The 115,343-nt window shown below is 72.6% G+C and carries 98 protein-coding genes and 2 riboswitches (1 of these 100 only partly in view); of the genes, 28 read left to right on the top strand and 70 right to left on the bottom strand.

Annotated features, from left to right (window positions below):
- From C4U44_RS02840 to C4U44_RS02830, 3 genes are all read right to left on the bottom strand, one after another.
- A protein-coding gene (locus C4U44_RS02840; protein WP_103883936.1) for an ABC transporter permease crosses the window boundary here: on the bottom strand, nt 1-430 show its 5' portion. It extends 389 nt beyond the left edge of the window; only the first 430 of its 819 coding nucleotides appear in the window; the start codon lies at nt 428-430; its stop codon lies beyond the left edge, outside the window.
- Nucleotides 427-1,449 (bottom strand): ABC transporter ATP-binding protein, encoded by a 1,023-nt coding sequence (locus C4U44_RS02835; RefSeq protein ID WP_103884179.1) that lies wholly within the window; start codon nt 1,447-1,449, stop codon nt 427-429. Before C4U44_RS02835 ends, C4U44_RS02840 begins: the two co-directional genes overlap by 4 nt.
- Before the next feature lie 497 nt (nt 1,450-1,946).
- On the bottom strand, nt 1,947-3,173 hold the full coding sequence (locus C4U44_RS02830) for an NYN domain-containing protein (protein WP_103883935.1): 1,227 nt from the start codon (nt 3,171-3,173) through the stop codon (nt 1,947-1,949).
- 225 nt (nt 3,174-3,398) lie between these two features.
- Here C4U44_RS02830 and C4U44_RS02825 point away from each other — a divergent pair, with 225 nt between their 5' ends.
- Entirely contained in the window at nt 3,399-3,581 is a 183-nt protein-coding gene (locus C4U44_RS02825) for a hypothetical protein (protein WP_103883934.1), read from the top strand.
- A gap of 87 nt (nt 3,582-3,668) precedes the next feature.
- Here the strand turns inward: C4U44_RS02825 and dnaE are convergent, their stop codons facing one another.
- On the bottom strand, nt 3,669-7,232 hold the full coding sequence (gene dnaE, locus C4U44_RS02820; RefSeq protein ID WP_103883933.1) for a DNA polymerase III subunit alpha: 3,564 nt from the start codon (nt 7,230-7,232) through the stop codon (nt 3,669-3,671).
- 140 nt (nt 7,233-7,372) lie between these two features.
- On the opposite strand from dnaE, the gene C4U44_RS02815 reads away from it, so the two are divergent.
- Nucleotides 7,373-8,056 (top strand): hypothetical protein, encoded by a 684-nt coding sequence (locus tag C4U44_RS02815; RefSeq protein WP_200823110.1) that lies wholly within the window; start codon nt 7,373-7,375, stop codon nt 8,054-8,056.
- 65 nt (nt 8,057-8,121) lie between these two features.
- A complete protein-coding gene (locus tag C4U44_RS02810) occupies nt 8,122-8,937 on the top strand; it encodes a thioredoxin domain-containing protein (protein WP_103883931.1) in 816 nt (271 codons plus the stop codon).
- Between the two features lie 63 nt (nt 8,938-9,000).
- Here C4U44_RS02810 and C4U44_RS02805 read toward each other — a convergent pair whose 3' ends face one another.
- Complete coding sequence (locus C4U44_RS02805; RefSeq protein WP_103883930.1) at nt 9,001-9,576, bottom strand: dienelactone hydrolase family protein; 576 nt, start codon at nt 9,574-9,576, stop codon at nt 9,001-9,003.
- Nucleotides 9,577-9,699: 123 nt separating this feature from the next.
- On the opposite strand from C4U44_RS02805, the gene C4U44_RS02800 reads away from it, so the two are divergent.
- Entirely contained in the window at nt 9,700-10,752 is a 1,053-nt protein-coding gene (locus C4U44_RS02800) for a mechanosensitive ion channel family protein (protein WP_103883929.1), read from the top strand.
- A 329-nt stretch (nt 10,753-11,081) separates the two neighbouring features.
- On the opposite strand, the gene C4U44_RS02795 is transcribed toward C4U44_RS02800, so the two are convergent.
- The 4 genes from C4U44_RS02795 to C4U44_RS02780 all read right to left on the bottom strand — a co-directional run bounded on the left by C4U44_RS02795 (nt 11,082) and on the right by C4U44_RS02780 (nt 15,481).
- A complete protein-coding gene (locus C4U44_RS02795; RefSeq protein ID WP_103883928.1) occupies nt 11,082-12,674 on the bottom strand; it encodes a Na+/H+ antiporter in 1,593 nt (530 codons plus the stop codon).
- Between the two features lie 20 nt (nt 12,675-12,694).
- Nucleotides 12,695-13,636, bottom strand: a complete 942-nt coding sequence (locus tag C4U44_RS02790; protein ID WP_103883927.1) for an RluA family pseudouridine synthase — start codon at nt 13,634-13,636, stop codon at nt 12,695-12,697.
- 100 nt (nt 13,637-13,736) lie between these two features.
- A complete protein-coding gene (gene lspA / locus C4U44_RS02785) occupies nt 13,737-14,330 on the bottom strand; it encodes a signal peptidase II (protein ID WP_103883926.1) in 594 nt (197 codons plus the stop codon).
- Between the two features lie 269 nt (nt 14,331-14,599).
- Complete coding sequence (locus C4U44_RS02780) at nt 14,600-15,481, bottom strand: TraR/DksA family transcriptional regulator (protein WP_103883925.1); 882 nt, start codon at nt 15,479-15,481, stop codon at nt 14,600-14,602.
- A 599-nt stretch (nt 15,482-16,080) separates the two neighbouring features.
- On the opposite strand from C4U44_RS02780, the gene ileS reads away from it, so the two are divergent.
- Entirely contained in the window at nt 16,081-19,227 is a 3,147-nt protein-coding gene (ileS, locus tag C4U44_RS02775; RefSeq protein ID WP_103883924.1) for an isoleucine--tRNA ligase, read from the top strand.
- A 746-nt stretch (nt 19,228-19,973) separates the two neighbouring features.
- Here ileS and C4U44_RS02770 read toward each other — a convergent pair.
- The 17 genes from C4U44_RS02770 to mraZ all read right to left on the bottom strand — a co-directional run bounded on the left by C4U44_RS02770 (nt 19,974) and on the right by mraZ (nt 39,266).
- A complete protein-coding gene (locus C4U44_RS02770) occupies nt 19,974-21,224 on the bottom strand; it encodes a DivIVA domain-containing protein (protein ID WP_103883923.1) in 1,251 nt (416 codons plus the stop codon).
- Between the two features lie 46 nt (nt 21,225-21,270).
- The gene (locus tag C4U44_RS02765; RefSeq protein ID WP_103883922.1) at nt 21,271-21,558 is read right to left on the bottom strand and encodes a YggT family protein; all 288 of its coding nucleotides are present in this window, start codon (nt 21,556-21,558) and stop codon (nt 21,271-21,273) included.
- Between the two features lie 91 nt (nt 21,559-21,649).
- Nucleotides 21,650-22,267, bottom strand: coding sequence for a cell division protein SepF (locus C4U44_RS02760; RefSeq protein ID WP_103883921.1), 618 nt, complete (start codon nt 22,265-22,267; stop codon nt 21,650-21,652).
- A gap of 94 nt (nt 22,268-22,361) precedes the next feature.
- On the bottom strand, nt 22,362-23,081 hold the full coding sequence (locus C4U44_RS02755) for a YggS family pyridoxal phosphate-dependent enzyme (protein WP_103883920.1): 720 nt from the start codon (nt 23,079-23,081) through the stop codon (nt 22,362-22,364).
- Between the two features lie 6 nt (nt 23,082-23,087).
- Nucleotides 23,088-23,852, bottom strand: a complete 765-nt coding sequence (gene pgeF / locus C4U44_RS02750; RefSeq protein ID WP_103883919.1) for a peptidoglycan editing factor PgeF — start codon at nt 23,850-23,852, stop codon at nt 23,088-23,090.
- Between the two features lie 10 nt (nt 23,853-23,862).
- Nucleotides 23,863-25,128, bottom strand: a complete 1,266-nt coding sequence (ftsZ, locus tag C4U44_RS02745) for a cell division protein FtsZ (protein WP_103883918.1) — start codon at nt 25,126-25,128, stop codon at nt 23,863-23,865.
- Between the two features lie 261 nt (nt 25,129-25,389).
- Nucleotides 25,390-26,178 carry a cell division protein FtsQ/DivIB gene (locus C4U44_RS02740; protein ID WP_103883917.1) on the bottom strand — a complete coding sequence of 263 codons (789 nt, stop codon included), beginning with the start codon at nt 26,176-26,178 and terminating at the stop codon, nt 25,390-25,392.
- Between the two features lie 236 nt (nt 26,179-26,414).
- Entirely contained in the window at nt 26,415-27,506 is a 1,092-nt protein-coding gene (murG, locus tag C4U44_RS02735) for an undecaprenyldiphospho-muramoylpentapeptide beta-N-acetylglucosaminyltransferase (protein WP_103883916.1), read from the bottom strand.
- Nucleotides 27,507-27,512: 6 nt separating this feature from the next.
- Nucleotides 27,513-28,844 (bottom strand): putative lipid II flippase FtsW, encoded by a 1,332-nt coding sequence (gene ftsW / locus C4U44_RS02730; RefSeq protein ID WP_103884178.1) that lies wholly within the window; start codon nt 28,842-28,844, stop codon nt 27,513-27,515.
- Between the two features lie 290 nt (nt 28,845-29,134).
- Nucleotides 29,135-30,616 carry a UDP-N-acetylmuramoyl-L-alanine--D-glutamate ligase gene (gene murD, locus C4U44_RS02725; protein WP_103883915.1) on the bottom strand — a complete coding sequence of 494 codons (1,482 nt, stop codon included), beginning with the start codon at nt 30,614-30,616 and terminating at the stop codon, nt 29,135-29,137.
- Nucleotides 30,613-31,677, bottom strand: a complete 1,065-nt coding sequence (gene mraY / locus C4U44_RS02720) for a phospho-N-acetylmuramoyl-pentapeptide-transferase (protein WP_103883914.1) — start codon at nt 31,675-31,677, stop codon at nt 30,613-30,615. Before mraY ends, murD begins: the two co-directional genes overlap by 4 nt.
- Nucleotides 31,674-33,116 carry a UDP-N-acetylmuramoyl-tripeptide--D-alanyl-D-alanine ligase gene (locus C4U44_RS02715; RefSeq protein WP_103883913.1) on the bottom strand — a complete coding sequence of 481 codons (1,443 nt, stop codon included), beginning with the start codon at nt 33,114-33,116 and terminating at the stop codon, nt 31,674-31,676. Before C4U44_RS02715 ends, mraY begins: the two co-directional genes overlap by 4 nt.
- Nucleotides 33,113-34,708, bottom strand: a complete 1,596-nt coding sequence (locus tag C4U44_RS02710) for a UDP-N-acetylmuramoyl-L-alanyl-D-glutamate--2,6-diaminopimelate ligase (RefSeq protein WP_235031790.1) — start codon at nt 34,706-34,708, stop codon at nt 33,113-33,115. The genes C4U44_RS02715 and C4U44_RS02710 overlap by 4 nt, the downstream gene beginning before the upstream one ends.
- A 113-nt stretch (nt 34,709-34,821) precedes the next feature.
- Nucleotides 34,822-36,813, bottom strand: coding sequence for a peptidoglycan D,D-transpeptidase FtsI family protein (locus C4U44_RS02705; protein WP_103883912.1), 1,992 nt, complete (start codon nt 36,811-36,813; stop codon nt 34,822-34,824).
- A 151-nt stretch (nt 36,814-36,964) separates the two neighbouring features.
- Nucleotides 36,965-37,528 carry a cell division protein FtsL gene (locus C4U44_RS02700; RefSeq protein WP_200823109.1) on the bottom strand — a complete coding sequence of 188 codons (564 nt, stop codon included), beginning with the start codon at nt 37,526-37,528 and terminating at the stop codon, nt 36,965-36,967.
- A complete protein-coding gene (gene rsmH / locus C4U44_RS02695) occupies nt 37,525-38,493 on the bottom strand; it encodes a 16S rRNA (cytosine(1402)-N(4))-methyltransferase RsmH (protein WP_103883911.1) in 969 nt (322 codons plus the stop codon). Before rsmH ends, C4U44_RS02700 begins: the two co-directional genes overlap by 4 nt.
- Before the next feature lie 332 nt (nt 38,494-38,825).
- Entirely contained in the window at nt 38,826-39,266 is a 441-nt protein-coding gene (gene mraZ, locus C4U44_RS02690) for a division/cell wall cluster transcriptional repressor MraZ (protein WP_322973538.1), read from the bottom strand.
- A gap of 200 nt (nt 39,267-39,466) precedes the next feature.
- Between mraZ and C4U44_RS02685 the strand changes: the two genes are divergently transcribed.
- The 4 genes from C4U44_RS02685 (at nt 39,467) to C4U44_RS02670 (ending at nt 45,078) form a co-directional block, all read left to right on the top strand.
- Nucleotides 39,467-40,021, top strand: a complete 555-nt coding sequence (locus C4U44_RS02685) for a beta-class carbonic anhydrase (protein WP_103883909.1) — start codon at nt 39,467-39,469, stop codon at nt 40,019-40,021.
- Nucleotides 40,022-40,172: 151 nt separating this feature from the next.
- The gene (locus C4U44_RS02680; protein ID WP_103884176.1) at nt 40,173-41,219 is read left to right on the top strand and encodes an AAA family ATPase; all 1,047 of its coding nucleotides are present in this window, start codon (nt 40,173-40,175) and stop codon (nt 41,217-41,219) included.
- Nucleotides 41,219-42,682 (top strand): DUF58 domain-containing protein, encoded by a 1,464-nt coding sequence (locus C4U44_RS02675; protein WP_103883908.1) that lies wholly within the window; start codon nt 41,219-41,221, stop codon nt 42,680-42,682. The genes C4U44_RS02680 and C4U44_RS02675 overlap by 1 nt, the downstream gene beginning before the upstream one ends.
- The gene (locus C4U44_RS02670; protein ID WP_103883907.1) at nt 42,679-45,078 is read left to right on the top strand and encodes a transglutaminase family protein; all 2,400 of its coding nucleotides are present in this window, start codon (nt 42,679-42,681) and stop codon (nt 45,076-45,078) included. The genes C4U44_RS02675 and C4U44_RS02670 overlap by 4 nt, the downstream gene beginning before the upstream one ends.
- A 392-nt stretch (nt 45,079-45,470) precedes the next feature.
- Here C4U44_RS02670 and C4U44_RS02665 read toward each other — a convergent pair whose 3' ends face one another.
- The 3 genes from C4U44_RS02665 to C4U44_RS02655 form a co-directional block, all read right to left on the bottom strand.
- Entirely contained in the window at nt 45,471-45,893 is a 423-nt protein-coding gene (locus C4U44_RS02665; RefSeq protein WP_103883906.1) for a DUF3040 domain-containing protein, read from the bottom strand.
- A 248-nt stretch (nt 45,894-46,141) separates the two neighbouring features.
- Entirely contained in the window at nt 46,142-46,924 is a 783-nt protein-coding gene (locus C4U44_RS02660) for a class I SAM-dependent methyltransferase (protein WP_103883905.1), read from the bottom strand.
- Nucleotides 46,925-46,992: 68 nt separating this feature from the next.
- Complete coding sequence (locus C4U44_RS02655) at nt 46,993-47,475, bottom strand: SAV_6107 family HEPN domain-containing protein (protein ID WP_103884175.1); 483 nt, start codon at nt 47,473-47,475, stop codon at nt 46,993-46,995.
- A 210-nt stretch (nt 47,476-47,685) separates the two neighbouring features.
- On the opposite strand from C4U44_RS02655, the gene C4U44_RS02650 reads away from it, so the two are divergent.
- The 3 genes from C4U44_RS02650 to C4U44_RS02640 all read left to right on the top strand — a co-directional run bounded on the left by C4U44_RS02650 (nt 47,686) and on the right by C4U44_RS02640 (nt 52,676).
- Nucleotides 47,686-48,300: a TetR/AcrR family transcriptional regulator gene (locus C4U44_RS02650; protein WP_103883904.1), complete on the top strand. Its 615-nt coding sequence runs from the start codon at nt 47,686-47,688 to the stop codon at nt 48,298-48,300.
- A 429-nt stretch (nt 48,301-48,729) separates the two neighbouring features.
- Entirely contained in the window at nt 48,730-50,259 is a 1,530-nt protein-coding gene (locus C4U44_RS02645) for a phytoene desaturase family protein (RefSeq protein WP_103883903.1), read from the top strand.
- Between the two features lie 164 nt (nt 50,260-50,423).
- Nucleotides 50,424-52,676 (top strand): terpene synthase family protein, encoded by a 2,253-nt coding sequence (locus C4U44_RS02640; protein WP_103883902.1) that lies wholly within the window; start codon nt 50,424-50,426, stop codon nt 52,674-52,676.
- Between the two features lie 4 nt (nt 52,677-52,680).
- Here the strand turns inward: C4U44_RS02640 and C4U44_RS02635 are convergent, their stop codons facing one another.
- The 5 genes from C4U44_RS02635 to C4U44_RS02615 all read right to left on the bottom strand — a co-directional run bounded on the left by C4U44_RS02635 (nt 52,681) and on the right by C4U44_RS02615 (nt 57,220).
- A complete protein-coding gene (locus C4U44_RS02635; protein WP_103883901.1) occupies nt 52,681-53,649 on the bottom strand; it encodes a hypothetical protein in 969 nt (322 codons plus the stop codon).
- 24 nt (nt 53,650-53,673) lie between these two features.
- On the bottom strand, nt 53,674-54,594 hold the full coding sequence (metF, locus tag C4U44_RS02630; protein WP_103883900.1) for a methylenetetrahydrofolate reductase [NAD(P)H]: 921 nt from the start codon (nt 54,592-54,594) through the stop codon (nt 53,674-53,676).
- Between the two features lie 125 nt (nt 54,595-54,719).
- On the bottom strand, nt 54,720-55,400 hold the full coding sequence (gene thiE, locus C4U44_RS02625; protein WP_103883899.1) for a thiamine phosphate synthase: 681 nt from the start codon (nt 55,398-55,400) through the stop codon (nt 54,720-54,722).
- A 94-nt stretch (nt 55,401-55,494) separates the two neighbouring features.
- Nucleotides 55,495-55,869 carry an Rv2175c family DNA-binding protein gene (locus C4U44_RS02620; RefSeq protein ID WP_103883898.1) on the bottom strand — a complete coding sequence of 125 codons (375 nt, stop codon included), beginning with the start codon at nt 55,867-55,869 and terminating at the stop codon, nt 55,495-55,497.
- 139 nt (nt 55,870-56,008) lie between these two features.
- Complete coding sequence (locus C4U44_RS02615) at nt 56,009-57,220, bottom strand: NAD(P)/FAD-dependent oxidoreductase (RefSeq protein ID WP_265737304.1); 1,212 nt, start codon at nt 57,218-57,220, stop codon at nt 56,009-56,011.
- A gap of 125 nt (nt 57,221-57,345) precedes the next feature.
- Nucleotides 57,346-57,458, top strand: a riboswitch (TPP riboswitch).
- Between C4U44_RS02615 and thiO the strand changes: the two genes are divergently transcribed.
- The 3 genes from thiO to C4U44_RS02600 all read left to right on the top strand — a co-directional run bounded on the left by thiO (nt 57,455) and on the right by C4U44_RS02600 (nt 59,705).
- On the top strand, nt 57,455-58,618 hold the full coding sequence (gene thiO, locus C4U44_RS02610) for a glycine oxidase ThiO (protein WP_103883896.1): 1,164 nt from the start codon (nt 57,455-57,457) through the stop codon (nt 58,616-58,618). (Overlaps the previous riboswitch by 4 nt.)
- Entirely contained in the window at nt 58,615-58,821 is a 207-nt protein-coding gene (gene thiS / locus C4U44_RS02605) for a sulfur carrier protein ThiS (protein WP_103883895.1), read from the top strand. Before thiO ends, thiS begins: the two co-directional genes overlap by 4 nt.
- Before the next feature lie 89 nt (nt 58,822-58,910).
- Entirely contained in the window at nt 58,911-59,705 is a 795-nt protein-coding gene (locus C4U44_RS02600; protein WP_103883894.1) for a thiazole synthase, read from the top strand.
- Between the two features lie 28 nt (nt 59,706-59,733).
- Here C4U44_RS02600 and C4U44_RS02595 read toward each other — a convergent pair whose 3' ends face one another.
- Together C4U44_RS02595 and C4U44_RS02590 are read right to left on the bottom strand one after the other, a co-directional pair.
- The gene (locus tag C4U44_RS02595; protein ID WP_103883893.1) at nt 59,734-62,193 is read right to left on the bottom strand and encodes an ABC transporter permease; all 2,460 of its coding nucleotides are present in this window, start codon (nt 62,191-62,193) and stop codon (nt 59,734-59,736) included.
- On the bottom strand, nt 62,190-62,906 hold the full coding sequence (locus C4U44_RS02590) for an ABC transporter ATP-binding protein (protein WP_103884174.1): 717 nt from the start codon (nt 62,904-62,906) through the stop codon (nt 62,190-62,192). The genes C4U44_RS02595 and C4U44_RS02590 overlap by 4 nt, the downstream gene beginning before the upstream one ends.
- A gap of 245 nt (nt 62,907-63,151) precedes the next feature.
- Between C4U44_RS02590 and C4U44_RS02585 the strand changes: the two genes are divergently transcribed.
- The 4 genes from C4U44_RS02585 to C4U44_RS02570 all read left to right on the top strand — a co-directional run bounded on the left by C4U44_RS02585 (nt 63,152) and on the right by C4U44_RS02570 (nt 68,243).
- Complete coding sequence (locus C4U44_RS02585; RefSeq protein WP_235031750.1) at nt 63,152-64,573, top strand: sensor histidine kinase; 1,422 nt, start codon at nt 63,152-63,154, stop codon at nt 64,571-64,573.
- Nucleotides 64,570-65,256: a response regulator gene (locus C4U44_RS02580; protein WP_103883891.1), complete on the top strand. Its 687-nt coding sequence runs from the start codon at nt 64,570-64,572 to the stop codon at nt 65,254-65,256. Before C4U44_RS02585 ends, C4U44_RS02580 begins: the two co-directional genes overlap by 4 nt.
- 103 nt (nt 65,257-65,359) lie before the next feature.
- A complete protein-coding gene (pknB, locus tag C4U44_RS02575) occupies nt 65,360-67,348 on the top strand; it encodes a Stk1 family PASTA domain-containing Ser/Thr kinase (protein ID WP_103884172.1) in 1,989 nt (662 codons plus the stop codon).
- A gap of 4 nt (nt 67,349-67,352) precedes the next feature.
- Nucleotides 67,353-68,243: a deoxyribonuclease IV gene (locus C4U44_RS02570; protein WP_235031749.1), complete on the top strand. Its 891-nt coding sequence runs from the start codon at nt 67,353-67,355 to the stop codon at nt 68,241-68,243.
- Between the two features lie 72 nt (nt 68,244-68,315).
- Here C4U44_RS02570 and C4U44_RS02565 read toward each other — a convergent pair whose 3' ends face one another.
- From C4U44_RS02565 to C4U44_RS02555, 3 genes are all read right to left on the bottom strand, one after another.
- Nucleotides 68,316-68,855: a GNAT family N-acetyltransferase gene (locus C4U44_RS02565; protein WP_103883890.1), complete on the bottom strand. Its 540-nt coding sequence runs from the start codon at nt 68,853-68,855 to the stop codon at nt 68,316-68,318.
- A 139-nt stretch (nt 68,856-68,994) separates the two neighbouring features.
- A complete protein-coding gene (locus C4U44_RS02560) occupies nt 68,995-69,771 on the bottom strand; it encodes a thioesterase II family protein (RefSeq protein ID WP_103883889.1) in 777 nt (258 codons plus the stop codon).
- Nucleotides 69,772-69,899: 128 nt separating this feature from the next.
- Nucleotides 69,900-70,514: a sulfite oxidase-like oxidoreductase gene (locus C4U44_RS02555; protein WP_103883888.1), complete on the bottom strand. Its 615-nt coding sequence runs from the start codon at nt 70,512-70,514 to the stop codon at nt 69,900-69,902.
- A 178-nt stretch (nt 70,515-70,692) separates the two neighbouring features.
- On the opposite strand from C4U44_RS02555, the gene bfr reads away from it, so the two are divergent.
- A complete protein-coding gene (bfr, locus tag C4U44_RS02550) occupies nt 70,693-71,172 on the top strand; it encodes a bacterioferritin (protein WP_103883887.1) in 480 nt (159 codons plus the stop codon).
- Nucleotides 71,173-71,198: 26 nt separating this feature from the next.
- Here bfr and C4U44_RS42245 read toward each other — a convergent pair whose 3' ends face one another.
- Together C4U44_RS42245 and C4U44_RS02540 are read right to left on the bottom strand one after the other, a co-directional pair.
- Nucleotides 71,199-71,459, bottom strand: a complete 261-nt coding sequence (locus C4U44_RS42245) for a (2Fe-2S)-binding protein (protein ID WP_235031748.1) — start codon at nt 71,457-71,459, stop codon at nt 71,199-71,201.
- A gap of 214 nt (nt 71,460-71,673) precedes the next feature.
- The gene (locus C4U44_RS02540) at nt 71,674-73,023 is read right to left on the bottom strand and encodes a class II 3-deoxy-7-phosphoheptulonate synthase (RefSeq protein ID WP_103883886.1); all 1,350 of its coding nucleotides are present in this window, start codon (nt 73,021-73,023) and stop codon (nt 71,674-71,676) included.
- A 263-nt stretch (nt 73,024-73,286) separates the two neighbouring features.
- On the opposite strand from C4U44_RS02540, the gene C4U44_RS02535 reads away from it, so the two are divergent.
- Complete coding sequence (locus C4U44_RS02535) at nt 73,287-75,305, top strand: anthranilate synthase family protein (protein WP_103883885.1); 2,019 nt, start codon at nt 73,287-73,289, stop codon at nt 75,303-75,305.
- Nucleotides 75,306-75,626: 321 nt separating this feature from the next.
- Here the strand turns inward: C4U44_RS02535 and C4U44_RS02530 are convergent, their stop codons facing one another.
- The 5 genes from C4U44_RS02530 to C4U44_RS02510 all read right to left on the bottom strand — a co-directional run bounded on the left by C4U44_RS02530 (nt 75,627) and on the right by C4U44_RS02510 (nt 80,416).
- Complete coding sequence (locus C4U44_RS02530; protein ID WP_103883884.1) at nt 75,627-76,229, bottom strand: uridine kinase family protein; 603 nt, start codon at nt 76,227-76,229, stop codon at nt 75,627-75,629.
- 186 nt (nt 76,230-76,415) lie between these two features.
- Nucleotides 76,416-77,444 carry a 6-phosphofructokinase gene (locus C4U44_RS02525; protein WP_103883883.1) on the bottom strand — a complete coding sequence of 343 codons (1,029 nt, stop codon included), beginning with the start codon at nt 77,442-77,444 and terminating at the stop codon, nt 76,416-76,418.
- 69 nt (nt 77,445-77,513) lie between these two features.
- Entirely contained in the window at nt 77,514-78,236 is a 723-nt protein-coding gene (locus C4U44_RS02520; protein WP_103883882.1) for a response regulator, read from the bottom strand.
- Entirely contained in the window at nt 78,233-79,492 is a 1,260-nt protein-coding gene (gene macS, locus C4U44_RS02515; RefSeq protein WP_103883881.1) for a MacS family sensor histidine kinase, read from the bottom strand. Before macS ends, C4U44_RS02520 begins: the two co-directional genes overlap by 4 nt.
- Before the next feature lie 186 nt (nt 79,493-79,678).
- Nucleotides 79,679-80,416, bottom strand: a complete 738-nt coding sequence (locus tag C4U44_RS02510; protein WP_200823108.1) for a lysophospholipid acyltransferase family protein — start codon at nt 80,414-80,416, stop codon at nt 79,679-79,681.
- A 138-nt stretch (nt 80,417-80,554) separates the two neighbouring features.
- Between C4U44_RS02510 and C4U44_RS02505 the strand changes: the two genes are divergently transcribed.
- Nucleotides 80,555-81,334: an alpha/beta hydrolase gene (locus C4U44_RS02505; RefSeq protein ID WP_103883880.1), complete on the top strand. Its 780-nt coding sequence runs from the start codon at nt 80,555-80,557 to the stop codon at nt 81,332-81,334.
- On the top strand, nt 81,327-81,836 hold the full coding sequence (locus tag C4U44_RS02500; protein WP_103883879.1) for a hypothetical protein: 510 nt from the start codon (nt 81,327-81,329) through the stop codon (nt 81,834-81,836). The genes C4U44_RS02505 and C4U44_RS02500 overlap by 8 nt, the downstream gene beginning before the upstream one ends.
- Here C4U44_RS02500 and C4U44_RS02495 read toward each other — a convergent pair.
- The 6 genes from C4U44_RS02495 to C4U44_RS02470 all read right to left on the bottom strand — a co-directional run bounded on the left by C4U44_RS02495 (nt 81,833) and on the right by C4U44_RS02470 (nt 87,341).
- Nucleotides 81,833-82,624, bottom strand: coding sequence for an endonuclease/exonuclease/phosphatase family protein (locus tag C4U44_RS02495; protein WP_103883878.1), 792 nt, complete (start codon nt 82,622-82,624; stop codon nt 81,833-81,835). The genes C4U44_RS02500 and C4U44_RS02495 overlap by 4 nt on opposite strands.
- Before the next feature lie 61 nt (nt 82,625-82,685).
- On the bottom strand, nt 82,686-83,627 hold the full coding sequence (locus tag C4U44_RS02490; RefSeq protein WP_103883877.1) for an ROK family glucokinase: 942 nt from the start codon (nt 83,625-83,627) through the stop codon (nt 82,686-82,688).
- A gap of 54 nt (nt 83,628-83,681) precedes the next feature.
- Nucleotides 83,682-84,086 (bottom strand): DUF5304 family protein, encoded by a 405-nt coding sequence (locus C4U44_RS02485; RefSeq protein WP_103883876.1) that lies wholly within the window; start codon nt 84,084-84,086, stop codon nt 83,682-83,684.
- 705 nt (nt 84,087-84,791) lie between these two features.
- Nucleotides 84,792-85,976, bottom strand: coding sequence for an ArsA family ATPase (locus tag C4U44_RS02480; protein ID WP_103883875.1), 1,185 nt, complete (start codon nt 85,974-85,976; stop codon nt 84,792-84,794).
- A gap of 2 nt (nt 85,977-85,978) precedes the next feature.
- Complete coding sequence (locus C4U44_RS02475; RefSeq protein WP_103883874.1) at nt 85,979-86,470, bottom strand: SRPBCC family protein; 492 nt, start codon at nt 86,468-86,470, stop codon at nt 85,979-85,981.
- A 109-nt stretch (nt 86,471-86,579) separates the two neighbouring features.
- Nucleotides 86,580-87,341: a metallophosphoesterase family protein gene (locus tag C4U44_RS02470; protein ID WP_103883873.1), complete on the bottom strand. Its 762-nt coding sequence runs from the start codon at nt 87,339-87,341 to the stop codon at nt 86,580-86,582.
- 141 nt (nt 87,342-87,482) lie between these two features.
- Between C4U44_RS02470 and C4U44_RS02465 the strand changes: the two genes are divergently transcribed.
- Nucleotides 87,483-89,279 (top strand): AMP-dependent synthetase/ligase, encoded by a 1,797-nt coding sequence (locus C4U44_RS02465; RefSeq protein ID WP_103883872.1) that lies wholly within the window; start codon nt 87,483-87,485, stop codon nt 89,277-89,279.
- 222 nt (nt 89,280-89,501) lie between these two features.
- On the opposite strand, the gene C4U44_RS02460 is transcribed toward C4U44_RS02465, so the two are convergent.
- From C4U44_RS02460 to C4U44_RS02430, 7 genes are all read right to left on the bottom strand, one after another.
- Nucleotides 89,502-90,632: a glycosyltransferase family 4 protein gene (locus tag C4U44_RS02460; protein ID WP_103883871.1), complete on the bottom strand. Its 1,131-nt coding sequence runs from the start codon at nt 90,630-90,632 to the stop codon at nt 89,502-89,504.
- Nucleotides 90,633-90,669: 37 nt separating this feature from the next.
- Complete coding sequence (locus C4U44_RS02455) at nt 90,670-91,878, bottom strand: M48 family metalloprotease (RefSeq protein ID WP_103883870.1); 1,209 nt, start codon at nt 91,876-91,878, stop codon at nt 90,670-90,672.
- Complete coding sequence (locus tag C4U44_RS02450) at nt 91,875-93,125, bottom strand: basic secretory family protein (RefSeq protein WP_235031746.1); 1,251 nt, start codon at nt 93,123-93,125, stop codon at nt 91,875-91,877. Before C4U44_RS02450 ends, C4U44_RS02455 begins: the two co-directional genes overlap by 4 nt.
- Before the next feature lie 81 nt (nt 93,126-93,206).
- Nucleotides 93,207-94,256, bottom strand: a complete 1,050-nt coding sequence (locus C4U44_RS02445) for a C40 family peptidase (protein ID WP_103883868.1) — start codon at nt 94,254-94,256, stop codon at nt 93,207-93,209.
- A 249-nt stretch (nt 94,257-94,505) separates the two neighbouring features.
- Nucleotides 94,506-95,537 (bottom strand): C40 family peptidase, encoded by a 1,032-nt coding sequence (locus C4U44_RS02440; RefSeq protein WP_103883867.1) that lies wholly within the window; start codon nt 95,535-95,537, stop codon nt 94,506-94,508.
- A gap of 514 nt (nt 95,538-96,051) precedes the next feature.
- On the bottom strand, nt 96,052-97,374 hold the full coding sequence (locus C4U44_RS02435) for an NYN domain-containing protein (protein WP_235031788.1): 1,323 nt from the start codon (nt 97,372-97,374) through the stop codon (nt 96,052-96,054).
- A gap of 363 nt (nt 97,375-97,737) precedes the next feature.
- Nucleotides 97,738-97,998, bottom strand: a complete 261-nt coding sequence (locus C4U44_RS02430) for a hypothetical protein (RefSeq protein ID WP_103883866.1) — start codon at nt 97,996-97,998, stop codon at nt 97,738-97,740.
- Nucleotides 97,999-98,164: 166 nt separating this feature from the next.
- Here C4U44_RS02430 and C4U44_RS02425 point away from each other — a divergent pair, with 166 nt between their 5' ends.
- Complete coding sequence (locus C4U44_RS02425) at nt 98,165-98,944, top strand: rhomboid family intramembrane serine protease (RefSeq protein WP_103883865.1); 780 nt, start codon at nt 98,165-98,167, stop codon at nt 98,942-98,944.
- Entirely contained in the window at nt 98,941-99,222 is a 282-nt protein-coding gene (locus C4U44_RS02420; protein WP_103883864.1) for an Lrp/AsnC family transcriptional regulator, read from the top strand. The genes C4U44_RS02425 and C4U44_RS02420 overlap by 4 nt, the downstream gene beginning before the upstream one ends.
- Before the next feature lie 240 nt (nt 99,223-99,462).
- Here C4U44_RS02420 and C4U44_RS02415 read toward each other — a convergent pair whose 3' ends face one another.
- The 6 genes from C4U44_RS02415 to ctaE all read right to left on the bottom strand — a co-directional run bounded on the left by C4U44_RS02415 (nt 99,463) and on the right by ctaE (nt 107,127).
- Nucleotides 99,463-100,881 carry an aminotransferase class V-fold PLP-dependent enzyme gene (locus C4U44_RS02415; RefSeq protein ID WP_103884169.1) on the bottom strand — a complete coding sequence of 473 codons (1,419 nt, stop codon included), beginning with the start codon at nt 100,879-100,881 and terminating at the stop codon, nt 99,463-99,465.
- Between the two features lie 199 nt (nt 100,882-101,080).
- Nucleotides 101,081-101,198: riboswitch (SAM riboswitch) on the bottom strand.
- 129 nt (nt 101,199-101,327) lie between these two features.
- Nucleotides 101,328-102,395, bottom strand: coding sequence for an anthranilate phosphoribosyltransferase (trpD, locus tag C4U44_RS02410; protein ID WP_103883863.1), 1,068 nt, complete (start codon nt 102,393-102,395; stop codon nt 101,328-101,330).
- A gap of 502 nt (nt 102,396-102,897) precedes the next feature.
- Nucleotides 102,898-104,535 carry a cytochrome bc1 complex cytochrome b subunit gene (gene qcrB, locus C4U44_RS02405; protein WP_103883862.1) on the bottom strand — a complete coding sequence of 546 codons (1,638 nt, stop codon included), beginning with the start codon at nt 104,533-104,535 and terminating at the stop codon, nt 102,898-102,900.
- A complete protein-coding gene (gene qcrA / locus C4U44_RS02400; RefSeq protein WP_103883861.1) occupies nt 104,532-105,593 on the bottom strand; it encodes a cytochrome bc1 complex Rieske iron-sulfur subunit in 1,062 nt (353 codons plus the stop codon). The genes qcrB and qcrA overlap by 4 nt, the downstream gene beginning before the upstream one ends.
- Nucleotides 105,590-106,399, bottom strand: coding sequence for a cytochrome bc1 complex diheme cytochrome c subunit (gene qcrC / locus C4U44_RS02395; RefSeq protein WP_103883860.1), 810 nt, complete (start codon nt 106,397-106,399; stop codon nt 105,590-105,592). Before qcrC ends, qcrA begins: the two co-directional genes overlap by 4 nt.
- A 107-nt stretch (nt 106,400-106,506) precedes the next feature.
- Nucleotides 106,507-107,127 carry an aa3-type cytochrome oxidase subunit III gene (gene ctaE, locus C4U44_RS02390; protein ID WP_103883859.1) on the bottom strand — a complete coding sequence of 207 codons (621 nt, stop codon included), beginning with the start codon at nt 107,125-107,127 and terminating at the stop codon, nt 106,507-106,509.
- A 177-nt stretch (nt 107,128-107,304) separates the two neighbouring features.
- Between ctaE and C4U44_RS02385 the strand changes: the two genes are divergently transcribed.
- The gene (locus C4U44_RS02385; RefSeq protein ID WP_103883858.1) at nt 107,305-107,724 is read left to right on the top strand and encodes a hypothetical protein; all 420 of its coding nucleotides are present in this window, start codon (nt 107,305-107,307) and stop codon (nt 107,722-107,724) included.
- 202 nt (nt 107,725-107,926) lie between these two features.
- Here the strand turns inward: C4U44_RS02385 and C4U44_RS02380 are convergent, their stop codons facing one another.
- The 4 genes from C4U44_RS02380 to ctaC form a co-directional block, all read right to left on the bottom strand.
- Nucleotides 107,927-109,264 carry a L,D-transpeptidase gene (locus tag C4U44_RS02380; RefSeq protein WP_103883857.1) on the bottom strand — a complete coding sequence of 446 codons (1,338 nt, stop codon included), beginning with the start codon at nt 109,262-109,264 and terminating at the stop codon, nt 107,927-107,929.
- A gap of 118 nt (nt 109,265-109,382) precedes the next feature.
- Nucleotides 109,383-109,781, bottom strand: coding sequence for a cytochrome c oxidase subunit 4 (locus C4U44_RS02375; protein WP_103883856.1), 399 nt, complete (start codon nt 109,779-109,781; stop codon nt 109,383-109,385).
- On the bottom strand, nt 109,778-111,520 hold the full coding sequence (gene ctaD, locus C4U44_RS02370; protein WP_103883855.1) for an aa3-type cytochrome oxidase subunit I: 1,743 nt from the start codon (nt 111,518-111,520) through the stop codon (nt 109,778-109,780). The genes C4U44_RS02375 and ctaD overlap by 4 nt, the downstream gene beginning before the upstream one ends.
- Nucleotides 111,517-112,509: an aa3-type cytochrome oxidase subunit II gene (gene ctaC / locus C4U44_RS02365; RefSeq protein ID WP_103883854.1), complete on the bottom strand. Its 993-nt coding sequence runs from the start codon at nt 112,507-112,509 to the stop codon at nt 111,517-111,519. The genes ctaD and ctaC overlap by 4 nt, the downstream gene beginning before the upstream one ends.
- Before the next feature lie 269 nt (nt 112,510-112,778).
- Here ctaC and C4U44_RS02360 point away from each other — a divergent pair, with 269 nt between their 5' ends.
- The gene (locus C4U44_RS02360) at nt 112,779-114,221 is read left to right on the top strand and encodes a cysteine desulfurase/sulfurtransferase TusA family protein (RefSeq protein WP_103883853.1); all 1,443 of its coding nucleotides are present in this window, start codon (nt 112,779-112,781) and stop codon (nt 114,219-114,221) included.
- Between the two features lie 57 nt (nt 114,222-114,278).
- On the opposite strand, the gene C4U44_RS02355 is transcribed toward C4U44_RS02360, so the two are convergent.
- On the bottom strand, nt 114,279-115,256 hold the full coding sequence (locus C4U44_RS02355) for a carbohydrate kinase family protein (protein ID WP_200823107.1): 978 nt from the start codon (nt 115,254-115,256) through the stop codon (nt 114,279-114,281).
- Nucleotides 115,257-115,343 lie beyond the last annotated feature (87 nt).

Raw genomic sequence — 115,343 nt, 5'->3', positions numbered from 1 at the left:
CGGCGGTCACCACCGTGCCCGGCACGGTGAAGGAGGCGTACGCCCCGGCCGCACCGAGGACGACCGCGGCCGGCGGTACCGGCAGCGTCGCGTAGTGGTCGAGGCCGCCGGAGGCGCGCAACTGGCCGAAGTACTGGGCGAGCAGGTTCAGGGCGACGAACGCGACCACCAGGACGCTGGATCCCGCCACCACCGAGCGGGCCGCCTCGCCGTCGCCGGCGTGCACCACACCCCGCAGCATGACCATGATCCCGATGGACTGGAAGGTGGCGACGAACAGCAGCGGGATGCGGGCCACCCGGGCGCGGGAGAGCTGGGCCCGGTAGACCGCGCCGAGCGCGGGCCACAGCCGGGCCCTGGGAGCGAGCGGGGCGACGCCGCCGCCGACCCGCTCGCCGGGCGCGGGCCCCGCCTGCGCGATGACCGTCATGCCTTCACCAGCCCCTCGCCGCTGCCGCCCAGCGCCAGGTAGACGTCCTCCAGGCTCGGCATCGCCAGTGTGAAGTCGTCCAGCGCGGCGAACGCCGGGCCGCCGGTGATCTCGGCGACCGCGGCCCTGGCGCGCTCCTGCGGCAACCGCAGCGTCCAGCGGCGGCCGGAGACCTCCGCGAGGGGGCGCAGCGCGGCCACCGCGGGCAGTTCGGCGGGCGGTTCGTGCCGCCACACCAGGTCCAGCCGCACCTCGCCCTCCACGAGCGAGCGCAGCCCGGCGGGCGAGTCGCAGGCGATGACCCGGCCGCGGTCGAGCACCGCGACCCGGTCCAGCACCGTCTCGGCCTCGATGACGTTGTGGGTGACCAGCAGCACGGTGGCGCCCTGCTCGGTACGGCGGCGGTCGACCGCCGACCACACCGCGCGGCGGGCGACCGGGTCCATGCCGGTGGTGGGCTCGTCCAGCACGAGGACCGGCCGCGGGCCGACGAGGGCAGCGGCGAAGCAGGCGAGGCGGCGCTGGCCGCCGGAGAGGCGCTTGATCGGACGGGCCGCTATCGGGACGAGCCCCAGCTCGTCCAGGACCTCGTCCCGGGCGGCGCGGGCCGCGGCCGTCCCCAGCCCGCGCAGCCGGCCGGTGGTCTCGGCCGCGAGCGAGACGGTCAGCTCGTCGAGTGCGGTGGACTCCTGGCCGAGGTAGCCGATCAGGCGCGAGGCGCGTTCGGGGTGCCGGACCAGGTCGTGGCCGAGCAGGTCGATACTGCCCGCGTCCGGCCGCAGCAGTCCGGTGAGCTGGCGGACCAGGGTGCTCTTGCCGGCGCCGTTCGGGCCGAGGATGCCGAAGAGTTCGCCGCGGTGCACGTCCAGGTCGATGCCGTCGTTGGCGCGCACCGCCGGGATGTCCTTGCCGCGGCGACCGCGTCCGCCCTGGTAGGTCCGCACGAGTCCGCGCACCGAGCACGCCACAGAGCCGGTGGCTTCCCCCGCCTTTGCCCGCACTTCGGTGCCCGTTCTCACGAGCACCGAGCGTACGCGCTCCGCGCGGCCCTTCACGAAACGGGGTGGCGCCCACCCCCGTCCCCCGGGCCCGGCAACCCGCCGCGAGGGCTGGGCGCCCCCGCCGCCCGCGCCACCACGATGGCTCGTCGCGCAGTTCCCCGCGCCCCCATGTGTGCGGCTCCTCCCGCAAGGGCAACCCGCCGCGAGGGCTGGGCGCCCCCGCCGCCCGCGCCACCACGATGGCTCGTCGCGCAGTTCCCCGCGCCCCCATGTGTGCGGCTCCTCCCGCGGGGCGGGAAGCGTCCTGCCCCCGGGCGCCGGGGTGGTGCGGGTTCTTCCGCGGAAGGACGGCACCTACCAAGGGGCGCTGGGGGCACCTCCCAGCCGCCAGGCTGGGGGAGGAACTGCGCGAGCAACCACCCGCTCACGGGTGGTCCGGAGACCCACCGCGGGGGCTCGGCGCGGCGGCTCGGGCGCCGACGGCGGAAGCAGGGCAACCACGCACCGCAGAGCGCCTAGTCCGGGGAACCGACGGTGTCGAACTCGCGCCAGAACCCGGCCCTGATCGCGTAGCGATCATTCTCGTCGATCTGATCATCCTTGTGCGCGAGCAACCCGAACCGCGCGGCGTACCGCAACAACTCCCCGTCGAGCCGGTGCGGCACCCGCGGGTAATGGCTGGAGAGCTGCTGGAGGTGGGTCGGGTCGCCGACCCGGGCGATCCAGCGCCGGGCGAAGACCTGCCCCACCTCGTAGGGATCCCCGCTGACCGCGGTGATGTCGGCCTCGCGGTCGGCCCAGCGCTGCTCGGCGGTGGTGAGCTGGGCAAGCGTGGGCAGCCCGGTGGTGTCGGGCTGGTCGGGCCCGGGGCGGTCGGTCCAGCCCTTGTCGGAGGACCACCGCAGGGTGCTGGGCGGCGCGGAATGGGCCGCGGGCGGCTGCGGGGCGGACGCGTGGCTGCGCCCGAGGTCCGCGAGGTCCTTCGGTGTCGGCACCCCCTTGCCGGGCGCGTTGATCGTCGCGGGGTCGTCCGCGTGCTCGGTGGGCGCGGTGCCGTTCTTCACGGGGGCGCCGACGGTGTGCACCGGGTGCGGGGAGGCCGCGGACTCCGGCAGCGGCGCGGCCAGGATCGCGGCGATCTCCGGACGCACCCCGGGCCGCGGCCCGGGGGTGGGCCCGCAGACCCCGGCGATCTCCTTGGCGCGGATCGCCGCGGTGATCCACTCCCGGTCGAGCACCCGCCGCTCGTCGGCCTCGGCGACCAGGTCCTCCGACTGGTTGTAGTCACCATCGGCGGCCTGCACGGCCCACAGATGGACGGCCACGCCGTGTTCCTTCGCCGACATCATGCCGGGCAGCAGATCGCCGTCACCGGTGACCAGCACCACGTCGGAGCAGGCCCGGTTCCGCGCGAGTTCGGACAGCTCGGCGTGCATCGCGGCGTCGACGCCCTTCTGTGCCCACCTGCCGTCCGTCCGGGTGAGTGCGCCGAGCCGGACCGTGACGCGCGGCATCACCCGCAGCCGGCGGTGCTCGGGTTGCGGAACCCGGTCCGGTGCGCCGTCGAACCAGTAGATCCGCAGCAGCGGCTGGCCGGTCTCCAGTTCGGCGCGTTCGCGCAGGCCGGCGACCACGGCGGCATGATCCACGGTGATGCGGGAACGCGACGGTTCACCGGCAAGCAGGCTTGCCGCTGCGCCCAGCAGATACCCGGCGTCCACCAGGACGACGCAGCGGTCCATGTTGCACCTCTTCCGGTCGACCCCCGGCACGGATGCCCCCTGAGTTTCCCCCGAGTGTGCCCGAATGCTCGGGGGTTATGACCGCGAACGCGATCTTCGGCGTGGCGGTGAGCACAATTCGGCCCCGCGAACATCCCCAACTGCCCGAAATGCGGCCTTCGTACTCCCATGTCAGTCTGATTGCGGCCCATCGGCCAACAATCCCCTCACTAGGAAGGCACGATCGTGGCTAAGAACAGGAACCAGAACCGCCCGCAGCGCGACCACCACGACGAACGGTCGAACCAGGCCAACCCGGCGAACGAGGCCCACGAGCAGCACAGCAAGAGCGCCCTCGCCGAGGAGCACGTGATGCCGGCCGCCACGCACGTCGCGCGCAAGCAGCAGAAGAAGTTCGGCCACAACTGATCGCGCTGCGCCACCACTTGACGACGCGGGGGTGCCCCTTGAGGGCGCCCCCGCGTTCGTACGGTCAACCGGCCGCCCGGCGCCCGGTCATGCCACGCCGAGCCACACCTCGGCGCCGAAGGACACCTTGATCTCCGAGGCCACCGTGGTGGGATCGACGAGGAACCCCAACTCGTAGACCGTGGTCTTCTGCGGTCCGGCCACCCGGGCCCGGACCGGGCTCTCGCCGGGGTGCGCGGAAAGGATGCGCCGGAGCTCGCCGATGGCGTCCTCGCGCAGGATCTTGTGCTCGCGGAAGGCCAGTTGCACCGGCGGCTTGCCGCCGCTCTCGGCCGAGGACACGTCCAGCTCCGCCAGCTCCGAGGCGATGATGTTCATCGTCCCGTCGCGGTCCTGCGCCCGCCCGGTGATCGACACCACGCTGTCGGGAACGAGGGCGTGGCCGACGAGTTGGTAGGTCGCGGGGAAGAAGCACACCTCGATGCTCGCGTCGCGGTCGGCGAACGTGACGGCCGCCCAGGCGTTCCCCTGCTTGGTCATCTTGCGGTCGACCCCGGAGATGAGGCCGGCCACCTTCACGATGCGCTCCTGGCCGGAGGCCAGCAGCTCGGCGACGGTGGTGTCGCGGTTGCGCGCCAGGATGTGCTCGGTGCCGTCCAGCGGGTGCGCGGAGACGTACAGCCCCAGCATGTCCCGCTCGATGGCCAGGAGTTGCTTGCGCGGCCACTCGGTCTCGGGGATGGCGAAGTCCAGCCCGAACGCCGGGGTGTCGTCGCTGGCGCCGCCGAGGTCCGCGAACAGGTCGGACTGGCCGTACGCCTCGGCCTTCTTCACCGGCACGATCGCGTCGACCGCGTCCTCGAAGACGGCGGACAGTCCCATCCGGGTGTGGCCGAGCGAGTCGAAGGCGCCGGCCTTGATCAGCGACTCGATCGCCCGCTTGTTGAGGACGGGAATGCTGACCTTGTCGAGGAAGTCCGCGAACGACGTGAACTTCCCCTGGGACTTGCGGGCCACGATCAGCGCCTCGATGACGCCCTCGCCCACGTTCCGCACGGACTTCAGTCCGAAGCGGACGTCCTCGCCGACGGCGGTGAACTCCGCGACGGAGGCGTTCACATCGGGCGCCAGCACGTTGACGCCGCTCTTGCGCGCGTCGGCGAGGTAGATGGCCGCCTTGTCCTTGTCGTCCCCGACGGAGGTGAGCAGGGCCGCCATGTACTCGGCCGGGTAGTTGGCCTTGAGGTACGCCGTCCAGAACGACACCAGCCCGTAGCCGGCGGTGTGGGACTTGTTGAACGCGTATCCCGAGAACGGGAGCATGACGTCCCACAGCGCCTTGATGGACTCCTCGGAGTACTTGTTGTCCCGCATACCGGCGTGGAACTTCTCCCACTCGGCCGCCAGCACCTCGGGCTTCTTCTTGCCCATCGCGCGGCGCAGCAGGTCGGCGCCGCCCAGGGTGTAGCCGGCCAGCTGGCGGGCGATGGCCATGATCTGCTCTTGGTAGATCAGCAGGTGGAAGGTGTTGCCGAGGATCGGCTCCAGGGCGTCCTTCAGTTCCGGGTGGATCGGTTCGATCGACTGCCGGCCGGTCTTGCGGCTCGCGTAGTTCATGTGCGCGTTGGCCGCCATCGGGCCCGGCCGGTACAGCGCCAGGGCCGCCGCGATGTCCTCGAACCGGGACGGCTCCATCGCCTTGAGCAGGGTGCGCATCCCGCCGCCGTCGAGCTGGAAGACGCCGAAGGTGTCGCCGCGGGCCAGCAGCGCGTAGGTGTTCTTGTCGTCCAGCGGGATGTTCTCGGTGGACAGGTCGATACCGCGGTTCTCCCGCACGTTCTGGATCGCCTGGTCGATGACGCCCAGGTTCCGCAGGCCCAGGAAGTCCATCTTGACCAGGCCCATGGACTCGCACGACGGGTAGTCGAACCCGGTGATCTTCGTGCCGTCCTTGCGCATGTGCAGCGGGATGCGGTTGGTCAGCTTGGTCTTGGACAGGATGACCGCGGCCGCGTGCACACCGGTGTTGCGGATCAGCCCCTCGACGCCCTTGGCGCTGTCCACCACCTTCTTGACGTCCTGCTCGTTCCCGTACAGGGTCCGGATCTCGCCGGCCTCGCCGTAGCGGGGGTGCTCCGGGTTGAAGATCCCGTCGATCGGGATGCTCTTGCCCATGACGTCGGCCGGCAGTGCCTTGGTGATCCGCTCACCGTGCGAGAAGGGGTAGCCCAGGATCCGCGAGGTGTCCTTGATCGCGTTCTTGGCCTTGAGCTTGCCGAAGGTGTTGACCAGCGCGGTGTACTCGTCGCCGTACTTCTCGACCACGTAGGCGACCATCTGGTCCCGCTTGCGGTCGTCGAAGTCGAGGTCGACGTCCGGGGGGTTGATGCGCTCGGGGTTCAGGAACCGCTCGAAGAGCAGGCCGTGCTCCAGCGGGCACAGCTCCGTGATCCGGGTCGCGTAGGCCACGATCGAGCCGGTCGCCGAACCACGGCCGGGGCCGACCGGGATCTTGTTCTCCCGGGCGTGCCGGCAGATGTCCGCGACCACGAGGAAGTACGACGAGAAGCCCATCGGACCGATGACCTTCATCTCGGTCTCGAAGCGCTCCGTGACCTCGGCCGGGATCGGCTCGCCGTAGCGCTTGGCCAGGCCCTTGACAACCTCCTTGCGCAGCCAGGACTCCTGCGTCTCCCCCTCGGGGACGTCCGGGTACTGCGGCATCTCGTCCTCGAGGTCGAAGACCTCGTCGTAGGGCTCGATCCGCTCCGCGATCAGCAGGGTGTTGTCGCACGCCTCGGGCAGCTCCGCGAACAGCTCGCGCATCTGCGCCGCGGTCTTGAGGTAGTAGCCCGTGCCGTTGAACTTGAAGCGGTTCGGGTCGTCCTTGTTCTTGCCCACCCCGATGCACAGCAGGTTGTCGTGCGCGTCGGCGTGCTCCTCCAGCACGTAGTGCGCGTCGTTGGTCGCCAGCAGCGGGATGTTCAGGTCCTTCGCCAGCCGCAACAGGTCCCCGCGGACGTTGCGTTCCAGGTCCAGGCCGTGGTCCATCAGCTCCAGGAAGTAGTTCTCCTTGCCGAAGATGTCCTGGTAGTCGGCCGCGACCTTGCGCGCCTCGTCGTACTGGTTCAGCCGCAGCCGGGTCTGGATGGCGCCCGAGGGGCAGCCGGTGGTGCCGATGATGCCGGCCGCGTGCTCGGAGATCAGCTCCATGTCCATGCGCGGCTTGCCCGCGGGGAACTGGCCGGTGTAACTCGCCTCGGTGGACAGGTAGAACAGGTTCCGCAGTCCCTGGACGTTCCGCGCCCACATCGTCATGTGGGTGAAACGGCCGCCGCCGGAGACGTCCTTGCTGCCCTCGCCGTCGTCCGACATGGCCCGCTGGCCGCCGGGCCCCCAGAACTCCTGCTTCTTGTACCGCCGGTGGGACGGCGCCACGTACGCCTCGATGCCGATGATCGGCTTCACCGAGTCGAAGCCCTTGGCGACGGACTGGAACTCGTAGGCGCCGAACATGTTCCCGTGGTCACTCATGGCGATCGCGGGCATTCCCTGCCGCGCCACCTCCGTGAACATCGGCTTCAGGCGCTGCGCACCGTCGAGCATCGAGTACTCGGTGTGATTGTGCAGGTGAACAAAGCTGTCGGCCACCGGGCTGGCACCTCCAGGACGATCGCGGGGAAGCCTCCACCCTAGTCTCAAACGGCCCTCCGGCGAGGGCGCCCCGCCCCGGCGGGGAGAGAGCGACCTTTAGGTCACACATACAGGTTCCCGTGGCACACTCTGTGCCCATGGAGACCATGGGCGAGATACGTCCGCGGCTGCGGGCGGCACGGGCCGCCCTGTTCGCCGCGCTCTGCGTCACGCTCTCCTCCACCTCGCACGTCCTGATGTCGCACCGCCCGCTGCCGCTGACCGTCGTCGGCGGCGCGTTCGCGGCCGTGTTCGCGCTGGCCTTCGCGCTCGGCGGCCGGGAACGCGGCTTCTGGGCGATCAGCGGCGTGATGGTGCCGGTGGAACTCGCCGTGGACACCGTCTTCACCTCCGGCCAGCAGTCCTGCTACGGGCCCAGCGGCGGCCCGGTCACCGGCTCGTGGCGGTCGCTGCACGAAGCGGTCGTCTGCCACGGCGGCCAGGTCGGCACCCAGCTGCCCGCCGTCTCCCCCGCGCAGGCCGCCACCGCCCACGCCGCCTCCTCGGCGCTGCCGTGGCTGCTGCTGGCCCTGCACGTCACCGTCGGCCTGCTGGCCTCCTGGTGGCTGCGCCGCGGTGAGGCCGCGCTGCACCGCGCCCTGCGCGCGGTGGCCGTCGCCGCCTTCCGCCCGCTGCTCTTCGCGGCCTCCGCCGGCGCGGTTACCTGCTCCGCGGTCGGCCGGCTCCGGCCGACCGCCGTGCCCGCCGACGGCGCCCTCGCCGCCCGGCCGTTGCTGCACTCCGTCGTACGCCGCGGACCGCCCGTCGCGCTCGCCGCCTGAACCCGCGGCCCCGCCCGACCCGCACGTCCCCCCGTTTTCCGCGTACTCCCCCGGAGACCACAGTCATGAGCAGCAGAAACAGCAAGACCAACAAGGCCGCCGCCCGCGAGCGGCTGCGCGCCCAGCGCGAGAAGGAAGTCAAGCGCGCGAAGGTCCGCCGCCAGATCATCGTCGGTGTCGGCGTCGTGGTGGTCCTCGCCGCCGCGGGCGGCATAGCCGTGGCCGTCAACAACGCCACCAAGCCCAGCAAGCCCAGCAAGTGGACGGCCGCCGCGAAGGACCCGCTGGTCAAGCCGGCGAACACCTCGGGCACCAACGGCACCGTCATCACCCTCGGCGACGCGAGCAACAAGAACACCGTCGAGGAGTGGGAGGACATGCGCTGCCCCTACTGCGCCGCCTACGAGCAGGAGTCGGGCGCCGCGGTCCTCCAAGGCGTGACGGACGGCAAGTACAAGATCGTGCTGCACATGGGCACGTTCCTGGACACCAACCTCGGTGGCACCGGCTCCAAGCAGGCACTCAGCGCGCTGGGCGCGGCACTCAACGTGTCGCCGTCCGCGTTCGAGCAGTTCCACACCCTGCTGTACTCGAAGGCGGTCCACCCGGACGAGACCAAGGACACCTTCAGCGACCCGGCGAAGCTCATCTCCATCGCGCAGAAGGTCCCCGCCCTGAAGGGCAACACGAAGTTCTCGGACGCGGTGACCAAGGGCACCTTCGACAAGTGGGCGCTGGACACCAGCTCCGTCTTCGAGAAGTACCTGGACAACAAGAGCATCAACGGCACCCCGACCGTCCACGTCAACGGCAAGAACGTGGACGTGAACGGCGTGCCGGTCGCGACGGTGACCTCCGGGATCCAGGCCGACCTCACGTAGCGGCCCGCCGTGGCCGGCCGGGACCCCGGCCGGCCACGGCGCCTCGCGCGGGGGCCGCGCGGGCTACAGGTCCCGCAGGAAGTCCAGCGCCACCGACCAGGTGCGCTCCGCCGCGTCCTCGTCGTAGTCCGGCAACTCGGGGTCCGTATAGAGGTGCCCGGCCCCCCGGTAGCGGAAGATCTCCACGTCGGCGCCGGCCCGCCGCATCAGCAGGTACCACGCGTTCAGCCAGTCGTCCGGCTCGAACGGGTCGGGGTCGGCGACGTGCAGCTGGACCGGGATGTCGGTGGCCGCGTCCTCGGCGAGGTCCGAGGTACCGTGCAGGAGCAGCAGCCCGCGGGCCTTCTCGTCGCCGAGCGCGAGGTTCTGCGCGAGCGAACCGCCCATCGAGAAGCCCGCGTAGACCAGGCCCTGCTCGGAGTACGGCGCCGCGGCGACGATCGCCCGGCGCAGCAGTTCCTCGTTGCCGATCTCGTCCCGGATCTTCCGGCCGTCCTCGACGCTGTCCGCCACCTGTCCCTCGAACAGGTCCGGAACGTGCACCTCGTGCCCGGCGGCCCGCAGCCGCTCGGCCGCGGAGTGTACTGCGGGCCGCGGCCCGTAGGTCGAGTGCAGCAGCAGGATCGTCGCAGATGTCACAAGGGGCCTTCGTTCACGGTCCGGTGGGTACGGCTCCCATGGTGCCAGTTGCCAGCGGCGGGTCGGACGCCGTACACAGGTGCACTGCGGGGACGGAACCAGGTGAAGGAAGCGGGTGAGTGCATGGAGAGCACGCTGCGGCCGGTGGTCGTGGTCGGCGCGGCGGTCGCGCTGACGCTGCTGGTCGGCTGGATCGGCGACCGGATCCTGCGCTCGGTCGACGCCAGGCACCCGGAGACCCCGCTGTGGGACCTGCTGCGCCGCTGCCGGCTGCCGTCCCAGGTGGTGCTCCTCACCGCGCTGCTGCGCGGCGCCTACCACGCCGCCCACGTCGAGGACGCGCACGCGGCGGCGATCGGGCAGGCCCTCACGCTGGTGCTGATCGCCGCGTCGGGGTGGCTGCTGGTCCGGGTCGCCGCGGCGGTCATCGACTCCTCCTACGCCCGTTACGCGGCAACGGCGCACAGCGTGCCCAAGATCCGCCGGCTGCGGACCCAGCTCACGCTGATCCAGCGGGTGCTGACCGCGATCGTCTCGGTGATCGCGGTCGCCTCGATGCTCTTCACGTTCCCGGAGATGCGGACGGTCGGGGCGTCCGTGCTGGCCTCGGCGGGCATCATCGGCATCGTCGCGGGTGTCGCCGCGCAGTCCACGCTCAGCAACCTCTTCGCCGGGCTCCAGATCGCCTTCGGGGACATGGTGCGGATCGGTGACACCGTGGTCGTGGACGGCGAGTGGGGCGAGGTCGAGGAGATCACGCTCACCTACCTGAGCGTCCGCACCTGGGACGAGCGGCGGATCACCATGCCGGTCTCGTACTTCACCAGCAAGCCGTTCGAGAACTGGTCCCGCGGCGACCCCCGGATGACCGGGGTGGTCCTCCTCCACCTCGACCACGCGGCCCCGATCGACCTCATGCGGAAGCGCCTGCTGGAGATACTGGAGCAGGCCGCCGAGTGGGACCACCGCGCGTGGGGCCTGGTCGTCCTGGACTCCACCCCCACCACCATCCAGGTCCGCGCGCTCGCCACCGCGAAGGACGCCGGCGACATCTTCACGCTGCGCTGCATCGTCCGCGAGCAACTCATCGACTGGCTCCGCACGGATCACCCCTACGCGCTTCCCCGCGTCAGCGTTCGCCTGGAGGAGGACCCCCCGCCCACCCCCTCCCCGTAGTCCCAGGCCCCCCGCCGGTGATGGCTTCCCCGCGCCCCTTGGTGGTTGCCCTCTTTTCGGGGAGGGACCCGCACAAACCAGGGGCGCGGGGAACTGCGCGACAAGCCACCGCGGACCGCAAGGTCCCGGAACCGGCAGCACGGGGCACCCCGAAGGGCCGAGCCCCACCGCCAGGTGGTCCCGGAACGGGCAGCACGGGCCACCCCGAAGGGCCAAGCCCCACCGCCAGGTGGTCCCGGAACGGGCAGCACGGGCCACCCCGAAGGGCCAAGCCCCACCGCCAGGTGGTCCCGGAACCGGCAGCACGGGCCACGACGGGGGGGTCCCGCCTAAACACCCCGCATGGACCGCAGATCGAGGTGCCGCAACACCCGATCCACGATCTCCGGATCGGACCCCGGCTCGCTGCGCGCGGCCAGCACCTCGTGCCGCGCGGCGGACAGCATGTCGTCCTGGATCCGCCGCAACGCCCTGATCCGCTCCGCCCGCTTCGCATGGCTCTCGCGCCGCTCCTCGTCGATGACGTCGGGCGAGATCCGGGCCCCGAGGTCGATCGCCCGGTGGAAGAGCATCTCGGCCAGCTCGTCGTCGAGCGACTCCGCGACCTCGATCTCCTTCAGCCGCCTGCGCGCCGCCTTCATCGCGCGCAGCGCGAGCAAGCGCTCCTGGTCGTGCTCGGCCCCGACGTCGCTGCTCACCCCGAGCCGCCGGACCAGCCAGGGCAGCGTCAGCCCCTGGATCACGAGGGTGACCAGGACCACGGAGAAGGCGATGAAGAGCAGCTCGCCGCGGGCCGGGAACGGATCCCCGTGGTGCGTCCTGAGCGGGATCGCCAGCGCCAGCGCCACCGAGGCCACCCCGCGCATCCCGGCCCACCACATGGTGACCGTCTCGCGCCAGGTCATCGGGAGGTCCTCGTCCACGTCCCGCAGCTTGTGCAGCCGCTTGGCGACCGCCGCGGCGGGCAGCAGGTAGAGCAGCCGGACCCCGACCACGACCGCGACCACGAGGCCGGCGTCGCGGAGCATCGGCGCCCAGTGGCCGGCGCCGACGCTGAAGACCTGGTGCATCTCCAGCCCGATCAGCCCGAAGGCGATCCCGGTCACCAGGGTGTCGACGATCTCCCAGAAGGTGTTGCCGGCCAGCCGCGCGGTCACGTCGTCCGCCTCGAAGGCGTACTCGGCCAGGTACAGCGCTGTGGTGAGGACGGCCAGCACCCCGGAGCCGTGCAGCCCCTCGGCGATCGCGTACGACGCGAACGGCACCAGCAGCGACAGGCCGATCTGGAGGGTGGCGTCGCCGACCACGCCCATCAGCTTGTTCGTGCCCCAGCCGAGCGCCAGGCCGATCGCGACCGCGACCACCGCGGACAGCACGAACTCCAGGATGGCGTGCGGCAGCGAGAAGTGGCCGGAGAGCACCGCGGCGACGGCCACGTGGTAGAGCACGATGGCCGTGACGTCGTTGAACAGCCCCTCCCCCTCCAGGATCGAGATCATCCGGCGGGGCAGGCCGAGGCTGCCCGCCACCGCGGTCGCCGCGACCGGGTCGGGCGGGGCCACCAGAGCGCCCAGGGTGAAGGCGGCGGCCAGCGTGATCCCGGGCACCACCGCGTTGGCGACGACCGCGACCGCGGCGGTGGTGACGAACACCAGCGCCACCGCGAGCAGGAAGATCACCCGGCGGTTCGCCGCGAACTGCCGCCATGACGTGCGCTGCGCCGAGGCGTACAGCAGCGGCGGCAGGATCAGCGGCAGGATCAGGTCGGGGTTGATCGCGATGTTCGGCACCTGGGGGATCAGCGCCAGGATGCCGCCCACCACCGTCATCAGGACCGGCGAGGGCAGGTTCACCCGCTCCGCCACGGGCACCATGACGATCGCGGCAAGCATGATCGCGAAGAACAGCGCGAGTTGATCCACGCCGCTAGGTTGCCACGCGGTTACTGGCTGTCGGCCCTCACCACGTCAAGCGCGGCCTGGAGGTCGTCGGGATACGTGCTTTCGAACTCGACCCACTCGCCGTCCGCGGGGTGCTCGAAGCCCAGCCGCACCGCGTGCAGCCACTGCCGGGTCAGCCCGAGCCGCTTGGCCAGTGTCGGGTCGGCGCCGTAGGTGAGGTCGCCGACACACGGGTGGCGGTGGGCGGCCATGTGCACCCGGATCTGGTGGGTGCGGCCGGTCTCCAGCTTGATGTCGAGCAGGCTCGCGGAGCGGAACGCCTCGATCAGGTCGTAGTGCGTCACGGACGGCTTGCCCTCGGCGGTGACGGCCCACTTGTAGTCGTGGGTGGGGTGCCGGCCGATCGGCGCGTCGATGGTGCCGCTCATCGGGTCGGGGTGGCCCTGCACCAGGGCGTGGTAGCGCTTGTCGACCACGCGGTCGCGGAACTGCTGCTTGAGCCGGGTGTAGGCCCGCTCGGACTTCGCCACGGCCATCAGCCCGGAGGTGCCGACGTCCAGCCGGTGCACGATGCCCTGCCGCTCGGCGGCGCCCGACGTCGAGATCCGGTACCCGGCCGCGGCCAGGCCGCCGATCACGGTGGTCCCGGTCCACCCGGGGCTGGGGTGCGCGGCGACGCCGACCGGCTTGACGACGACGACCACGTCCTCGTCGTCGTACACGATCTCCATGCCCTCGACGGGTTCGGCGACGATCTGGACGGGGGCGGCCGGGGCCGGCATCTCCACCTCGAGCCACGCCCCGCCGTGCACCCGCTCGGATTTGCCCGCCGCGGCGCCGTCGATGGACACCTTCCCGGCGGCGGCCAGCTCGGCGGCCTTCGTCCTGGAGAAGCCGAACATGCGGGCGATGGCGGCGTCGACGCGCTCGCCCTCCAGGCCGTCGGGCACGGGCAGGGAACGGACCTCGGGAAGCGTACTCACCCGGTCGAGTATGCCGGACGCGGCGCGGCCCGGACGCCGGGCCGTCGTCCGGCGGTCGCGATCACCGGTGCCGGAGCGGGGCGCCGGCGGTCCGGCGGGGTCAGTCCTCGGGCTGCTGCCGCTTGCCGTCCGGCTCGATACCGAGGAAGGAGAGCAGCACGATCAGCACGCCACCGCAGGTGATCGCGGAGTCGGCGAGGTTGAAGGTGGCGAAGTGCACGGGCTCGATGAAGTCGACCACCCGGCCCTGGAAGCCGCCGGGCGAGCGGAAGATCCGGTCGGTGAGGTTGCCGAAGGCACCACCGAGCAGCAGCCCGAGCGCGATCGCCCACGGCACGCTGTACAGGCGGCGGGACAGTCGCGCGATCACGACGATCACTCCGACCGCGATCACCGTGAAGACGATGGTCATGCCCTGGCCCATGCCGAAGGCCGCGCCGGCGTTCCGCAGCGCGTTCAGCCGCAGGTAGTGGCCGAAGACATCGATCGGCCGGTGGTTCTCCAGGCTGTGCACCACCCACAGCTTCGAGAGCAGGTCCAGCAGGTACGCCAGTGCCGCCACGCCTATCAGCACGGCGACGCGGCGCCTGCCCCGCGGCTGCGGTGCGGCGTCGCCCGCGCTCCCGCCGCTCTCGGCGTCAGCGGCCGGGCCCGGCGTCTCCGGTGTGGTGATGGTGCGCTCCGCTTCCGTCACGTGAGTCCCTCAACCTCGTGTACACAGCTCCTCGCCCGAGGGTACGACACGGGGGCGCCCTTGACCCTCCCGGCCGCCCCGTCCTGCCCGGTTGAGGGACCACCCGCCGGTGGTGGGTTGCGCGCGCAGTCCCCTTGGTGGTGACCCTCTTCTCGCGGAGGGAGCCGCGCGTACCCAGGGGCGCGGGGAACTGCGCGAACAACCACAGGCGGACCGCAAGGTCCCGTGACCGGCGGACCGGGGCACCCCGGAGGGTCAGGAGCGCCCTTTCAGCGACGCTCCTGGCGCTGCTTGTCGTCGAGGCACAGCGTCGCCCGCGGGAACGCCTGCATCCTGGCCTTGCCGATGGGATTCCCGCAGACCTCGCAGAGCCCGTACGTGCCCTCGTCGAGCCGCCGCAGGGCATGATCCGCCTGCACCAGCATCTCCCTGGTGTTCGCGGCCAGCGCCAGCTCCGACTCGCGGGTGATGTTCTTGGACCCGGTGTCGGCCTCGTCGCCCGCGCCGTCCCCGGAGTCCCGCAGCAGGCCCAGGACGGCCGCCTCGGAGGAGGCGATCTCGGTCTTGAGCCGCTCCACCTCGGCCAGCAGCTCCGACCTCGCCTCCTGCACCTCCTGGGGGGTCCACGGGTCCTCCCCGGGCAGCACCGCGAGGCCGTCCGGCGCCGCGTTCCGTGCCGCGGGCACCGCGGAGTCGGCCGTCCCGGCCACGGTCTTCTTAGCTCCCACCTTGCGGGCTCCCGTCTTCCTTGCCCCTGCCGCGCCGGCCGGCGCCGGTTCGGCCTTCGGCCGCTGCGCTGCCGAAGCCTTCTTCGCGACGGCCTTCTTGGCGACCGTCTTCTTCGCGGCCGTCTTCTTGGCCGTGGACTTCTTCGCCGCGGTCTTCTTGGCGGCAGGCGCCTTCCCGGCCGCGGTCTTCTTCGCCGTGGACTTCTTCGCGGCGGACTTCTTCGCCGCCGGTTTCTTCCTGGCCGTGCCCGCCGTGACCTCAGTGGTTGTGCTCTCCACGCCTGTCGGCGCCTCCTCCGCAGAAGCCTCGGTCCCACCGGTGCGGGCCGCCGCGCTCTTCTTCGCGGCCGCCTTCTTCGTGGCGCTCTTCCTGGCGGGTTTCTCCGCCGCCGCCGTGGTGGCGGCGGTCTTCTTCACGACCATGGCCGCGACCCCTTCACATCAGTGATCTTGTTCGCGAATCGTGCCGGAAACGGTAAATCGGGCGTCGATCCGCGGCAACGGGGCGCGCTGCCGGGCCGGCCGGTACCCCTCGGTGGGGAACCGGCCTGCATCCGTTGTGCCCAGCTCACCGTCAGGTATTCCGCCGTAAGGCGCGAACCATGCCGCATCGCGGAACAATGACGGCCATTAGGGTCAGCCGGGGCACGGCGGCGCGGGCGGGAAACCGGGGCGCGGGGGTGGAGCGCGGCGCCGTACACTGGCCTGAGCGAGAGGCGTGGATGGGACGAGTAGCGCCGCACGCAGCCATGAGCGACCCGGGGACGGTGGAAGCCCGGGGGTGTGCGCGGTGCGAAGATCACCCCGGAGCCGCCGGAAGAGAGCACAGGGCGCGACGCGGCAGCGGAGCGCCCGCCCGCTGGTAGAACCGGCCTCGCGACCCCAATGAGGGGGCGGTGGGTCCCGTACGGGCCCGCACACCGCCAAGGAGGGTGGTACCGCGGGAGCGCCTGCACAGGCTCTCGTCCCTCCGACGGAAGTACGCGACAAGCGACAAGCGTCCGCCGGAGGAAGAACCCCTGATGAGCCAGCCGCGCCAGCCGCAGTACCGCCAGGTGCCCGCCCAGGTCGACCTGACCGCCCTCGAACACGACGTGCTGGAGCTGTGGAGCGAGCGGAAGACCTTCGCCCGCTCCGTCCAGCAGTCCGAGGGCCGCCCGGACTGGGTCTTCTACGAGGGCCCGCCCACCGCCAACGGCATGCCCGGCGCCCACCACATCGAGGCCCGCGTCTTCAAGGACGTCTTCCCGCGCTTCAAGACCATGCAGGGCCACCACGTGACCCGCAAGGCCGGCTGGGACTGCCACGGCCTGCCGGTCGAGCTGGCGGTGGAGAAGGAGCTGGGCTTCACCGGCAAGCAGGACATCGAGGCGTACGGCATCGCGGAGTTCAACGCGAAGTGCCGGGCCTCGGTGACCCGGCACACCGACGCCTTCGCCGAGCTGACCCGGCGGATGGGCTACTGGGTGGACCTCGACGACGCCTACCGCACCATGGACCCGCAGTACGTGGAGTCGGTGTGGTGGTCGCTCCAGCAGATCTTCGACAAGGGCCTGCTGGTGCAGGACTACCGGGTGGCGCCCTGGTGCCCGCGCGACCAGACCGGCCTGTCCGACCACGAACTCGCGCAGGGCTACGAGACGATCGTCGACCCCTCGGTCTACGTGCGCTTCCCGCTCACCTCCGGCCCGCTGGCCGGCGAGGCCGCGCTGCTGGTGTGGACGACCACCCCGTGGACCCTGGTCTCCAACACCGCGGTCGCCGTGCACCCGGACGTGACGTACGTCGTGGCCACCGACGGCAACGAGCGGCTGGTCGTCGCGGAACCGCTGGTCGGCAAGGCGCTCGGCGAGGGGTGGACCACGACCGGGCAGACCTTCACCGGCCGCGAGATGGAGCGCTGGACGTACCAGCGCCCCTTCTCCTTCGTGGACATCCCCGACGCGCACTACGTCCTCAACGCCGAGTACGTCACCACCGAGGACGGCACCGGACTGGTGCACCAGTCCCCCGCGTTCGGCGAGGACGACCTCAGGACCTGCCGGGCGTACGGCCTGCCGGTGGTCAACCCGGTCCGCCCCGACGGCACCTTCGAGCCGGACGTGCCGCTGGTCGGCGAGGTGTTCTTCAAGAAGGCCGACGAGGCGCTGGTGGCCGAACTCGAGGCGAGCGGCCGGCTCTTCCGGCACCTGCCCTACGAGCACAGCTACCCGCACTGCTGGCGCTGCCACACCGCGCTGCTCTACTACGCCCAGCCGTCCTGGTACATCCGCACCACCGCGGTGAAGGACGCGCTGCTGCGGGAGAACGAGCGCACCAACTGGTACCCGGAGAACGTCAAGCACGGCCGCTACGGCGACTGGCTCGACAACAACGTGGACTGGGCGCTGTCCCGCAACCGCTACTGGGGCACCCCGCTGCCCATCTGGCGCTGCCCGTCGGACCACCTGACCTGCGTCGGCTCGCTGGCCCAGCTCGGCGAGCTGACCGGCACCGACCAGTCCGGGCTCGACCCGCACCGCCCGTTCATCGACGAGGTCACCTTCGACTGCCCCGACTGCGGCCAGACCTCCACCCGCGTCCCCGAGGTGATCGACGCCTGGTACGACTCCGGGTCGATGCCGTTCGCACAGTGGGGCTACCCGTACCGCAACAAGGAGGTCTTCGAGCGCACCTACCCGGCGCAGTTCATCTCGGAGGCGATCGACCAGACCCGCGGCTGGTTCTACACGCTGATGGCCATCGGCACGCTGGTCTTCGACCGGTCCTCCTACGAGAACGTGGTGTGCCTGGGCCACATCCTGGCCGAGGACGGCCGCAAGATGTCCAAGCACCTCGGCAACATCCTGGAACCGATCCCGTTGATGGACCAGCACGGCGCGGACGCGGTGCGGTGGTTCATGGCGGCCGGCGGCTCGCCGTGGGCGGCCCGCCGGGTCGGGCACGGCACCATCCAGGAGGTGGTGCGCAAGACGCTGCTCACCTACTGGAACACCGTTGCCTTCCAGGCGCTGTACGCCCGCACCTCCGGCTGGGCGCCGTCCGCGGCCGACCCCGCCGTCCAGGACCGCCCGCTGCTGGACCGCTGGCTGGTCGGCGAACTCCACGCGCTGGTCCGCGACACCACGGCCGCGCTGGAGGACTTCGACACCCAGCGGGCCGGGAAGCTGCTGTCCGCGTTCGTCGACGACCTGTCCAACTGGTACGTGCGCCGGTCCCGGCGGCGGTTCTGGCAGGGCGACGCGGCGGCGCTGCGCACGCTGCACGACGTGCTGGAGACCTTCACCCGGCTGATGGCGCCGCTGGTCCCGTTCATCACCGAGCGGGTCTGGCAGGACCTCGTCGTCCCGGTGGTGTCCGACGCCCCCGACTCGGTGCACCTCGCCACGTGGCCGGTGGCCGACGCCGCGTTGATCGACCCGGCGCTGTCGGAGCAGGTACGGCTGGTGCGCCGGCTGGTCGAACTCGGCCGCGCCACCCGCGCGGAGTCCGGGGTCAAGACCCGCCAGCCGCTGTCCCGGGCGCTGGTCGCCGCGGGTGGGTTCGCCGAGCTGTCGCCCGAACTGCGCGACCAGATCGCGGAGGAGCTGAACGTCTCCTCGCTCGCGTCGCTCTCCGAGGTGGGCGGGTCACTGGTGGACACCACCGCGAAGGCCAACTTCCGGGCGCTCGGGCGGCGGTTCGGCAAGGGGGTCCAGGCGGTCGCGGCGTCCGTCGCCGCGGCCGACGCGAGTGCTCTGTCGGCGGAGTTGCGCGAGCACGGCACCGCGCGGGTCGACGTCGACGGGGAAGCGGTCAGTCTCTCCCCGGAGGAGGTCATCATCACGGAGACGCCCCGTGAGGGCTGGTCCGTGGCCTCCGATTCCGGGGCAACGGTCGCGCTCGACCTGGAGATCACTCCGGAGTTGCGGTTGGCCGGGCTGGCCCGTGACGTGATTCGTCTGGTCCAGGAGGCGCGGAAGCAGTCCGGGCTGGACGTGGCCGATCGGATCCTCGTGCGGTGGGAGTCCTCCGACGCCGAGGTGGTCGCTGCGCTCGGCGCTCACTCGGGGCTCATCTCCGAGGAGGTCCTCGCCACGGAGTTCCTCCAGGGTGCCCCCGCCCCCGAGTTCGGCCCCGCCGTCACGGACGAGGCTCTCTCCCTCACCTTCCACCTCCGCAAGTCCTGACCCGCACCGCCCGTAAGGAGGCCCACCCTCACCGGGTGGGCTTCCTCCCGCGGTCCCGCCCGCCCAGCCCCCTGCGGCGATGTCCCCGGACCACCGGCCAGACATGGCTTGTCGCGCAGTTCCCCGCGCCCCTGATTGGCACCCTCTGCCCCCAAGGGCCCCCGGCACGGGCAGTGGGGCACCCTCGCGGCAGAACCGCACCCTCCAGGGGCGCGAGGAACTGCGCGCTCAGCCAGCACGGCGCAGCCGGGGACCCGCACGCCCAGCCCCCACGGCGAAGTCCCCGGACCACCGGCGGTTCCCCGCGCCCCTGATTGGCACCCTCTGCCCCCAAGGGCCCCCGGCACGGGCAGTGGGGCACCCTCGCGGCAGAACCGCACCCTCCAGGGGCGCGAGGAACTGCGCGCTCAGCCAGCACGGCGCAGCCGGGGACCCGCACGCCCAGCCCCCACGGCGAAGTCCCCGGACCACCGGCCGGTGGCCGGTTGCTCGCGCAGTTCCCCGCGCCCCTGCAAAGCACCGTCCGTCCGCAGGGCAACCCGGCCCCGGGGAAGGGACACCCTCAGCCGCAAGGGCACCCCCGCCCCCGGGGAGAGGCACCGCGTGCCCGCAAGGGCAACCCGCCCCGGGGAAGGGAACGCCGCCCGCGAGGGCACCCCCCGGGGAGGGGCGGGAAAAGGTCCGGGCCCCGCTGGGGAAAAGTTTCCCCGGGGGCCCGGACCTCGGTTACCGCTCAAGCGACGCAGTCAGTTGTCATCCTCGTCAATCAGAAACCCTCGCATCGGCGTGGGCGCCTGCTGCAACGGCGAAGGACCACCCTGCGGGCGTACCGGCGCCATCGGCTGCGTCATCGCGGGCGACATCTGCTGCTGGCCGCCATACGTCGGACCGGGCGTGTGCCCGCCCATCGAGCCGTTCTGGCCCGCACCCGCACCGTAGGACGGACCACCCGAACCGTTGTGCCCCATCGCGCCGGCACCCGCGGGAGCCATCCCGCCCATGGTGCCGCCGCCACCCATCGTCCCGCCCATCGTCCCGCCCATGGAAGGCGCGGACGGCAGGGACGGTGCGGCCGGCGTCGTCCGCGGCGGAGCCAGCGAATCGTCGGCCTGGTTCTCCAACTGGCGCAGCTGCGACTCCAGGTAGGACTTCAGCCGGGTGCGGTACTCCCGCTCGAAGCCGCGCAGGTCCTCGACCTTGCGCTCGAGCGTGGCGCGGGCGGACTCCAGGGAGCCCATCGCGACGCGGTGCTTCTCCTGGGCGTCCCGCTCCAGCGCGTCCGCCTTGGCGCGGGCGTCCCGCTCCAGACCCTCGGCGCGGCTGCGCGCCTCACCGACGATCTTGTTGGCCTCGGACCGCGCCTCGGCGATCGCCTGGTCCGCGGTCTGCTGTGCGAGCGAGAGGACGCGGGCGGCGCTGTCGCCACCGGGGCCCTGCTGCTGCATCGGGTGCTGGCCCATCGGCTGCATCGGGCCGGGGCCCTGCATGCCGCCGGGACCCTGCATACCGCCGGGGCCGGGGCCGCCCTGCTGCTGCATGGGGTGCCCCTGCTGCTGCATCGGGTGACCCATCTGACCCATCTGGCCCGGGCCCTGCTGCTGCATGGGGTGCTGGCCCATCTGACCCATCTGGCCAGGGCCGTGCTGCTGCTGTCCGCTCGGACCAGCCGGCAGCTGCGGTGCGCCGCCGGGCAGTTGGGGCGGGCCCATCTGCTGCTGCGGCATCTGCTGCTGCACCGGCTGGGGTCCGGATATGGCGGCGGGGACCGGTCGGTCCTGCTGCTCCGGCTTGCGCATGTTCTGCTGCTGCTGGTTCGCAGCGGCAGCACGAGTCGCCGCGGCCAGCTTGGCGCGCAGGTCCTCGTTCTCGCGGAGCAGTCGGGTCAGTTCCGACTCCACCTCGTCGAGGAAGGCGTCGACCTCGTCCTCGTCATAGCCCTCTCGGAGGCGGACGGTCGTGAACTGCTTGTTCCGAACGTCCTCGGGAGTCAGCGGCATCTCTTCACCTCAACGTGATCGTCGACATATCGGGAGCCCGCACCGTTCACATCAAACCCCCTACGACGGAGATCAAGATGTACACGATGATCATCAATACGAAGAAGGACAGGTCGAGCGCCACGCCCCCGAGACGTAGCGGCGGGATGAAACGCCGCAGAAGCTTGAGTGGCGGATCGGTGACAGTGTAGGTGCCTTCCAGCACGACCACCATCGCCTTCCCAGGGTGCCACGAACGGGCGAACTGGAAGACGTAGTCCATCACCAATCGGAAGAAGAGCACGAACAGGAAGCAGTACAACGCGATGTACAGCACCTGGAGTGCGACACTCATCGCGCTTCCCTCTCCCCTGCTCTTCATCGGCCTGCCGGCCGGGTCCTACATGTCGTGCGGTTGCGTTCTGCCTGGTCAGACCAGGTTCAGGCTAGCTCTGGTTGAAGAACCCGCCCTCGGCGATGCGAGCCTTGTCCTCCGCCGTGACATCGACGTTAGCAGGCGAGAGGAGAAAGACCTTCTGGGTCACCCGCTCGATGCTCCCGTGCAGGCCGAAGACCAGACCGGCGGCAAAGTCGACAAGTCGCTTCGCGTCGGTGTCGTCCATCTCCGTCAAGTTCATGATCACCGGGGTGCCTTCGCGGAAGTGTTCCCCGATGGTACGGGCTTCGTTGTAGGTCCGGGGGTGCAGCGTGGTGATCCGGTACGGTTCCCGCTCTGAGACGACCTTGGGCATGATCACCGGTGCGTTCTTCTCCAGGTTCTGGCGTTCGGGTGTGATGGATGCCACTGGGGCGATCCGCGGTTCGCGCGGTGCCGGGGCATGTACGAGCCGCGGGGGTTCGTCCTGCGGCTGCGGGCTCGGCGGCACGTGCGGGTTGAGCGGTCGACGGGGGGCGGCACGCTCGGGTTCCGGTTCGGCGCGGCCGCTGGGCGGCGTGGCCATCTCCGGCTCGAACTCGTCGTCGGGGTCGAATCCCGGCCCGTCGTATCCGTCGTCCTCCACGAGACCGAGGTAGACCGCCATCTTGCGCATCGCGCCGGCCATGCTCTGCGTCCTCTCAGCGGGGTTCGGTCCGCGGCGGCCGCTCCGGGCGGCCGCCACACCATATTTATGCTGTGGTCCGACTTGTTTGGTGACGTTACCGGAGCCCGGGACGGACTCCGAGTACCGCCGTACCGACGCGTACATGTGTCGCTCCGGCAGCCACCGCTTCGTCGAGGTCCTGGCTCATCCCCGCCGAGACCATGTTCGCAGCCGGATGCGTCTCGCGCAGGCGGGATGAGATTTCCGTCAACCGGTCGAAGGCCGCGCGGGGTTGGCCCGCGTACGCCCCGGCCAGTGGTGCGACCGTCATCACACCGTCGAGCCGGAGCCCGTCGGCCGCGGCGATCGCGTCGGCGAGCGGCCCGACCGCGTCGGGCGCCACCCCGCCGCGCTCGCCCCGTTCGCCGGAGCCGGCGTCGAGGGCCACCTGCACCAGGCAGCCGAGCCGCTTGCCCGCGGCGGTGGCCGCGGTGGACAGCGCGGTGACCAGCCGGAGCCGGTCGACCGAGTGCACATGATCAGCGTAACGGACCACGGAGCGCGCCTTGTTGGTCTGCAACTGGCCGACGAAGTGCCAGCTCAGCGGGAGGTCCGCGCAGGCCTCGGCCTTGGGCGCGGCGTCCTGGTCGCGGTTCTCCGCCACCTCCCGCACGCCGAGCCCGGCCAGCACCCGGACGTCCTCGGCCGGGTAGGTCTTGGTCACCACGATCAGGGTCACCTCGGCCGGGTCCCGGCCGGCCGCCTCGCACGCGCGGGCGATCCGCTGCCGGACCGCCGCCAGGTTCGCGGCGATCTGCTCCGCTCTCGTCGGCACGGCCGCTCACCCGTTCCGTTCCGGGCCGGCGGCGTCCGGCCCGCCGTCGAGCCACACGTAGCCCGCGAGCCGGCCGGTGGTGCGGTCCCGGCGGTACGAGAAGTGGTCGGACGACTCCAGCGTGCACACGGTCGGTCCGTCGATCACCCGTACGCCGCAGCGCGTGAGTTGGGCGGTCACGCCGGCGCTCACGTCGACCGCGGGCGTACCCCAGCTCGTTTCGGCGTACGCCTCGGGAACGGTGGCGACCACGTCACCCCGGAGCGCGGCGGGCACTTCATAGCACTTACCGCACACGGACGGTCCGAGCTGCGCACGGATCCGCTCCGGCCGCGCGCCCTGCTCGACCATCGCCGCGACCGCGGCCGGCACCACCCCGGCCACCAGTCCGGGCCGGCCGGCATGTGCCGCGGCGACCACGCCGGCCGCGGGGTCGGCCAGCAGCACCGGGACGCAGTCGGCGGTGAGCACCGCCAGGGTCAGGTCGGCGCGGGTGGTGACGACGGCGTCGACGGCGGGGACCGGTTGCTCGCCCCAGGGCCGGTCGACGACCGCGACCTCGCGGCCGTGCACCTGGTTCATCCACACCACGCGGCCGGCGTCGCGGCCGAGTGCCCGCGCCGCGCGCTCGCGGTTGGCGAGGACGGCGGCCGGGTCGTCGCCGACCGCACCGCCGAGGTTCAGGCTGTCGTACGGAACGGCGCTCGCTCCGCCCCACCTGTCGGTGAAGGCGAAGCGGGCGCCGCCCACTGCCGTGCTGTGTGCTATCACCGCCGGGCGGTCACTTCAGGAAGTCGGGAACGTCGAGTTCCTCGACGGCCGGGTCCTGGTACGGACGCGCCGGGGGCACCAGCGGGCCGGCCTGGGTGCCGGGGTTCTCCGCGACCGGCTCGCTCTCGGGGTCGCGCTCGCCGGGCGCGCTCGGCACGCTGCCGAGGCCGCCGAAGGACGGTGTCAGCCGGCCGGCGTCGGAGCCGCCGCCGATCCGGGCCGGGCCTGGGCCGGTCGGCGCCGAGGAGCCGGACGCCGGGGCGGAGGAGTCCTCCCGCGAGGTGTACGAGGTGCTGATCACCTTGTCCCGGCTGCCCTTGGTGGGCGGCTGCCCGCCGTCGAAGCCGGCCGCGATGACGGTCACCCGCACCTCGTCGCCCAGCGCGTCGTCGATGACCGCGCCGAAGATGATGTTCGCCTCGGGGTGGGCGGCCTCGCTGACCAGTTGGGCCGCCTCGTTGATCTCGAACAGGCCGAGGTCGGAGCCGCCGGAGATGGACAGCAGCACGCCGCGCGCGCCGTCGATGGACGCCTCCAGCAGCGGCGAGGAGATCGCCATCTCCGCGGCCGCCACCGCGCGGTCGTCGCCGCGGGCCGAGCCGATGCCCATCAGCGCCGAACCCGCCTCGGACATCACCGACTTGACATCGGCGAAGTCGAGGTTGATCAGACCCGGGGTGGTGATCAGGTCGGTGATGCCCTGCACGCCGGACAGCAGCACCTGGTCCGCGGACCGGAAGGCGTCCAGCACGCTGACCTGGCGGTCGGAGATCGACAGCAGCCGGTCGTTGGGGATCACGATGAGGGTGTCGACGTTCTCCCGCAGGCCGGCGATGCCGTCCTCGGCCTGGTTGGCACGCCGCCGGCCCTCGAAGGTGAAGGGGCGGGTGACCACGCCGATGGTGAGCGCGCCCAGCGAGCGGGCGATGTTGGCGACGACGGGCGCGCCGCCGGTGCCGGTGCCACCGCCCTCGCCCGCGGTGACGAAGACCATGTCGGCGCCCTTGAGCACCTCTTCGATCTCCTCGCGGTGGTCCTCGGCGGCCTTGCGGCCGACGTCGGGGTTGGCGCCGGCGCCGAGGCCCCGGGTCAGCTCCCGGCCGACGTCCAGCTTGACGTCGGCGTCGCTCATCAGCAGGGCCTGCGCATCGGTGTTGATCGCGATGAACTCGACGCCCTTGAGACCGACCTCGATCATCCGGTTGATGGCGTTGACGCCACCGCCGCCGATGCCGACGACCTTGATGACTGCGAGATAGTTCTGCGGTGCTGCCACGTCGAAGGCCTCTCGCCTCGAGTTACGAATCGTGTGGGACGGTCGGTACGCTCGCCGGTGCCGTTCCGAACCCTAACCCTGAGGTTTAGGGTTACCAGTACGCCAGTCCCATGTGTTCCCTTGGGACGAGACATTAAGTCGACAAGCGGTGGCGGTTCAACGAACACGCCGAACCTCACGTTTTTCTTTTCACCCTATGTGATCACGCCGTGCTCCGTGCAGCCGGGTGCGGACGCCTTGCGGCGCTTCACCCCGTGGACGTCAACTCCCCGACGCGGCAGGGGCGATGGGCGCGCTGACGTCGTAGTGTGTGGCGTCCGGCTGCGCCTTCATCAGCGCCGTGAGCACGCGGGCCTTCCGTGCGCCGTTCGCCGCACTCCCCCACATCACGTCCTTCCCGCCCGAGAGTTCGATGGTGATGCCGTCGTAGGAGCGGACCCGGATCGCGGTGGCGTGTCCGCGCAACGAGCGGGGGAATTCGGCGGAGACGGCAATGGCGGCGCGCAGCAACCCTTTTGTCCCGAACTGGCGGACGCTCGCCGGTTGCGGGTCGGTCAACCGCACCACGGGGACGCCGCGCGGGGCACGGTCCACGGTGGCGAACCGGACCCCGTCGCGGTCGACTTCGGTGAAGCGGCTGCCGCTGGCAAGCACGGCCGACGGGGCCCGCTCGGTGATGTGCAGGCTCACGGTGTGCGGCCAGGAGCGGCCGACGTCCACCTGGTCGACCCTCGGCAGCGCCTTCAACACCCGTGCCCGCACGGCGCCCTCGTCCACGGAGACGAGGGCGCCGCCGAGCGGCACCTTCGCCGCGCGGATGATCTGATCATCGGTCAATCCGGTATTGCCGCTCACCTTCACGTGCTCGGCGCGCAGCAGCGAGGAGCCGTACACCGCCCAGGTGCCGCCGCCGGCCAGCACGGCCAGCGCGACCGCGCCGAGCACGAACGTCCGGCGGCGGCGCAGCACGTGGGGCGAGGGCGCCGTCGGCGGCCGGCGCGGGCCACCGCCCCGTACGCCGCTCGCGTCGGGCGATGCGAGTCGGGTCATCTCGGCCTCCGAAGTGCGCGGGCAATACCCCTATCCTGCAACGCGTTCCGCCGCGGATACGGCAACCCGCCGCAGGGGGACCCTCCGGGGTGCCCCGTCCTGCCCGGTCGAGGGACCACCCGCCGGTGCTGGGTTGCTCGCGCAGTTCTCCCCCAGCCTGGCGGAGAACTGCGCGCTCAGCAGGCCACCGACGGGTGCTCCCTCAACCGGCGGACAGGGGCAGCCGGGCGGGTCCCCTACCGTCGAGCCGCGGCCACCGCCTCGTACACCATCCGCATGAGCAACTCATCCGCATCCCGGCGGCCGAACTCCGCCGCGGCGCGCGACATGTCGTAGAGCCGGTGCGGATCGGTGAGGACCGGCAGGACGTTCCCGAGTACCCAGTCCGGAGTGAGCTCGGCGTCGTCGACGAGCAGACCGCCGCCCGCCTTGACCACCGGCTGCGCGTTGAGCCGCTGCTCGCCGTTGCCGATCGGCAGCGGTACGTACGCGGCCGGCAGCCCCACCGCGGAGAGCTCGGCGACGGTCATCGCGCCGGCCCGGCACAGCATCATGTCCGCGGCGGCGTACGCGAGGTCCATCCGGTCCAGGTACGGCACCGGCCGGTACGGCGGCATGCCGGGCATGTTGTCGGACCGGGGCAGTTCGTTCTTCGGGCCGACCGCGTGCAGGATCTGCACCCCGGACTGCTGGAGCCGCGGGGCGACCGTGGCCACCACCTCGTTGAGCCGCCGGGCGCCCTGGGAACCGCCGGAGACCAGCAAGGTGGGCAGGTTCTGGTCCAGGCCGAAGCCGTGCCGGGCCTCCGGGCGGGCGGCGGCCCGGTCCAGGGTGGCGATGGAGCGGCGCAGCGGGATGCCGATGTAATGCGAGTCGCGCAGCTTGCTGTCGGGCGTCGAGACGGCGACGGTGTGCGCGTAGCGGGAGCCGATCTTGTTGGCGAGACCGGGCCGGGCGTTGGCCTCGTGGACCACGATCGGCACGCCCAGGCGCTTCGCGGCGAGGTAGCCGGGCAGGGCGACGTAGCCGCCGAAGCCGACCAGGCAGTCGGCCTTGGTGCGTTCCAGGATCTGCTCGGCGGCCTTGATGGTGCCGCGCAGCCGCCCGGGGACGGTGATCAGTTCGGGGGTGGGCCGGCGCGGCAGCGGCACCGCCGGGATGAGGGCGAGTTCATAGCCCCGCTCGGGCACGAGCCTGGTCTCCAGGCCGCGCTCGGTGCCGAGTGCGGTGATTCCCACGGTCGGATCCTGCCTGCGCAGGGCATCGGCGAGCGCGAGCGCCGGCTCGATGTGGCCGGCGGTCCCCCCACCGGCGAGTACGACATGCACCGAAATTCACCGCTCTCCGGACGGCCGCCTTCCGGCGCGCCGTCGCATCGTCCGTTTCCTCACCCCGGTCAGGGAGTTGCGCTCCCGCGTGGCCAGGGCCGCCCGCGCCGCCGGCTCGCTTCTGGCGAAGGAGATCAGCAGGCCGACCGCGTACATCGTCGGCAGGAGGGCCGAGCCTCCGTAGGAGAACAGCGGGAGCGGGACACCGGCGATCGGCAGCAGACCGAGCACCGCACCGACGTTGATCACGGCTTGGACCGTGATCCAGGTGGTCACGCCACCCGCTGCGAACCTGACGAAGGAGTCCTCCGTGCGACCGGCCACGCGGATACCCGCGTAGCCTAGTGCCGCGAAGAGGGCCAGGACCGACAGCGTCCCCGCCAGGCCCAGTTCCTCCCCGGTCACGGCGAAGATGAAGTCGGTGTGCGGCTCCGGTAGTTCGCCCCATTTCTCCACACTCGCGCCGAGGCCGGTGCCGAACCAGCCGCCGGACGCGAGCGCGTAGATGCCGTGCACGGCCTGCCAGCACTGGTCGTTGGCGCCGGGCGAGGTGGCGGCGATGCAGTGCAGCCGGCCCATCCGGTTGGGGCTGGTCAGCACGAAGAGGGCGGCCAGCGCGCCGGCCGCGGCCAGCACGCCGGTGAACAGCCGGGTGGGTGCGCCGGCCAGCCAGAGCATGCCGAACAGGACGGCGGTGAGCACCATGCTGGTGCCCATGTCGCCGCCGAGCATGATCAGGCCGAGCAGCAGGACGGCGACGGGCACCAGGGGGACCAGCAGGTGCTTCCACTGGGCGAGCAGCTTCTTCTCGTTCTTGCGGGCGAGCAGGTCGGCGCCCCACAGCACCAGGGCCAGCTTGCCGAACTCGCTCGGCTGGAGCTGGAAGGGGCCGCCGATCGAGATCCAGTTGGTGTTGCCGTTGACCGTCTGCCCTATCCCCGGCACCTGGACCAGGCACATCAGGAACACCGCGCCGAGCAGCAGCGGGTAGGCCAGCGCCCGGTGCAGCCGGATCGGCATCCGCGCCGCGGCATAGAGCAGCACCGAGCCGATCGCCACGGCCATCAGCTGCTTGCGGAAGTAGTACGTCGACGGCAGGCCGTAGCGCAGCGCCTGGATCATCGACGCGGAGTAGACCATCACCAGGCCCAGCACGGTGATCAGCAGCCCGGCGCCGACGATCACGTAGTACGCGGTGAGCGGGCGGTCCCATGCCTCCCGCACCTGCTGGGGCAGCCGCGCCGCGCCGCGCCGCGCGCTGCCGCGCGAGCGGTCGCCGGACGGCCGGGCCGGCGGTGCGTACGCGCCCTGCGGGGTGCTCGGGCGCAGCGCGGCCATGCGGCGTGCGGCGGCCTGCCGGCCCTCGCCCACCCCGGCCCCGGCACCGCGCGCCGCCGCGGGACGGCCCGCGGCCCGCTCGGCACCCGGCACCCGGCGCGCGGGCGGCTCGGAGGCGCGGCGGGCGGACGGCTCGGGGGCGCGGCGGGCGGATGGACGCGCGGGACGCGCCTCGGGCGGCGAGGCACCGGTGCGGTCCTCGCCGCCCGAGGCGGTGGAGCGGTGTGGCGGCATGCGTCCCCTCCGTCGGTGCGCGGCGCCGGCGGCCCGCCGTCGGGGGCGGGGGCCGGCTAGTCGGCGCCCTGGTCGCCGGCCTGCCCGGTGCGGGCCGGCAGGGCCCGTACCGCCTCGGCGAACATATCGCCGCGCTGGTTGTAGTTGGTGAACATGTCCATCGACGCACAGGCCGGGGCGAGCAGGACCGTGTCACCCGGCTGGGCGAGGTCGCGGGCCGTGCCGACGGCGGCGGACATCGCCCCAGTGTCGGTCCGTTCCAGCTCCACCACGGGTACTTGCGGGGCGTGTCGCGCGAGCGCTTCGCGGATCACCGCCCGGTCGGCGCCGAACAGCACCGCCGCGCGCAGCCTGGGGGCGGCCTTGGCGGCCAGCTCGTCGAACTCCGCGCCCTTGGCCAGTCCCCCGGCCAGCCAGACCACCGACGGGTAGGCGACCAGCGACGCCTCCGCGGCATGGGTGTTGGTGGCCTTGGAATCGTCGACGTACGTGACGTCGTCGACGACGGCCACCTCCTCGATGCGGTGGGCGTCGGGCCGGAAGGCGCGCAGTCCCTCGCGCACGGCCGCCGGTTCGACACCGTAGGCGCGGGCGAGGGCGGCGGCGGCGAGCGCGTTGGCGACGTTGTGCGGAGCGGGCGGACGGACGTCGGCGACCTCCGCGAGCTCCTGCGCCTGGTGCTGCCGGTCCTCGACGAAGGCACGGTCCACGAGGATGCCGTCGACCACGCCGAACTCCGAGGGCCGGGGGGCCTCCAGGGTGAAGCCGATGGCCCGGCAGCCCTCCTCGACGTCGGCCTCGCGGACCAGTCGCTCGGTCTCCGGGTCGGCGGTGTTGTACACGCAGGCGACCTGGTTGCCCTGGTAGATCCGGCCCTTGTCCGCGGCGTACGCGGCCATCGAGCCGTGCCAGTCGAGGTGGTCGGGCGCGAGGTTGAGCACGACCGCGGAGTGCGGGCGGACGCTGGGCGCCCAGTGCAGCTGGTAGCTGGACAGCTCGACGGCGAGCACGTCATAAGGAGGGCGGGGGCCCTCCGGGTCGCCGAGGACGACGTCGAAGAGCGAGACGCCGATGTTGCCGACGGCCGCGGTGCGCAGGCCCGCCGCGGTGAGGATGGCGGCGAGCATGCGGGTGGCGGTGGTCTTGCCGTTGGTGCCGGTGATGGCGAGCCAGGGCGCCGCGCCGGGACCGCGCAGCCGCCAGGCGAGTTCGACGTCGCCCCACACCCGCACGTCCGCGGCTTCGGCGGCCGCGAACAGGGGGCTGGACGGCTTCCAGCCCGGCGTGGTGACGACCAGTTCAGTCCCGGCCGGGAGGGTGTCGGCGTCGCCGAGGCGCACGGCGATGCCGAGCGCCTCCAGTTCGGCCGCCTCGGCCTGCTGCCGGTCGCCCGCCGGACCGTTGACCACGGTGACCCGGGCGCCCAGTTGGTGCAGCGCCTTCGCGGCGGGCACCCCGGAGACGCCGAGCCCGGCGACCGTGACGTGCGCGTCCTTGAACTCGGCCGGGTCCTCGAAGGTCCGACGGGCGCCCGTCACGAGGCCGCCACCCAGGCCGCGTAGAACACGCCGAGTCCGACGGCCATGCACATGCCCTGGACGATCCAGAACCTGACCACCACCAGGACCTCGCTCCACCCCTTGAGTTCGAAGTGGTGCTGCAGCGGCGCCATCCGGAAGACCCGCTTGCCGGTGAGCCGGAAGGAGCCGACCTGGATCACGACGGACATGGTGATCAGGACGAACAGGCCGCCGAGGATGGCGAGCAGCAGCTCGGTGCGCGAGCAGATCGCCAGCCCGGCCAGCGCCCCGCCCAGGGCGAGCGAGCCGGTGTCACCCATGAAGATCTTCGCCGGCGAGGTGTTCCACCACAGGAAGCCGAAGCAGGCCCCCATCAACGCCGCGGCGACCACGGCCAGGTCGAGCGGGTCGCGTACCTCGTAACAGGCGCCGTTGGCGCTGACCGGGGCGCCGCACCACTGGCCGTACTGCCACACGCCGATGACCGTGTAGGCGGCGAAGACCATCACGGACGCGCCGGTGGCCAGGCCGTCGAGACCGTCGGTGAGGTTCACGCCGTTGGACATCGCCAGGATCATGAACAGCGCCCAGATCACGAAGATCACCGGGCCGATGGACCAGCCGAAGTCCGTGGTGAAGGAGAGCTTCGTGGACGCCGGGGTCTGGCCGCGCGAGTCGTGGAAGTTCATCGCCAGCACCGCGAAGGCGATGCCGACGATGAGCTGCCCGGCCATCTTCGCCTTGGCCCGCAGGCCGAGGCTGCGCTGCTTGACGATCTTGATGTAGTCGTCGAGGAAGCCCACCAGGCCCATGCCGACGGTCAGGAACAGCACCAGCACCCCGGACAGGGTGGGCTTCTCACCGGTGGCCAGCTTGGTGATCGCGTACGCGAGCAGGGTGGCCAGGATGAAGGCGATACCGCCCATGGTGGGGGTGCCGCGCTTGCTGTGGTGAGCCTGCGGGCCGTCGTCCCGGATCATCTGCCCGTAGCCCTTGCTGGCCAGCAGCCGGATCAGCAGCGGTGTGCCGAACAGCGACAGGAACAGTCCCAGGACGCCGGAGACGAGGATCTGCTTCATCGGGTGGCACCCTCGCGGGCCACTCCGGAGCCGCCCCCGGCCTCGATCAGCGCGAGGGCCACGGACTCGAGCCCGACCGACCTCGATGCCTTCACCAGCACGACGTCACCCGGCCGCGCTTCCGCGCGCACCAGGTCGATCGCCGCCTCCGCGTCGGACACGTGCACCGACTCCTCACCCCACGAACCCTCGTTGTAGGCGCCCATTTGCAGCCACCCGGCTTCGGTTCCGCCGACGGCCACGAGCTTGCTGACGTTGAGCCGGACGGCCAGCCGCCCCACCGCGTCGTGCTCCGCGAGCGACCGCTCGCCGAGTTCGGCCATCAGTCCGAGCACCGCCCACGTACGGCCCCCCCGGGCCTGTGCGGAGCTGCCCATAGCGGCAAGTGTGCGCAGGGCTGCTCTCATGGATTCCGGGTTCGCGTTGTAGGCGTCGTTGATGACCGTCACGCCGTCGGGCAGCTCGGTGACCTCCATCCGCCAGTGCGAGAGCGTGTCCGCCGCGCAGAGCGCGGCGGCGATCTCCTCGACAGGCATGCCGAGTTCACGGGCGACGGCGGCCGCGGCGAGCGCGTTCGACACGTGATGCTCACCGTACAGGCGCAAGGCCACGTCGGCGCACCCGGAGGGTGTTCGCAGCGTGAAGATGGCCTGCCCGCTGCTGTTCAGCGTCACGTTCTCGGCACGTACGTCCGCTTCGGGGGCTTCGCCGAAGGTCACCACCTTCGCCTTGGTTCGGGTACGCATGGCACTCACCAGCGGGTCGTCGGCGTTGAGCACGGCGATGCCGCCGTCGGCCTCGGCCGGCAGCGACTCCACGAGTTCGCCCTTGGCCTGCGCGATCTGCTCGCGCCCGCCGAACTCGCCGATGTGCGCGCTGCCCACGTTGAGCACCAGCCCGATCCGCGGCGGGGTGAGCCCGGTGAGGTAGGCGATGTGGCCGATGCCCCGGGCACCCATCTCCAGCACGAGGTGACGGGTCCCCTCGTCGGCGCTGAGCGCGGTCAGCGGGAGGCCGATCTCGTTGTTGAGGGAGCCGGGGGTCCACACGGTCGGTGCCAGGCGCTGCAGGAGCTGCGCGAGCAGGTCCTTGGTGCTGGTCTTGCCGGCCGACCCGGTGAGCGCCACCACGGTCGCGCCCAACTGCTCGATGACGTACCGGGCGAGCGCGCCGAGCGCGGCCTGCACGTCCTCCACCACGATGGCGGGCACGCCGACCGGGCGGGCCGCGAGCACCGCGACCGCCCCGTCCGCGACCGCGCCGGCGGCGAAGTCGTGGCCGTCCGAGCGCTCGCCGGCGAAGGCGACGAACAGGGCGCCGGGGACCACCTCGCGGGAGTCCCGGACCACCGGCCCGGTGATGCGTACCGCATTGTCCGGTATGTCGTGCGTGCTCCCGCCGACCGCACGTGCGACCTCGGCGAGGGTGAGGGGGATCACAGTTCTTGTCGGTCCTTCTCGATCGCGGCGCGCAGCACCTCTCGGTCGTCGAAGGGGCGCACCTCTCCGTCGATGTCCTGGCCCTGCTCATGTCCCTTGCCGGCGACCAGCACGATGTCGCCGGGCCGCGCGAGCGCGACGGCGGCGGCCACCGCGGCGGCCCGGTCGGGTTCGACGATGACGTGTCCGCGCTGCCCGGACGGCACCTCGGCGGCGCCGGCCAGCATGGCGGTCAGGATCTGCAGCGGGTCCTCCGAGCGGGGGTTGTCGGACGTGAGCACGGCGGTGTCGGCGAGCCGGGCGGCGGCGGCGCCCATCGGCCCCCGCTTGGTGGCGTCCCGGTCACCCCCGCAGCCGAGCACCACGTGGATACGGCCCTCGGTGGTGGTGCGCAGCGCGCGCAGCACGGACTCGACGGCGTCGGTCTTGTGGGCGTAGTCCACGACCGCCAGGTAGGGCTGGCCGGCGTCGACCCGCTCCAGCCGGCCCGGGACGCCGGGGACGGCGGCGATGCCGTCGGCGGCGGTCTGCGGGTCGAGGCCGGCGGCGGCCAACGCGACCAGCGCGGCAAGGGTGTTGGCGACGTTGAACGGACCGGGCAGCGGCGCCACGGCCTGCACCCGCTCGCCCTTGGGGCCGATCGCGGTGAAGCGGCTGTCCATCGGCCCGGCCTGGACGTCCTCGGCCCGCCAGTCGGCGTCGAGGCTGCCCTGCGCGGAGAACGTCACCAGGGGCACGCCGGCCTCCGCGACGAGCCGGCGGCCGTACTCGTCGTCGAGGTTGACCACGCCCAGCCGGGAGCGCCGCGGGGTGAACAGCCGCGCCTTGGCCTGGAAGTAGTCCTCCATGCCGGAGTGGAACTCCATGTGCTCCGGGCTGAGGTTGGTGAAGACCGCGACGTCGAAGACGGTGCCGTCGACCCGGCCGAGGATCAGGGCATGGCTGGAGACCTCCATGACCGCGGCGTCCACGCCGCGCTCGCGCATCACCGCGAACAGCGCCTGGAGGTCGGTGGCCTCGGGGGTGGTGCGCTCGCTCTTGATCCGCTCGTCGCCGATCCGGGTCTCGACGGTGCCGATCAGTCCGGTGCGGCCGGCCGCGTGCCCGGCGCGCAGCCCGCCCTCGGCGAGGTACGACGTGGTGGTCTTGCCGGAGGTGCCGGTGATGCCGATCCGCAGCATGCCCTCGCCGGGCCGGCCGTAGACGGCGGCGGCGAGCTCGCCCATCTCGGCGCGCGGGTCGGCCGCGGTGAGCACGGGCAGGCCGGTGGCGGCGGCCCGTTCGGCGCCGTCGGGATCGGTCAGCACGGCCACCGCACCGGCCGCCGCGGCCTGCGCGGCGAAGTCGGCGCCATGCGCGCGGGCGCCGGGCAGGGCGGCGTACAGGTCGCCGGGGCGGACCGCGCGGGAGTCGTGCGTGATACCGGTGACGTGCGGGTCGTCGGCGGCGGGCGCGCCACCGTCCCAGGAGCCGGCCGGGGCCGGGCCGGGCGCGCTCAGGCGGCGGGCGAGGTCGGCCAGCGGCGTGGGGCGCACGTGCGCCGGGCGCGGCGCGCCCGGCTGTCTGAGGGTGGATTGATCAGCTGTGGGCACGGCGGCGAGGTTACCCGCCGATCCGGGGTCCGGGCCAAAACGGTCGCCGCCGTGCCGGGTGGTGCGCTCCGGTACGGGGCGGGCGGACGGGTTGGGGTGGCCGCCGATGGTGATCACCCGACTTTCTTGTCCGTGGTGGCGGGGTCGGACGGGTCCCAGGTGACCGGCAGCTGCGGCGCGTGCGATCCGGAGGGCGCCACGCCCAGGGACTTGAGTGCGAACTGCATGACCTGCTTGAAGACCGGGCCGCAGATGTCGCCGCCGAAGTAGCTGCCCTTGGTGGGGTTCTGGATCACGCAGGAGATCGTCACCCGGGGTTTGTCGGCCGGCGCGAAGCCCATGAAGGACGAGGTGTACCCCTTGTAGCGGCCGGTCGCCGGGTCCACCCGGTTGGCCGTACCGGTCTTGCCCGCGACGCGGTAGCCGTCGATCCGGGCGTTGATGCCGGTGCCCTGCTCGCTGCCGACCACGGACTCCAGCATCTGCGACACGGTGCTGGCGGTCTTCGTGCTCACCACGCGGGTCTTCTTGGGTGCGGCGGCGGGCACGAAGCGGCCGTCGGGGCCGGTGGTGCCGCGGATCAGGCTGGGCTCGACCCGCACGCCGCCGTTGGCGATCGTGGAGTACACCGAGGTGGCCTGCAGGGCGTTGAGCGAGAGGCCCTGGCCGAAGGGGATGGTGTACTGCTGGGAGGCGTTCCAGTCCTGCGGTTTGGCGAGGATGCCCGGGGTCTCGCCGGGGAACCCGACGCCGGTGGGCTGGCCGATGCCGAACTTCCGCAGGTAGGAGTAGAGCACCTGGTTGGCCTGCTGCTGGGTCTTGCCGAGCTGCCCGCTGGCCTCGATGGTGCCGATGTTGCTGGACTTGGCCAGCACCCCGTTGAGGGTGAGGTACCAGGTGCCGTGGTCGACGTCGTCGTGGAAGATCCGGTCGGCGCGCGGCAGGGTGCCGGGCACGGTGATGCGGGTGGTGGGGGTGGCGGAACCGGTGTCGATGATCGCGGACATGGACATCAGCTTGCTGACGCTGCCGGGTTCGTACGCGTCCTGCATCGCGGCGTTGCCCAGCGCGTCGGGGTCGGCGTGCGACAGGTCGTTGGCGTTGAAGCCGGGCGCGTCGGCCATCGCGAGCACCTGGCCGGTGCGGGGGTCCTGGACGACCACGTAGCCGCGGTCCGCCTGGGACTTCTGCACCTGCTTGGTGATCGCGGACTGGGCGGCCCACTGGATGTCGCGGTCGAGGGTGAGCTGCACGTCGGTGCCCGGCACGGCGGGCTGCTCCTGGCTGCCCGCGGTGGGCACCTGGCGGCCGTCGGACTGGGCGTAGCGGATCTTGCCGTTCTGGCCCGCGAGTTCCTTGTCGAGCATGGACTCCAGGCCGCCCGCGCCCTGCCCGTCGCTGTTGACGAAGCCGATGACGCCCGCGGCGAGGTCGCCGGCCGGGTAGACCCGCTTGGAGTGGGGCACGTCGAAGATCCCGGCGAGCACGTCGGCGCCCTGGCCCGCGGCGGCCTTGGCGGCGAGGGTGGACTTCAGGTCCTGGATCTGGTTCCACGCCTGCGGCGACTGCTGCTGGGCGACGATCTGGTAGCGGGAGCCGGGGGTGGCGAGCTGCCGGGCGATCTTCGTGGCGTCGCCGCCGACGATCGGCGCGAGCAGCTGCGCGGCCTGCTGCGGCGCGTCCCTGACCTTGGCCTGCGCGGGCGTGAACAGGTACGGGTCGGCGGTGATGTCGAAGGCGTCCACGGTGGTCGCCAGGTCCACGCCGGAGCGGTCGGTGATGGTGCCCCGGTCGGCGGTGACCTCGTGGGTGACCCAGCGGTTGACGGCCGCCTTCGCCGCGTACGCCGACGCGTCGACGGCCTGCACCTGCAGCAGTCGCACCACGAACACCGCCATCACCAGCGTCAGCACCACCCCGACCAGCCGCAGCCTGGGGCGGGCGGCGCCGAGGCGTACGGCCCGCGGGCCGCGCGGCCGCGACGGGCGCGGTGCGGGGGTACGGCTCACCGGGCGGGAGCGGCGCGGGCGGGGGGTACCCGCGGCGCGGGACCGGCCGGACCCGTCGGACGAGCCCGACCCGGCGGACGGGCCGGGCCGGGGCACGCGGGCGGCGCGCGGCCCAGGCTGCGGCTGGTCGGGGCCCGCGGCATCGGCGCCCGGTCGCGGCGCGGCGGGCCGGGCGGTGCGGCGGGCCTGCGGCCGCCGTGGTCCGTCGCCGTGCGGGCCGTCTGCGTCATCGCGAGGGGTCACGCGCTCACCTGCCGGGGGTCGGGATCGACGTCGAAGGGGTGCTGGTCGGGAGGGTCGGGGCGGTAGGGACGGTCGTCACGGGGGCGGTCGGCGTGGTCGTCGCCGTGGTGCCCACGAGCGGGGTCGCCGGCGCGGTGGTCGGTGCGGGCGGGGGCGCGGGCGGCGCGGTCGCGGGCGACGGCGAGCCCTGCACCTTGCCGTCGGAGTCGAGGAAGGCGGGATTGCCGCCCGGCACCATGCCCAGCTCGCGGGCCCGCCGCTCCAGCGAGTCCGGCGCCGAGTAGCCGTCGACCTCCTGCTGGAGCTGCTGCTGCTGGTCGGTGTAGTGGGTGGTCTGGTCCTGCAGCTTGTCCAGCTTGAACGAGTCCTGGTTCACCGCCGCGTTGAGCAGCAGCAGGGAGATCAGACCACCGGCGAGCAGTGTCACGATGAGTACGACGAACGGGGTGCGGGCCGCGGTTGCGGACCGTCCGGCGCCCAGCCGCGCGCCCAGCGCGCTGCCGCGCACCGCGTCCCGTACGGTGCCGCGGGCGCTGCGCCGCCCGTCGCGTCCCGCGCCGCCACTCATCGCACGTCCTCCCGGATGCGTTCCGCGCCGCGCAGCCGGGCCGGTGCGGCCCGGCGGTTCTCGGCGATCTCGTCCTCGCCCGGCAGTTCCGCGCCGCGGGTGAGCAGCTTCAACCGGGGCTGGTACTGCTCGGGCACCACCGGCAGGCCCGGCGGCGCGGAGTGCGCCGCGCCGGCCGCGAAGACCTGCTTGACCAGCCGGTCCTCCAGGGAGTGGTACGAAAGCACCGCGATCCGGCCGCCCACCGCGAGCGCGGCGACCGCCGCCGGAATGGCCCGCTCCAGCACCGACAGCTCGCCGTTGACCTCGATCCGCAGCGCCTGGAAGGTGCGCTTGGCCGGGTTGCCGCCGGTCCGCTTGGCCGCCTGCGGCAGCGCCTGCCGGATCACGTCGACCAGCCGCGCGCTGTCGGTGAACGGCTCCCGCTCCCGCTCGCGCACCACCGCGTCGACGATCTTGCGGGCGAACTTCTCCTCGCCGTACGCCCGCAGGATGCGCACCAGTTCGCCCGGCGGATAGGTGTTCAGCACCTCGGCGGCGCTGATCCCGGTCGACTGGTCCATCCGCATGTCCAGCGGTGCGTCCTGGGCGTAGGCGAAGCCGCGTTCGGCCTCGTCGAGTTGCATCGAGGACACGCCGAGGTCGAACAGCACGCCCTGCACCCGCGGCACCTTCAGCCCCTCCAGCACCTCGGGCAGCTCGTCGTAGACCGCGTGCACCAGGGTGGCGCGCTCCCCGAACGGCGCCAGCCGCTCCCCCGCGAGTTTCAGCGCGGCCGGGTCGCGGTCGACCGCGATCAGCCGGCAGGAGGGGAAGGTGCTCAGCAGCGCCTCGCTGTGCCCGCCGAGCCCGAGCGTGGCGTCGACCACAACGGCCCCGGGCAGCGCGAGCGCGGGGGCCAGCAGGTCGAGGCAGCGCCGCAGCATCACCGGAATGTGCCGCGGGGACGGGGACGGGTTGCTCATGGGGGCCTTATCGCACGGTAGGGGACGTCACAGGACAGGTGGTGACAGGACAGGACGGGTCGGGCCGGAGCGGGTCCGGGCGGGTCGGGTCGGTCGGCCGCCCGACGGGGACGGACGGCGTCGCCTGCCAGACAAGCACGACGGACACGCTACGGCGGGCAGCGGCTCGGTGAACATGGAACCTGGTCCCCGCCCGCTCGGGGGAAACGCCCCTCTGGCACCGGGGAAGTGGTGCCAGCGGGGCAGCGGAGCGGGAGGAGGCCGGGCCGCACGTCATCCGCACCGGGGTGGGACGAAGTGGGGCGCAGGACCGCGTCAGGGCGGGGCCGCGCTCACAGTAATCCGGGCGGAACCTCCTGTGAGAGGGCGGAAAAGCTGTCTTCCTGGGCGGCCAGGTACCGCTCCCACGCCTCGGCCGACCAGATCTCCACCCGGGTGTTCGCGCCGATCACCGCGCAGTCGCGGACCAGGCCCGCGTACTCCCGCAGCGGGTGCGGGACGGTGACCCGGCCCTGCTTGTCGGGGACCTCGTCGTGCGCGCCGGCGAAGAGCACCCGCAGGTAGTCACGGGCGGCCTTGGAGGTGAGGGGCGCGGCGGAGAGCTGCTCGGTGGCGGCCCGGAAGCCGTCAGCCGGCCACACGCACAGGCAGCGCTCCTGCCCGCGGGTGATCACCAGGCCGTCGGCGAGCTGCTCGCGGAAACGGGACGGCAGCACCAGCCGGTTCTTGTCGTCCAGCCGCGGGGTGTAGGTCCCGAGGAATCCCAGGAACACCGCACACCTCCCGCAGACGGCACCACTTCGCGCCACTTTACTCCACCATGCACCACGGTCAACGGCTGCCGAGCCCGGGCGCGCCCCTCCGTACGCCGGGTGCGCCCCTGCGTACACCCGGGTGCGCTCCCGGGTGCGAACGGCGCCGCACGCCATGGGCACGGGTTCGCGAACGCGGCAGCTCGGATACCGTCAGAGACATGTCGATACCTGCCAGCGCCCCCACGAATCCCCCGACCACCGGGGACGTCCATGTCACCGACTCCGTGACCGACCGCCTGGTCGCGGCCAACCAGCGCTATGCCGCGCAGTTCAGCGACCCCGGCATGGGAGCGGCGCCCGTCCAGAAGGTGGCGGTCGTCGCCTGCATGGACGCCCGCATCGACCTGCACAAGGCGCTCGGCCTGGAGTTGGGCGACTGCCACACCATCCGCAACGCGGGCGGGGTGGTCACCGACGACACCATCCGTTCCCTTGCCATCAGTCAGCGCGCCCTGGGTACACGCTCCGTCGTACTCATCCACCACACCAACTGCGGCATGCAGACCATCACCGAGGAGTTCCGCACCGAGCTGGAGCACGAGGTCGGCCAGCGGCCCACCTGGGCGGTCGAGGCGTTCACCGACGTCGACCAGGACGTGCGGCAGTCCATGGCCCGGGTGCGGACCTCCCCGTTCCTGGCCCACACCGGCGACGTGCGCGGCTTCGTCTTCGACGTGCACACCGGTCTGCTGCGGGAAATCACGAACAAGTAACGGCAGGCGAGTGACGTGGCCCTCCTCGTAAGGGAAGAATGCACCATGCGGCACGACCCGCCCGCGGCGGGCGTTGCGCAATCGGGGAGGGCCGCGGTCCAGGGACGACCGAGACCCTGGGGCCCCAATGGAACAGGCCGAGGAGTACCGGGTGACGACCTTTGACGCTCGAGCAGACCTGAGCGATCTGACCACGACCGCGGAGCGGGTGCGCCGGAGCGTGGAGAACGTGATCGAGGGCAAGCCCGAGGTCGTACGCATCGCACTGACCGTTCTGCTGGCCGAGGGCCATCTGCTGATCGAGGACGTGCCGGGCGTGGGCAAGACCATGCTGTCCAAGGCGCTCGCGCGGTCCATCGACTGCTCCGTGCGGCGCATCCAGTTCACGCCCGACCTGCTGCCGTCGGACATCACCGGGGTGAGCGTCTTCGATCAGCAGCAGCGGGACTTCGAGTTCAAGCCCGGGGCGATCTTCGCGCAGATCGTGGTGGGCGACGAGATCAACCGCGCCTCGCCGAAGACCCAGTCGGCGCTGCTGGAGTCGATGGAGGAGCGCCAGGTCACCGTCGACGGCACCAGCTACGAACTGCCCAGGCCCTTCATGGTGATCGCCACCCAGAACCCGGTGGAGATGGAGGGCACCTACCCGCTGCCCGAGGCGCAGCGGGACCGCTTCACCGCCCGGGTCTCGATCGGCTACCCGAGCCCCGAGGCCGAGTTGAAGATGCTCGACGTGCACGGCGGGGTCTCCCCGCTGGACGACCTCCAGCCGGTCGCGCACGCCGACGACATCGTCAAGCTGATCGACGCCGTCCGGCAGGTGCACGTCGCCGAGCCGGTCCGGCGCTACGCGGTCGCCCTGGTCGGCGCCACCCGCAACCACCCGGACCTGCGGCTCGGCGCGTCCCCGCGGGCCACCCTGCACCTGGTGCGGGCGGCCCGCGCGTCCGCGGCGCTGGACGGCCGCGAGTACGTCCTGCCGGACGACGTGCAGTCGCTGGCGTCCGCGGTCCTCGCGCACCGGCTGCTGCCGACCGCGCAGGCCCAGCTCAACCGGCGGACACCCGAGCAGGTGGTGACCGAGATCGTGCAGCGCGTGCCGGTGCCCGACCCGGCCGCCGGCAACGGCGCGGCCGGCTGGCCGCAGCGGCCGGCCGGCCACCCGCAGGCCATGCCGGACGTACCGCGGAGCCTGTGATGAGCTCACCGGCTTCGCCCGCGCCTCCCCCGCCGGGCACCGGGGTGCCGCCGGCCGGGCCGGGCGGGCCCGCCGAGCACCAGGCCAGCGGTTTCCGCCGGGCGCTGGGCGGGCTGACCACCCGCGGCCGGTCCTTCGTGGCCGCCGGGGTGGCCGCGGCCGCCTGCTCCTACGTCCTGGGCCAGTCCGACCTGTTGCGGGTCGGGCTGCTGCTGGCCGTGCTGCCGCTGGTGTGCGTGGCCGTGCTCTACCGCACCCGCTACCGGGTGGCCGGCAGCCGGCGGCTCGCGCCCTCCCGGGTGCCGGCGATGTCCGAGGCCCGGGTGCACCTGCGGGTCGACAACGTCTCGCGGCTGCCCACCGGGCTGCTGATGCTTCAGGACCGGGTGCCGTACGTGCTCGGCCCGCGGCCGCGGTTCGTACTGGACCGGGTGGAGCCCGGCGGTCACCGCGAGGTGTCCTACCGGGTCCGCTCCGACCTGCGCGGCCGCTACCCGCTGGGCCCGCTGCAACTGCGGCTGACCGATCCGTTCGGCATGGTCGAACTCACCCGGTCCTTCAGCGCGTTCGACACCCTCACCGTGGTCCCCCGGGTCGAGCCGCTGCCGCCGGTGCGGCTGGCCGGCGAATCCACCGGGTACGGCGAGAGCCGCACCCGGGCGCTGTCGCTGGCCGGCGACGACGACGTCATCCCGCGCGGCTACCGGCACGGCGACGACCTGCGCCGGGTGCACTGGCGGTCGACCGCCAAGTACGGCGAGCTGATGGTGCGCCGCGAGGAGCAGCCGAACCGGGCGCGCTGCACCGTGCTGCTCGACACCCGCAGGGACGCCTACTTCGGCGCGGGACCCGACTCGGCCTTCGAGTGGGCGGTCTCCGCCGCCGCCTCGGTCTCCACCCACATGCTGGAGCGCGGCTTCGCGGTGCGGCTGCTCACCGACACCGGCAGCAGCGTGCCGGGACCCGAGGGCTCCTCCGGCTACGGCGGCGACTCCGGTGACATGGCCGGCCTGCTGCTGGACACCCTCGCCGTGGTCGACCACTCCGACGGCGAGTCGCTGTCGGCGGCGTACGACGTGCTGCGGTCGGCCAGCGAGGGCCTGCTGGTGGGCTTCTTCGGGGACCTCTACCAGGAACAGGCCGCCACCATCGCGCGGATGCGGCAACGGGCCGGCGGCGCGGTGGCGTTCGTGCTGGACAGCGACGACTGGCTGGCCCGCGAGATCGGCACCCGGCCCGGCCCCGAGCTGTCCGCGGTACGACCGGGGGCCGACGGCGAGGAACCGGACAGCACCGAGCGCGCGGTACGGCTGCTGCGCGAGGCGGGGTGGAACGTGGTCGAGGTGCAACCGGGAGCCGCGCTGCCGGAACTGTGGCAGCAGGCGGACCGTTACCGGTCGCGCGAGGAGACGCAGCAGGCGCAGGCGCGACAGGCGCGGCGCGGAGCGGGGGCGGCGGGATGAGCGGACGGGCACGACTCACGATCTGCGCGGTGGTGGCGTCGGTGCTGTCCGGCGCCGCCCTGCTGCCGCTGACCAGCAACAGCGGCTGGTTCGTCAAGGCGGTGCTGCTGGTCTGCTTCCAGTCCGCGGTGGGCGCGGCGTGCCGGCGGATCCCGCTGGCCCGGCCGCTGACGGTGCTGGTCCAGGCGGTGATGTCGCTGGTCGTGCTGACGGTGATGTTCGCCTCCCAGCCGGCGCTCGGCGGGGTCGTGCCCGGCCCGCAGGCCCTCCAGCAACTCGGCCAGGTGGTCCAGGACGGCATCACCGACGTCTCGAACTTCGCGATCCCCGCGCCGGTCACCCCGGGCATCAGGATCCTGCTGGTCGGCGGGATGGCGATCGTCGCGCTCGCGGTGGACGCGATGGCGGTCACCTACAACAGCGCGGCCCCGGCCGGGCTGCCGCTGCTGGCGCTCTACTCGGTCGCCGCCGGCCTGGCCGACGGCGGCGCGAGCTGGCTGTACTTCCTGCTGGCCGCGAGCGGCTACCTCCTGCTGCTGCTCGCCGAGGGCCGGGACCGGATCTCGCGCTGGGGCCGGGTGTTCAGCAGCGCGCCCCCGAGCAACGCGTGGGGCGGCGGCCAGGCCGGCCCGGCCGGCACCGCGCCCGTGCGCGGCGCCCGCCGGATCGGCGTGATGGCCCTGGGCATCGCGCTCATCGCGCCGGCCGCGCTGCCGTCCCTCGGCAGCGGCCTGCTGGACACCTCCGGCAGCGGCGGCAACGGGATCGGCGGCCGCGGCGGCGGCACGATCAACCTGATCGCGGCGCTCCAGGACAACCTCAACCAGCCCAGCAACAGCGAGGTGTTGACCTACACCACCAACGCCAAGCCGGCGACCGGCATGTACCTGCGGATCGCGGCGCTGGACAAGTTCGACGGCAAGGAGTGGTCGCCGTCGGACCTGCCGACCGAGCCGCTGCCGAGCACCCTGCCGACGCCGCAGGGCATGTCGTCCGAGGTGAAGTACACGACCGCCACCACGCAGGTGCGGGTCGACGACAGCTACGTGCAGGGCCTGCTGCCGGTGCCGTTCCCAGCGGCGAGCCTGCAGACCTCCGGCGACTGGAAGTTCCAGCCCGAGGGCCGGATGATCGTCGGCGAGCACGGCCAGACCGCGGCCGGCCAGCGCTACACCGTCACCAGCATGCAGATCGACCCGACCGCTGCCCAGCTCGCCGACGCGCCCCCGGCCACCGGCCGGATCGCGAAGCAGTACGAGCAGGTGCCCGACTCGCTGCCGGCGATCGTCAAGCAGACCGCGCTGCGCGAGACCAAAGGCGCCACCAGCGACTACCAGAAGGCGGTCGACCTCCAGAACTACTTCACCTCCGGCCAGTTCGTGTACAACACGCAGGCCAAGGCGGGCACCGGGGTCGACGCGATCGCCCGGTTCCTCCAGACGAAAGAGGGCTTCTGCGTCCACTTCGCCTTCACCATGGCGGCGATGGCCCGCACCCTGCACATTCCCGCGAGGGTCGCGATCGGCTTCACCCCCGGCTCGCCCGCGCCCAACGGTGACGGCGTGATGTCGGTGGGCCTGAAGGACGCGCACGCCTGGCCGGAGCTGTACTTCGAGGGGATCGGCTGGACCCGGTTCGAGCCGACGCCGTACCGCGGCACCGCACCCGACTACACGATCGCGCCCGCCCCCTCCGGCAAGAGCAACCAGCAGGACCTCGCACCGCACACCTCCGCGCCCACCGCGACCGCCACCGCCACGCCCTCGTCGAGCTGCGCCCAGGGCGACCCGGCGGCGGGCAGCGACTGCTCGCAGGCCGCGCTGCCCGCGAGCGGCGGCTCCGGCGGCGGGTTCGGCGGCGGCCGGAACGCGCTGATCGCGCTGGCCGCGCTGCTGGTGCTGCTCGCTCCGACCACGCCGCTGCTGTGGCGCACCCGCGTCCGCAGACGAAGGCTCGGCGGCGGAGGGGACCGGACCGAAGGGCTCGCCCTGTCCGCATGGCGGGAGGTGCTCGACACCGGCTGGGACTACGGCATCCCGCCCGACGACTCGGAGACGCCGCGGCGCGCGATGGCCCGGCTGGTACGGGACGGGCACCTGGAGGGCGAGGCGGCCGAGTCCGCCGCCGCGCTCGCGACGGCGGTGGAGCAGACCCTCTACGCCGCCCGCCCCCAGCCCACACCGGGGCTCGCGGAGGAGGTGCACCGGGTCCACCGTGGTCTGCGGGCCGGCGTGAACCGCCGCAGCCGTGTACGGGCACTCCTCCTGCCCCGCTCCGCGGCCCGCGTCGGATGGGCCCTCTCCGCCCGCTGGAGCAGTCTCACCACACGGCTCCGCGAGACCGTCCGCCGCATCACCGCCCCCCTGCGCAGGCGCACAGCCCGCCAGCCCTCCTGACCGCTGTGGGGTGCCCTCACGCCAGAGGGCACCCCACACCGGCACACGGCACCCTCACGCGCGAGAACTCACAGGGGCGCGCGGGGCACCCTCACGGGAGACGGCACCCCACAGGGGCGCTGGGGGCACCTCCCAGCCGCCAGGCCGGGGGAGGAACTGCTCCCCCAGAGCTCCGCCTGGGAGGTACCCCCACAACCCACCACCGGCAGGTGGTCCGGCACCACCGCAGGGGCTGGGCCGGCGGACCCCGCCCGCGCCATCGCTCCATCGCGGACTCCGACCCACCCCAGAAACGCAAACGCGGCCACCCCACGAAAAAGGGCGCAACCCCCACTACGGGAATCGCGCCCTTCGTACGTTCCTACGGAAGTACGGGTCCTGCCGGCGGCAGCCTACTGACCCTGCTGATCACGCCGCCGCTGCCACCGCTCCTCGATCCGATCCATCACCTTGCCGCGGCGCTGCTGGCGCCGCCTCGCCCCGAAGCGGCGGCCGATGTGCCCGGGAACCGCGGGCGGACCGGGAGGACCGGACTCGGGAGGCCGGGTGGCACGGCGCCAGCCGGTCACCGCGAGCACGGCACACGCGAGCATCACCAGGAACCCGACGACGCCGATCCAGGGCTGCCGCGCGATCATGCCGCCCATGAGCAGCCCGATCCCGCACAGGAAGCCCAGCACGGCGAGGTACACACGGCGACGGGTGAACGCACGCACGCCGTTTCCCTCAAGCGCCGACGCGAACTTGGGATCTTCGGCGTACAGCGCTCGCTCCATTTGCTCGAGCATGCGCTGCTCGTGCTCCGAGAGCGGCACGGAGACCTCCTACTCGTCGGTCGCGCGGGGCCGCGACCGGTCCGACCCTTTCAGGATAGGCGGGAATCGCCTCCGTGAAACCCACCCCAGTGCGCCAATCCGACGGGGCTCTTCTTCCCCGCCGAGCGTCACGTCATGCCAGCATACGGTGAGGAATGGCCCCGCGGGCGGGCCTGTGACGGACTCGGCCGTGCGGGTGGGGCGGCGCTCCTCGGCGACCCCGCCGGAGGGTGCCCGCGCGGGACCGGTCAGTCGCGCTCGGCGAGGACGTGGAGCTGGGTGGCGACGGAGTGGAACCCCGGTTCCTCCGCCGCGGCCAGTTCCAGCCGCAGCAGCGCCTCCGCGGCGCCCGGCTCGGTGTCGACCAGCACCCCGGGCACGAGGTCGGCGAAAACGCGTACACCGTGCACGGATGCCGTCCGCAGGCCCGCGTCCGTGACCAGGCGGGTCAGGTCGTCGGCGGTGAAGCGGCGCGGCAGGGAGTCGCCGGAGCCGTATCGGCCGTTCGGGTCAACGAGCGCCTGCTGGGCCTCGGCGAAGTGGCCGGCGAGCGCGCGGGCCAGCACCGCGCCGCCGCGCCCGGCGGCGAGCAGGCTGAGCGAACCGGTCGGTCGCAGGGCTCCCACGACGTTCCGCACGCCTTCGGCGGGGTCGTCGACGTACTCCAGCACGCCGTGGCAGAGCACCATGTCGTACCCGCCGGGCGGGATCACGCCGGGCAGGCCGTGGGCGTCGCCCTGGACGCCGGTGACCCGGTCGGTGACGCCCGCCTCGGCGGCGCGGCGCTCCAGCGCGAACAGGGCGTCCGGGCTCGGGTCGACGACGGTGACGCGGTGGCCGAGCCGGGCCACGGGCACCGCGAAGTTGCCGGTGCCGCCGCCGATGTCGAGGACGTCGAGCACCGGCCGGTCCGCGCTCTTGGCACGCCGCTCCAGGGCGCCCTGGAGCACCTCCCACACCACGGCGGTACGAAGGCTGGCACGGGGACGGATCGGGTCCACCCCTCCTGGACGGGGCCCGGTACGGGACATGGCGGGCGGATCTCCTCGCGGTGGTGCTGGCTGCTGCGGCGGACGGCGTGGGCCGCGCCACCTCAACTCTAGAGGGTGCCGCCGGGTGCGGGCCGGAGCAGGAGCATGCGTTCGACCAGGCGCAGGAACATGGCGGCGGCGCGCACCAGGTCGTCGGCCTCGCGCGGGCCGGCGGCGCCGCGTATGCCGGCGTCCGCGCGGGCCCTGCGCTCGGCTCCGGCGGCGAACAGGGCGCTCCACTCGGCCAGTTCGGGCGCGACCTCGGGCAGCACCTCCCACGCGCTGCGGATCCGGCGGCGCTTGCGGGCGCTCTCCTCGGGGCGACCGCGGACGGCGAGCACGGCCGCCGCGGTGCGGAGCGCGGCCAGGTGGGCCGTCGCGTACCGCTCGTGGGGGGCTTCGAGGGCAGCGGCCTCCTGGAGGCCGAGATGGGCCTGGGTGAGCAGGTCGAGCGCGGCGGGGGACGCTGCCGCGCGGCGCAGCACGGGGTGGACGTCGGCAGGAGCGCCGGGTGCTGCGGGGGCGCCACGGCCCCCGGGCACCGAGGGCATCGCAAGCCCTGCGGGCACGGACGGCATTGCGGGTACAGCCATGGCGAGCCTCCTTTCTCCGTTGCTTCCTCATCGGCTTCCCATCATCGGCGCCACCACTGACAATCGGCTCTGACCTGCGTGAACTGCGGGCGCTACGCGCGTATCCCGGGGCGCGCGGACGTCATCGGGTGGAAACACGGCCGTCACGGGGCGGGCAGAATCAGGGCCATGACCACCGCACGACGCCAGGCCACCCGGCAGAAACTGTTCGAGGCCGCCGTCACCCTCATCGCCGAGCAGGGTTTCTCCGCCACCACGGTCGACGAGATCGCCGAGCGCGCCGGCGTCGCCAAGGGGACCGTCTACTACAACTTCGCCAGCAAGAACGACCTGTTCGAGGAGCTGCTGCGGCACGGGGTCGGCATGCTGACGGTGTCCTTGCGGCGGGCCGCGGACGAGACGGCGGCGCGCGGCGGCAGCCGGGTGGACGCGCTGAACGCGATGATCCGGTCCGGGCTGGCCTTCATCGTCCGCTACCCGTCGTTCACGCAGCTGTACGTCGCCGAGCTGTGGCGCACCAACCGCACCTGGCAGGCCACGCTCATGACGGTCCGGCAGGAGGCGGTGGCGGTGGTCGAGAAGGTGCTCGGGGAGGCGGTGGCGGAGGGGGAGGTCAGCGGCGAGATCGATGTGCCGCTGACCGCGTCGGCGCTCTTCGGGATGGTGCTGGTCGCTGCGCTGGACTGGCAGGCGTTCCAGCCGGAGCGGAGTCTCGACGAGGTGCACGAGGCGCTGTCGCGGTTGTTGCAGGGGCGGCTGGGCGGCGCCGCGGCTCACCGGTAGGTCGGTGATCCGCGGGGTCGCCCCGCCCCCGTTGCGTTCCGCGCGATCCGGTTCCGCCGCCCCGTGCCGGCGGTTCCGGGGGTGCGCTTCCCGCGGTGATCACTCTTTCGTTTCCGCGGTCCGGCGCCATCCGTACGGCTACTCATCCCCGCGCCTAGGTAGTCCTACCTACCCCGCAGACCTCCCAGTCCTGCCGGTCGAGGAACCACCCGCCGGTGGTCGGCTGTGGGGGTACCTCCCAGGCGGAGCTCTGGGGGCGCGCAGTTCCCCGCGCCCCTTGGTCAGTGCGGCTCCTTTCGCGAAAAGAGGGTCACCAACCAGGGGCGCGGGGAACTGCGCGAGCAACCGGCCACCGGCAGGCGGTCCCCGAACCGGCAGGACGGGGCAGCCCCGGGGGTCGGCGCCACCCACGGAGTGGATACTCGGGGGATGGGACGGATTGCGGTGGTGGGCGCCGGAATGGCCGCGATGGCGGTGGCGGCGCGGCTCGCGACGGGCGGACACGACGTCGTGGTGTACGAGCGCGGGGAGACCTACGGCGGCGCGGTCGGCGGGTTCCGCCGGGACGGCTTCGCGTTCGACACCGGCCCTGGCGTGCTGGTGCTCCCCGCCGTCTACCGCGACCTGTTCGTGAAGACCGGCCGGGAGAGCCTGGAGGACCGGGTCGAACTGGTCCAGACCGACCCGGCCGCCCGCCACCTCTTCGCCGACGGCACCGCCGTGTCCTTGCCCAACACCTCCCGCTCGGGCGTGATCGCCGCGCTGGACGCCGCGTTCGGCGCGGGCACCGGCGAGCGCTGGAGCGAGGTGCTGGTGCGGGCCCGGGAGGTGTGGGAGGCCACCCGCCGGCCGCTGCTCGAAGAGCCCCTCGGCGACCCGGGCACGCTGTCCGCCGACCCGTACCCGGCGGCGCGGCGCCGCGGGCTGCTGCGGCGCGCGCCCAGCCTCGGCGACGTCGCCGCCCGCGAGCTGGGCGGCGACCCGCGGGTGGCCGCGCTGCTGGAGAGCCACGCGGTGGCGTACGGCCTGGACCCGCGCCGGGCGCCTGCCGCGGCGACGGTACTGCCGTACCTGGAGCAGTCGTTCGGGGTCTGGTACGTGCGCGGCGGGATGCGGGCGCTGGCGGACGCGGTGTACGCGCGCTGCCTCGAACGGAAGGTGGAGTTCCGGTTCGGCGCGGAGGTGGCCGGGGTGGTCGCGGAAGGCGGTCGGGCCGCGGGCGTGCGGTTCGCCGACGGCGGGACCGCGGCCGCCGACGTGGTGGCCTCGACCGTGCCGATGCCGTCGCTGGACGACGAGGCGGCCGCGGCACGGGAGACCGGCGGCCCGCGCTTCGCCGGGCCCACGACCGAACCCGGGCGGTGCACGCTGCACCTGGCGCTGCGCGGCTCGCGGCCGGCCGGGGTGGCGCACCGTACGTTCGTGCACGCGGCGGACCGGCGGCGCGCCCTGGACTGGGCGTTCGGGGAGCACGGCCGGCTGGAGGCGCCGGCGCCCGGCGCGCTCACGGTGAGCGTGCTGCGGCCCGACGACCCCGCGGTGCGGCCGGACGACGGGCACGAGGCGGTCACCGTCACGGCGACCGTGCCCCGGCACAGCGTGCGGCCCGGCGGCCACGGCGTGGACTGGTCCGTGGCGGGCTTCGCGGAGGGGGTCGCCGAGCGGATGCTGGAGGTGGCCGAGTCGGCCGTTCCGGGCCTGCGGGAGAGGGAGTTGTGGCGGGAGGTCCGCACCCCGCTGGACGTCGAGCGGGAGACCGGGGTGCCCGGGGGCTCCGTGCCGCCCCCTTCCCTGGCCGGGGTCGGCGGCGCGCTGTTCCGCGCGCCGAACCGGACGCCGCTGGCGGGTCTGTACGTCCTCGGGGGCTGGGCCCATCCCGGCGGTGGGCTCCCCCATGCGGGGATGTCCGCGGCGATCACGGCGGACCTGGTGGCGGGCGGCCCGGGCGGAAGCCGGTGAGCTCCCGGCCCGCTCGCGGACCCCGGGCGGAAGATCCTTAATCACCTGACGGGCGAATTCAACCCTTCGGAGGGAATGGGGAGTTACCTCCTCACGCGTGCGCGGGAGCGGGCCTAGCGTGAAGGGCTGTCCGGTGATCAGTTGAACGGAAGGTCTTCCCGCAGATGCCGCAGCCCTTCGAACTGCCCACCTTCTACGTGCCGTACCCGGCTCGGCTGAACCCGCACCTCGAACGGGCCCGGGCGCACTCCAAGGAGTGGGCCCGGGGGATGACCATGCTCGAGGGCTCCGGCATCTGGACCGCCGCGGACCTCGACGCGCACGACTACGCGCTGCTGTGCGCGTACACCCACCCGGACGCGTCGGGCCCGGAGTTGGACCTGGTGACGGACTGGTACGTGTGGGTGTTCTTCTTCGACGACCACTTCCTGGACATCTACAAGCGCACCCCGGACATGGCGGGCGCGAAGGCGTACCTGGACCGGCTGCCGGCGTTCATGCCGGTGGACCTCTCCGAGGAGGTCCCGGAGCCGTCGAACCAGGTGGAGGCGGGCCTGGCGGACCTGTGGCGGCGGACGGTGCCGGGGACGTCGGAGGGCTACCGGCGGCGGTTCCACGAGAGCACCCGGCACCTGCTGGAGGAGTCCTTGTGGGAGCTGTCCAACATCAGCGCGGGGCGGGTGTCCAACCCGATCGAGTACATCGAGATGCGCCGCAAGGTGGGCGGCGCCCCCTGGTCGGCGAACCTGATCGAGCACGCGGCGGGCGCCGAGGTGCCCGACGTGATCGCGACCAGCCGCCCCGTGCGGGTGCTGCGCGACTGCTTCGCGGACGGCGTGCACCTGCGCAACGACCTGTTCTCCTACCAGCGCGAGATCGAGGAGGAGGGCGAGCTGTCCAACGCGGTGCTGGTGCTGGAACGGTTCCTCGGTCTGGACCCGCAGGAGGCCGCCGAGGCCGTGAACGACCTGCTGACCTCGCGGCTCCACCAGTTCGAGCACACCGCGTTCACCGAGGTGGAGCCGCTCTTCGAGGAGTTCGGGCTGGACCCGGCGCAGCGGCTGGACGTCCTGGCGTACGTGAAGGGTCTGCAGGACTGGCAGTCCGGCGGCCACGAGTGGCACATGCGCTCCGGTCGGTACATGAACGGCGCCGACGCCTCCGCCCGTTCGGTGGGCGTGCTCGGCGGGCCGAGCGGGATCGGCACGTCGGCCGCACAGATCGGCGCCTCGCTGGCCGCGACGCTGCCGCAGCGGGCCCGGGCGTTCGGTCACGCGCCGTTCCGGCCGGTCGGCGAGGTGGAGCGGCCGCCGGTGTCGATCCCGTTCGAGACGACGCTCAGCCCGCACCTGGACGCCTCGCGGGCGCACGTCCTGGACTGGGCGGGCCGGATGGGCATGCTGGATCCCGAGCCGGGCTTCCCGCTGCCGGGCGGGCTGTGGAACGCCGGGCAACTGGCCGGCTACGACTTCGCGCTGTGCGCGGCGGGCATCCACCCGGCCGCCTCCCCCGACGCGTTGGACCTGACCACGGACTGGCTGACCTGGGGCACCTACGGGGACGACTACTACCCGGTGGTCTTCGGGCGGGGCGGCGACATGGTGGCGGCCCGGATCACCACCGAGCGCCTGAAGCTGTTCATGCCGCTGGACGCCGGGGTGGTGCCGCCGCCGCTGACGGTGCTGGAGCGCTCGCTGGCCGACCTGTGGCAGCGCACCGCGGGTCCGATGGAGCCGCCGGAGCGGCGCCGGTTCCGCACCGCGATCGAGGAGATGTGCGACAGCTGGCTGTGGGAACTGGCCAACCAGAAGCAGAACCGGGTGCCCGACCCGGTGGACTACATCGAGATGCGCCGCAAGACGTTCGGCTCCGACCTGACGATGAGCCTGTCCCGGATCGGCCGCGGCGACGCGCTGCCGGACGAGGTCTGCCGGTCCCGGCCGGTGCACGGCATGGAGGTCGCCGCCCAGGACGTCGCCTGCCTGCTCAACGACCTGTTCTCCTACCGCAAGGAGATCGAGTACGAGGGCGAGATCCACAACGCGGTGCTGGTGGTGCAGAACTTCCTGGACTGCGGCCCGCAGGACGCGATGAACGTCGTCGGCGACCTGCTGGCCGCCCGGCTGGCGGAGTTCCAGCACATCACCGGGACCCGGATCCCGGCGCTGCTCGAGGAGTTCGACCTCGACGAGGCGGCCCGCGAGGCGCTGCTGGGGTACGTCGCCGAGCTGCGGGACTGGATGGCCGGCATCCTCACCTGGCACGAGGCCAGCGAACGCTACGCCCCCCGGGCGCCGTTCGGCCAGGACGCGCAGACCCTGGCGGATCTGCCCGCGCAAATGGTCCGGCCGTGGAACACCCCCGCGGGGCTGGGCATGTCCGCGGCCCGGCTCCCCTCGCTGCTGGGCGGCCGGTAGCCGGTCAGTAGCGGTACGGGTCGTACGGGTCGGCGTACTCCTGCTGCGGCTCCTGCTGCGGCTCGTACGCCGACTGGTGCTGCTGCTGCGGGATGTAGGGCGGCTGCTGGTCGTAGCCCTGCTGGTCGTAGCCGTAGCCGCCGTAGGTGTCGCCCTCGGGCTGCTGCAGCGGGAAGGGCGACGGGGTCTGCCACTCCCCGCTGCCCTGCCCGGCGTACCCGGTGCCGGTGGTGCCGTTGCCGTAGGCGTCGTAGCCGCCGTTGTCGTACCCGTACGACGCGGCGGCCGGCGCGGGCTGCTCCTGGTAGCCGCCGCCCTGCTGCTGGCCCTGGTCCCAGGCCGGCTGCTGCTGCTCGTAGCCGGTCCAGCTCTCGTAGCCCTGCGCGCCGTACCCTTCGTACCCGCCGCTGGTGTACGGGTCGGGGGTGTACGTCGACTGGCCGCCGTAGAGCGGGTACTCGCCGCTGTCGTCCTGCATCGGCATCGGCTGGTAGACCGCCTGCTCGGCGCCGAACGCGCCCTGGGCCTGCTGGTCGCCCTCGCCGGCCGAGAAGTGGTGCACGGCGGTGGCGTTGACCCCGACCCCCGCCAACTCCTCGCCCTCCTGCGGCTGCTGGGCGGCGTCCAGCGGGCTGTCCGGCTCGATCGGGCCGACCTCCAGCACCGGTTCCGCCGGGCGGGCCCCGCCCCGGGCCCTGCGGCGGCGGCTGGTGCTGGGACGCCCGCCGATCGCCCATCCCGTGGAGAAGCCGCGCTTGTAGGAGAGGGTGACGAAGGTCTGCCCGGTGCCGAAGGCGATCGCGCCCAGCAGGATGAGCGCCACGCTGCGCCCGGCCACCCCGCCGACCAGGCCGAGGAACCCCCCGAAGGCGAGCACCCGCCAGCGCAGCCGGGCCTTGTACTGCAACAGCACTTCGCCCAGCAGCCACAACGCGACCATGCCGAACGCGATGTAGAGCACCGAGTAGCCCATGTGCCCGCTTCCTCCCCTAGGGGGTCACGCCGTCCGCCGATGCAGCCCGAGGTTCTCGTAGATCTCCAGCGACGCGGTGGAGTGATTAAGAGTAATGAAGTGGAGCCCGGGAATGTCCTCGTCCATCAGCCGCCGGCACATCTCGGTGGTGAACTCGATGCCGATCGCCCGCACCGCCGCCGGGTCGTCCTGCACCGCGAGGATGCGTTCGGCCAGGTCGGGCGGGAAGGGCGCGTTGCCGAGCTGCGAGAAGCGCTCGATCTGGCGGACGTTGGTCACCGGCATCACCTCGGGGATGATCGGCACGGTGCAGCCCGCCCGGTCCACCCGGTCGCGCAGCCGCAGGTACGCGTCCGCGTCGAAGAACATCTGGGTGATCGCGAAGTCGGCCCCGGCACGGCACTTGTCGAGGAAGTACCGGGTGTCCTCGGCGGGGTCGGTGGAGCGCGGGTGCATCTCGGTGAACGCCGCCACCCCGACGCAGAAGTCGCCCGACTCCTTGACCAGCTGCACCAGTTCGGCGGCGTAGGTCAGCCCCTCCGGATGCGGCACCCACTCGCCCATCGGGTCGCCGGGCGGGTCGCCGCGCACCGCGAGGATGTTGCGGATGCCCGCGTCGGCGTACTGGCCGATGATGTTGCGCAGCTCGGCGACCGAGTGGTTCACGGCCGTGAGGTGGGCGCACGCGGTCAGTGTGGTGTCCGAGACGATCCGGTCGGTGGCCCGCACGGTGCCGTCACGGGACGAGCCGCCCGCACCGTAGGTGACCGACACGAAGGTCGGCCGCACGGCCTCGATCCGCCGGATCGCGTTCCACAGGGTCCGCTCGCCCTTCTCGGTTCGGGGCGCGGCGAACTCGAACGAGTAGGAGCGCCTGCCGGACGCGAGCAGCTCACGAATGGTGGCTGCGCGGTCGGTGCGCGTGGATGAAGTGCCCAGGGCCATGGATGCAGGCTAACGTGCGACGGCCTTCGCCCGTGCCGCGTCAGCCCCCTTCCTCCCTTCCCAGGATGCTCTCGCGGGCGGCCGCGGCCAATCCGCGGGCTCCCCCCGGCGCTCCCGGCAGAGCCTCAGAGCGTGGGGTCCCGGATCGCCCGGGCCAGGGCGGCGGCGGCCTCGTAGGGGTCGGCGGCCTCGGTGATGGCGCGGACCACCACGATGCGGCGGGCTCCGGCGGCCCGCACCTCGTGGACGTTGGTCCGGTCGATCCCGCCGATCGCGAACCAGGGGCGCTTCGTCGACAAAGCGGCCGCGTACCGGACCAGGTCGAGGCCGGGGGCGGGGCGGCCGGGCTTGGTGGGGGTCGGCCACACCGGGCCGGTGCAGAAGTAGTCCGTGCCGGGCGCGACGGCGGCGGCGTCCACCTCGGCCTCGGCGTGGCAGGAGCGGCCGGCCAGCACGCCGTCGCCGAGCAGGGCGCGCGCGGCCGGCACCGGCAGGTCGTCCTGCCCCAGGTGCAGCACGTCCGCGCCCGCCGCGTGCGCGATGTCGGCGCGGTCGTTGACCGCAAGCAACCGGCCGTGCCGGCGGCACGCCTCGGCGAGCACCTCCAGCGCGGCCAGCTCCTGGCGGGCCTCGATGCCCTTGTCGCGCAGCTGGATGACGTCCACGCCGCCGCGCAGTGCCGCGTCCGCGAAGGCGGCGAGGTCACCGCGGGCGGTGCGGGCGTCGGTGCACAGGTAGAGCCGCGCGTCGGCGAGACGGGCGGCGCGTCCTGCGGCGGGCTGGGCGGGCGCGGCTGGCGTGGGCATCGCGGGCTCCCGGGGTCGGTGCGCCCCGGGCGGGCGCCGCCCGCGCGCGTACCCAGGGGTACGCGCGCCGGCGGCGGCCCCCGGCGGGCGCGGGCTACACGGCGAGCGCCTGCGCGCGGCGCTTCACCTCGGTCCCGCGATTCTCGCGCAGCGCGTTGGCGGGGGTGCCCGGCAGGGTCGGGTCGGGCGTGAAGAGCCACTCCAGGGCCTCGGCGTCCGTGAACCCGTCGTCCTTCAGCAGCGTCAACGTGCCCGGCAGGCCCTTGACGATCTTGCCGTCCCCGATGAAGTCGCTGGGGACCATCAGGACCTTGTTCTCCCCGCGGCGGACCGCGATGAGCTGCCATTCCTTGATCAGGGGCCGGATCCGGGTCACTTCGAGGCCGAGAAGCTCCGCGACCTCGGGCAGGGTCAGCCAGGAGGGGACGAGAGCGTCAATATGTGCGTCAACCGACGAGAAAGCAGTCACAGGACAAGCCTGCCACCTGTTGCCGACAACCGCGGCAATGGTTGCGCCGTCATGGGGGTGGGATCGTCGCCGCCCGAGTGCCTCAGGGAGCCTCGGGCGCCCGGCTGCGACGGACGACCGGGCCCGACGGATGACCGGCTCACTCCCGGGCGGCGGCCTTCAGCGGCACCGCGGGGTCGGCGGCGAGCGCGGGGTCCGCCTCGGCGCCGCGGCCGATGAGCTTGCGGGCCTGGGCCATGTCGCGCGGCCGCCCCACCGCGAGGAGCGCGACCAGCACCCCGCGGCGCAGCCACAGCACCGACCACGAGTCGCCGGCCGGGTCGCCGCGGGTCACCATCTCGTCGTCGTCCCGGTGGAACCCGGCGTACTGCACGAAACGCCCGAACTGCTCGGACCAGAAGTACGGCACCGGGTCGTAGGCCGTGTCCCCGCCCAGGAGGTTCGCGGCGGCGGTCCGCGGGCCCTGGACCGCGTTGTCCCAGTGGTGGATGAGCAGGCGCCGGTTGTAGCGGGCGGAGGGGAAGGACGCGCAGTCGCCGACCGCGTAGACGTCCGGCGCCGTCGTCCGCAGCCGGTCGTCGGCCCGGACCGCTCCCTCGGGGTCCAGGGTCACCCCGGAGCCGGCGAGCCAGCCCGTGGCCGGCCGCGCGCCGATCCCGACCACCACCGCGCCGGCCGCCAGCTTGCTGCCGTCGGCGAGCACCACCCCGCCGGCCTCGACCACGGCCACCGGGATACCGGTCCGCAGGGTGACGCCGGCCTCCTCGTACCAGCCGGTCATGTGCGCGGTCACCGAGGCGGGGAGCACGTCCGCGAGCGGGCGCTCGGCCGCCTCGACGACCGTCACCTCGCAGCCCGCCTGCCGGGCCGCCGTCGCGAACTCCGCACCGATCCAGCCGGCGCCGACCACCACCACGTGGTCGCGCCGGTCCAGCACCGGGCGCAGGGCCGCGGCGTCGTCCAGCGTGCGCAGCGGATGCACCGCGGACAGGCCCGCCGTGCCGGGCAGCGCCACCGCGTAGGCGCCCGTCGCCAGCACCAGCGCGTCGTACGGCACCGCGCCCGCGTCGGTGATCAGTTCGTGCCGCTCGGCGCGGAGCGCCTGCGCGTGGACGCCCAGCCGCAGGTCCACCCCGAGCGCGCCGAAGTCGACGTCGAACCGGACGTCGGCCAGGGTGCCGCCCTCGGCGCCGAGCAGCACGGCCTTCGACAGGGGAGGCCGGTCGTAGGGCGGATGCGGCTCGTCTCCCAACAGGGTGATCCGGCCGCGCCAGCCCTGCTGGCGCAGCTCCACGGCCGTCTGCACCCCGGCCATCCCGGCCCCTACGATCACTGCGTGACGCTCGCTCACCCGCCCACGTTAGCCTCCGCCGTCGGCGGGTGCCGACCGCGGCACGGGCTACGGGCACGACGGCGGGCGGACCGCGGGCCGGGCGGGCGGGACCGCCCGGGGAACCCACCCGCTATGGTGAACGGCAGCGAATTCGCGGGAGCCCGGGCGGACCGGGCTGAGAGGGTGGCTGGTCGGCCGCCGACCGTACGAACCTGATCCGGGTCATGCCGGCGAAGGGAGCAGCCGAGACTCATGCGTACCCGAACAGCGGACGTCCTCGTCGTGGGCGGGGGCATCATCGGGCTGGTGACGGCGTGGCGCGCCGCCCAGCGCGGTCTGGCCACGGTGGTGGCCGACCCGTCCCCAGGCGGCGGGGCCGCCCACGTGGCCGCGGGGATGCTCGCCGCCGTCACGGAGTTGCAGTACGGCGAGCAGACCCTGCTCGACCTGAACCTGGCGTCGGCCGCGCGGTATCCCGACTTCGTCGAGGAGCTGACCGCGGCCACCGGTCTCGACTCCGGCTACCGCCCGTGCGGCACCCTCGCGGTGGCGCTGGACGCGGACGACCGGGCGGACCTGCGCGACCTGCACGCCTTCCAGAGCTCGCTCGGGCTGGACGCGCAGTGGCTGAGCGGGCGGGACTGCCGCCGGCTGGAGCCCCTGCTCGCCCCCGGCGTGCGCGGCGGCCTGCGGGTCGACGGCGACCACCAGGTCGACCCGCGCCGGCTGGCGGCGGCGCTGCTGCGGGCGGCCCGGTCGGCGGGCGCGGACTTCGTACGGGCGAAGGCCGCGCGGATCACGTGTGCGGGCGACCGGGTGACCGGCGCCGAACTCGGCGACGGCACGCGGGTGGTGGCGGCCCGGACGGTCCTGGCCGCCGGCTGCGAGAGCGGCCGGCTGCCGGGGCTGCCGGAGGACGCGCTGCCGCCCGTACGCCCGGTGAAGGGGCAGATCCTGCGGCTGCGGGTGCCGGCGGAGCGCGCGCCGTTCCTGTCCCGTACGGTCCGGGCGGTGGTCCGCGGCAGCCACGTCTACCTGGTGCCGCGGGAGAACGGCGAGCTGGTGCTGGGCGCGACCAGCGAGGAGTTCGGCTGGGACACGGCGGTGACCGCGGGCGGGGTGTACGAACTCCTGCGGGACGCCCACGAGCTGGTGCCCGGCATCACCGAACTCCCGCTCACCGAGACGCTGGCGGGGCTGCGCCCGGGCTCCCCCGACAACGCCCCGCTGCTGGGGCCCTCCCCGCTGGAGGGCCTGCTGCTGGCCACCGGGCACCACCGCAACGGCGTCCTGCTCACCCCGATCACCGGCGACGTCCTCGGCCACGTGCTGGACTCGGGGGAACTGCCCGACTACGCCAGGCCGTTCGCGGCCGGACGGTTCGCCGGGGCGGCACGCCGGGAGCAGACGGTATGACGATCACCGTGCACGTCAACGGGGAGCGGTGCGCCCTCGAACCCCCGGTCGAACTCGGCGCCCTCGTGGCGAGGTTCACCCCGGCGCCCTCCGGGGTGGCCGCCGCCCTCAACGAGACCGTCGTCCCGCGCTCGCGCTGGTCGGCGACGGAGCTCTCCGAGGGCGATCGGGTGGAGATCCTCACCGCGGTCCAGGGAGGCTGACCATGACCACCCCCAACCCACCGGACGCAGTCCGGCACAGCGCCCCGAAGCCGGCGCAGCGCCCGCGAGGAACGCACGAAGAAGGATCGGTGGCGGCTGATCCGCTGCTGATCGGCGGTGCCGCGTTCGGGTCGCGGCTGATCATGGGAACCGGTGGGGCGCCCAGTCTCGACGTGCTGGAGCGGGCATTGCTCGCGTCCGGGACGGAGTTGACGACGGTCGCGATGCGGCGGCTGGACCCGGCGACGAAGGGCTCGGTGCTCTCGGTGCTGGCCAGGCACGGCATCCGGGTGCTGCCGAACACGGCGGGCTGCTTCACCGCGGGCGAGGCCGTGCTGACCGCGCGGCTCGCCCGGGAGGCGCTCGGCACCGACTGGGTGAAGCTCGAAGTGATCGCGGACGAGCGGACGCTGCTGCCCGACCCGGTCGAACTCCTCGACGCCGCCGAGACGTTGGTCGACGACGGCTTCACCGTCCTGCCGTACACCAACGACGACCCGGTGCTCGCCCGCAAGCTGGAGGACGTCGGGTGCGCGGCGATCATGCCGCTCGGGTCGCCCATCGGGTCCGGGCTCGGCATACGCAACCCGCACAACTTCCAGCTGATCGTCGAGCGCGCCGGGGTCCCCGTCGTGCTCGACGCGGGAGCCGGCACCGCCTCCGACGCGGCCCTGGCGATGGAACTCGGGTGCGACGCCGTCATGCTCGCCTCCGCCGTCACCCGCGCCCAGCACCCGGCGCTCATGGCCTCGGCGATGCGGCACGCGGTCGCCGCCGGCCGCCTCGCCCACCGGGCCGGCCGGATCCCCCGCCGCCACCACGCCCTCGCCTCCTCCCCCGCCGAGGGCACCGCCGCCCTCGACCCGGAGGCGCCGCACTTCTGAGCGCGGCGGCGCCCCCGGGCCCGGGCCGCTACTCGGTGCGGAGGGCGGTCGCGGTACGCGTCCTGGCGGCCCACGTCGCGGGCAGGAGCGCACCGGCGGTGGCGACGAGCAGCCCCGCCAGTGCCAGGCAGGCGATCTGCGGCGCGTGGTAGACGGCGAGGTCGGCCCGGGGGATGCGGGTGCCGGCCGCACCGGCCATGACCGGCAGCACGCGCGCGTGCAGCGCCATGCCGGCCGGGACCCCGACCAGCCCGGCGACCGCCCCGATCCAGCCCGCCGAGGTGACCACCATGACGGCGGTCTGCCGCGGCGCCATGCCGAGCGCCTTGAGGACGCCGAGGTCGTGGACGCGTTCCCGGGTGTCGAGCACCACCGTGGTGAGGACGCCGAGTCCGGTGACCACGATCAGCAGCAGCGTGAGCGACCCCGCCATCGCGTCGATGGCGACCACGGTCGAGCTGAGCCCGCCGACCGTGGCGCCGGCCTGCGCCCCGAGCGGTTCCAGCGCGGCGTCCAGCGTCTTGAGATAGGTCGCCCGGTCGGTGCCGTCGGCGAGTTCGACGCTGAACGTGTCGGGGGACGCCCGGAGTCCGGCGGCGGTGAGGGTACGGGCGTCGGTGAGCACCCGCTTCCCGTCGTCGCCGGTGATCAGCGCCTCGCCCACGATGCGTACCCGCGTGCTGCGCCCGTCGCCGACCAGGGTCACGGTGTCGCCGACGCGTGCCCCGGCCGCCGTCAGGAAGCCGTGGCCGACGACGGCCTGGCCGGGTCCGGTGAACCAGTGCCCGCCGACCATCTGGTAGGTGCCCCACGACGAGTCGCCCTGGTAGGCGACCAGTTGGACGGCTCCGGCGACACCGGCGAAGTGCGCCTGGTCGAAGGAGGTGCCGAAGTACGCCCGGGTGCCGGGCTGCGCGGCGATCGCCCGGCCGACCGCGGCGGGGTCCGCCTGACCGGGGTGTCCGTTGCCCGTGGCGGTCCCGGCCGTCGCGGTCCCGGAGCCGGGCGCGGCCGAGCCCGTTGCCGAGGAGCCCGCCGTGGCGGGCGGGTTCGGCGGGGCGCCGCCGTCGGGCCGGCGCAGGGTGGTCACCTGGACCTGGCCGGGGGTGTTCTGGTTCAGGCCGTCCTGGACCCGGTTCAGCGACGTCGCGAGGCCGAACGCGAACGTCACCCCGGCGGCGCCGAGCGCCACCGCGGCCCAGGTCGTCGCCGAGCGGGCCGGGCGCGCGAACGGGCCGGCCAGGCCGAGGCCGACCGCCCGCGGCACCGGCAGCCGGCCGGCCACGCGCGCGGCCGTCCTCCCGCGTCCGGCCCGCGGGGTGCGCCCGACGGCGAGCGCCTGGACCGTCCGCAGCCCGGCGGCCCGGAGCGCGGGCGCCAGCGCGCTGGCCACCACCAGCACCAGCATCCCGGCCGGCACCAGAAGGTCGATCCACCAGGCGACCACGGGCGACACCGCGCCGTACGCCGTGTCCGCCTGGTGCAGGAGCGGGACCGACACGAGGTTGCCGAGGGCGACGCCGAGCAACGCGCCGGCCGCGGCGGGGACCACCGCCTGGGCCACGTAGGCACGGCCGACCTGCGCCGGGGTCAGCCCGAGGGCCTTGAGGACGCCGATGCGCCGGGTGCCCGCTGTGACCGCCCCGCTCACCACGATGCCGATGATCAGCACCGACAGCACCAGCCCGAGCACCCCGAAGGCGAGGATGAAGGGCACGAAGGTGGCCGTCTGCCGGTTCACTTCCGCCCTGACGGTCAGGTAGGACTGCGCGCCGCTCATCGACCCGGCGGGCACGGCGGCGGCGACGGCGGCCCGGTCGCGGGAGATCTGCGCGCTGCTGCCGGCGTGCGCGAAGCGGTAGAGCATCTCGTAGGAGGGAGTGCCGCCGGCCGGGGTGAGCGCGGCGATCTGCGCCGGGACGACCCACGCGTCGGCGGTCCGGCCGACCGACCGTGCCTCCCCGACGACGGTCAGGCGCGGCGTCCCGGGAAGCCCGGGAAAGGAGAGCCTGGTGCCGATCAGGGCGTCCGGACCCGCCTCGTCGCCGTCTCCCGCCGCCAGCACGATCTGGCCCGGGCCGGTCAGCCAGTGCCCCGTGACCAGTTCCAGCCGGTCGGCCGGGCCGCCCGCGTCGGCCCGGCCGGCGATGTCGAGCGCCGGGCCGGTGCCGGCCGGCAGGCCCGCGGGCGCCTCGAAGCGCGGGCTCGCCGAGGCCACCGCGAACGGGCCGGCCGCGGCGGTGACACTGGCGGCGTGCGCGGTGGCGGCGATCTGCCCCGGCGACGCCTCGCGCCCGTCGAACCTCGCTGCCAGGTGTGCGCCGTGCTGCCGCGCGAAGGCGTGGTCGAAGGGGTCCGTGGAGGCCACGATGAGGCCGCCCGCCGCGATCGACGCGGTCACCGAGAGCATCGTGGTGAGCACCATCACCAGGGTCTGCACCCGCCGCCGCGCCACCCCGGCGCGGACGACCCTGCCCAGCGCGCTCACCGCGCCACCGCCGAACCGCCGCGAGTGCGGCGGGTGCCGGGGGTGTCGCGGGCGATGCGGCCGTCGACGAGTTCGACGGTGCGGGTCGCGCACGCCCCGGCCAGCGCGAGGTCGTGGGTGACCAGCAGGATCGTCTGGCCCTCGTCGTTCAGCTCGTTGATCAGCTCGCGGACCTCCGCACCGGAGGCGGTGTCCAGCGCGCCGGTCGGCTCGTCGGCCAGCAGCAGCGCCGGACGGTTCATCAGCGCCCGTGCGACGGCGACGCGCTGGCGCTCGCCGCCGGACAGCCGCCCCGGGTACGCCTGCGCGTGCCGGGCGATGCCCAGGTGCTCCAGCAGTTCGGCGGCCCGGGCGCGGGCCTGCAGGCGCCCGGCGCCGACGAGTTGGGCGGGCAGCAGCACGTTGTCGGTGACCGTCAGGTCGTCCAGCAGGTTGAAGAACTGGAAGACCATGCCGATCCGCTCGCGCCGGTAGCGTGCGGACGCGGTCTCGCCCAACCGGTCGACGCGCACCCCGTCGACGGTGACGGTGCCGCCCGTCGGGCGGTCGAGCCCGGCGATCAGGTTCAGCAGCGTGGACTTGCCGCTGCCCGACGGCCCGAGCACCGCGAGCGCCTCGCCGGCCGCCACGGTCAGCGAGAGGTCCACCAGCGCCGGCGGCCCGTCGTCGTACTCCTTGCGTACCTCGCGGATGTCGATGAGCGGCGTCGTGATCGAGGGAGCCGAGGGGGTCACGGGGGTCCTTCCGGGGCCGGCGGGCGGCGGTGGGAACTGGTGCGCCGACGCTACGAACCAGGGCCGCCCGGGCGCGTCCCCCGCCGCTCCGATTCCCGCTACCGCGGTGGTCGCAGTTCCCGGCGCCTCATCCCTGGGGCGTACGCGGAAGTCGTACACCGGCCCGGCCGGTCCGCCACTGGCGAAGGATGTACCGGGGCGGGCGGGTTGGGCACACTGAGGCCGTGAGCGGACACCGGATCACCGTGTGGATCAGCCGTGCCGCGCGGCGGTGGCCTTGGCCGGCCGCGGCCGGGCCCGGCGGGAGCCGGCGGCTGACCCGCTGGGCGTGGACCGCCGACGCCACCCTGGCGGTGTTCCTGGCCGCGGCGACGGTCTACGCCGCCTCGCACCGGGTGGTCGGCGACACGACGCGGGTCACGAAGGTGGGCCTGCGGTCCCCGGCGATCGGCGCGTTGGCGGCAGGACCGCCCCGGCCGCCGGCACCGCCCCTGCCGCCGCACGTGCCGCGGTTCCCGGAGGCCGCCGAGGCGGGGCTGCGGTATGTCACCTCCGCGCCGTGGTGGCTGCTGGCCCTGGCCGCACTGAGCGCGCTGCCGCTGGCCTTCCGGCGGCGGTGGCCGCTGCCCGCGTACGGCGCGGTGGTGACCGCCACGCTCGCCTTCCAGCTGGCCGACCGTCACCCGCGGTTGCCCGAGGGCACGGTGAACTCCACCCTGTTCAGCTTCGTCTCGTGCCTGATCGCCGCGTACAGTGCCGCGCTCTACGGGCCTGACCGCGGGCCCGGCCGCCCGACCCGGCGTCCGGCCGCGGCGGCGCTGCTGGCGGGTGCGGTGGTCTTCGGCGTCTTCCACGACGACCTCGTGCCCGCGGTCGCCCCGGGTTTCGTGCCGATCGTGCTGCTGGTGCCGATCGCGCTGGCCGCCAACACCGTGCACACCTGGCGGCAGCGGATGCGGACGATGGAGGCCGAGCAGGAGGCCGCGACCCGGCTCGCGGTGGATCTCGAACGGGCTCGGATCGCCAGGGAGTTGCACGACGTGGTCACCCACAATGTCAGCATGATGACGGTGCAGGCCGGGGCGGCCCGGACGGTGCTCGGCAGCGAACCCGAGCAGGCCAGGCAGGCGTTGCTCGCCGTGGAGTCGGCGGGGCGCGCCGCGCTGGGCGAACTGCGCCACGTGATGGGACTGCTGGCGATGACCTCCGATCCGCGGTTCCCGGAGGCCACCGCGCTCACCCCGCAGCCGGGTCTGGGCGAGGTCGACGCGCTCGCCGACCGGGTGCGCGGCACCGGGGTGCCGGTCGAGCTGACGGTGACCGGCTCCCCCGTGCCGCTGCCCGCGGGCGTCGACCTGGCCGCCTACCGGGTGGCGCAGGAGGCCCTCACCAACACCGTCAAGCACGCGGCGGGCGCGCACGTCAGCATCCACGTCGACTACCGGCCGGGCGAGGTGCGCGTCGAGGTCGCCGACACCGGCGGCAGCCCCTCCGCGGCGGCCGGCGGCGGCAACGGCCGCGGCCTGATGGGGCTTCGGGAACGTCTCGCGGTCTACGGCGGCACGCTCGACGCGGGGCGCCGGCTCACCGGCGGCTACCGGGTCCGGGCGGTCATCCCGGTGACCGGATCCGTGGCGGAGGCATGAACGCGCCGCTGCGGGTGGTGATCGCGGACGACCAGGGCCTGGTGCGCACCGGGTTCCGGATGATCCTCACCGCCGCCGGGATCGACGTCGCCGCCGAGGCCGCCGACGGGGAGCAGGCGGTGGAGGCGGTCCGCCGCACCCGGCCGGACCTGGTGCTGATGGACATCCGGATGCCGGGCACGGACGGCCTGGAGGCCACCCGCCGCATCCTGTCCGGCGACGGCGGGCACGAGCCGCGCGTGGTCATCCTCACCACCTTCGACCTGGACCACTACGTGTACGCGGCGCTCGCCGCCGGGGCCAGCGGCTTCCTGCTCAAGGACGTCACCCCGGAGTACCTGGTCGCGGCGGTGCGGCTGGTCCGGGCCGGCGACGCCCTGCTCGCACCGGCCATCACCCGGCGGCTGGTCGGGCGGTTCGCGACGGCGGCCGCGCCCGGGGCGGCGGCAGTCCACCGCGATCTGGCCGCCCTGACGCCGCGCGAGCTGGAGGTCCTGGGGCTGCTGGCGAAGGGCCTGAGCAACGCGGAACTCGCCGGACATCTGCACGTGTCCGAGGCCACGGTGAAGACGCACGTCACCCGGGTGCTGTCCAAGCTGCGGCTGCGGGACCGCGCCCAGGCGGTGGTGGCCGCGTACGAGACGGGCCTGGTCACCCCGGGTGGCGCCCAGGGGCCGGGATGACACCCGCGTCCCGGTCACGGAGTCGTCCCGAATTCGCACGAGAGGGACACAGGAGCGGCGGCTTCCGTCGGATGGCGCAAAGCGACTCGTAGAATCGGTGGTCGTGGACACCAGCGTGCAGGACCCGCTCGTCGGGCGGATGCTCGACGGGCGCTACCTGGTCGAGGGGCGCATCGCCGTCGGGGGGATGGCGACGGTCTACCGCGCCGTGGACACCCGGCTGGACCGGGTGCTCGCGCTGAAGGTCATGCACCCGAGGCTGGCCGGGGACGCGGTGTTCGTGGAGCGCTTCATCCGCGAGGCGAAGGCGGTCGCGAAGCTGGCCCACCCGAACGTGGTGGGGGTCTTCGACCAGGGCACCGACGGCACGTACGTCTACCTGGCGATGGAGTACGTCGCCGGCTGCACCCTGCGGGACGTGCTGCGGGAGCGGGGCGCGCTGCAGGCACGCGCGGCGCTGGACATCCTGGAGCCGGTGCTGGCCGCGCTGGGGGCCGCCCACCGCGCGGGCCTGGTGCACCGCGACATGAAGCCGGAGAACGTGCTGATCGGCGACGACGGCCGGGTGAAGGTCGCCGACTTCGGCCTGGTCCGGGTGATGAACACCCAGACCAGCGCGTCGACGGGCGCGGTGCTCGGCACGGTGTCGTACCTCGCGCCGGAGCAGATCGGGCACGGCACCGTCGACCAGCGTGCCGACGTGTACGCGTGCGGCGTGGTGCTGTACGAGATGCTGACCGGCCGCAAGCCCTACGACGGCGACACCCCGATGAAGGTGATGTACCAGCACGTCAACGAGGACGTGCCGGCGCCATCCGCGGTCACGCCGACCGTTCCCCCGCTGCTGGACGCGCTGGTGGCGCGGGCCGCGGCGCGGCACGCACAGGCCCGCCCGGACGACGCGGTGGAACTGCTCGCCGAGGTCCGCACGCTCCGGGCCGCTCTGTCCCCCGACGACCTGGACCGGCAGCCGGCCGGCGCGTCGCAGCAGGCCGCGCAGGCAGCGCAGGCAGCGCCTGCGACGGCGTACCCGGCCGGGCCGGCGGACGCGGCGCCCGCGGCCGTACCCGCCGCGCCGCCGCCCGGTTCGGAGGACCCCACCAGCGTCGTGTCGCTGCCCGCCGGGCCGCCGACCGACCCCACGGCCCGCCTGCTGCTGCCCACCCCGCCGCCCGACGACCCTCCTCCCGCCCCGGCCCACGGGGACGGGCCCCGCTCCCGGCGCGGCCCGCTCGCCGTGCTCGTCGCGCTGCTGGTCGTGCTCGGGGTCGGCGCGGGCGTCTGGTACATCAACGACGGGCAGTTCACCTCCGTCCCGGGCGTGCTGTCGCTGACCCAGGCGAAGGCCGAGCAGCGCCTGTCGAAGGCCGGCCTGGACAGCAAGGTGAAGCAGGACTACTCGCTGACGGTGCCGCGCGGCAGCGTGATCTCGACCGATCCGGCCCCCGGCCGGCGGATCCGGGGCAACGGCACGGTGACGATCACGGTGTCCAAGGGCCCGCAACACGTCACGGTGCCGGATGTGGCCGGGCGCGATCTGGCCACCGCCCGCAAGGAGATCAAGGCCGCGAGCCTGACCCCGGGCACGGTCACCCAGTCCTTCGACGACGACGTGCCGCGCGGCGCGGTGATCTCCACCGACCCGAAGGGCAGCACCGACCTGGCGCCGGGCACCCCGATCGCGATCACCGTCTCGCGCGGCGCGCCGGTCGACGTGCCGGACGTGATCGGCGAGTCGGTGACCGACGCCCAGCAGGACCTGGAGGCGGCCGGGCTGAAGGTGGTGCTCGCACCGGGCAAGGTCTTCTCCGACGCGGCGGACAAGGACAAGGTCGCGCTGGAGTCGCCGGACGCCGGCAACCAGGCGGCCAAGGGCGACTCGGTGACCATCACGGTCTCCAAGGGCCAGCAGCAGTTCCCGGTGCCGGACGTGACCGGCAAGAGCGAGGGCGACGCGAAGCAGATCCTCAAGGACGCCGGCTTCGACGTGCGGGTGATCAACATCTTCTTCGGCAGCACCGTGTTCAGCCAGTCCCCGGACGCCGGCAGCCAGGCCCCCAAGGGCGCGACCATCACCTTGTGGGTGCGCTGACCCGGTGACCGAGCAGATCATCCCGCCCGGCCGGGCCCGCAACCCCGTCGGCGCGCACGTCCCGGTGGCCGGCGGCCTCGCCGCAAAGGGCCTCGGCTACGCGGAACGGCTGGGCGCCGAGGCGGTCCAGGTCTTCGTGGCGAACCCGCGCGGCTGGGCGACCGGCCCGGGGGACCCCGCGCAGGACGAGGAGTTCCGGACCCGCTGTGCCGCGACCGGCCTGCCGTCGTACGTCCACGCGCCGTACCTGATCAACTTCGGCTCGCACACCCCGGAGACCGTCGACCGCTCCGTGGCGTCGCTGCGGCACTCGCTGCGCCGCGCCCGGGAGATCGGCGCGCTCGGGGTGGTGGTGCACACCGGCTCCGCGACCGGCGGCCGCACCCGGGAGGCGGCACTGGCGCAGGTACGGGAGCGGATGCGGCCGCTGCTGGACGAGTTGACGCACGACGACGACCCGTACCTGCTGCTGGAGCCGACCGCGGGGCAGGGATTCTCGCTGTGCTCGGTCGCCGAGGATCTGGGCCCCTACCTGGACGTCCTGGACCGGCATCCGCGGGTCGGGCTGTGCCTGGACACCTGCCATGCCTTCGCCGCCGGGCACGACCTCGCCGCGCCCGGCGGGGTGGAGTCGATGTTCGCGCGGATCGAGGCCGCCGCGGGACCGGGGCGGCTCCGGCTGATCCACGCCAACGACTCGAAGGCGGGCTGCGCGTCGCACCTCGACCGCCACGAGAACATAGGTGCCGGACGGATCGGGGAGACCGCCTTCCGGGAGATCCTGGCTCATCCGGCGACCGCCGGGGTGCCCCTGGTCATCGAGACCCCGGGGGGACCCGAAGGGCACGCCGCCGACGTCAAGTTGCTGCAGTCCCTGCGACCGGGGCAGCCGTAGGGCGACGCGCGGCACCCGCGATCCCCACGTCATCGCGCGGCCCGTGGTCGGCTCCGTGCTCCGTGCTCCGTCTCAGACGGACGCCGCGACCGGGGGCCGCAGGCCGAGCCACTGCTCGGCATCCCAGGCGTGGTACCGCTCCACCTCGGTGAACCCGAGTTTCGCGGCGAGGCGCATCGAGCCGAGGTTGGCGGTCTGGGTGGCGAGCACGACGGGCTCACCGGGAAGGACGGCGTCGAGCCAGCCGAGTGCCGCCGCGCACGACTCGGCGGCATACCCGGATCCCCAGGCCGGCGGCAGGAACAGGTAGCCGAGATCGGGCTTTCCCGCAGCGGCCGGGCGATGGCTCTCCGGTGCCCTCCTGAGCAGGATCTGGCCGATCATCGCCCCGTCGAGCTCGACGGCGAAGCTTCCCGGCCAGTCCTCGGGCACCTCGGGCATCTCGCGCTCGAGTTCGTCCCGCGGCCGGGGACCGCCGAGGTAGGTGTGCACCTCCGGCGACGCGAGCAGCTCGACGAACGCCGCACGGTCGCGGCCCTCGGGCGCGCGGAGTACGAGCCGCTCGGTCGTGATCGGTGCGGGCGGCCAGACGACGGGTCCCAGTTCTCTCATCCGCGCACGCTAACAGCCGGACGGATCTGCCGAGCGGGACGACCAACTCCGAGGCGGACGCATCGGGATGGCCGCGCACCGCGGAAGGCGGCCGCACCGGGGAGGCCCCGGGCGGCCGCCACCGTGTCACGCGGTGCCGTCAGGGGCGGGTTCCGGCCGGGAGCTGCTCGGGCGCGGTCGTGTCGCTGATGATCCGGATCACCTCGGCGGCGTGGTCGGCGAGGAAGAAGTGCCCGCCGCGCAGGGTGTGCAGGGTGAACTCGGCGGTGGTGTGCCGATGCCACCCCTCCGCCTCGTCGCGGGTCACGTAGGGGTCCTCGTCCCCGGTCAGCACGACGATCGGGCAGTCCAGCGGCTCGCCTTGCTCGTAGCGGTAGGTCTCGGCGGCCTTGTAGTCGTTGCGGATCGCGGGCAGGAACATGCCGAGCATCTCCGGGTCGGTGAGGATGTCGCCGTAGGTGCCGCCGACCCGCTCCAGCTCCTTCACGATGGCCTCGTCGGTGGCCTCGTGGACGTGCTCGTCCCGGTGGCAGGACGGCGCGCGGCGCCCGGAGGCGAACAGCACCAGCGGGGTGACCTGTTGGCGCCGCAGCAGTTGGGCGACCTCGAACGCGAGGGTCGCCCCCATGCTGTGGCCGAACAGCGCCAGCGGCTTGTCCAGGTCGTCCTGGAGTTCGGCGGTGATGAGCTCGGCGAGCCGGCGGATGTCGTCCACGAACGGTTCGGTGCGCCGGTCCTGCCGGCCCGGGTACTGGATCGGCAGGACCTCGATGCCGGGCGCCAGGGACCTGGACACCGGGAAGTAGTAGGTGGCCGCTCCCCCGGCGTGCGGGAAGCACACCAGCCTGACCGGGGCGTCGGGAGCCGGATGGAAGCGCCTGATCCAGTCTCCTGGACCGGTGTGGGCGTGGGTCATGTGTCAGCTGCCTTCCCCCGCGAGGTTCTTCCCAGGTCTTTGACAACCCCGTGTCTACGATCCGGTATTCGGGTTGTCAACTGGCCCCCGGTGCAAGCCTGGACGGAACTCCTGCCCGGCTCCTCGGGCTACAGCTCGGGCCCGTCCCCGGGTTCCTCCTGGAAGGAGAAGCGCTGCTCGCTCCAGGGGTCGCCGAGGTTGTGGTAGCCGCGCTCCTCCCAGAAGCCGCGGCGGTCGGCCGTCATGTACTCGATGCCGCGGACCCACTTCGGGCCCTTCCAGGCGTACCGCTTGGGGACGACGAGCCGGACCGGGAAGCCGTGCTCCGCGGTGAGGGGCTGGCCGCTCTCGTGGGTGGCGAAGATGCTGAGGCCGTCCAGGAAGTCGTCGATCCGCAGGTTGGAGCTGAAGCCGTACTCGGCCCAGACCATGACGTGGGTCACGTCGCTCGCGGGCGGGGCGAGCTTGGCGACGGTGGCGGTGGCGACCCCGCCCCACTCCATACCGGTCATCGAGAACTTCGTGACGCAGTGGAAGTCGGCGACCACCGTCGCGTACGGGAGCGCGGAGAACTCCTCGTGGTTCCAGACCGGGCGCTCGCCGTGGGCGGTGGCGCCGAAGACGCGGAAGTCCCAGCGGTCGGGCCGAAAGCGCGGGACGGGGCCGTAATGCGTGACCGGCCAGCCCCGCTGGAGGCGCTGCCCCGGGGGGAGCTGCCCCTCCGGATGCTCGTACCGACCCATCCCCCCATGGTGACAGACCGGACGGAGTGCTTCCGCCGCGAGCCGCCGGAACCCGTGCTGACCAGGAAGTTCTTCGCTGCCGCGGGCGGCGGTGCAGCGTGCGCCTCCTGGATCGCGCCGCTGCGCGGTGCGAGGATGCCGGGAACTGCCGAGCCCGAACGGGAAGGACGGCGTTGCCATGCAAGGCGACCCCGAGGTCATCGAGTTCCTCAACGAACAGCTGACCGCCGAGTTGACCGCGATCAACCAGTACTTCCTGCACGCGAAGATGCAGGAGAACCTCGGGTGGACGAAGCTCGCGAAGAACACCCGCGCCGAGTCCTTCGACGAGATGCGGCACGCGGAGATCATCACCGACCGCATCCTGCTGCTGGACGGCCTGCCGAACTACCAGCGGCTCTTCCACGTCCGGGTGGGGCAGACCGTGACGGAGATGTTCCAGGCGGACCGGGTGGTCGAGGCCGAGGCGATCGACCGGCTGCGGCGCGGTATCGAGCTGATGCGCGCGAAGTCCGACGTCACCTCGGCGCGGCTGTTCGAGGACATCCTGAAGGACGAGGAGCACCACATCGACTACCTCGACACGCAGCTCATGCTGATCGAGAAGCTGGGCGAGCCGCTGTACATCGCGCAGCAGATCGAGCAGCCGGAGAGCTAGTGCCGTGGCCGGGACCGGCCCCGGGCTCAGGCGGCCCGCAGCGGCAGCGGCCGGTCCTGCCGGGGCGCGGTCCGGGGCGGCTGGGCCGCCAGCCCCGCCGGCTCGAGCCGGGTGCGGGTGGCGCAGCCGTCGGTGCGGCCGAGCAGGGCCTGGATGCGCTTCACGCAGGAGCCGCAGTCGGTGCCCGCCTTGCAGGCGGAGGCGATCTGGCGCGGGGTGCAGCGCCCATCCTCGGCGTGCTGCTTCACCTGCTGCTCGGTGATGCCGAAGCAGGAGCAGACGTACACGCGGTCACCGCCGATCCAGGGCCAGGAGGTACTGAGGGACGTACCGGGAGGAGAAGTACTGAGGTAATCCTTACCTTACCCAGTGCGCCCGGGGGAAGAAAAGCCGGAAGGGGCGCGGATCGGTGTGATCCGCGCCCCTTCCGGCGTGCCCGGCCCGTCCTGCGCGGCCGGGCGTGAGCTGGGTGGCCGGGCATGGCCCGCCGCGTGCCCGGGCCTACTGGCCCCGGTACATCTCGGCGACCAGGAACGCCAGGTCGAGGGACTGGCTGCGGTTGAGCCGCGGGTCGCATGCCGTCTCGTACCGCTGGTGCAGGTCGTCGACGAAGATCTCGTCGCCGCCGCCGACGCACTCGGTCACGTCGTCACCGGTCAGCTCGACGTGGATGCCGCCGGGGTGGGTGCCCAGGGCGTGGTGCACCTCGAAGAAGCCCTTGACCTCGTCGAGGACGTCGTCGAAGCGGCGGGTCTTGTGGCCCGAGGCGGCCTCGAAGGTGTTGCCGTGCATCGGGTCGCACACCCACGCCACCCGGGCGCCGGACGCGGTGACCTTCTCCACCAGCGTCGGGAGCTTGTCCCGTACCTGGTCCGCACCCATCCGCACGATGAAGGTCAGCCGCCCGGGCGTGCGGTCCGGGTCGAGGCGCTCGACATAGGTCATCGCCTCCTCCGGGGTGGTGTTCGGGCCCAGCTTCACGCCGAGCGGGTTGCCGATCTTCGACGCGAACTCGATGTGCGCGCCGTCGAGCTGCCGGGTCCGCTCGCCGATCCAGACCATGTGCCCGGACACGTCGTAGAGCGTGCCGGTGCGCGAGTCGACCCGGGTCAGCGCCGTCTCGTAGTCCAGCAGCAGCGCCTCGTGGGAGGCGTAGAACTCCACCGTGCGGAACTCCGCCGGGTCGGTGCCGCAGGCGGCCATGAAGTTCAGCGCGCTGTCGATCTCGCGGGCCAGCGCTTCGTACCGCTGCCCGGAGGGCGAGGACTTCACGAAGTCCTGGTTCCAGGCGTGCACCTGGCGCAGGTCGGCGTACCCGCCGGTGGTGAAGGCGCGCACCAGGTTCAGCGTGGAGGCGGAGGCGTGGTACATCCGCTTGAGCCGCTGCGGGTCCGGGATGCGGGCCTCGGCGGTGAACTCGAAGCCGTTGACCGAGTCGCCGCGGTAGGTCGGCAGGGTGACGCCGTCGCGGGTCTCGGTCGGCTTGGAGCGCGGCTTGCTGTACTGCCCGGCGATCCGGCCGACCTTGACCACCGGCACCGAGGCGGCGTAGGTGAGCACCGCTCCCATCTGCAGCAGCGTCTTCAGCTTGTTGCGGATCTGGTCCGCGCCCACGGCGTCGAACGCCTCGGCGCAGTCGCCGCCCTGGAGGAGGAACGCCTTGCCCTCGGCCACCGCGGCCATGTGGTTGCGCAACTGGTCGCACTCGCCGGCGAACACCAGCGGCGGATACGAGGCGAGCTCCGCGACGACGTCGCGCAGTGCCTCGGGGTCGGGCCACTCGGGCTGCTGCGCCGCGGGAAGAGACTGCCAGGTACGCGCCCCGGCGTGGGTATCGGCATTCACGCTCACGGGCCCCACACTACGGGGTCGCGGAGGCCCGGGATCCGGCCGCTCAGTGGATGAGACATCCATGTGCGCGATACGGACCACCGCCGCCGGGTGCGGTAGGGTCGGGCACGTGACCGCGATGATCTCCCGCACCACCCAGCAGACCTGCTGGCGGACCGCTTCTCCGGCGGCCCGTTAGACATCGCGCGCAGATCCACTTCGCGAAAGGCCGCCCCAGGGGCGGCCTTCGGTGTTTCCCGGCCCGGTCGCCCTTCCCACCCGTCATGGAAGGAAGACCCGCCGTGCCCCTGACCCCGCCCTCCGGCCCCGCGCCCCTCACCGCCGCCCGGCTCGTGGAGCGCCTGCTCGCCCCCGGCTGCCCCGCCTTCGCCCTGCTGCACCGCCGGACGCCCGGCCGGCCGCAGGACGTGGTGGAGGTGCTGCTCGGCCCGGTCGAGCACGTCGACACCCTCGCCGGCATCCCGCTCCCCTCGGGCACCCCCGACGCACCGGTCACCGACGCGCTGGCCCTGGTGCCGTACCGGCAGATCCGCGAGCGCGGCTTCGACGTGTACGACGACGGCACCCCGCTGGCCGTGCTGCGCCCGCAGGAGGCATACGAGTTGCCGCTCGACGAGGTGCTGCCCGTGCTGGAGGCGCTGCCGGGCGCGCGGGACGTACGCGTCGAGAACGGCGCGTTCGACGTGGACGACGACGCGTACGCGGGAATCGTGCGGCGGGTGATCGACGACGAGATCGGCCGCGGCGAGGGTGCCAACTTCGTGATCCGGCGCACCTTCCACGGCTTCGTGCCGGACTTCGGCCCGGCCGCCGCGCTCACGCTGTTCGCCCGGCTGCTGCGCGGCGAGCGGGGCGCGTACTGGACCTACACAGTGCACACGCCCGAGCGGACGCTGGTCGGCGCGTCCCCGGAGGTCCACGTGCGGATGGCCGGCGGCACCGTGGTGATGAACCCGATCAGCGGCACCTACCGCTACCCCGCGCAGGGGCCGTCCGCCGAGGGCCTGCTGGAGTTCCTGCACGACCCGAAGGAGGTGGAGGAGCTGACCATGGTCGTCGACGAGGAGCTGAAGATGATGTGCACGGTCGGCGACCTGGGCGGTGTGGTCATCGGGCCGCGGCTGAAGGAGATGGCGCACCTCGCGCACACCGAGTACGAGCTGCGCGGGCGCTCCACCAAGGACGTGCGGGACGTGCTGCGCGAGACGATGTTCGCCGCGACCGTCACCGGCTCGCCGGTGCAGAACGCCTGCCGGGTGATCGAGCGGTACGAGCCGCGCGGGCGGGACGGCGCCGGCCGCGGCTACTACGCGGGCGCGCTCGCGCTGATCGGGCGGGACACCGGCGGCGCGCAGACGCTGGACTCGCCGATCCTGATCCGCACCGCCGACATCTCCCCCGGCGGCACGCTGAAGGTGCCGGTCGGCGCGACGCTCGTCCGGCACTCCGACCCCGCGGCGGAGGTCGCCGAGACGCACGCGAAGGCCGCGGGGGTACTCACCGCGCTCGGGGTGCTCGCCCCTTCCGCGCCGGCGCGGCCCACCGGCGAGCCCGCGCCGCGCCCGCGGCTGGCCGAGGACATCCGGGTACGGGCCGCGCTCGACGCCCGGCGCGCCCGGCTCGCCCCGTTCTGGCTGCGGATGCGGACCGCGTCCGACCCGGCCCCGGCGACGACGGATGCGGCGCCGGTGCTGGTGGTCGACGCCGAGGACACCTTCACCGCGATGCTCGCGCACGTGCTGCGCTCCGGCGGCCGCGGTGTCGCCGTACGCCGCTACGACGAGCCCGGGCTGCGGGAGGCGGCGCTGGCCCACCCCGGCCCGGTGGTGCTGGGCCCGGGTCCGGGCGACCCGTCGGACACCGCGGACGCGAAGATGCGGTTCCTGCGGGGGCTCACCGCGGAGTTGGTCCGCGACCACGCGCACGGGCTGCTGGGGGTGTGCCTCGGGCACGAGCTGATCGCGGCGGAGCTCGGGGTCGACCTGGTCCGCAAGGAGCGGCCGGCTCAGGGGGCGCAGGAGGTGATCGACTATTTCGGTACCCGTACGACGGTCGGCTTCTACAACACCTTCACCGCACGTTGCGATGCCGATGCGGCGGAGGAGTTGGCGATGCACGGGGTCGAGTTGAGCCGGGACCTCGCGACGGGTGATCTCCACGCCCTCCGCGGTCCCGGCTTCGCCGGGATCCAGTTCCACCCGGAGTCCGTTCTCTCCCTCACCGGAGCGGCCCTCCTCTCCGACCTCCTCACCCACCTCTCCCCCACCCTCTTCCGCCCCTAGCCCCCGGGCGGGCCCTTGCGGGAGAACGGTGCCCACCAAGGGGCGCGTGGGGGCACCTCCCAGCCGCCAGGCTGGGGGAGAACGGCGCGAGCAACCGGCCACCGGCCGGTGGACCGGCAACACCGCCGCGGGGGCTGGGCCTGCGGGCCCGGCTCGCCACGAACGTGGCTGAGCGCGCAGTTCCCCGCGCCCCTGCAAGGCACCCTCCGCCCGCAAGGGCACCCAGGCCCAGGGAAGGGGCACCCTCCGCCCGCAAGGGCAACCCCGCACAGGGGCAGGGCACGCTCCGCCCGCAAGGGCAACCCCGCCCCGGGGGAGGGGTCAGACGGGGACCGTGGCTGCGGGGAGCGGGCCCAGCAAGGACTCCACTGCGCGGAGCAACTCCCCCTCGGGGACCGTCCCGTCCAGCACCAGATCCGCCCGCTCCCGCGCGGGAGCCACGTACTCCGCGTGCCGCTCCCTCCCGCTGAGCAGATAGTTCCGCAGCGACACCCCCGGATCCTGCCCGAACACCTCGATCTTGCGCAGGATCTTCCGGGCCAGCCGGATGTCGTCGGGGGTGTCGACGTACACCCGCCAGGTCGCCCGCTCGGCCACCGTGCCCAGGGTCAGCGCGAACAGCCCCTCCACGACAACCAACCGGTACCGACCGCCGGAGGCCATCCCCTCGATCGCCGCGGCCACCGCATCCTCGTCGATGGAACCGGGGTGGTTCCAGTCCAGCGTCTCCGCCCCGGTCGCGCTCAACGTCCGCACCCCGCGCCGCGGATCATGCGCGGGGACGTAGAAGTCGTCGAGGTGGACCAGGCCGACGCTCGCGGGATGGCGCCGCGCCAGCGCCTCCGCGAGGGTGGACTTGCCGGAAGCGGTGCCGCCGGCGACCGCGAGTACGGGCACCGCGTGCCCTCCCACAACACCCGTCATACCGGGCGCTCCTCAGGTGCTCAAAAAAGGTGGGGACGAAGACGAGAGGGGAAACCCCCACGTGTCCGGACGTGCCGGGTGCACGGATGGTAGGGCCCACCGGCGGCCCACGGCAAGCACCGCGGATCACCCCGTCCGCACCGCCCTCACCAGGCGGAACCCGAAGGTGCGACATGCGGGCAGGACCTAGCCGAAGAACACCTCCGCCTCCGCGTAGAGCGCCGGGTCGACGGTCTTGATCCGGGCGGTCGCGTCGCCGATCGGCACCCGCACGATGCCGGTGCCGCGCAGCGAGACCATCGTGCCGAAGTCGCCCTCCCGGACCGCGTCGATGGCGTGCAGCCCGAACCGGGTGGCGAGCCACCGGTCGAACGCGCTGGGGGTGCCGCCGCGCTGCACGTGGCCGAGCACGGTGGTGCGCGCCTCCTTGCCGGTGCGCTTCTCGATCTGCTGGGCCAGCCACTCCCCTATGCCGGACAGCCGCACGTGCCCGAACGCGTCGAGGGTGCCGTCCTTGAGCACCATGTCGCCCTGGCGCGGCATCGCGCCCTCGGCGACCACCACGATCGGCGCGTAACGGATCTTGAACCGGCTCTCGACCCACGCGCAGACCTGGTCGATGTCGAAGCGCCGTTCCGGGATGAGGATGACGTTGGCGCCGCCGGCCAGGCCGGAGTGCAGGGCGATCCAGCCGGCGTGCCGGCCCATGACCTCGACCACCAGGACCCGCATGTGCGACTCGGCGGTGGTGTGCAGGCGGTCGATGGCCTCGGTGGCGATGTTGACGGCCGTGTCGAAGCCGAAGGTGTAGTCGGTGGCGGACAGGTCGTTGTCGATGGTCTTGGGGACGCCGACGCAGGGGATGCCGTGCCGCTCGTACAGTTCGGCGGCCACCCCGAGGGTGTCCTCGCCACCGATCACGATGAGCGCGTCGACGTCCTCCTCGGCCAGGGTCCGCCGGACCCGGTCGGCGCCGCCCTCGACCTTGAGCGGATTGGTGCGCGAGGAGCCGAGTATGGTGCCGCCGCGCGGGAGTATGCCGCGCACGGCGGGGATGTCGAGACGGACGGTGTCCCCTTCGAGGGGGCCGCGCCAGCCGTCGCGGAAGCCGGTGAAGTGGTAGCCGTATTCCTGGGTGCCTTTACGGACGATGCCGCGGATGACCGCGTTGAGGCCGGGGCAGTCTCCGCCGCCGGTCAGGACTCCGACCCGCATGGACGTTTCCCTTCGTCGCAAGCCCGCTGTGCCGGATGTGCAACCTCCGCCAAGCTAGCGTGACTTGGGTCACATGTCGCCGCCCGTGCGGTCGTCCGCCCCGTCGTCGAGGCCCCGCTCGATCGCGTATCGGACAAGCTCCACGCGGTTGTGCAACTGGAGCTTGCCGAGGGTGTTCTGCACGTGGTTCTGGACGGTGCGGTGCGAGATGACCAGGCGCTGGGCGATCTGCCGGTAGCTCAGGCCCTTGGCGACCAGCCGCAGCACCTCCGTCTCGCGGTCGGTCAGTCGCGGCGCGGCGGGCTCGTCGGACTTCTCCGGCTGCGGCTCGGTCGCGAGCCGGCGGTACTCCCCCAGCACCAGCCCGGCCAGGCCCGGGGTGAAGACCGGGTCGCCGGCCGACGTGCGGCGCACCGCGTCCACCAGCTCGTCCCGCCCGGCGGACTTCAGCAGGTAGCCGGTCGCACCGGACTTGACCGCTTCGAGCACGTCGGTGTGCTCGCCGCTGGCCGACAGCACCAGGACCCGCAGCGCCGGGTCGTGCGCCATGACCTCCTTGCACACCTGCACCCCGGACGCGCCGGGCAGGTTCAGGTCCAGCACCAGCACCTGCGGGCGGGCCGCGCGGGCCCGGCGGATCGCCCCGGGGCCGTCGCCGGCGGTGGCGACCACCTCGAAACCGGCCTCGGCGAGATCGCGGGCGACCGCGTCCCGCCACATCGGATGGTCGTCGACGACCATCACCGTCACGGGCCGGTCCGGCCCGGCGTGCTCGGCGGTGCCGAGGGTCATGGCGTGGGTCCCCCTTCGGTCCGGCCGGCGTCGGCACCGGCCGGTTCGCTGCGTACCGCCGAGGCTACCGGGACGTCGGCCGCGGCCCCGGTACGCGCCCGCGCGGACGGTACGGCGCCGGTCCGCGGCTTCGGCAGGCTCAGCTCCACCTCCGTGCCCTGGCCGGGCACCGAGAACACCTCGGCGCTGCCGCCCAGGTCGCGCAGGCGGCCCCGGATGGACTGCGCCACGCCCAGCCGGCCCTCGTCCGCCGCCGCGTCGAGCCGGCCCTCCGCGACGCCCGGGCCGTCGTCCCGCACGGTCACCAGCACCGCGTCCGGCTCGTCCTCCACCAGGATCCAGGCGTGCGCCTGCTCGCCGGCGTGGGTCCGCACGTTGTCCAGCGCCGCGCCGACCGCCGCGGTCAACTCGGCCGCGGCGTACGGGTCCAGCGGAACCGGCGTGCCCGGCGCCGACACCGTCACCCGCCCCGAGGCGTACCGGCCGAGCAGCAGCCGCAGGTCGGGCGGGCCGTCCGGCCCGGGGGCGCCGCCGTCCGCGACGGCCTCGGGCGGCGGCGGGGTGCCCGAGATCAGCGAGCGCAGCGCCACCTCCTGCTCACCGGCCAGCCGGCCGAGTTCCGCGGCCTCACCGCCGGCCTGGTCGCCCCGGCGCTGCACCATCGCCAGCACCTGGAGCACGTTGTCGTGGATGTCGCGGGCCAGCCGCTCCCGCTCCCGGGTGGCCGCGTCGATCTGCAGCGCCCGGGCCAGGGTGCGCTCGCTCGCCCGGGCCACCTCCACCACGTAGCCGATCGCGATCGCCGCGATCCAGACCAGCACCAGGTTGTGCATGGTGTCCGGGCTCGCGGTGCCGCGCTCGACGAGGTCCGCGGCCGCGACCACCGACGCGGCCGGCGCCGCCCAGCGCCAGCCGCCCTTCACCGCCCACGCCAGCACCGATCCCGCGGTCCAGATCGACGGGAGCGTGAACGCGCCGGACTCTATCCGCGCGGGCGCGTCCACCAGAGCGGTCAGCAGGATCCCACCGACCGCGATGCACAGGTCCAGCACCAGGAACGCCCGCGTGCACCGCTCCGCGTTCCGCACCCGGCCCAGTGTCGCGAACGTCCACACCGCCAGCAGCGCCATGTACGCGCCCCCCGGCAGCGGATGCCGCAGCTCGCCGTACGCATGCACGTACAACGCCACCGCGTAGCCGCACGTCAGCACCCGGTAGGCGAGCAACGCCCGCCACAACGGCTGCTCCACGGACATCCTCGCCGCCACAACCCCCCCTTTTCGCGAAGCAACCCGCCCCCCGCGCGGGCGCGTGGGGATCCTCCCAGGCGAAGCTCCGGGGGAGAACTGCGCGAGCAACCACGAGCCGGGCGCAAGCCGGCCGGCAACGGGAACCGTCACGGCGGCGCCCCGAAAACCCCCTCGAACAGAGGGTCCCGCGACTTACGCGTCCGCGTCAGCCGGAGGGTCCACCTGCCCCTTCTCCGCCTGCCCCTGCTCCGCAAGCATCCGCTTCGCCGCGGTCGCGTAGATGTCCACGTACTCCTGCCCGGACAGCTTCATGATCTCGTACATCACCTCATCGGTGATCGAGCGCAGGATGAACCGGTCGTGCTCCATCCCGTGGTAGCGGGAGAAGTCCAACGGCCGGCCGATGCGGATCCCCGGGCGGATCGAGAGCTTCGGCATGACCTGGCCCACCGGCTGGACCTTCTCCGTGTCGATCATGGCCACCGGGATCACCGGCGCACCGGTCGCGAGGGCGACCCGGGCGAGCCCGCCCGGCTTCCCCCGGTAGAGGCGGCCGTCGGGCGAGCGGGTGCCCTCGGGGTAGATCCCGAACAGCTCGCCCCGTTCGAGTACCGCTATCCCGCTCTTGATCGCGGCCTCGCCGGCCCCCCGCGCGCCCGAGCGGTCGACCGGGAGCTGCCCGACGCCCTTGAAGAACGCGGCAGTCAGCTTTCCCTTGACTCCCGGGGTGGTGAAGTACTCCGCCTTCGCGATGAAGGTGACCTTGCGGTCGAGCATGGAGGGCAGGAAGAAGGAGTCCGAGAAGGACAGGTGGTTGCTGGCGAGGATCGCCGGTCCCTCACGGGGGATGTTCTCCATTCCTTCCACCCACGGGCGGAAGACAGCCTTGATCGGCTTGCCGAGAACGATCTTCATCGCGCCGTAGAACAACGGGGCCTCCTGTTGCCGTCGCGATGACCTTAACCCGCGCGGGGCCCGGTGGGGCTTACCCCTGGGGATCGGGTCCGCGTACGCTGAACGTCCGACTTCCGTGTACCCGCGTACGCGTCGTTGAACAGGAGATGCACGGTGCCGCTCATGCCCGGAGCCGAACCGTACCGCCATGCAGGCGGTGGGACCGGCGTCCTGATCTGCCACGGTTTCACCGGCACCCCGCAGTCGATGCGCCCGTGGGGCGAGTACCTGGCGGAACGCGGGCTGACCGTGTCCGTCCCGCTGCTGCCCGGGCACGGCACCCGGTGGCGGGACATGCAGGCCACCGGCTGGCCCGACTGGTACGCCGAGGTGGACCGCGAGCTGCGGGTGCTGAGCGGCACCTGCTCCCGGGTGTTCGTGTGCGGGCTGTCCATGGGCGGCACGCTGGCGCTGCGGCTGGCCGAGAAGCACGGCACCGCGATCAGCGGTCTGGTGCTGGTCAACCCGTCGGTGAAGGCCGACGGCGTCCAGATCAAGGCGGTTCCGGTGCTGCGGCACATCCTGCCGTCCGCGCCGGGCATCGCCAGCGACATCGCCCGCGAGGGCGGCGCGGAGCTCGGCTACTCCCGCGTGCCGCTGCGCGCGCTGCACTCCCTGACCGGGTTCTGGCCGGTGGTGCGCGCCGCTCTGCCGCAGGTCACCCAGCCGCTGCTGCTCCTGCACAGCAGGGTCGACCACGTGGTGCACCCGTCCAACTCCGCGCTCGTGCTGGGCAAGGTCTCCTCCACCGACGTCACCGAGCGGGTCCTGGAGCGCAGTTACCACGTCGCGACCCTCGACCACGACGCCGAGCGGATCTTCAGCGAGTCCTACGAGTTCATCCAGCGGCTGTCCGCGCCCACGGCACCCGAGGAGGTCACCGCCGGTGGCTGACGCCGACCGCGAGGACGAGGGAGCCGCGCCCCTCGACGAAGAGGCCGCCTGGGCCGCCCTGGTCGCCGGGTACGACGAGGACCCCGAGCCGGGTGAGGCGTCCTGGCCCGAGGCCGAGAACGTGACGCCGGACCCGCCGAAGACGCCCCCGGCGGAGGACCCGGCGGCCGTCAACCCGCCGCCCACCCGCAGCATCGTCATCCATCCGGTGATCGCCGGCCCGCGCAACTACGAGCTGGAGGAGGACGACGAGGACGCGCACTACATCCCGCCGGAGCCGCCGCCACTCCCCGAGGCCGACGTCACCACCAAGTTCGCCTGGATCGCGGTCCTCGGCGGGCCGCTGCTCCTGCTCGCCTTCGTCCTCCTCCAGCTCGACCTCGCCTGGTGGGTGATCCTGGTCGGCGTCGGAGGGTTCCTCGGCGGTTTCGCCACGCTGGTCGCCCGGATGCGTACCGGTGACGAGGACGACGACCGGCCCGACGGCGGCGCCGTCGTCTAGTACTGCGGGGTCGCCGGCGTTGCCGGGGGTGACCCGGCGGGCGGCTGGGCGGGGACGCGGAAGGCGGCCAGCACCGGGAGGTGGTCGGTCGCCGAGGCCAGGTCGGTGCGGGTGACGCCCGGGAGGTCCACGGGAACGCCGGCGCCGAGCACCTCGACCCCCGGGGTGGCGAAGAGCGCGTCGATGCGCTGCCGCGGTGCGACCGCGGGCGAGGTGAACTCCGCTCCCCACGGCTCGGTGGCCCAGGCGTCCTGGAGCGAACCGGCGACGCGGTTGAACGCCCGTCCGCCCGGACGGTCGTTGAGGTCGCCGCCGGCGATCGCGTACGGCTCGCCGAGGGCGTCGAGGTGGCGCAGCAGCAGCCGGGCCTGCTCGGCGCCTTCGTCGGCGTTCAGGCTGAGATGGGCGCTGAGCACGCCGAACCGGGCGCCGCCGACCCGCAGCACGGCGGTGGCGAAGCCGCGCTGGTGCAGCCCGGGGGTATGCGGCAGCAGGATGTCCTGGGTGCGCACCACCTCGGCCCGCAGCGACGCGAGGACCATCGGGCCGGCGGCAGGCGCACCGCCGGTCACGTAGTACAGCCCGGTGGACTCGGCGAGGCGGGCCGCGGCCTTGCGCCATCGGAAGAACCGCGGGGCCTCCTGGACCAGGACGAGGTCGGGGGCGCAGGCACGGATCACCCGGGCCAGCGCCGCCGTGTCGTCGCGCAACGAGCGGACGTTGTAGCTGAGCACGCGGATGACCGCCGAGCCCCCTGGCTCCGTGGCGGAACTCGGCAGATCTTCCACTCGCGCTGTGCCCTCGTCCTGTGGGAAACGGTCCGCTGCGATCCGGGTCCGGCGGGGTGGATCAGCCCTGGCGGGCCAGGTCCGCCGCCCCGACCAGCCCGGCCTTGCCGCCGAGTTGCGCGGCCAGCACCTGGGCGTGCGGCCGCCACTCCCCACCGATCAGCCAGCGCCGGAACGACTTGCGGATCGGGTCGAGGACGAGCTCGCCCTCGTCGGAGACGCCGCCGCCGACGATGAACGCGGACGGGTCGAAGAGCGAGGCGAGGTCGGCCAGTCCCGCACCGGCCCAGCGGGCCAGCTCCCGGAACGAGTCGATCGCGACCGGGTCGCCCTGGCGGGCGGCGGCGCTGATGTGCCGGCCCTCGATGCCCTCGGGGCTGCCGTCGCCGAGGGCGAGCAGCACCTTGGCGTTCTCCGGGGTGGCGTTCGCCCGCTGCTTCGCGTAGCGCACCAGGGCGCGGCCGGAGGCGTACTGCTCCCAGCAGCCCTGGCTGCCGCAGCCGCACAGCAGGCCGTCGGGCACCACACGGATGTGACCGAACTCGGCGGCGACGCCGAACCGGCCGCGACGCAGCTTGTTGCCGATGATGATGCCGCCGCCGAGACCCGTCCCGAGCGTGATGCAGATCACATCGGAGTGGCCCTGTCCGGCGCCGAATCGGTACTCGCCCCACGCCGCCGCGTTGGCGTCGTTCTCCACCACGACGGGCAGGCCGACGCGCTGTTCGACCTTGTCCTTGAGTGCTTCGTGCCGCCAGTTGATGTTGGGCGCGAAGAGCACGGTGGCGCGCTTGTCGTCGACGTAGCCGGCGGCACCGATGCCGACGGCTTCGATCTGGTGACCGGTGCTGACCTGGCGTACCGACGCCACGATCGCGTCGACGACGCCTTCGGGAGACGAAGGAGTCGGCACCTTGACGGTCTCGAGAATCGAGCCTTCCTCGTCGACCACTCCGGCCGCGATTTTGGTGCCGCCGATGTCGACGCCGATGGTGAGTCCCATGTGTCCCTCAGTTTTCGGTCGATCCCCGCTAAGAGAACCGTACCGGAGAGGGGGTCAATCGAGGTCGATGTGTTCAGCGGTTGAACGCGAGGAGCCCGTGCCCGAAGTCCAGCGGGCCTCCGCTCCGGCCACTGCGGAGCGGTAAGCCGCCAGGAGTTCGGCCCCTGCGGTGCTCAGGTGGTCGAAGAGCTCGGGGTTGCGGTTCTTGATGGGTTCGACAACGGAACGCACCTGGGAAATGACGCCCTGGGCGGCCAGCTGCACCGCCGGGTTGCCGAGAGTGGCCAGCCGCTCCGACACGACGTCGCCCACCGCCTCCGCGAGACGGCGCAGTTCGTCCGCCGGGGAGCCGGGTACCTGGCCGGCCTGCGCTCTGCGCCGCGCGTGCTCGCCGGCGATGTCCTCCGCGCTGGCCTTCGCCCACGCGTCCGCCTCGGGACGGTCCTTGGGTTCGCTCATGATCGGCTCCAAACTCCGGGAGGCTCCCCCTCGACGGTACCTGAACCTGCGGTGCTTGAGCGGACCCTCCACGGTGGTCCGTACTCCCCGTTCCGGGACCACCCCCCGGTGGACGGTTCCCCCGCCTCCCGCTCCGCGGGGTGCCCTTGCGGGCGACGGCAACCACCAGGGGCGCGAGCAACCGGCCACCGGCCGGTGGTCCGGCAACACCGCCGCGGGGACTGGGCCTGCGGCCCGGCGCGCCACGAAGGTGGCTGGCCGCGCAGTTCCCCGCGCCCCTGGGGGGTCACCCTTCGCCCGGTAGGACACCCCTGCGGGCAACAGCAACCACCAGGGGCGCGAGCAACCCACCACCGGCCGGTGGTCCGGCAACACCACCGCGGGGGCTGAGCCTGCGGCCCGACGCGCCACGAAGGTGGCTGGCCGCGCAGTTCCCCGCGCCCCTGGGGGTCACCCTTCGCCCGGTAGGACACCCCTGCGGGCAACAGCAACCACCAGGGGCGCGAGGAACTGCGCGAGCAACCCACCACCGACCGGTGGTCCGGCAACACCACCGCGAGGGCTGAGCCTGCGGACCCCCGGCAGCGCCGTCGTGGCTGGCCGCGCAGTTCCCCGCGCCCCCTCAAAGCACCCTCCGCCCGCAAGGGCACCCAGCCCCGGGCGGGGGCACCCGCAGGGGAGAGTGAACGTCACCACGGAGGAAGCTCAGCGCGGCCAAAGAGCAGGATCGGGGGTGAAGCGGACCCGGAGGGAACCCTCGCGGAGGGCTGCGCCCTGGACCGTGCAGCGGCGCAGCGCCGACGGGAGCGGGACGATCCGGCGGAACCCACCCGCGTCGACGACGAGTTCATCCCCGCGCCGGACGAGGTCGAGCCCTTCCCGCGAGGCCCCCGGCAACGGAAGCACCCACAGGAAGTGCCCCTCGGCGGCGAGTCGTTCCTCCACCGTCCAGGGCTCCTCCCGCCGCTCCGGCCCCCCGGAGATCGGCACGGACCCCAGCTCGGCGAACTCCGCAGGAGTACGCGGCTCCCGCCCGAGATGCGCCAGCTCGACCAGCGGCACCCCGTCGGCCGCGCAGCTCTCCGCGACACCCTTGAGCTCGGCCTGCTGCTGCCCGGAGAGCCCCGCGAGGAACGGATCGGCCGAGCCGGTCGGCAGCAGGCGGTTGGCGACGACCGCGGCGAGCCGGTGGCCGTAGAGCGCCAGCCCGGTCCGCGCCGTACGCAGCGCCTCCCGCCCCCGGGCCCCGGGGTCGACGACGACCGCCACGGCCGTCCCCGGATCCTCGATCACCGCCTGCACGGCGGCCAGTTCGCGGTCGGCGCGGGCCGCCGCGTCGTACGCCCACTCCGCGGGCATGGGCACACCCGCGAGCTGGGCCAGGACCGGGCGCAGCGCGCGGGCGGCCTGCCGGTCCTCGGGCAGCAACCGCCACAGGTAGCGTCGCAGTTGCTCGGGCAGGGCGAGCAGGCGCACCGCGTCCCGGACCGCGGGCAGGTCCACCACGACCAGGTCCCACGGGGAGGGCCCGGCCGCGTCGCCGTCCGGGTCGGGCAGCACCCGGGCGTGCCGGAGCGCCCTGAGCAGCGCGAGCGGATCGGCGCCGGGAAGCTCGGTCAGCTCCTCCGGGTCCAGCGGCGCGGCGCCGAGCAGGGTGAGCAGCGCCCCTATCCGGCTCTGCGCGTCGAGCGCGCCCTCGCGGAAGGCGGCGGCCGGGTCGACGCGGCCCAGCGTGAGGCCCGGCGGCGCGGGTTCCACCGCGACCGTGTCGGGGGTGAGCAGCAGGGTCCGTCGGCCGGCGCCGGCCGCCGCGGTCGCGACGGCCGTGGCGACGGTGGTGCGTCCGGCACCCGAGGCGCCGGTGACGAGCAGGGTGCGTACCGCGGCCACCGTCAGACCGACTTGCCGGACTCGGCCTCCGCGGCAGCGGCCGGCCGGTCCGCGTCACCGGACTCCACCCGCTGCTTCAGCCCGGCCAGCGCCCGGTCGATGATCACCTTCTCGGCCTTCCGCTTGATCATCCCGAGCATGGGGATCTTCACGTCGACCGTGAGCTGGTAGGTCACCTCGGTGCGGGCGCCGCCGTCGAGGGGCGCCAGCGCGTACGAACCGTCGAGGGTGCGCAGCATCTGCGACTTCACCAGCGACCACTGCACCTCGTTGGCGCCGATCCACTCGTACGCCAGGGTGTGGTCGTCCTTGATCGCCCCCGCGTCGAGCACCAGCCGCACCTGCGCGGCGTGCCCGTCGTCGTCGGTGGCGAGCACCTCCGCCTGCTTGACCTCGCCGGTCCACTCCGGATAGCGGTCGAAGTCGGCGATGACGCCCATGACAGCGGCCGGTGCCGCCTCGATCGTGATGCTCGACCTCGTGTGTTCCGCCATCGCCGTGGCCCTCCGGACTACTGGTGCAGCTGCTGAAAGTGCTGATAGCGCTCGTACTGCTCGACCTGCTCGACGTGGGGAAGGCTATCGCGCCGCGCCCCGTGGCAGGTCACCACTGCAGCGCCCACGGGGCGTGCGTGTGGTTGAAGTGGCCGACGTTCACGCATTCGGTGCGGCCGATCCGGGTGCGGCGCACCAGCGGCTGGTGCACGTGCCCGAAGAGCGCGTACTTCGGCTGGACGGACCGCACGGCCTCCAGCAGCGCCTCGCTGCCGCGCTCGAACCGCCGGGCGGAGGTGTCGTAGCAGAGCTCGGGGACGGCCGGCGGGATGTGCGAGCACAGCACGTCGACCTTGCCGAGCGCGGCGACCTTCGCGGCGTACGCCTCCTCGTCCACCTCGTAGGGAGTGCGCATCGCGGTGGGCAGCCCGCCGCCGACGAAGCCGAAGACCCGGCCGCCGATCTCCGCGGTGGCGCCGTCGAGGACGGTGGTGCCGGGACGGGCGTACTCCGGCCACAGGGTGGGCACGTCGACGTTGCCGTAGGTGGCGTACGTCGGGGTGGGGAAGGCGGCGAACAGCTCCGCGTACTGCTTGCGGACCGCCTTCTCGATCAGCGCGGGCCGGTCCAGGCCCGCCCACAGCTCCTGGTCCAGCGCGCGAGCGTCGTCGAAGCGCCGCGCGGTGCGCAGGTCGACCATGCGGTCGGCGTTGTCCTTGCCGAAGAGCTCGGGGAAAATACCTCGGGAGTGGTCGGCGTAATCGAGGAAGAGCAGGAGGTCCCCGAGGCAGACCAGCGCGTCGGCACCGTCTCCGGCCGAGGCCAGCGCCTCGGCCGCGCCGTGTACGTCACTGACCACGTGAACCCGCATGCCGTCACCCTATGCTCGGTGTGTGACGCTGAAAACATCTGTCCGGCCCCCCTACCGCGGGAGCTGTACCGATGGGTAACGTCCTCGCCGTCCAACACCATCCCTCCGGGTGCGGCGTGGCACCGATGAGGAGCAGCAGCCTTGCGTGAGTTCAGCCTTCCGGCCCTGTACGAGGTCCCCGCGGACGGCAACCTGACGGACCTGGTCCGCCGCAATGCCGCACAGCATCCGGACACACCCGTCATCGGCCGCAAGGACTCCGCCGGACACTGGCAGGACGTCACGGCGGCCGAGTTCCTGGCGGAGCTGCGGGACGTGGCGAAGGGCCTGATCGCCTCGGGGGTGGAGCCCGGCGACCGTGTCGCGGTGATGTCCAGGACCCGCTACGAGTGGACGCTGCTGGACTTCGCGATCTGGAGCGCGGGCGCGGTGACCGTGCCGGTCTACGAGACGTCGTCCGCGTCGCAGGTGGAGTGGATCCTCGCGGACTCCGGGGCCGTCGCGGTGGTGGTGGAGTCGCAGCCGCACGAGGAGGCCGTGGAGTCCGTACGGGAGCGGCTGCCGCAGCTCAAGCACGTCTGGCGGATCGACGCCGGCGCGGTGCGGGGTCTGGTCGACGCCGGGACCGACATCGCCGACACGGTGGTCGACGAGCGCTCGACGGCCGCGGGCGCCGACACCCCGGCCACCATCGTCTACACCTCGGGCACCACCGGCCGCCCCAAGGGCTGCGTGCTCAGCCACCGCAGCTTCTTCGCGGAGTGCGGCAACGTGGTGGCGCGGCTGGGCCCGCTCTTCCGCACCGGGAACTCCTCGGTGCTGCTCTTCCTGCCGCTCGCGCACGTCTTCGGCCGGCTGGTGGAGGTGGCCAGCGTGATGGCGCCGATCCGGCTCGGCCACGTGCCCGACATCAAGAACCTCACCGACGACCTCCAGGGGTTCCGGCCGACCCTGATCCTCGGGGTGCCGCGGGTCTTCGAGAAGGTCTACAACACCGCCCGCGCCACCGCGCAGGCCGGCGGCAAGGGCCGGATCTTCGACCAGGCCGCGGCCACCGCGATCGCGTACAGCAAGGCGCTGGACACCCCCGGCGGGCCGGGGATGAAACTGCGGCTGGCGCACCGCGTCTTCGACCGGCTCGTCTACGCGAAGCTGCGCGCGGTGCTCGGCGGCCGCGCCACCCACGCGATCTCCGGCGGCGCGCCGCTCGGCGAGCGGCTGGGCCACTTCTACCGGGGCATCGGCTTCACCGTCCTGGAGGGCTACGGCCTCACCGAGTCCTGCGCGGCCACCGCGTTCAACCCGTGGGACCGGACGAAGATCGGTACGGTCGGGCAGCCGCTGCCCGGCTCCACCGTGCGGATCGCCGACGACGGCGAGGTCCTGCTGTACGGCGAGCACCTGTTCACCGGGTACTGGAACAACGACGCGGCCACGCAGGACGCCGTCTCCGACGGCTGGTTCCACACCGGGGACCTCGGCACCCTCGACAGCGACGGGTATCTGACGATCACCGGCCGCAAGAAGGAGATCATCGTCACCGCCGGCGGGAAGAACGTCGCGCCCGCGGTGATCGAGGATCGGATCCGTGCGGATGCGCTGGTCGCGGAGTGCATGGTGGTCGGTGAGGGGCGGCCGTTCGTGGGGGCGCTCATCACGCTCGACGAGGAGTTCCTGCCGCGCTGGGCCGAGCAGCACCACAAGTCCGGTCGTACGTCGGGGGAGCTCGCCACCGACCCGGATCTCCTCGCGGCCGTCCAGCACGCGGTGGACGAGGGGAACGCGGCGGTCTCCAAGGCGGAGTCGGTCCGCAAGTTCCGTATCCTGCCGGGGCAGTTCACCGAGGAGTCGGGACACATCACCCCTTCCCTCAAGCTGAAGCGGGCGGTGGTCGCGCGCGACTTCGCCGCGGACATCGAGGCGATCTACTCCGCGTAGGGCGGTGCCCCGGTCCCCCCGGGGTGCCCCCGTCCTGTTGACACGGGACCTTGCGGTCCGCTGTGGTTCGTCGCGCAGTTCCCCGCGCCCCTTGGTGGTTGCCCTGTTTTCGCGGAGGGACCCGCACCAACCAGGGGCGCGGGGAACTGCGCGGGCAACCGGTCACCGGGCTGCAGCTGAGTACGAGACAGAGACCGTCGCGGCGGCGAGGTCCGGCGGGAGCTAGAGCAAGGACTGGAGGCGGTTCGCGAGGAGATCCCACCTCCACTCCTCGTGGACCCAGCGCCTCCCGCGCTCCCCCATGGAACGCCGCAACTCCGGGTCGCGCAGGAGCGTGAGAACGCGGGAGGAGGTCTGCTCGGGGGAGCCGCCGCGGACGACGTACCCGCTCTCCCCGTCGAGGACCGCGTCCGGCGCCCCTCCGGAGTCGCCGGCGACGACGGGCAACCCGGTCGCGGACGCCTCCAGGTAGACGATGCCGAGCCCTTCGACGTCCAGCCCGCCCCGCCGGGTCCTGCACGGCATGGCGAACACATCACCCGCGCCGTAGTGCGCGGGCAGTTCGGACCACGGCACGCTCCCGGTGAACCGTACGGCCGCGGCGACCCCGGTGTGCGCGGCCAGCTTCTCCAACTCCGCGCGGTGCGGCCCGTCCCCGACGATCAGGAGCACCGCGTCGGGGATCTCGTGGAGGATGCGCGGCATCGCGAGGATGAGGGTGTCCTGGCCCTTGCGCGGCACCAGGCGCGACACGCAGACGACCACCGGCCGGTCGGCCAGCCCGAGCCGGGCCCGCAGCACGGGGCCGTCGGGGCCCGGGTGGAAGACCTTCTCGTCGACGCCGGGCGGCAGTTGGACCATCCGCGCGGCCGCCTGGGGCGTGAGCGCGGCGGCGATCCGGGACCGGGTGTACTCCCCCAGGTAGGTCAGCGCGTCGGTGCCCTCGCCGATCCTGCGCAACAGCTGCCGGCTGGCCGGGAGTTGCGCCCACGCCGCCTCGTGGCCGTGCGTGGTGCCCACCAACCGCCGCGCGCCGGCCCTCCGCAGCGCGGGTGCCATCAGCCCGAGCGGCGCTGCCGCGCCGAACCACACGGACGAGCAGCCGTGTTCGCGCAGCAACTCCGCGGCGCGGCGGGTCACTCGCGGCGTCGGCACCATCATCTTCGTCCGGTCCCGCACCACCGTGAACGGCTGTTCCGCGTCGAACGCCGCGACCTCGCTCCCGTCGCGCCAGGTCGAGGCGTAGACCACGACCTTCCCGGGGTCCATCCGCAGCGCCATGCCGTGCACGAACGACTGGATGCCGCCCGGCCGCGGCGGGAAGTCGTTGGTCACGATGAGGGTCTTTTCCATCGCCGCCGACAGTACCGCCTCCCCTGCGCGGCACCGCTCATCCGGTGTGCCGGGCGCTCCAGGTGCGGGCGGCCGCGATGCGTTCGGCCGGGGTGGGGTGGCTGCCGAGCAGGGCGTGGGCGAGGCGGGGCGGCGCCGGGTCGGCGACGTTGGCGACGGTGAGGCGGCGCTGCATCGCGATGAACAGGTCCGGGTCGGCGGTGGTGTCGAGGGCGTGCCGGTCGGCGCGGCGCTCGATGCGGCGGCTGAGGGCGGCGGTGAGCGGTCCGGCCAGGGCGCCGCCGACCGCGGCGACGGCGGCGAGCAGCCAGGCGGAGCGGGGGTCGGCGAAGTGCCGGACCCCGGCCGCGTGCAGCAGCGGGTCCCAGCTGACGACGGCGGCCAGTACGCAGGCGCCCGCGGCGGCGCCGACCGCGCCGAACACGGTGCCGCGCGCCACGTCGCGGTGGACGACGTGGCCGAGTTCGTGGGCGACGACGAGTTCGACCTCGCGCGGGTCCGCCGTGGTGAGCAGCGTGTCGTAGACGACGATCCGCCGGGTGCCGGCGAGCCCGGACACGTACGCGTTGAGCGCGGTGGTGCGGCGGGAGGCGTCGGCGACCAGGACATCGCGTACGGCGACGCCGTCGCGGTCGGCGAGGGCGAGCAGGGTGTCGCGCAGCGGTCCCGGCTCCATGGGGCGGAAGCGGTTGAAGAGCGGTTCGAGGACGAGCGGCGCGAGGAAGGAGAGCGCCAGGGTCAGCACGGCCGCCCCGAGCGCCGCCCACGCCCACCACCAGCGGGTCACCCCGGCCAGCGCGTAGACCGCGAAGAGCGCGCCGAAGGCCAGCGGCAGGGACACCAGCAGCCCGCGCAGCCGGTCCGCCGCCCAGCCCCGCCAGCCCTGGGTGACCAGGCCGTACCGGACCCGGATCACCCGCCCCCGCGCGGCGAACGGCAGCGACAGCACCTCCTCCAGCAGCACCAGCGTGATCGCGGCGCCCACCACCCGCACCGCCCACCCGGTGCCGAACGCCGCGACCAGGTGCGCTCCGCCGGAGGTCAGCCCGAGGGCGAGCAGCAGCGCGAGGGAGGCCGCGGAGGAGGCCAGTGACAGCGGCAGCACCTGCCGCCGCAGCGCCCGCCCCCGGGCTACTTGCTCGGGCGTGAAGTCGGGCCCGCCGTCCCCGTCGCCGGGGCCCGGGCCGCCACCGCCGCCCGGAGCGCCGTCACGGCCCTCGTCGTCGTGCCCGTCCTGCCCGCTCACCCCAACTCCTGTTCCACGGAGGACCGCCACCGGGTGGTGAACTCCGCGAGCCCGATGCCGAGCGAGGCCCGCAGCCGGGCGTCCAGCGTGCCGCCCTTCGCCACCGCGCGGTAGAACGCGGTCAGTGTCTCCGGCGACCACTGGTCGGCGATCATCCGGCAGGCGAGCCAGCCGCCCTCGTATGCCTGCGCGAGGTTCCCGGCGGTGGAGCGGAAGTCGGCGTCGGTGGGCAGCGCGGTGGGGGTGCGGCCGGCCTTGACGTCGGCGGCGAGTTCGGGCGCGATCTCGGGGGCGGTGCGCCCGGAGTCGCGGTAGGCCACCCAGTCCGCGACGCCCTCCGACAGCCACAGCGGGGTGTGCGCGGTGGTGGACAGCCGGGTGGCGACGTGCGTGGTCTCGTGGGTGAGCACCACCTGCCGCCCGAACGCGGACAGTTCACCGAACGCCGCCGGGTTGACGATCACCCGGTCCGCGGGCGCTGCCGCGTTGCCGCCGCCCTCGCCGGTGGTGACCGCGGCGATGTCCTGGTAGTCGGCGGGCTTCACCGCGAGCAGCGCCGCCATCTGGTCGAGGGTGGAGGGCGCCTCGATCACCACGCTGCCCGGCCAGCCGGAGCCGAACGCGTGGCGCACCTCGGGCACCGCCTTGTCGGCGTCGTCGGCGTAGCCGCGCAGGGTGCGCGCGGCGCCGAGCCCCAGCACCAGGCTGTGCGCCCCGCGTACCACCCGTACCGGGCCCTGGTCCCACAGCTGGACGGCCGTGCGGTGGCCGCCGGCCGCGCCGACCGAGCCGTCTTGGTCGCCGGCCAGGTACCAGCGGGTGCCATGCCGGGCGAGGGTGAGGTACGCGGTGGAGACCACCGGCCGGGCGTCGTAGCCGCGCAGCCGGTAGCTCAGCCGCACCTCCGCGGCGGTGCGGCGGGTGCCGTCGGCGGTGGGCGGCAGCGGGAAGGCCCCGGTCCGGACGAGCTGGTACGACCAGGCGGCGAGCGGCACCTCGGCGAGGTTGCCGAACACCTTGCTCTGCCGGGCGCGGAAGCTCGTCGCGGACGGGTCGATCCCGGCGAGGAACGCGGTGCGGTCGTGGTGCAGCACCGCGGCGGCATGCTGCGCGAGCAGGCTGCGCGCGGCCGCGTCTACCCCGGACCCGGCCGCCGCCTTCTTCCCGCCCGTCGTGCACCCGCCGACGAGGAGCACCCCGCTCACGGCCACCGCGAAGGCCCGCACCCACCGCTTCCCAACCCGCACGCAGCCGATCGTACGGCCTCCGCCGGCGGCCCCGGGATGCTGCTCCGCCCCCGGCGCCCGCGCGGCCCCGGCAGATGCGTCCTACGGACGGGTGATCGCGGTGATCGGCATCATGTTCACCGGGTCGTAGCGCACCCGCGCACCCGGGTAGGGCGCGTGGATGACCTGCCCGCCGCCCACGTACATCCCCACGTGGCTGGCGTCGGAGCGGTAGATCACCAGGTCGCCGGGGCGGGCCTGGTCCAGCGGGATGTGCGGTCCGGCGTTCATCTGCTCCTGGGAGGTCCGCGGCAGCGCCACCCCGGCCTGTGCGTAGGCGTACTGCATCAGCCCGGAGCAGTCGAAGGAGCCCGGGCCGGTGGCGCCCCACACGTAGGGCGCGCCGAGCATGCGGCGGGCCGCGGCCACGGCGATCGCGGCCCGGCCGGAGGACGCGGGCAGGTTCAGCAGCGGCGGCAGCACCTGGTCGCGGGAGGCGCGCGGGTCGCCGCCGGCGCGGAAGGCGGCGCGCTGGGCCGGCGGCATCCCGGACAGTACCGCCTGGGCGCCGGCCAGCGCGGTCTGCACGGCTTTCTTGCGGTGCTGGAGCTGGTTGGTGACGCCCTGCAGCTCGGCCAGCTTGCCGGCGGCCTCGCTCCGCTGCAGCCGCAACGTCCGCTCGGCGTCCTGGAGTTCGTCGAGCTGGGCGACCTGGCGTTCGCCGAGCCGGTCGAGCGCGGACGCCTGGTCGAGGTACTGCGCCGGGTGGTCGGACAGCAGCAGCGCCAGCGTCGGATCGACGGCGCCCTCGCGGTACTGCGAGGCCGCCACCGCGCCCAGGTCGTCGCGGAGCGCGTTGACCCGCTGCTGGCCGCGCGCGGCGCGGTCCTGGAGGTCGGCGACCTCGCCGCGCAGCTGCTTCGCGGTCTCCTGGGCGGCGTCGTACTTCTGCGTGGCCTGCTCGGCCTGCTGGTAGAGCCCGTCCAGCCGGGTCGCGGCGTCCGGGGCGGTACCACCGGAGGGGTCGGCCGCCGCGAGCTGGGCGGCACCGCCGGACAGCGCGGCGGTGGCCGCGGCCGCCGCCGACAGCACGGTGACCCTGGTGGTGCGGGCAGCGATGCCCTGGTGCGGGGTGCGTCGATGGGAAGCCACGAGCGCAGACAGTAACCGCGCGGTGGCGCCGTGTTCAAAGATCCCCGGGCACCCCGGACCGGGCCGCCGGGCGTGAAGCGCAGGTCACGCCCCCGCGGTGCGGCCTCTCGGCAAGGTGTTCATCACTCGTACGCCGTAGGGGGGTCGGGCGCGTCACGGCCCGCGCCGAATGTCATACGAACGAGCACCGCCGAGCGACCGCCGATCCGAACGGGACGGTCGCCCGGGAGCCCTCTCCCGCGGCCTGCGTCAGATCCGCACGCCGAACTCGAAGGGCATGTCGCTCATCGCCTCGTACCGCACCACGGCACCCGGCTTCGGGGCGTGCAGCACCATGCCGTTGCCCGCGTAGAGCCCGACGTGGTGGTAGTCGCCGTAGAAGATCACCAGGTCGCCGACGCCGAGTTGGGAGGCGCTGTAGATCCGGGTGCCGGCGTTCGCCTGCTCCTCCGAGGTCCGGGGTATGGAGGCACCGGCCTGCGCGTACGCCCAGGAGGTCAGGCCCGAGCAGTCGAACTGGCTGGGCCCGGTGGCGCCGTAGTAGTACGGGTCGCCGATCTTGGTCTTGGCGGCGTTGAAGGCGGCCTGCGCGAGGGCGGTGGCCGCCTTGGAGTTGCCGAGGTCGACCCGGGAGCTGGCCCGGTTGGCCGCGTCGAGGTCCTGCTGCTGCATCGCCGCGCGCTGCGCCGCGGTGAGGCCGTTGAGCACGCCCTGCGCCTTGGCCAGCTTCGCCTTCGCGTCCGCCTTGTTCTTGGCGAGGTCCGCACGCGTGCTCTGCACCTCGGCGAGCTTCGCGGTCGCCTCCGCCCGCTCCTGGTCGAGCGTCTGCTTGGCGTTCTCCAGCTGGGTCAGCGCGCCGGCCTGCAGCGAGGTGATCTGGTCGAGCGAACTCGCCTGCGCCAGGTAGTCGTCCGGGTTCGACGAGAGGAAGAGCTGGAGCGACGGGTCGATGCCGCCGCTCCGGTACTGCGAGGCCGCGATGACGCCGATGCTGTCCCGGAGCTTGTTCAGGGTCTCCTGCTGCCGGGCCACCTGGTCCTGGAGGTTGGAGGCGTCCTTCTGCAGGGACGACAGCTTCTCGTTCGCCGCGTCGTACTTCTGCGTGGCCTGCTCGGCCTGCGAGTAGAGCGCGTCCACCTTGGACTTGGCGTCCTTGACGGACTCCTTGGCGGGGGCGGCGTTGGCGGCCTGCGAGGACAGTGCGACCGCTGCTGCCGCGGTGGCGGTCAGTACGGTGACGCGCATGCGGCTTGCCGGCTTGGGACGACGGTGGGACGCCACGAAGGCGGTCTCCTTCTTCCTTCAGCCGCCTACCGGTTCACTGGCGGGCGGCCTCCGAGCGCCACCCGGGTTGGATGATCGACTGCGCGGAGGTACGAGCCCAGACCTTAGTGACCGGACTGTGATCGGTTCAAATCCTTGCAGGCAAAATCTCGACCGCTTCGCATATTCTTTACGCGGCAGGTACCCGGGGTGAGGAATAACGAACGCTGCGTTGGCGATCGTGCGCTCGTGAACGCCCAGCGGCGCCGAACGGCGCGAAAACTTCCAGGAGTTCACGCCGTCACGACGCGGCGCACGAAGGGCGTTCGCGTCCGCTGCACACCGTCTTCACAGCTGAACTCCCCCGTTCAGCAGGTCAGTTGACGAAGGGCGGCAGGCCACTCCCGCCATCGTCCACCGACGTCCGACCGGATCCGCCCGCATTCGTCCGGATCCGGACCGCATTCGGACCGTATTCGCCCGCATCCCGACCGGGCACCGGCTCCCCGCGGGTGCCGGCCGGGCGGCCGCGTCAGACCCGCGCGAGCCGCTTGAGCAGCAGCACCGACGCCACCGGGCGGGCGCCCGCCTTCGCGACGCCGTCGGCGACCTCGCGGTCCGCGGAGACCACCACGATCTGCCGCCCCGGCGGCTCGGCCCGCACCAGCCGGCGGATCAACTCGTCCGCGGTCTCACCGGCCTTGGAGAACAGCACCCGCACCCCGCGTGGCGGGGCGAGCAGCACCGGCATGTCCAGATCGGCCCCGTCGAACACGCACGTCACCTCGGCGCCGCTCTGCGCGGCCAGCGCCGCGAGACCGCCCAGCAGCCGCAGCCGCTGCTTCTCCAACGGCAGTGCCGGATAACCGGTCTTGGTCACGTTGTAGCCGTCGACCACCAGGTGCGCCTGCGGCAGCGCCAGCAACTGGTCGAGCAGCGCCGGATCGGTCTCGGACAGCGCCCGCGTGGCGATGTCGCGCGCGCTGAAGGAACCGGGCGCGACCGCGTCCACGGTGTCCGCGGGCAGCACCCCGAGCGTGTCGCGCGGCGGCAGCGCCAGCTCGCGGCGCAGTCCGGCGGCGGCGTCCAGCACGGTGTCCAGCAGCAGCCGCAGCCGCACCTCCTCCACGCTGCGCCCCTCCCGCACCGCGCGCCGGCCCGCCTCCACCGCCGCCTCGGCCTCGGTGAGCCGGGCCCGCAGCCGGCGCGCGTCACTCTCGGCCGCGGCACGCTCCCGCGCCGCGGCGGCCCGCGTCTCGTCCAGCTCCGCCTGGAGCTTGCGCTGCGCGGACTCGGCCCGCTTCACGTCGCTGTGCGCGGCCCGCAGCTTGCGGTGCAGCGCGTCGCCGTCCTTGCGCACGGCCTCCAGCTCGCCGCGGGCACGGGTCGCGTCGGCGCGGATCTGGGCCTGGAGCGCGGCCACCTCCTCGCGCAGCCGCACGAGTTCGCGCGCGGTCTCCTCGTCGGCCCGCTCGGCCTCGGCCCGCTGGGCCTCCTCGCCCGCGGTCGCCACGAGCTTGGCCCACCCGGCCGGCCGCAGCAGGTACGCCGCCGCGGCGACGTCCAGCGGTTCGGCGGCCGGCGGCGGGCTGCCCGCGTCCAGCGCACCGGTCAGCTCCGGCTGCGCCTCCCGCAGCCGCCCGGCGACCTTCTGCCGGAAGGCCGGGTCGGACTCCAGCGCCGCGGCCAGCGCGGTCGCGGCGTACTTCACCCGGCGCGACGGCGTGAAACGGGCGTACGGTCGCAGTGACACCGGCAACTCGGGGTAGGTGAACCCGCCGAACGCGTCGGCGGCGATGGCGACGACGCGGTGGCGCACGCCCTCGGGCAGCGGCCGGTCGAGTGCGGGCTCCACGGGCTCGGCGCCCTCGGTGGGCCCGGCGCCTTCCTCGGAGTCGGGAGCACCACCGGACTCGACGGGCTCGGCACCCTCGGCGGCCCCGGGGCTCCGCGCAGGCTCGGCGGAAGGCTCGGCCGGGCCTACGGGGCCGGCCGATCCGGCGCCGCCGGGCAGCGCGGCACCCCCCTCGGCCGCGGCCTGCTCCACCGGCTCGGCGCCCCGCGTCGCTCCGGCGCCCGGCCCGCTCTGCTCGGGGCGCGGTTGGCCGCCGTTACCATCCACCAGTCACTCCCTGTCGGGTTCCACGGCGCCCTCCCGGCCCCCTTCGATCCCTCCGGCCGCCGCCTGCTCCTGCTTCCATTGTCCCCGTAACAGAGCTCAACCCCGCGCGGAACCGTCCGTCACGTCCTTGCCGGGGCGGTCCACCAGTTCGACCTGGTCGACCGCGTTGCACCAGCGGCAGCGCACGGACTCGACGGTCTCGCTCAGCACCTCGGTCTCCTCGGTGCGCGGCTCGCCCCCGAGGTCGAGATGGACGTACTCCACCACCCGCGTCGAGCGGGTGACGTCGAACCTCGTGAGATTGCCGCACAATGTGCAGCGCCACCGGGTGGTCGCGGTCGGCAGGGGAACCGTCATCGGCTCGGCACCTCTTCTCGTGTCGGTGCGTCTACTTGGCGGACTGTGGTCACCCATACCCATCCCGGGGGGCGTGTGTGCCCCGGTCACCCTACGGCCTCGGAGCCGCGGCGCGCTGCGGCGAGGCGGTCTTTGCCGGTTACGCCCGTTCCGTCATGATCAATGCATGGTCATCCCGGTGTACGACAAGAACCCGGTCCGCCGCCCGCCGGTCGTGACCTACACGCTCATCGGGCTGTGCACCGTGGTGTTCCTGCTCGGCCCGCTCTCCGGCTTCGTCCGGGCCGGCGGGAGCGGGCACGCGTTCCAGTGCGTGCAGGCGGTCTACTTCGACCGCTGGGGCGTCATCCCGACCGAGCTCTTCCACGGCCGGCTGCCGGTCGGCGAACTCGACCTGCCGGCGGGCTGCCCCGTCCCCCGGCCGTTCCCCAAGGTGCCGTTCCTGTCCGTGCTCACCTCGATGTTCCTGCACGGCGGCTGGCTGCACCTGATCGGCAACATGCTCTTCCTCTATGTCTTCGGCGACAACGTCGAGAACCGCATGGGCCGGGTCAGGTTCGCCCTCTTCTACCTCGCGGCCGGCTATCTCGCCACGTACGGCTTCGCGCTCGCCAACCCCGACGACACCCAGAGCCTGGTCGGCGCCTCCGGAGCGATCTCCGGAGCCCTCGGCGCCTACCTCTACCTCTATCCCAAGGCCCGGGTCACCAGCCTCTTCCCGTTCCTCTTCTTCGTGCCGCTGCGGTTCCCGGCCTGGATCGTGCTCGGCTTCTGGTTCGTCCTGCAGTGGCTCGCCGCGCAGACCGCGCAGGGCGGCCCCGGAGTGGCGTACCTCGCCCACGTGGTCGGCTTCGCGTTCGGGTTCCTGTGCGCATGGGCCTGCTACCGGCCACGGCGTAAGGTGAGCGTCGTCATCGGGCCCACCCAAGGAGACATCCAGCCGTGATCACCGCGATCGTCCTCATCAAGACCTCAGTGGACCGGATTCCGGAGATCGCCGAGACGATCGCTTCGCTGGACCACGTGAGCGAGGTCTACTCGGTGACGGGTACGTACGATCTCGTCGCGCTGGTACGGGTGGGGCGGCACGACGATCTCGCGGACATCATTCCCGGGCAGATCTCGAAGATTCCCGGGGTGGAGGTCACCGATACGCACGTCGCCTTCCGTACGTACTCCCAGCACGACCTCGAGGCGGCGTTCTCCATCGGGCTCGATTCCTGAGGGTGCGTCTTCCGCCCGGTCCGCCCGGTCCGCCGGTTCCCGGACCACCTGCCGGTAGGGGGTTGCTCGCGCAGTTCCTCCCCCAGCCTGGCGGCTGGGAGGTGCCCCCAGCGCCCCTTGCTGGTTGCCCTCTTTCCGCGGAAGGACCCGCACCAACCAGGGGCGCGAGGAACTGCGCGACAAGCCACGGCGGACCGCACGGTCCGGGTCGGACAGCACCGGGCCACCCGGGCGGACCCGTTACCGTACGGGCACGCAGCGCCCACCCTCGGTGCGGTAGCGCCACGCCGCCCCCTCGCGGACGAGGGTCCGCACCGCCCCGAGGAAACGATCGACGTGCTCCTCGGGAGTACCCGCCCCGAAACTGACCCGCACCGCGTTGAGCGAGCGCTCGCCGGGCGCGGCGTCCGGCGCACCGCACTCCCCGGGCTCGTCCGGCTCCGTGTCGAGCAGCGTCCGCACCAGCGGATGCGCGCAGAACAGCCCGTCCCGCACGCCGATCCCGTACTCCGCGGAGAGCGCCGCGGCGAGGTGCGAGGAGTTCCAGCCCTGCACCACGAAGGAGAGCACGCCGACCCGGGCGGAGCCGGCACCGAAGAGGGAGAGCACCCGGACCTCGGGAAGGTCGGCGAGCCCGTCCCGCAGCCGGTCGAGGAGTTCACGCTCACGGGTGACGAGGGAGTCGAAGCCGGCCTCGGTGAGCGCCTTGCACGCGGACGCGATGGCGTACGCGCCGATCACGTTGGGCGAGCCGGCCTCGTGCCGGGCGGTGCCGGAGTTCCACTCGACCAGCAGCTCGTCGCCGGAGCGCGCGACCTTGCGGGTGGCGCCGCCGCCCGCGAGGTAGGGCTCGGCGTCCCGCAGCCAGTCGGCCCGGCCGGCCAGCACCCCGGCGCCGAAGGGCGCGTAGAGCTTGTGGCCGGAGAAGGCGACCCAGTCGACGTCGAGCGCGGTGACGTCCACCGGCCGGTGCGGGGCGAGTTGGGCGGCGTCGAGCACGATCCGGGCGCCGTGCCGGTGCGCGGCCGCGGCCAGCTCGCGGACCGGCCAGATCTCGCCGGTGACGTTGGACGCGCCGGTCACGCAGACCAGCTTCGGGCCCTTCGGGGCGCCGTGCAGGGCGACGTCGAGGGAGGCGACGGCCTGCTCGGGGGTGCGCGGCGCCGGCAGGTACTCGACCCGGGCGTCCTCGGCCCGCTGCCAGGGCAGCAGGGCGGCGTGGTGCTCGGTGTCGAACACGTAGATCCGGGTGCCGGCCGGGAGCGCGGCGGCCAGCAGGTTCAGCGAGTCGGTGGTGGAGCGGGTGAAGATCAGCTCGTCGTCCGGGCGGCAGCCGAGGAAGCCGGCCACGGTCTCCCGGCTCTGCTCGAACAGGTCCGTGGACAGCTGCGAGAGGTAGCCGGCGCCGCGGTGGACGCTGCCGTAGTACGGCGCGTAGGCGGCGATGTCGTCCCACACGCGCTGGAGGGCGGGGGCGCTGGCGGCGTAGTCGAGGGCGGCGTACCCCACTTCCCCGCCGGTGACGAGCGGCACCCGCACGTCCCGGCCGAGCACGGGCAGCGGGGCCGATGTACAGCCGGGGCAGTCGGCGGGGGCGGTGCACTCCTCGGCCGCGCGGACCGTGGCGGCACCGGCGGAGCCGGAAAGGGAGCTGGGGATGGTGCTCGTGATGGTACTGGTGCTGGTGGTGACGACGCTCAAGGCGAACTCCCGGCGAAAGGCAGGCGAAAGCCGCACGCGACGGCAGCCGGAAGCGGCTGCGCGGGCGGCGCGAAGCATGGTGATCGGGCGGAATTGCTGGTGGCAGAACCGGGGCCGACTGGCCCTAACGCATTCGCTTGCTCATGAAAGAACTCCCCAGTCCGGCTTGCTGTGAGCCTCGCTGCATCACAGCCTGGTCATCACCCGGGGCACCCCGCCTCGGACGGAGGGTTGCCGGACAGCGAGCCGGGGCCTTTGCGCTGTCACTCGTGACCTGAGAACAGATTGTGCCATACAGCGGTGCGGGCGCAAGATGCCGTCCGAACCGTGGACGGTGTCCTGCGCCCGCGCGCCTGACCAACCTCGTGCCGGGGCGCTCGTCTTCCGGGGCGCCCGGGCACGTCCTACGCCTGGGTGGCCGCCGCCCACCGCTCCAGCACGACCGCGGCCGCGCCCGAGTCGATCGACTCCGCGGCCCGGACCAGGCCCTCGGCGATCCGCTCCTCCAACGTGCCCCCGCCCGCCGGCCCGAGCGCGGTCAGCGCCGCGGCGGAGTTGAGCAGGACCGCGTCGCGCACCGGCCCGTGCGCGCCGGCGAGCAGCCGCCGGGCCACGTCCGCGTTGTACGCGGCGTCGGCGCCGCGCAGCGCCTCCACCGGAACCAGCTCCAGGCCGACGTCCCGCGGATCGAACCCCGCGTGCTCGACCTTGCCGTCCCGGACCTCCCACACCTGCGAGGTGGCGGTGGTGGTCAGCTCGTCGAGGCCGTCGTCGCCGCGGAACACCAGCGCGGAGGAGCCGCGTTCGGCCAGCACCCCGGCGACGATCGGCGCCATCCGCAGGTCCGCGACGCCGGTCGCCTGCGCTCTGACCCGCGCCGGATTCGTCAGCGGGCCGAGGAAGTTGAACGGCGTGGCCACCCCCAACTCCGCCCGGGCAGTGGCCACATGGCGCAGCGCGGGATGGAACCGCACGGCGAAGCAGAAGGTGATGCCCGCCTCCTCGGCCACCTCGACCACCCGCTGCGGAGCCAGATCGAGGTTCACCCCCAGCGCCGCCAGCACGTCCGAGGCCCCGCTCTTGGAGGACGCCGCCTTGCTGCCGTGCTTCACCACCTTCGCGCCGGTGCCGGCCACCACGATCGCCGACATCGTCGAGATGTTCACGGAGTTCGAGCGGTCGCCGCCGGTGCCGACGACGTCCACGGTCGGGCCGGGTACCTCGATCGTCGTCGCGTGCGCGTACATCGCCTCGACCAGACCGGCGATCTCGCCCACGGTCTCGCCCTTGCTGCGCAGCGCCACCGCGAATCCGGCGATCTGCGCGTCGGTGGCCTCTCCCCGCATGATCGAGTCCATCGCCCACGCGGTGTCCGCGGCGTCGAGGTCCTCCCGGCGGATCAGGGCGTTCAGGATGTCGGGCCACGCGCGCGTTGCCGCACTGTCGCCTCCGGCGGGGTGCACAACGCTCATGGCTTCACGCTCCTGGAATACGGCGACACGTCCCTGCGCACCCTATCGGCACACGGCGCCCCCTCCGATCCGCGGGATTCACCCCCCGAGCGAGGGCACCCCGACGGGCAGACGCCCACCCCCAAAGGGCGCGCGGAACCCCCCGAGCGAGGGGCACCCCGACGAAGAAACGCCCACCACCAAGGGGCGCGGGGACCCCCGGGCGGGGGACACCCTGACGGAGAAACGTCCACCACCAAGGGGCGCTGGGGGCACCTCCCAGCCGCCGGGCTGGGGGAGGAACTGCGCGAGCAACCGTGCTCGTGGCGCGGGTCGCCACCGGCCCGAGGGGGCTGTTCCTGTCGTGTCCGGACCACCGGCCGGTGTCCGGTTTGCTCGCACCCGCGAAGAACCCGGGCGAACCCGGCAAGCCCCAAACACAACAGATCGGGCCCGGCACTCGAAGGGAGTGCCGGACCCGACCCGGTAACGCGGCTGAGCTCAGCGCAGCGACTGGCAGCGACTAGTGGTGACCGTGCCCGCTGGTGATCTCCTCGTACTCCTCCACCGTCGGCTTCGGAATCTGAGAATTCTCGCCGTAGAACCCGCGCGACAGCCTCGCCTGGACCTTGGCGACCGGGCTGACCTTGCGCTCGACACCGTTCTCGTCGACCTCGGGTCCGAGGTCCAGCGGCTGCGGCTGGGCGTGCGCGGTGAGCACGTGCAGCTGCTGCTGGGACAGCGGTTCGTGGACCTCGATGAACTCGCCGTGCGGCAGCCGCTTGATGATGCCGCTCTCCCGCCCGTGCAGCACCTTGTCGCGGTCGCGACGTTGCAGCCCGAGGCAGATCCGCTTGGTGATCCAGAAGGTGATCACCGGCGCGACGAAGAAGCTCACACGCACGAACCAGGTGATCGCGTTGATCGACAAGTGGAAGTGCGTGGCCCACAGGTCGTTGCCGCCACCGATCAGCAGCACGAAGTACAGCGTCAGCCAGGCGACACCGAAGCCCGTCCGCACCGGCCGGTTGCGCGGCCGGTCCAGCAGGTGGTGCTCGCTCTTGTCCCCGGTGACCCACGACTCGATGAACGGGTAGACCGCGATGGCCACCATCACCAGCGGGAAGATCATCAGCGGGATGAACACGCCGAGGACCAGTGTGTGGCCCCAGGCCCTGATCTCCCAGCCTGGCATCACACGGATCAGGCCCTCGGAGAAGCCCATGTACCAGTCGGGTTGGGCGCCCGTGGACACCTGGTCCGGCCGGTAGGGGCCCATCGTCCAGATCGGGTTGATGGTGGCGATCGCGGCGATCGCGGCGATGACACCGAAGACCAGGAAGAAGAAGCCGCCCGCCTTCGCGGTGTAGATCGGCAGCAGCGGCGTGCCGACCACGTTCTTCTCGGTCTTGCCCGCACCCGGGAACTGGGTGTGCTTGTGGAAGAACACCAGGATCAGGTGCGCCACCAGCAGGCCGGCCATCAGACCCGGTAGCAGCAGGATGTGCACCGAGTAGAAGCGGCCGACGAAGTCGTGGCCCGGGAACTCCCCGCCGAACAGGAACATCGACAGGTAGGTGCCGACGATCGGCGTGGAGAGCACCGCGCCTTCCATGAACCGCACGCCGGTGCCGGACAGCAGGTCGTCGGGCAGCGAGTAGCCGGTGAACCCGGTGAACATGCCCAGGAACAGCAGCGTCCAGCCGAACAGCCAGTTGAGCTCGCGCGGCTTGCGGAACGCGCCGGTGAAGAAGACGCGCATCATGTGCACGATCATCGCGGCGATGAAGATCAGCGCCGCCCAGTGGTGGATCTGCCGGACCAGCAGACCGCCGCGCACCTCGAAGCTGATGTGCATCGTCGAGGCGTACGCCTCGGACATCCGCACGCCGTCGAGCGGCGCGTACGGGCCGTTGTAGACGACCTCGTTCATGCTCGGGTGGAAGAACAGCGTCAGATACACACCCGTGAGGATGAGGATCACGAAGCTGTAGAGGCAGACCTCGCCGAGCATGAAGGACCAGTGGTCCGGGAAGACCTTGCGCAGGTTGGACTTGGCCAGCTTGTACAGGCCCAGCCGGCCGTCGGTCCATTCCGCGACCCGCTCACCGGGATTCGTCGGACGGCCCCGGCGGGTCGGTGCCTCGGTCGTGGTGCTCATGAGCGCTCCCAGAATGCCGGGCCGACGGGCTCCTCGAAGTCACCGAGGGCGATCAGGTTGCCCTGGCTGTTGACACTGATCCGGAGCTGCGGCAGCGGGTGGCCCGCGGGACCGAAGAGCACCCGCGCGCCGTCGGAGAGGTCGAACGTCGACTGGTGGCACGGGCACAGGACGTGGTGCGTCTGCTGCTCGTACAGGCTGATCGGGCAGCCGACGTGGGTGCAGATCTTGGAGAACGCGACGATGCCCTGGTGGCTCCAGTCGAGCTCGCGCTTGTCCTTGATGTCCTCCGGCTTGAGCCGGATGATCATCAGGGCCGCCTTCGCGATCTGCTGCTGGAAGTCGTCCTGGGACTCCTCGAGTCCGTCCGGCTGGGCGAACGTCAGGGAGCCGACGACGACGTCCTCGGGACGCAGCGGCTGGTTGGTGTTGGAGTTGATCAGCTGCTTGCCCTTGGCCCACAGCGTGTGGTCGAGCTTCTTCTCCGGCAGCGGACCGAGGTCGCGCAGGATCACCAGGCCGGCCAGCGGCACCATGGTGAGCGCGCCCATCATGGTGTTGCGGATCAGCTTGCGGCGGCCGAAGCCGCTCTCCTTGGCGCCGGTGATCCACTGCTGGCGGACGTTCTCGCGCAGCTCGTCGTCGGCGTCGATCCGGTGCCGCTCGTCGGCGATCTCCTCGTCGGCCATCAGCGTGCGGGCCCAGTGCACGGCGCCCGCACCGATGCCGGTCAGCGCCACGGCCAGGGTCAGGCCGAGCGAGAAGTTCAGCGCGCTGACGTGCCCGAACGGGAAGATGTAGACGATCTTGTCGACCGGGAAGATGACGAAGCAGGCGATGAAGGCGATGGTGCCCAGCATCGACAGCGTGAACAGGCCGGCGACCACTCGCTCGGAGTGCTTCGCCGCCTTGTCGTCGATGTCCTGGCGCCGGTGCTCGTGGGGCGGCAGCCCGGGGTTGGCGAACGGGTTGGGCTTGGCGACCTCGTCGCCGTGACCGCCCCGCCCGCTCGGCAGGTTCTCTGGCACGTCGGTGTGCGATCCAGTCTCGTCGCTCATGATTTCTTGGCCTTCGTCGTCCGTGCGGCGACCCAGGTGGCGAGGGCGATCAGCGCGCCGAGGCCGAAGACCCAGGCGAACAGCCCCTCGGAGACCGGGCCGATCGTACCGAGCGTGAATCCGCCGGGGTTCGGGCTCTGCGCGGAGTCCACGGCCTTCAGGTACGCGATGATGTTGGCCTTCGCGTCGGACGGCATGGTGCTGTCGGGGAAGGACGGCATGTTCTGCGGGCCGGTCTGCATGGCCTCGTAGACGTCCTTGGCCTTGATGCCCTTGAGGGTCGGCGCGAACTTGCCCTCCGTCAGCGCACCACCCTTGCCCACGAAGTTGTGGCACTGCGAGCAGTTGGTCCGGAACAGCTCACCGCCCTTGGCGGCGTCGGCGTTGGCCGGGCTGTACTGGGACTTGGTGGGCGTGGCCGGACCGGGGCCGAGGGAGGCGACGTACGCGGCGAGCTGGTCGATCTCTTTCTGGCCGTACGTGTTCTTCTTCGCCTCGACCTGCGGGCCCGGCTGCTTGGCGGGCATCCGGCCGGTGCTGACCTGGAAGTCCACCGCGGCCGAACCGACGCCCACCAGGCTGGGGCCGTTGGAGCTGCCCTGTCCCGACTGGCCGTGGCAGCTGGCGCAGCCGACCGAGTAGAGCTTCTTGCCCTGCTCGATGGCGAGGGAGGACTGCGAGGCGTCGGCCTGCGCCTTGGGCGCCGGCGCGAGCACGGCGTACAGCCCCCCGGTGGCCGCGAGCGCGAAGAGTAGGACGACGAGCGCTGCCAGCGGATGGCGCCGTCGTGCGGAGAGCTTTTTCACGGATTACCCCGGTGTCAGGATCTCTTGTGTCGATGCTTCTGGCTGTGCCGTCGGCGGGCCGCCGTCCTCCGTCGGAGTGCGGTGCGGCGCCGACCGCGCGGTACCGGCTACTTGATCAGGTAGATCGTGGCGAACAGGCCGATCCAGACGACATCGACGAAGTGCCAGTAGTAGGACACGACGATGGCTGCGGTGGCCTGCTGATGGGTGAACCGCTTGGCCGCGTAGGTACGGCCCAGCACCATCAGGAACGCGATCAGACCACCCGTCACATGCAACCCGTGGAACCCGGTCGTCAGGTAGAACACCGAGCCGTACGGGTCGGAGCTGAGCGAGATCCCGTCCTTCTTGACCAGGTTGGTGTACTCGAAGATCTGGCCGCCGATGAAGATCGCGCCCATCACGAAGGTCACGATGAACCACGAGCGCAGCTTCTTCACGTCGCCGCGCTCGGCGGCGAACACGCCCATCTGGCAGGTGAAGGAGGAGAGCACCAGGATCGTCGTGTTCGTCGCGGAGAACGGCACGTTCAGCGCGTCGGCGTGGGCCTTCCAGAAGGCCTCACCGGTGACCGACCGGAGGGTGAAGTACATCGCGAAGAGGGCCGCGAAGAACATCAGCTCGGAACTCAGCCAGATGATGGTTCCGACGCTGGTGAGGTTCGGCCGGTTGACCGACGGGTGCGCGTGCCCGGTTTCTACTGCTGTTGCTGTCGCCACGTCCGACATTATGTCGGTCCCCTATCCGGCGCTGACTCCGGGGGTCCCCCTTCGGTGTGTCAAGGGCTCTCGGGGACCCACACGGCCTAGTTGGGCGTCCTTCGATCGAGCGACCCCTCCTCGGAAACCACCTGGCGGGAGTAGCATCCGAGCCACTTGAGAAATCCTTCACGAGGAGGAGCCACGATGCAGGCGACCGCCACGGTGCTGGTCTACAGCGATGACGCCAACACCCGGGAGCAGGTCCGGCTCGCGATCGGCCGCCGGCCCTCCGCCGACCTTCCGCCGGTGCAGTACGTGGAGTGCGCGACGCAGCCCGCCGTCCTCACCGAGTTGGAGAAGGGCGGCATCGACGTGATGGTGCTGGACGGGGAGGCGAACCCGGCCGGCGGCATGGGCGTGTGCCGGCAGGTGAAGGACGAGATCTTCCGCTGCCCGCCGGCGCTGGTGCTGATCGGCCGCCCGCAGGACGCCTGGCTGGCCACCTGGAGCCGCGCCGACGCCGCGATCACCCATCCGGTGGACCCGGTGGCCCTCACCGAGGCCCTGGCCGTGCTCCTGCACCGCCGCCTGGACCCCACCACAAAGGCCGTCGCCCACCGGTAGACCCGATGGGCGACGACCCGCACCGACGGTGAGCCCAGCCACGGATGCAGCGCCTGAGCCAAAGGCCCCGCCGTGTCGAAAGCCGGGGGCACCTCCCAGGCGAAGCTCTGGGGGACCGAGCACGGTCGACTTCCCCCAGACTCCGTCCGGGGGTACCCCCACCCCGGGTCCAAGGGGCGGGAGGCGAAGACGCGGCAACGGATCAGGCAGTCTGCGGGCTCAGCCGCGCGGGGTTGCCGGCCGGGACGTCGACCGGAGTGGTCTGGTCCTGGTCGGTACCACCGTCGTTGCTGCCGGAGCCGCTGGTGGTGCCGCCACCGGTGCCGCCGGAACCGCCGTTCAGGGCGCTGCCCTTCTTCCACTGGGACCAGCTCAGGTTCCAGTCACCGAAGCCGTTGTCGAACGGCGTCATCATCGGCCCCTGGCTGTTGACGACCTGCACGATGTCGCCGACCCGGACGTGGTCGAAGAACCACTCGGCGTCCGCGGTGCTCATGCCGGTGCAGCCGTGGCTGACGTTGGCATAGCCCTGCGAGCCGACCGACCACGGCGCGGCGTGCACGTACTCACCGCTCCATGTCACCCGGGTGGCCCAGTAGACCGGCAGGTCGTACGAGTCCGCGCTGCCCGCGGCGATGCCGACCGTCGAGCTCTTCATCTGGACGAACGACTCCTTGTCCAGCACCACCTTGATGCCGTTGCGGGTGTCGAAGCCGGGCTTTCCGGTGGTGACCGGGAGGGTGCGGACCACCTTCCCGTCGTCCTTGAAGGTCATGTGGTCGGTGGACGCGTCGGTGAGCGCCTCGATGCGGTCGCCGGTGTGGATGGTGAGCGCCTTGTCGGTGCCGCCGTAGAGCTTCTTGGAGATCTGCACGCCGCTGAGGGTGCTGCGCGCGCTGATCGTGGCGTGCGCGGGCCAGTAGGTGCTGGGGCGGTAGTGCAGGGTGCGGTCGTCGACCCAGTACCAGGAGCCTGTGGCGGCGCTGGGGGTGCTGGCGACCTGCAGGTGGGACTCCACGACCGCGCGGGACTGTTTGTCCTTGACCGGGGCGCTGAGCGACGCGGTGATCGGCTCTCCGACGCCGTAGGTGCCGGCGTTCGGGCCGAAGGTGACGTGGAAACCGGCGGCCGCTCCGGTGGTGTCGAAGGTGAGGGTCTTACGGCCGGGGTGGCCGCCGGAGTCCTCGGTACTCACCCGAACGGTGTAGTGGGCACCGGCGGCGAGGGGGGTCGTGGAGTGCCAGCGCTTGCTGTCGGCGCTGAGCTGGCCGCTGACGTACCGCCCGGTGGAGTCGGTCGCGGTGACGTCGGTGATCTGCGAGCCGTTCGGAACGGAGACCTGGAGGGGCTTGGCCGGATTGGCCTTCCCGCCGCTGGAGGTACCGAAGGTGACCTTCGCGGCGGCGTCGTGGGGGGATGCTGCCAGCGGATTTCCGCCACCGCTGCACGCGGCGAGCCCTATCGCGAGGGGCGCCGCGAGTATCGCGCGGCGCACGGTTATCAGCCGGCGGATGCGGGAGCGTTCGGGGAGGTGGTTCATGGCCTCACGCTATGAACGGCCACCGGATTCCGCGCGGTGGGCGCCTGCAAAACGGTGAGGGCGGGCCCGGAGCACCGTACTGGTGTCCGGACCCGCCCTCGGCGTTCTGCGGTGCGCGTTACTGGGTGCGGCTCTCACCGCGGTAGTACTCGAAGACCCAGCCGTACACGCCGACCAGGATCACCGGCAGCGAGAAGAACAGCAGCCACCAGCCGAAGATGATGCCGAGGAAGGCCAGGCTGCCGCCGACGCCCAGGGCGAGCGGCTGCCAGCTGTGCGGGCTGAAGAAGCCCAGCTCGCCGGCATCGTCGGCGACGTCCGCGTCCTCACGGTCCTGGGCGCCGGTGTCGGCCCGCCGGGCGGTGAACGCCAGGTAGAAGCCGATCATGGTGCACAGGGCGAAGGCCATGAAGAGCGCCGTGGTACCGGCCGCCTCCTTGGACCAGAAGCCGTAGACCACCGCCGTCGCCAGGATGAAGGCGGCGAAGCCCAGGAACATCTTGCCTTGGACCTTCACTTGCCGGCCTCCGTCTCATCCGAGCCGGACAGCGCGGAGGCCGGGGCGCCGCTGTGGGCGAGCGCGTCCATGGCCGCGATCTCCGGGTGGTGCAGGTCGAACGCCGGGGATTCCGAGCGAATCTTGGGCAGGGAGAGGAAGTTGTGCCGCGGCGGCGGGCAGGAGGTCGCCCACTCCAGCGAACGGCCGTAGCCCCAGGGGTCGTCGACCTCGACCTTCTTGCCGTACTTCGCGGTCTTCCACACGTTGTACAGGAACGGCAGGATCGACAGGCCGAGCAGGAACGAGCTGATCGTGGAGACCGTGTTCAGCGTGGTGAAGCCGTCCGCCGCGAGGTAGTCCGCGTAGCGGCGCGGCATGCCCTCCACGCCCAGCCAGTGCTGGACCAGGAAGGTGCCGTGGAAGCCGATGAACAGCGTCCAGAAGGTGATCTTCCCGAGCCGCTCGTCGAGCATCTTGCCGGTCATCTTCGGCCACCAGAAGTGGAATCCGGCGAACATCGCGAACACCACGGTGCCGAAGACGACGTAGTGGAAGTGCGCGACCACGAAGTACGAGTCGGAGACGTGGAAGTCCAGCGGCGGCGCCGCCAGGATCACACCGGTCAGACCACCGAAGGTGAAGGTGATCAGGAATCCGATGGACCAGAGCATCGGTGTCTCGAAACTCAGCGAACCCTTCCACATGGTGCCGATCCAGTTGAAGAACTTCACACCGGTCGGTACCGCGATCAGGAAGGTCATGAACGAGAAGAACGGGAGCAGCACGCCGCCGGTGACGTACATGTGGTGCGCCCACACCGTCACGGACAGGCCCGCGATGGAGATCGTCGCGGCGATCAGGCCGATGTAGCCGAACATCGGCTTGCGGCTGAAGACCGGGATGACCTCGGAGATGATGCCGAAGAACGGCAACGCGATGATGTACACCTCGGGATGGCCGAAGAACCAGAACAGGTGCTGCCACAGCAGCGCCCCGCCGTTGGCCGCGTCGAAGACGTGCGCCCCGAATTTTCTGTCCGCTTCCAGACACAGCAGCGCGGCCGCGAGCACCGGGAAGGCGAGCAGGACGAGCACCGCGGTCAGCAGCACGTTCCAGCAGAAGATCGGCATCCGGAACATCGTCATGCCCGGAGCGCGCATGCAGATGATCGTGGTGATGAAGTTGACCGCACCCAGGATCGTGCCGAAGCCGGAGAGCGCCAGACCCATGATCCACATGTCGGCGCCGACGCCGGGCGAGTTCACCGCGCTGGACAGCGGGGAGTACGCGAACCAGCCGAAGTCCGCCGCGCCCTGCGGGGTGACGAAGCCACCCACCGCGATCAGCGAGCCGAACAGGTAGAGCCAGTAGGCGAACATGTTCAGCCGCGGGAACGCCACGTCGGGCGCGCCGATCTGCAGCGGCATGATCCAGTTGGTGAAGCCCGCGAACAGCGGCGTCGCGAACATCAGCAGCATCACGGTGCCGTGCATCGTGAACGCCTGGTTGAACTGCTCGTTGGACAGGATCTGGTTGCCCGGACGGGCCAGCTCGGCGCGCATCAGCAGCGCGAGCACGCCGCCGATGAGGAAGAAGGCGAACGACGTCACCAGGTACATCGTGCCGATGGTCTTGTGGTCGGTGGTGCTGAGCCACGACACCGCGATCGAGCCGGGTTTCTTGGTCCGGGCCGGGATTTCGTCCTCGTAGGAGTCCTCGGCGGCCGCCGCTCCTTGAGGTTCGTTGAGAATGCTCATGTGGTCTTGGGCTCCGAGTTCTTCGCGTTGCCCGTGGTGGCAATGCCCGACGGCAGATAACCGGTCTGACCCTTTGCCGCCAGGTCCTTGAGGTGCTGCTCGTACTGCGCCGGCGTGACCACCTTGACGTTGAACAGCATCCGGGAGTGGTCCACACCGCAGAGCTCGGCGCACTTGCCCTTGAAGTCACCGATCTTGTTCGGGGTGACCTGGAAGGCGTTGGTGTGGCCGGGGACGACGTCCATCTTCATCAGGAAGGGCACGATCCAGAAGTCGTGGATGACGTCACGCGAGGTCAGCACGAAGCGGACCGTCTGGCCCTCCGGCAGCCACAGGGTCGGACCCGGCAGACCGGTGTCCGGGTCCTTGCTGGCGGCGGTGCCGACGTCGTAGACGCCTTCCTCACCCGGCTGGAAGTCCAGCTTGTTCTGCGGGATGTCCTTGATCTCCCCGGGCACCCCCTTCGGGGTGGCGGGGTTGCCGTCCACGTTCTCCAGGTAGTTGAAGCCCCAGCTCCACTGGAAGCCGACCACGTTGATCACGTGCTGGGGCTTCTGGGAGGTGCTCAGCAGCTTCGACTCGTCCCGGGCGGTGAAGTAGAACAGCACCGCGACCACGACGATCGGAACGATCGTGTAAAAGGCCTCGAGCGGCATGTTGTAGCGGGTCTGCGGAGGGACCTCGACCTTGGTCCGGCTTCGCCGGTGGAAGATCACGCTCCACAGGATCAGGCCCCATACCAGTACACCGGTCGCCAGTGCGGCGGCCCAGGAGCCCTGCCAGAGGGAGAGGATTCGCGGTGCCTGTTCCGTGGCCGGGCTGGGCATGCCGAGGCGGGGGTAGTCCTTGTAGGAGCAACCCGTAGCGCTCGCCAGGACCAGGCCCGCGGCCAGCGCCCGCGGTAGCCATCGCCGCACAGGACGCCGCGACATGGGGGTGCCTCCCACGCCGTCCCGGCGGTGGGGGAGGTCGGAGCCGTTGGGACTCACGTAGCGCCTTCCCGAGAGTCTCGCCCGCGCGTCCGAGTGTTCCGGCCGTCTGCTGGTCGGTCGGCCCGAGCGCGGGCACGTAGGTGTGGATGTTTATGCGGCACAAACCCTACTGGACGCTATTTGGAGTCCTGCGGGGAGGGGGGCCAACGCGCCGGGGCGCTCCCCGAAGGAATGGATCGGGTCCGGAATGCCGCGCTCCACGGGGGTTCTGACGCTGCGCCGAGCCGCACCGCAGGGCAGGTGGGCGCGGGTTGTAGCGTGCTGAGGTGTCCTACTTCGACGCGGCCTCCGCCGCTCCCCTGCACCCGGTGGCGCGCCAGGCACTGCTCGCCGCACTCGACGAGGGGTGGGCCGATCCGGCCCGCCTGTACCGGGAGGGCCGGCAGGCCCGGCTGCTGCTGGACGCGGCGCGCGAGGCGGCGGCCGACGCGGTCGGTTGCCGCCCCGACGAGTTGGTATTCACTCCTTCGGGGACACGCGCGCTTCACTCGGCCGTATCGGGCACCGCAGCCGGGCGGCGCAGAGTCGGGCGCCGGCTGGTGGTCTCGGCGGTGGAGCACTCCGCGGTGCTGCACGCGGCCGAGGCGGTGCCGGGGGCCGAGACCGTGCAGGTGGGCGTCGACCGGACCGGGCGGGTGGCGCCGGCGGACTTCGCCGCCGCCATCGGATCGGGCTCCACTTCGGGATCGGATCGGCAGGCACCCGGGGCCGGTACGGCACTGGCCGCGCTCCAGTCCGCCAACCACGAAGTGGGCACGCTCCAGCCGGTCGCGGAGGTGGCCGACCTGTGCCGGGCCGCCGGGGTGCCGCTGCTGGTGGACGCCGCGCAGTCGCTGGCGTGGGGACCGGTGGAGGGCCCGTGGTCGCTGCTGGCGGCGAGCGCGCACAAGTGGGGCGGGCCGCCCGGGGTCGGGCTGCTCGCGGTCCGCAAGGGCACCCGCTACGCCCCCCAGGAGCCCGCCGACGAACGGGAGTCGGGCCGCTCCCCCGGGTTCCAGAACCTCCCGGCGATCGTGGCGGCGGCGGCTTCCCTGCGGGCGGTGCGCGCCGAGGCGGCGGCCGAGGCGATCCGGCTGTGGCCGCTGGTGGAGCGGATCAGGGCGGCGGTCCCCGAGCTCGTCCCCGACGTGGAGGTGGTCGGCCACGACCGGCACCGCCTGCCGCACCTGGTCACCTTCTCCTGCCTGTACGTCGACGGGGAGGCGCTGTTGACCGACCTGGACCAGGCCGGCTTCTCGGTCTCCTCGGGTTCGTCGTGCACGTCGAGCACGCTGACACCGAGCCATGTGCTCAAGGCGATGGGGGTGCTGTCGGAGGGGAACGTCCGGGTGTCGCTGCCGGCCGGCACCTCGGCGCAGGACGTGGACCGCTTCCTCGCCGCGCTGCCCGGCGTGGTGGAGCGGCTGCGGGACCATCTCGGCGCGCCGACGACCGTACGGCCGGCGGGTGTTGGCACCGACGCGTCCGGCCCGGCCGGGAGCGGCGAGGGCCTGGTGGTGGACTCGCTGGGCAAGCGCTGCCCGATCCCGGTGATCGAACTCGCCAAGGTGATCGGGGACGTGCCGGTCGGCGGCCTCGTCACGGTGCTGTCCGACGACGAGGCCGCACGCCTGGACATCCCCGCGTGGTGCGAGATGCGCGACCAGGAGTACGTCGGCGAGCGCCCCGCCGAGCGCGGCGTCGCCTACGTGGTGCGGCGGCGCGGCTGAGCGGGGCGTTTCGCCCGTTTTCGCCGCGGGGCGGCGGCTCTTCGGGGGGCGGGCGGCTCAGGCGCCCAGGTGCACGCGGACCTCGTCGGCGGCCTCGTCGCCGTACGCCTTCGCGAAGCGCTCCATGAAGTGGCCGCGGCGCAGCTCGTACTCCTGGGTGCCCAGCGTCTCGATGACGAGGGTGGCGAGCATGCAGCCGATCTGCGCGGCGCGCTCCAGGCCGACGCCCCAGGACAGGCCGGAGAGGAACCCGGCGCGGAAGCCGTCGCCGACGCCGGTCGGGTCGACCTTCGCCTCTTCCTGCGCGCAGCCGACCACGATGTCCTGCTGGCCCCGGCGTTCGATCCGCACGCCCTTGGACCCGAGCGTGGTGACCCGGTTCTCCACCCGGTCGAGGATCTCCCCGGCACTCCAGCCCGTCTTGGACTCGATCAGGCCGGCCTCGTACTCGTTGTTGAACAGGTAGGCGGCGCCGTCGACGAGGAGGCGGATGTCCTCGCCGTTCATCCGGGCGATCTGCTGGGAGAAGTCCGCGGCGAACGGGATCTTCCGGGTCCGGCACTCCTGCGTGTGCCGGATCATCGCCTCCGGGTCGTCGGCGCCGATCGACACCAGGTCCAGGCCGCCGACCCGCTCCGCGACGTGCTGGAGCTCGATCTGCCGGGCCTCGCTCATCGCGCCGGTGTAGAAGGAGCCGATCTGGTTGTGCGCGGAGTCGGTGGTGCAGATGAAGCGGGCGGTGTGCAGCACCTCGGAGATCCGCACCGAGGCGGTGTCCACGCCGTGCCGGTCCAGCCAGGCGCGGTACTCGCCGAAGTCGTTGCCCGCGGCGCCGACCAGGACCGGCCGGGTGCCCAGCTGGCCCATGCCGAAGCAGATGTTCGCGCCGACCCCGCCGCGCCGCACGTCCAGCGCGTCCACGAGGAAGGACAGCGACACCGTGTGGAGCTGGTCCGCGACGAGCTGGTCGGCGAACTTGCCGGGGAAGGTCATCAGGTGGTCGGTGGCGATGGATCCAGTGACGGCGATGCGCACGGCTGCGGCTCCCGGGAAACGGAGGTGAGGTCACCCCACGCTACCGGTCCGCGCGGGGGCGGGTGCCCCCGCCCTCCGTGCCGGACC

Source organism: Actinacidiphila yanglinensis, assembly GCF_900107965.1.
Lineage (GTDB): Bacteria > Actinomycetota > Actinomycetes > Streptomycetales > Streptomycetaceae > Actinacidiphila > Actinacidiphila yanglinensis.
Note: the sequence above shows the minus strand (reverse complement) of the source record. Positions and strands in the feature narration are given on the sequence as shown.

Coding starts and splice junctions, on each gene's coding strand:
- thiO (WP_103883896.1), top strand. CDS start 57,455: ATGCGTACCCGAACAGCGGACGTCCTCGTCGTGGGCGGGGGCATCATC.
- C4U44_RS02655 (WP_103884175.1), bottom strand. CDS start 47,475: ATGCCCTCGGTGCCCGGGGGCCGTGGCGCCCCCGCAGCACCCGGCGCT.
- C4U44_RS02675 (WP_103883908.1), top strand. CDS start 41,219: ATGAGCTCACCGGCTTCGCCCGCGCCTCCCCCGCCGGGCACCGGGGTG.
- C4U44_RS02485 (WP_103883876.1), bottom strand. CDS start 84,086: ATGAGCGAACCCAAGGACCGTCCCGAGGCGGACGCGTGGGCGAAGGCC.
- C4U44_RS02430 (WP_103883866.1), bottom strand. CDS start 97,998: ATGACGGTTCCCCTGCCGACCGCGACCACCCGGTGGCGCTGCACATTG.
- C4U44_RS02640 (WP_103883902.1), top strand. CDS start 50,424: ATGCCGCAGCCCTTCGAACTGCCCACCTTCTACGTGCCGTACCCGGCT.
- C4U44_RS02815 (WP_200823110.1), top strand. CDS start 7,373: ATGGAGACCATGGGCGAGATACGTCCGCGGCTGCGGGCGGCACGGGCC.
- C4U44_RS02765 (WP_103883922.1), bottom strand. CDS start 21,558: ATGAGTGTCGCACTCCAGGTGCTGTACATCGCGTTGTACTGCTTCCTG.
- C4U44_RS02460 (WP_103883871.1), bottom strand. CDS start 90,632: ATGGAAAAGACCCTCATCGTGACCAACGACTTCCCGCCGCGGCCGGGC.
- ftsW (WP_103884178.1), bottom strand. CDS start 28,844: ATGGCCGCGCTGCGCCCGAGCACCCCGCAGGGCGCGTACGCACCGCCG.
- C4U44_RS02385 (WP_103883858.1), top strand. CDS start 107,305: ATGCAGGCGACCGCCACGGTGCTGGTCTACAGCGATGACGCCAACACC.
- C4U44_RS02520 (WP_103883882.1), bottom strand. CDS start 78,236: ATGACCCTCGGCACCGCCGAGCACGCCGGGCCGGACCGGCCCGTGACG.
- C4U44_RS02525 (WP_103883883.1), bottom strand. CDS start 77,444: ATGCGGGTCGGAGTCCTGACCGGCGGCGGAGACTGCCCCGGCCTCAAC.
- C4U44_RS02780 (WP_103883925.1), bottom strand. CDS start 15,481: ATGGTCGTGAAGAAGACCGCCGCCACCACGGCGGCGGCGGAGAAACCC.
- metF (WP_103883900.1), bottom strand. CDS start 54,594: ATGGCCCTGGGCACTTCATCCACGCGCACCGACCGCGCAGCCACCATT.
- C4U44_RS02380 (WP_103883857.1), bottom strand. CDS start 109,264: ATGAACCACCTCCCCGAACGCTCCCGCATCCGCCGGCTGATAACCGTG.
- trpD (WP_103883863.1), bottom strand. CDS start 102,395: ATGAGCGTTGTGCACCCCGCCGGAGGCGACAGTGCGGCAACGCGCGCG.
- macS (WP_103883881.1), bottom strand. CDS start 79,492: ATGTCCGTGGAGCAGCCGTTGTGGCGGGCGTTGCTCGCCTACCGGGTG.
- C4U44_RS02530 (WP_103883884.1), bottom strand. CDS start 76,229: ATGACGGGTGTTGTGGGAGGGCACGCGGTGCCCGTACTCGCGGTCGCC.
- C4U44_RS02670 (WP_103883907.1), top strand. CDS start 42,679: ATGAGCGGACGGGCACGACTCACGATCTGCGCGGTGGTGGCGTCGGTG.
- C4U44_RS02560 (WP_103883889.1), bottom strand. CDS start 69,771: ATGACCCACGCCCACACCGGTCCAGGAGACTGGATCAGGCGCTTCCAT.
- C4U44_RS02555 (WP_103883888.1), bottom strand. CDS start 70,514: ATGGGTCGGTACGAGCATCCGGAGGGGCAGCTCCCCCCGGGGCAGCGC.
- bfr (WP_103883887.1), top strand. CDS start 70,693: ATGCAAGGCGACCCCGAGGTCATCGAGTTCCTCAACGAACAGCTGACC.
- C4U44_RS02650 (WP_103883904.1), top strand. CDS start 47,686: ATGACCACCGCACGACGCCAGGCCACCCGGCAGAAACTGTTCGAGGCC.
- C4U44_RS02810 (WP_103883931.1), top strand. CDS start 8,122: ATGAGCAGCAGAAACAGCAAGACCAACAAGGCCGCCGCCCGCGAGCGG.
- C4U44_RS02700 (WP_200823109.1), bottom strand. CDS start 37,528: ATGAGTGGCGGCGCGGGACGCGACGGGCGGCGCAGCGCCCGCGGCACC.
- C4U44_RS02635 (WP_103883901.1), bottom strand. CDS start 53,649: ATGGGCTACTCGGTGCTCTACATCGCGTTCGGCATGGTCGCGTTGTGG.
- thiS (WP_103883895.1), top strand. CDS start 58,615: ATGACGATCACCGTGCACGTCAACGGGGAGCGGTGCGCCCTCGAACCC.
- C4U44_RS02760 (WP_103883921.1), bottom strand. CDS start 22,267: ATGGCCGGCGCGATGCGCAAGATGGCGGTCTACCTCGGTCTCGTGGAG.
- mraY (WP_103883914.1), bottom strand. CDS start 31,677: ATGAAGCAGATCCTCGTCTCCGGCGTCCTGGGACTGTTCCTGTCGCTG.
- C4U44_RS02645 (WP_103883903.1), top strand. CDS start 48,730: ATGGGACGGATTGCGGTGGTGGGCGCCGGAATGGCCGCGATGGCGGTG.
- C4U44_RS02660 (WP_103883905.1), bottom strand. CDS start 46,924: ATGTCCCGTACCGGGCCCCGTCCAGGAGGGGTGGACCCGATCCGTCCC.
- C4U44_RS02800 (WP_103883929.1), top strand. CDS start 9,700: ATGGAGAGCACGCTGCGGCCGGTGGTCGTGGTCGGCGCGGCGGTCGCG.
- C4U44_RS02490 (WP_103883877.1), bottom strand. CDS start 83,627: ATGGGACTCACCATCGGCGTCGACATCGGCGGCACCAAAATCGCGGCC.
- C4U44_RS02475 (WP_103883874.1), bottom strand. CDS start 86,470: ATGGCGGAACACACGAGGTCGAGCATCACGATCGAGGCGGCACCGGCC.
- C4U44_RS02565 (WP_103883890.1), bottom strand. CDS start 68,855: ATGAGAGAACTGGGACCCGTCGTCTGGCCGCCCGCACCGATCACGACC.
- ctaE (WP_103883859.1), bottom strand. CDS start 107,127: ATGTCGGACGTGGCGACAGCAACAGCAGTAGAAACCGGGCACGCGCAC.
- C4U44_RS02535 (WP_103883885.1), top strand. CDS start 73,287: ATGGAAGGAAGACCCGCCGTGCCCCTGACCCCGCCCTCCGGCCCCGCG.
- C4U44_RS02685 (WP_103883909.1), top strand. CDS start 39,467: ATGTCGATACCTGCCAGCGCCCCCACGAATCCCCCGACCACCGGGGAC.
- C4U44_RS02830 (WP_103883935.1), bottom strand. CDS start 3,173: ATGGACCGCTGCGTCGTCCTGGTGGACGCCGGGTATCTGCTGGGCGCA.
- C4U44_RS02770 (WP_103883923.1), bottom strand. CDS start 21,224: ATGCCGCTGACTCCCGAGGACGTTCGGAACAAGCAGTTCACGACCGTC.
- thiE (WP_103883899.1), bottom strand. CDS start 55,400: ATGCCCACGCCAGCCGCGCCCGCCCAGCCCGCCGCAGGACGCGCCGCC.
- qcrA (WP_103883861.1), bottom strand. CDS start 105,593: ATGAGCGACGAGACTGGATCGCACACCGACGTGCCAGAGAACCTGCCG.
- qcrB (WP_103883862.1), bottom strand. CDS start 104,535: ATGAGCACCACGACCGAGGCACCGACCCGCCGGGGCCGTCCGACGAAT.
- C4U44_RS02425 (WP_103883865.1), top strand. CDS start 98,165: ATGGTCATCCCGGTGTACGACAAGAACCCGGTCCGCCGCCCGCCGGTC.
- ctaD (WP_103883855.1), bottom strand. CDS start 111,520: ATGAGCATTCTCAACGAACCTCAAGGAGCGGCGGCCGCCGAGGACTCC.
- rsmH (WP_103883911.1), bottom strand. CDS start 38,493: ATGAGCAACCCGTCCCCGTCCCCGCGGCACATTCCGGTGATGCTGCGG.
- C4U44_RS02740 (WP_103883917.1), bottom strand. CDS start 26,178: ATGACCCGACTCGCATCGCCCGACGCGAGCGGCGTACGGGGCGGTGGC.
- C4U44_RS02470 (WP_103883873.1), bottom strand. CDS start 87,341: ATGCGGGTTCACGTGGTCAGTGACGTACACGGCGCGGCCGAGGCGCTG.
- ileS (WP_103883924.1), top strand. CDS start 16,081: ATGAGCCAGCCGCGCCAGCCGCAGTACCGCCAGGTGCCCGCCCAGGTC.
- C4U44_RS02580 (WP_103883891.1), top strand. CDS start 64,570: ATGAACGCGCCGCTGCGGGTGGTGATCGCGGACGACCAGGGCCTGGTG.